Genomic DNA, 112,815 nt, shown 5'->3' with positions numbered 1-112,815 from the left:
AGGCGGCTCATCAGGCCGTAGAGCGAGGCGACCTCGTCCACGGAACGGGCCGTGTCGTCCTCGGCCAGGCCGCTGGCCACGCGCAGCATGAAGTGCTGGGGCGTCTCGATGACCTTGCGGGTGATCGGGTGGCGCAGCAGATAGCGGCTGTGCAGGGTGCGCAGGCCGAAGTAGCCGAAGCGGTCGTCGGCGCCGTCGGCCACGGCCGAGTCCACCAGCGCGTCCAGCCGTTCCGCGTGGATGCGGACGAACTCGGCGGTGCGGTCGGCGACCAGACCCTCCCGGTGACCGACCTTGATCGACCCGGTGAAGGAGGTCACGCCCTGGGAGGCGGCCTCGGCCCGGATCGCGAGGGTCAGCAGCCGGGCGGCCAGCTTGGAGTAGGCGGGGTCCTCGGCGATCAGGCCGGCGGCTGCCTCCGTGGCCAGCTCGCGCAGCTCCGCCTCGTCGGCCCGCGCGGACCGGCCGCGCAACGCGGCGGCGGCGACCCGCCCGGGGTCGGCGTCGGGCAGATCGGCCGTCAGCTCGGACAGGGTCCGCAGCAGCGCGGCACCGGGACCGTCGGTCTCCGGTGCGCTGACCGAAGCCGGGGCGGCTGGCGCGATGGTCACGTGGGGGTCTCCCTCGCTCGGCACGGGGCCTGGCGGAGGGCAGGGGGCAGCACGAGCGCGCGGGGGCTCTCGCGTCCACCGGCCCACTCCACGAGGCCCGGACGTCGGGCACACCGGCCGGGTGGCCGGGTGCACTGTCGGCAGGTCCTCGGACTGACGCTCGTACGCGGATACGCACAAGTACACCGTTGCGGGACAGTTCCGGATTCGCACCGGATTCCCCTGCGGCGACAGCGAGCATGAGCATACATCTTGTGTCGGGCTGTCGTGTCACCCCCAGATGTTGTGTCCCGGTGATGTCAGAGCGTCAACTCGTAAGTGAGCAGCGTGATGTCGTCCAGCTCCGGCACGGGATTCCAGTCCCGTTCCGGTGTGCGGACGAAGCCCAGTCGTTCGTAGATGCGGTGGGCGGTGTGCATGGTGCGCTGGGTGGACAGGACGACGGCCGTGCAGCCCTCCGTGGCCCTCGCGCGCTCGACACAGGCCCGGACGAGCGCCTCGCCGACGCCCCGGCCGCGGGCCGCGTGGTCCACCGCGAGCATGCGGATCTCCGCCTCGCCGGGACGGGCGATGTCTGCCATGGGGCCGCCGGATGGGACGAAGGTGACGCCGCCGAGCGGCCGGTCGTCCGCGACCGCGACGAGGACCTCGGCGGCGGCGGCGCGTTTCGCGACGTCCCTCAGCTCGCCCAGGTACTCGTCGCTCTCGCCGAAGTCCAGGAGGCCGTCTCCGAGGTAGGCACGGGCGGTGATCTCGCCGAGGACGGCGTACTCGGACGGGGCGGCGGCCCGGATGACGATGTCCATGGGTCGAGTGTGCGGGACGGGCACGGCAAGGCGCCGTGGGTTTTCCGCGGAGCGGCCCGCCGCGGCGGGCCGCTCGTCACCCGCCCGGACCGGCAACGGCGGCGGGCCGCCGACGCGTCTGCTGTCGGCGGCCCGCTGCGGATGTCGCGTGGGTCGGTGCGGATGTCGCGTGGATCAGTGGGCGCTGCCCGCGGTGGCCGGCGGAAGCTCCACCTGGACATCGGGGTCGCCGGAGTCCGCCGTGTAGTCCCCCGGCTTGGTCTCGTCGATGCCCTCGGGGGCCTTCACGGCCTTCAGGACGACCGTCAGGACCACGGTGACCAGTACGTTCAGCACGAACGCCGTCAGGCCGATGTAACCGATCTCGCCGATGCCGGGGATCTCCTTCGAGGAGCCGCCGAAGTGCTTCTGCGTAGGCGAGGCCACCCCGTACGCGGCGGCTGTGCCGTAGACCATGCCGACCGCCCAGCCGGCCAGCAGCGCCCAGCGGTGGAACCAGCGGGTGAACAGGCCCCCGACCAGGGACGGGAAGGTCTGCATGATCCAGATGCCGCCCAGCAGCTGGAAGTTGATGGCGACGGTCTTGTCCATGGTGAGGACGAAGACCAGGGCGCCGACCTTCACCAGCAGGGAGACCAGCTTGGAGACCTTGGTCTCCTCCGCGGGCGTCGCGTCCGGCTTGATGAAGTCCTTGTAGATGTTGCGGGTGAAGAGGTTGGCCGCCGCGATGGACATGATCGCCGCCGGGACCAGGGCGCCGATGCCGATCGCCGCGAACGCCACGCCCGTGAACCAGTCCGGGAACATGTCCTCGAACAACTGCGGGATGGCCAGCTGGCCGTTGGACACCTTCACCCCGGCCGCGATCGCCATGAAGCCCAGCAGCGCCAGCAGGCCCAGCATCAGGGAGTACAGCGGCAGGATCGTGGTGTTGCGGCGGATCACCTCACGGCTGCGGGACGACAGGGTCGCGGTGATCGAGTGCGGGTACATGAACAGCGCGAGCGCCGAGCCGAGCGCCAGCGTGGCGTACGTCCACTGGCCCGCCTCCGGTGGCGTGACCGCCCCGCGCGGCTTGCCGGTGGCCGGGTTGGCCTGGCCGAGCGCCTCGCCCGCCTTGGCGAAGACGTCGTCGAAGCCGCCCAGCTTGATCGGGATGTAGATGATCGCCACCGCGATGACGATGTAGATCAGCGTGTCCTTGACGAACGCGATCAGCGCGGGGGCGCGCAGGCCGGAGGAGTAGGTGTAGGCCGCCAGCACACCGAAGGCGATGAGCAGCGGCAGGTCCTTGACGAACCAGTTGGTGTCCTCGCCGCCGCCGACGCCCATCACGTCCAGCACCGCCTGGATGCCGACCAGCTGGAGCGCGATGTACGGCATCGTCGCCAGGATGCCGGTCACCGCCACCGCCAGCGACAGTCCCTTGGAACCGAACCGGCCGCGCACGAAGTCGGAGGTGGTGACGTACCCGTGGCGGTGCGAGACCGACCACAGGCGGGGCAGGAAGGTGAAGATCAGCGGGTACATCAGGATCGTGTACGGCACCGCGAAGAAGCCGGACGCGCCCGCCGCGTAGACCGCCGCCGGTACCGCGACGAAGGTGTACGCCGTGTACAGGTCACCGCCGAGCAGGAACCAGGTGATCCAGGTGCCGAAGGACCGCCCGCCCAGGCCCCATTCGTCCAGGGAGTGCTCGTTCTCGGCCCTGCGCCAGCGCGCGGCCAGGAAGCCCAGGACCGTGACGGCCAGGAAGAAGAAGATGAAGACGCCGAGCGCGACGCCGTTGACGCCGTCCTTCACCGCGCCGCACCCCCGCTCGCTGCCTTGCGGGCACGCTGGTCACGCTGCCAGAGTTTGTACGCCAGCATCGTGAGCGCGGCGGAGATCAGCACCCAGAGCATCTGGTACCAGTAGAAGAACGGGATCCCGATGAGCGTGGGGTCGACCTTGGCGTACGAGCCGACCCACAGCATCGCCACGAAGGGCGCTATGAGACACAAGGCGATGATCACCCTGACCGGTGTCACCACCGGCGGTCTCACTTCAGGCGTTTCGGACATGCCACGGCTCCGTCCCCTCGCTGATCACCTGTGCAATTGAGCAGGCAATCTAGGTGACTGTGTCATGACAGCGGAAGCCCTCGTCCGCATATCGGTACAGCGATTCGGTGAACCCGTCCAGCCGTTATCCGGCCGTTACTCCACCGGGCGCTTCAGCCGGGCGACGAACTTGTAGCGGTCCCCGCGGTACACCGAGCGCACCCACTCCACCGGCTTGCCCTCGCGGTCCAGCGAGTGGCGGGAGAGCAACAGCATCGGCAGACCCACGTCGGTGCCGAGCAGCCCGGCCTCGCGGGGCGTGGCCAGGGAGGTCTCGATGGTCTCCTCGGCCTCGGCGAGGTGGACGTCGTAGACCTCGGCGAGCGCGGTGTACAGCGAGGTGTACTTCACCAGGGAGCGCCGTAGGGCGGGGAAGCGCTTGGCCGACAGATGGGTGGTCTCGATCGCCATCGGCTCGCCGTTGGCCATGCGCAGTCGCTCGATGCGCAGCACCCGGCCGCCGGCGGTGATGTCGAGCAGCTCGGCCAGCCGGTCGTCGGCCGTGATGTACCCGATGTCCAGCAGCTGCGAGGTCGGCTCCAGGCCCTGGGCCCGCATGTCCTCGGTGTAGGAGGTGAGCTGGAGCGCCTGGGAGACCTTGGGCTTGGCCACGAAGGTGCCCTTGCCCTGGATGCGTTCGAGCCGGCCCTCCACGACCAGTTCCTGCAGGGCCTGGCGCACCGTGGTGCGGGACGTGTCGAACTCGGCGGCCAGCGTGCGCTCGGGCGGGACCGGCGTACCCGGCGCCTGCGTCTCCGTCATGTCGAGCAGGTGCTTCTTCAAGCGGTAGTACTTGGGCACGCGCGCGGTACGGGTGGTGCCTGCCTCGTTCTCCGCACTGCTGACGTCGGTGCTCATGCTCTGCCTTCCCGGCTCCGAATGCCGAAAGCGACCGACATCCCATCGGCCACGGCTCACATCGTGGCACGGGTTGCTCTGCCAGCACTCCACCCGCACGCTCCGTGATCCCCTCTGTATACCGCCGCACCCGCTGTTGGTCTAGTCCATCGGGCGGGTGAGCGGGGAGGACGCGGGGCCGGGGGCCGGCGGCCGGCGCGGGGACGCGACGTGAGCCCCGTCGGCCGGGTGCCCCCTCCCGGCCGATCGGGCGCCCCGTCCGCGCGGCGCCCCACTTGCACGGCGCCCCCTTTGCACGGCGGGCCGTCGGCGGCCTGCCGGTGTCCAAGCCTGCCGACGGTGCCGTCGGCGGGCTTCCCTAAAGGCCCTGCCACTCCGGCTTGTTGGCGTAGGTGTGGCGGAAGTAGTCGGCCAGCTTCAGCTTGGACGCGGCGGCCTCGTCGACCACCACCGTGGCGTGGCGGTGGAGCTGGAGCGCGGAGGCGGGGCAGACCGCGGCCACCGGGCCCTCGACCGTCGCGGCGACCGCGTCCGCCTTGCCCTCACCCGTCGCCAGCAGCACCAGGTGCCGGGCCTCGAGGATGGTCCCGATGCCCTGGGTGATGACGTGGTGCGGGACCTGCTCGATGTCACCGTCGAAGAAGCGGGCGTTGTCGATCCGGGTCTGCTCGGTCAGCGTCTTGATCCGGGTGCGCGAGGCGAGCGAGGAGCACGGCTCGTTGAACCCGATGTGTCCGTCGGTCCCGATGCCGAGCAGCTGGAGGTCCACCCCGCCGGCCTCGGCGAGCGCCCGGTCGTACGCCTCGCACGCCGCCTGGACGTCCCGCGCCGTGCCGTCCGGGCCCATGAACGCGTCCATCCCTATGCCCAGCGGCTCCAGCACCTCACGGCGCAGCACCGAGCGGTAGGACTCGGGGTGGTCCGAGGGCAGCCCCACATACTCGTCGAGCTGCGCGATCCGCGCCCGGGAGGCGTCCACGGCGCCGGAGCGCACCTTGGCGGTCAGCGCCTGGTAGATGGGCAGCGGGGTGGAGCCGGTGGCCACGCCGAGCAGGGCGTCGGGCTTGCGTCGCAGCAGCTGGGCCATGGCCTCGGCGATGAGCTCGCCGCCAGCCGCGGCGTCCGGAACGATGACAACTTCCACGCTGGGCCTGCCGTTCTGAAGTGGGCTCTGTGCGTCTATGTGGTTTAGACCAATCTAACAGAGCCCACGTTCGAGAGCGCGGGAAGAAGCGGGGAAGAGCCGGGAAATTCTCAGGTGAGGGAACCCCCCGTCGCGTCCAGCCAGTGACCGGTCACCCAGCGGCCGTCGTCCGAGGCGAGGAAGGCCACGACATCGGCGACGTCGGCCGGCGTCCCCACCCGTCCCAGCGCCGAGAACGCGGCGGCCTGGGCCTGGCCGTCCTCCGTGCCGTGCAGGAACTCCGCGGTGTTGTCGGTGTCGATGACGCCGGGTGCCACCGAGTTGACCGTGATCCCGCGGGGGCCCAGCAGCTTGGACAGGTCCCGGGTGAGGACGTCCAGTGCCCCCTTGGTCATGGAGTAGGCCACGAGGTTGGGCATCAGGGCGCTCCGCGCCAGGCCGGACGATATGTTCACCACGCGCCCGCCGTCGCGCAGCCGGTCCGCGCCGAGCCGGGCCAGGAAGAACGGCGCCTTCACGTTCACCGCGAACAGCCGGTCGTACTCCTTCTCCTCGATCTCCTCGAAGGGGCGCGAGGCTCCGATGCCCGCGTTGTTCACCAGGATGTCCACCCCGTCCGCATGACGGTCGAACTCCGCCCACACCCGCTCGGCGTCCCCGGGTGTGCCCAGCTCCACCCCGATCGCGAACGCGGAGCCGCCCGCCGACTCGATCGCCGCCACCGTCTCCTTGGCCGCCTCCTCATTGGTGCCGTAGTGCACCGCCACGCGGGCGCCGTCGCGCCCCAGCCGCTCGGCGATGCCCCGCCCGATGCCCCGGCTCGCACCCGTCACCAGTGCCGTCTTCCCTGTCAGCGCGCCCATGGCCGCCCTCCCGCATTTGTCTAACGGTCGCTACAAAAAAACCGTACACCACCCCGCCGACAATTTTCTAGGGGTCGCTATAAAATGGTCCGCATGGCCACCGGGCAGGACACACAGGCGAAGAGCGGCGGCGCGGGCCGGACGCGGGGCAGGCCGCGCTCCTTCGACCGCGCCACGGCACTGGAGAAGGCGCTGCTGGCCTTCTGGCAGCACGGGTACGAGGCCACCTCGGTCTCCGACCTCACCCGTGTCATGGGCATCGGCGCCCCCAGCCTGTACGCGGCCTTCGGTGACAAGCGGTCCCTCTTCGACGAGGTCGTCCGCGTCTACAGCGGCACCCACGGCGCCTTCGGCGCGCGCGCCCTGGAGGAGGAACCCACGGCCCGCGAGGGCATCGCCCGCATGCTCCGCGAGGCCGCCGCCGAGTACACCGACCGGTCCCATCCGCAGGGCTGCATGATCATCCACGCCGCCATCAACTGCACCAACCCCGAGGTCGAGGCGCTGCTGCGGGACCGGCGCAACGCCAACATCGCCGCCATCGAGTCCCGGATCCGGGCGGACATCGCGGCCGGGCTGCTGCCCGCCGGTACCGACGCCGCGGCCCTCGCCCGGCACACCGGCGCCGTGATCCAGGGCATGTCCCAGCAGGCCCGCGACGGCGCACGCCGGGAGGAACTGGAAGCGCTCGCGGAAATTGCCATGGCCATCTGGCCCCACGACTGACCCGGGCGGGCTAGGCTGCGTGGCATCGCGGGCCGGCGCCTGTCACGGCGCCGACGCCTCCGCACCATGGACACGCCGACGTGGTCTAGTCCAGAATCGAACAACAACAGCCTCCGTCTTCCCCGCACAGGAAGACGGACCGAGGATCCGGTGCTCTCTGCCCTGACTGCCCGGCTCCTCGACCTTCGGCCGACCGGGACCGCACACCCCACGGCCGTTGATGCTCCGGGCTGCGGTGCCGGGAGGGTTGAGGGTCCCTTCCAGGCGCCGCGGCCCGCGGGTGTTTTTCCGGCCACCGTCAGGCCCCGGGTACGCTCGCACACGTGCCCTCCATGAACGAACTCGTACGCCAGCACACCGCCCTGGACGACTCCGACCTCGAGTGGCTCCACCTGCTGGTCTCGGAGTGGCAGCTGCTCTCCGACCTCTCCTTCGCCGACCTGGTGCTCTGGGTGCCCACCCGGGACGGCACCCGGTACGTCTCGGTCGCCCAGATGCGGCCCAACACCGGCCCGACCTCGTACCAGGACGACATGGTCGGCCACCTGGTCCCGCGCGGCCGGCGGCCGATGCTGGACGTGGCGCTGGACGAGGGCCGGATCGTGCGCGAGGGCGACCCGGAGTGGCGTGAAGAGGTCCCCGTACGGGTCGAGTCCATCCCGGTACGGCGTGAGGGCCGCGTCCTCGGTGTGATCGCCCGGAACACCAATCTGCTCACCGTGCGCACCCCGAGCCGCCTGGAGCTGACCTACCTCCAGAGCGCCTCCGACCTCGCGCAGATGATCGCCGCCGGTTCCTTCCCGTTCCCCGGCCAGCAGGTCGACATGGACGCCTCCCCGCGCGTCGGCGACGGCCTGATCCGGCTGGACGCGGACGGCATCGTCCAGTACGCCTCCCCGAACGCCCTGTCCGCCTACCACCGGCTCGGCCTCGCCGCCGACCTGGTCGGTCACCACCTCGGGCAGACCACCGCCGAACTCGCCCCCACCCGGGGCCCGGTGGACGAGGCGCTGGCCAAGGTGGCCAGCGGCTGGGCGCCCCGCGAGTTCGAGATCGAGGCGCACGACGGTGTGATCCAGTTCCGGGCGATCCCGCTCAAGCCCAAGGGCACCCGCATCGGTTCGCTGGTGCTGCTCCGGGACGTGACCGAACTGCGTCGGCGCGAGCGGGAGTTGATCACCAAGGACGCCACCATCCGGGAGATCCACCACCGGGTGAAGAACAACCTCCAGACGGTCGCGGCCCTGCTCCGGCTCCAGGCCCGGCGCATCGAGTCCGAGCGCGGCCGGGAGGCACTGGAGGAGGCGGTCCGCCGGGTCGGCTCCATCGCGATCGTGCACGAGACCCTGTCGCAGAACCTGGACGAGCGGGTCGAGTTCGACGACATCGCGGACCGGGTGCTGGCCATGGTCGCCGAGATCTCGCCGGGCAAGGTCACCGGCCGGCGCACCGGACGGTTCGGCATACTCGACGCCGAAGTGGCCACCCCGCTGTCCATGGTCCTCACCGAGATCCTGCAGAACGCCCTGGAACACGGCTTCCGCGAGGGCGACACCGGCACGGTCGAGGTCTCCGCGGTGCGCGGCGGCACCACCAAGGAGGCCCGGCTGCTGGTCACCGTCCAGGACGACGGCGTCGGCCTGCCCGAGGGTTTCGACCCGCACCGCTCGGGCAACCTCGGCCTGCAGATCGTACGGACGCTGGTGGAGGGCGAGCTGGGCGGAAGCTTCGACATGGTGCCGGCGTCCGGGCGCGGGACCCGGGTGATCCTCGACATCCCGGTGCGGGCCCAGAAGTAGGCCCCCGAAGCGGGCGCCTTCCTCGCGGCGGATCCTTGAGGGGCTGGGGCGGCAACTCCCTTGTCCTTCAAGATGTTTATGGGAGAGGTGCCGCCAAGGCGCTGCCGGAGATGCGCTCGCGCACAGCAAAAAGCCCCGGACCGCCATTGGTCCGAGGCTGATGCTCGTTGCTGCTCTGCTTTATCGCTAAGCGCTCCGGGGGAACTGCGCGCTGCGGCTCGGGGGCGGGAGATGCGTACGTGCTGTGCGCGCCGCCAAGCTCAGGCTGTCAGCAGGGGTGGATATGTCAGGCGGAGGCCTGACGGGCCCGGTTGCGGGCGGCGCGGCGCTTCATGGCGCGGCGCTCGTCCTCGCTGAGACCACCCCAGACGCCGGAGTCCTGACCGGACTCGAGCGCCCACTGCAGACACTGCTCGATCACCGGGCAGCGACGGCAGACGGCCTTGGCTTCCTCGATCTGCAGCAGCGCAGGACCGGTGTTGCCGATGGGGAAGAAGAGCTCGGGGTCTTCCTCGCGGCAAACGGCGTTGTGACGCCAGTCCATGGCTGCTACCTCTCCTTGGTATTACGTGCAGGTTGCTTGTGAATGTGAACGCTTTCACGAATCCCTCAACAAGTGAAGGGCCGACTGCCGAGTTCACACCCGGCGTGGTCCTTGGTTTGAAGAGGGGTTCCGGTGATCAGTGGAGGCCGGTGTTGCGGGCCGTCCCGATCGCCACGTAGAGACTCGCAAACCTCGGCGGCGGATACAACCCCTTCCGGGAAGTTTTTTTTGATTCCTCGGTGTCGACTAGGTCACAGCCGTACTTCCATGGGGTGGATCCTGGCCTAAACGTTCGAGTGAAAGGACTTTTGCCCGTTCCGCTCACACAATCACACGCAGTGCACGGCGTACGCCTGTGAACGTCACGCTCGTACGCAGTCCGAGGTGGTCGCCGTCCATCTGGAGGGGCAGCGGCACCTTCGAATGCAAGGTGAACTGATCCAGATCGTGCAGGGAGACCGCGTGCTTTCCGTGCGGTCCGCGCTCGGGGGACGAAGTGAGCAACTGGGTGCCATACCGGGCAACCGCGGCCGTCGAGAGACGGCTGAGACCCAGCACGTCGATGCCGGTGTCGAACGACGCCTTGGGTGACGTGTACATGGGTCGGTTGCCGAGGTACGTCCACGGGGACGTGTTCGAGACTATGGCGACGACGAGATCCTCGACGGGGTCCGCGTCGGGCCGCTCCAGCGTGATCGTGCCGTTACGGCGGTTCGGCTCGCCCAGGAACTGCCGGACCACCTGCCGGACGTAGAGCGCGTGGGTGGACTTCTTCCCTCGCTCGCGCTGCTGCTCGACCCGGCCCACCACGCCCGCGTCGAAGCCGAGCCCGGCGTTGAAGGTGAACCAGCGGGCCGGCACCGCCTCGTCCTCGGTGCCCGGCGGCCCCGACGTCAGCCCCAGGCCGACGATCCGCTCGGTGCCGTCGCGCAGCGCGTCCAGCAGCGCGCCGGTGGCCTCGACGGGATCGTTGGGCAGGCCCAGCGCCCGGGCGAAGACGTTCGTGGAACCGCCGGGGACGACGGCCAGGCCGGGGAGGTGCTCCGGGTCCGGGCCGGCGTGCAGCAGGCCGTTGACGACCTCGTTGACCGTGCCGTCGCCGCCGAGCGCCACCACCAGGTCGATGTCGTCGCTCTCCGCCGCCTGCCGGCCGAGGTCGCGGGCGTGGCCGCGGTACTCGGTGGTGACCGCCTCCAGCTTCATCTCGCTCGCCAGCGCGTGGATGAGCACATCACGTCTGCGTGCGCTTGTGGTGGTAGCCGCCGGATTGACCACGAGAAGTGCACGCATGCATGGCAGCGTACCTACTGGGGGGTATCGGGCCCAGCCCGAGGTAGGGATCCGGTAAGAGGCGGGGCGTGAGCCTGAACACGCTCCGCCGGGCGCGTCCCCGGGTACCCGGCCGTCATCGGGGCGCGACGGCTACCCTTCAGGGGTGAGCAGTCAGCAGAACCCCGCCCCCGAGACCGCCGAGACAGCCGCGACCGAGGGACCCCGCCCGCGCCGGCTGACGTACGCGGCGGTGCTGGCCGCGCTGGAGGGCGCCGCGCTGGCGGCCGGCGGCCTGTGGGTGCTCGTCCGCGGGGTCACCGGTGAACCGGACGACCGGCAGCAGGCCGTGACCCTCGGCATCACGCTGATCGTGCTCGCGCTGCTGCCGCTGCTCGCCGCGCGCGGGCTGCTGCTGCGGCGCGGCTGGAGCCGGGGCCCCGCGGTGATCACCCAGCTCATGGCGCTCCCGGTGGCCTACAGCCTGCTCCAGGCCGACAGCATGGCCATCCCGGCCGGTATCGCCCTCGCCGCGATCGCCATCGCCGCCCTGGTCCTCCTCGTCAACGGGGAGACGACCCGGGCCCTCGGCATCAAGGGACCCGGCCGGGCCGAGTAGGGCCCGGCGGGCGGAACGTACGGCGCCGGGCAGGCGCGCGTCACTCCTCCACGAGGAGCTTCTCCCGCAGCTGGGCCAGGGTGCGGGCCAGCAGCCGGGAGACGTGCATCTGGGAGATGCCGACCTCCTGCGCGATCTGCGACTGGGTCATGTTCCCGAAGAAGCGCAGCAGCAGGATCCGCTTCTCGCGCGGCGGCAGGTCCTCCAGCAGCGGCTTGAGGGACTCGCGGTACTCCACCCCCTCCAGCGCCTCGTCCTCGGCGCCCAGGGTGTCGGCGACCGCCGGCGACTCGTCGTCCGTGTCGGGGACGTCCAGGGACAGCGTGGAGTACGCGTTCGCCGACTCCAGGCCCTCCAGGACCTCCTCCTCCGAGATGGCGAGCTTCTCGGCCAGCTCGTGGACCGTCGGCGACCGGCCGTGCAGCTGGGACAGCTCGGCCGTCGCGGTGGTCAGCGAGAGCCGCAGCTCCTGGAGCCGGCGCGGCACCCGGACCGCCCAGCCCTTGTCGCGGAAGTGCCGCTTGATCTCCCCCACGACGGTCGGCGTGGCGTACGTGGAGAACTCCACCCCGCGCTCGGGGTCGAACCGGTCGACGGACTTGATCAGCCCGATCGTGGCGACCTGGGTGAGGTCGTCCAGCGGTTCGCCGCGGTTGCGGAACCGGCGCGCCAGGTGCTCCACGAGCGGCAGGTGCATGCGGACGAGCTGGTTGCGCAGTTCCGCGTACTGCGGGCTGCCCTCGGGCAGCGAGCGCAGCTCGACGAACATCGCCCGCGCCCCGCTGCGGTCCTGGACGTCGTGCTGTACGGCCTGCGCGGTCTCCGTCTCCGGCGCGTCGTCCTCGGCGTATCGCTCGTGCTCGCTCATCGTCCCGCCCGTAGCCCTTCCCCGAGCCCTGGCCCCCGCGCGGACGGCGGATGCGGCGCCGTCGCCTGCCGTCGGCGGTGTGCCCTGTCCGGCACCGTCGCCGTCGGCCCGCGCGGAGCCGTCCTCCGGGTGCGGCCTGGCCTGCTCGGGGATGCCGTCGATGCCGTCCGCCATGCGCCGGGAACCGTCCCGGGGGTCCGCCCCGGAGGTCTCGGCGTCACCCGACCAGGAGGCACCCCCGTCCCCGGTCGGCAGCTCCCGTGTGCCGCGCTCTTCGTCCCGCACCGGCCCGTCCCCGTTCCTCAGGCCGGCCCAGGGCCGACACCACGCTGTTTGTAGAGGCTGATCGAGACCGTCTTGTCCTCGTCCACGGCGGACGAGACCTTGCCCGCGAGGGCCGACAGCACGGTCCAGGCGAAGGTGTCCCGCGAGGGGGCGTGGCCGTCCGTCGTCGGCGCGGACACCGTCACTTCCAGCGAGTCGTCGACAAGGCGGAAGACACAGCTGAGCACCGAGCCGGGCACGGCTTGCTGGAGCAGGATCGCGCAGGCCTCGTCCACGGCGATGCGCAGATCCTCGATTTCGTCCAGGGTGAAGTCCAAACGAGCCGCCAGACCGGCCGTGGCCGTCCGCAGCACCGACAGGTAGGCACCCGCAGCCGGCAGCCGGACTTCCACGAAGTCCTGGTTCGCCGCGGGCTCGCCTGCGATCTGGGACACCCTCACCTCCATGGTGGTACAAGCTTTACGGGGCCGAGGGTCGCCCCCCGGGGTAACGCGTACATGGTTCAAGCGGTGACGCTATCGCGCTCCGAACGTTCCTGTCCCCGGGACCCCAACCCCCTGGCGTCACTCACAGTAAAGCTCCGGATACGCTCCGTGTCTAGGGGGTGGGCGGGCCCAAATGGGAAGAGCGCGCGCCGGATTGACGTACCCAGACGTCAGACGCTCGAACCGTCGTGCGGAAGCCGCCACAAGCAGTGTCACACGAGAACGTGGTCGGACGAGAGGTCCCGCTCGCACGAACGCGGGTCAGACGAGCACATGGTCGACGAAGCACCACCGCCAGTCCTCGCCGGGCTCGAAGGTCCGCATCACCGGGTGCCCCGTCCGCGCGTAGTGCTCCGTCGCGTGCCGTCCCGGCGAGGAGTCGCAGCAGCCGACGTGACCGCAGGTGAGGCAGAGCCGGAGCTGCACCGGGTGCGTACCGTCCCGCAGGCACTCCGGGCAGGTCGCGGCGAGCGGCGCCGGTTCCGGGTGCGGCAGCGCTTCGGAGTGCGTGCACTGTTTCATGATTGCCAGATTACGACGGGTGTGCGGACGACCGCGCGGATCAAGAGGGTGGGCGAGGACCTTGGACGTGATGCCCCTGCTGTTGCTGGTGGCGGGCAGTGCGGCGGTGGCCGCGGCGGCCCGGCGCACTCCCGCGCCGGCCCCGCTGCTGCTGGTCGCCGTGGGCCTGGCGGTCTCCTACATCCCCGGTGTGCCGTCGTACACCCTCGACCCGCACGTGGTCCTGCCGCTGCTGCTGCCCCCGCTGCTGTACACCTCGGCGAGCGACAGCTCCTACCTGGACCTGCGGGCACAACTGCGGCCGGTGGCGCTGTTGTCGGTCGGGTACGTCCTCTTCGCGACCGTCGTCGTCGGCTGGGCCGCCTATGTGATCGTCCCCGGGCTGCCGCTGCCCGCCGCGCTGGTGCTGGGCGCGGTGGTGGCCCCGCCGGACGCGGTGGCCGCCACGGCGGTCGCGCGCCGGGTCGGCCTGCCCTCCCGGATCACCACCATCCTCCAGGGCGAGTCCCTGCTGAACGACGCCACCGCGATCACCGCCTACAAGGTGGCGCTCGGCGCCGCCGTCGGCGAGGGCGCCACCTGGGCCGGCGGCATCGGCGAGTTCGCGCTCGCCGCGGTCGGCGGGGTCGGGATCGGCCTGATCCTCATGGCACCCCTGCACTGGCTGCGCACCCACCTGAACGAGCCGCTGCTGCAGAACACGCTCTCGCTGCTGATCCCGTTCGTCGCCTACGGGGTCGCCGAGCAGGCGCACGCCTCCGGGGTGCTCGCCGTCGTGGTCGTCGCCCTCTACCTCGGCCACCGCGCGTGGGAGGTCGACTTCGCCACCCGCCTCCAGGAGGAAGCGGTGTGGAAGATGGTCGCCTTCGTACTGGAGTCCGCGGTGTTCGCCCTGATCGGCCTGCAACTGCCGATCGTCCTCCAGCGGCTCGGCGAGTACGAGGGCGTCTCCGCGGTCTGGTACGCGCTCGCCGTCTTCCTGGTCGTGGTGGTGGCCCGGTTCGTCTGGGTCTACCCGGCCACCTTCCTGCCCCGGCTGCTGTCGAAGCGCATCCGCGCGCGCGAGGAGAACCCCACCTGGCGGGGCGCGATGGTCACCTCGTGGGCCGGCATGCGCGGGGTCGTCTCCCTGGCCATCGCCTTCGCCATCCCGTCGACGATGGCCGACGGCCCGCGCAACCTGATCCTCTTCCTGACCTTCACCACCGTCATCGGCACGCTCGTCGTGCAGGGCGTGACACTGCCGCCGCTGATCCGGCTGCTGCGCTTCCCCGGCCGCGACCGGCAGGCCGAGACGCTCGCCGAGGCCAACGCCCAGGCGCAGGCCTCGCGGGCCGCCGAGGCCCGGCTGGACGACCTGCTCTCCGACGAGCGCAACGCCCTGCCGCCGCCGCTCGTCGACCGGCTGCACACCGTCCTGGAGCGCCGCCGCAACGCCGTCTGGGAGCGGCTCGGCCAGGTCAACCCGGTCACCGGCGAGTCCGTGGACGACACCTACCGCCGGCTGTCCCGGGAGATGATCAGCGCCGAACGCGAGGTCTTCGTCAGGCTCCGTGACCACCGCTACATCGACGACGAGATGCTGCGCGCCCTGCTCAGGCGTCTGGACCTGGAGGAGGCGGCGGCCTTCAGGGAGGCCGGTTAGCGCTCCGGGGCGGCCGTGGGGGGCTCCGGGAACGGCCGCCCGGTGACGACGGCCGCGATCGTGCTCCCGCGCGCGAAGGCGCCCTCTTCCGCGAGGGTGACAAGTCCGTAGAGCAACTTGGCGACATAGAGACGTTCCACCGGCAGTCCGTGCCGCTGCTCGAAGTCGCGTGCGAAGGCCTCCAGCTCGGGAGCCGTACGCGCGTACCCGCCGAAGTGGAAGCGGTCGTCCAGGGACCAGACGCCGGTACGGGTGCCGAAGGCACGTTCCTGCAGGGCCTGTATGTCAGCTTCCAGGAAGCCGCCCTTCAGGACCGGTATGCCGAGCGCCCGCCCGTCGGCCCCGAGTCCGGCGGCAAGTCCGGCGAGGGTGCCACCGGTGCCGCAGGCGACCGCGACGACCTCGGCGTGGCCGCGCAGCTCGGCGCCCAGCGCCCGGCAGCCGCGCACCGCCTCGGCGTTGCTGCCGCCCTCCGGGACGACGTACGCGCCCTCGGCGCCGGCCGCGCGCAGGATCCCGGCCAGGGTCTCCGGCTCGGTCTTGCGGCGGTACGTCGCCCTGTCCACGAAGTGCAGCCGCATGCCGTCGGCCGCGCACCGGGCCAGGGACGGATTGAGCGGGCGGCCGGCCAGCTCCTGGCCGCGTACCACGCCCGTGGTGGGCAGGCCCAGCAGCCGGCCCGCGGCGGCGGTGGCCCGCAGGTGGTTGGAGTAGGCCCCGCCGAAGGTGACCAGGGGCCGGCCGCCGGCCGCCGCGACGTTCGGCACCAGCTTGCGCCACTTGTTGCCGACGAGGTGGGGGTGGATGAGGTCGTCGCGCTTGAGCAGCAGCCGGAGCCCGTGGCGTTCGAACCGGGGGTCCCGCGCCTCCTGGAGGGGCGAGGGGAGGCGCGGGGCGAGCGGTCCGGTGCTGGTCACGGCTCCATTGTCGCCCGGGGCGGGGCGTCCGGGCGGGGCCGCCGGCCGGGCGGGGACCGTGACCGGCCCGGGGCGCGGGAACCCCGTGACCGGTGGCGGCGCGGCGTGCGGAACGGTGCTACTCCTCCAGCCGTTCCCGCACCCGCTCCCTCAGGGAACGCATCGGGACACCCCGCGGATCCACCTTCCCCGGCTGCCACTCCAGGTGGCCGATGACCGACCGCTCCGTCCAGCCGTGACGGCGGCACAGGGCCGCGGCGGCCCGGACCATCGCCTCCAGCTGCTCGTCGGGCCACGGGTCCTCCCCGTCGCCGAGGTTCTCGCACTCGAAGCCGTAGAAGTGCCGGTTGCCGTCGGTGTTCGCCTCGTTGTCCGGCGGCAGCCCCTTCTCGGCGATCACCGCCCGCAGCACCTCGTCGTCGCCGAGCCCCGCGTGGTTGGCGCGGCCGTAGCCGACCAGGTGGACCCTGCCGTCCTTGGTGATCACGCCGTGGCACAGCGGGCCCGGCAGGTCCGGGTGGCCGTCGCGGCACAGGTCCACCGTCCGCTCGCTGCCCCGGGTCACCGTGTGGTGGATCATCACGCCGTGGACGGGTCCCCAGGGGCCCTTGTGATTGCGGTTGTGGTCCTGCCAGTCGCCGACCTCGACGACCGTGACGCCCTCGGCCCGGAGCGCGTCCAGGAATTCGCTCGCCGACATGGGTGGGGCCATGCCCGACTCCTTCGTGCCGTGCCCGTCCGGCCACGGAACCGGCCGGATGTCCTGCCTGCTTCTACCGAAACCGGACGTCTCGGAACACATCGTTCGTACGGTGTACGAGCCGATCCGGACAGCGCGCGGTGCCGTGCCGGCCTGGACAAAGTTCCTCCCTCTGCCCACTAATCCGATGATCCATTCCCGCTCTTTCGGGTAATGGCGCGGGCACACCCCGTGCTGGGAGGCTCGGACGTGAGACCGGTGCCCGGTGCACTGCGGCACCGGGCATACATGGGAGGGCGTTTCTTTATGTCGGTAGGTGAAGAGGTCCGTACCGATCAGAACAGGCCGCAGCAGTCCCTCGGGACGGCGGCGGCGCGGAATTTGGCCACCACCACCAAGTCCGTTCCGCAGATGCAGGAGATCAGCTCCCGCTGGCTGCTGCGCACGCTTCCCTGGGTCGACGTCCAGGGCGGCACCTACCGGGTGAACCGACGGCTGACCTACGCCGTCGGTGACGGCCGTGTCACCTTTGTGAAGACCGGTGACCAGGTGGAGGTCATCCCGAACGAACTGGGCGAACTGCCGGCCCTGCGGTCGTACGCGGACGAGGAGGTGCTGGCGGAACTGGCCCGGCGCTGCCGCCAGCGCGAAGTCGCGGCCGGTGAGGTGATCGCCGACTTCGGCCACCGGACCGACGAGGTGTACCTGCTCGCCCACGGCCGGGTGGAGAAGATCGGCACGGGTCCCTACGGCGACGACGCCGTCCTCCAGGTCCTGGCCGACGGCGCCTACTTCGGCGACCAGGCGCTGCTCGACCCGGAGGCGATCTGGGAGTACACCGTCCGCGCGGCCACCGCGACCACGGTCCTTGTGCTCAGCCGTCAGGACTTCCAGCAGGTCGTCGAGCGCTCCGACTCGCTGCGCGACCACCTGGAGCGGCTGCGCTCGATCCCCCGGCAGCGGACCAACAAGTACGGCGAGAAGGAGGTCGAGCTGGCGGCCGGCCACTCCGGCGAGCCCGACATCCCGCACACCTTCGTGGACTACGAGCCGCGGCCCCGTGAGTACGAACTGAGCATCGCCCAGACCGTACTGCGCATCCACACGCGCGTGGCCGACCTTTACAACCAGCCGATGAACCAGACCGAGCAGCAGTTGCGGCTCACGGTCGAGGCGTTGAAGGAGCGCCAGGAGCACGAGCTGGTCAACAACCCGGAGTTCGGCCTGCTCAGCAACTGCGAGTACGACCAGCGGATCCAGCCGCACGACGGCGCGCCCAGCCCGGACGACATGGACGAGCTGCTCAGCCGCCGCCGGGGCACCAAGCTCTTCCTGGCCCATCCGCGCGCGATCGCCGCGTTCGGCCGCGAGCTGAACAAGCGGGGCCTGGTCCCGGAGACCATCGACATCGGCGGCAACCGCATCCCCACCTGGCGCGGGGTGCCGATCTACCCCTGCAACAAGATCCCGGTCAGCGAGGCCCGTACGACCTCCATCATCGCCATGCGTACCGGCGAGGCCGAGCAGGGCGTCATCGGTCTGCGGCAGTCCGGCCTCCCGGACGAGATCGAGCCGAGCCTGTCCGTGCGGTTCATGGGCATCAACGAGCAGGCCATCATCAAATACCTGGTGACGGCCTACTACTCGGCCGCCGTGCTGGTGCCGGACGCGCTCGGTGTCCTGGAGAACGTCGAGATCGGCCGGTGGGGGTGACGTTTCCGCACGTAGTGGCCGTGTTCCCGGCCACCGCGTGGGGTAGGCCCTCGGGGAACGCGTCCGGGCGGTCCGGTGGCACCGGCTCGCGCGGACCTGGCGAGGGGGAGGCATGGCCGAGTACATGACGGAGACCGACGAGCGTTCCCCCGCGGTGCCGCATTCCGGCACCGCGGGGGAGCCCCGGGAGACCACCGGGACCGCCACCGGTCCGCTCGACGGGCAGGAGGCCCTGGCGCAGCTGGAGCGCACCCGGACCCTGGTCTACCCGGAGCTGCGCGCGGCCGTGGAGTCGCTGCCCGGCGCCATGCGCCGGATCGGGCTCTACCACTTCGGCTGGCAGCACGCCGACGGCACACCGGCGGCGGGCAACCCGGGCAAGGCGATCCGGCCGGCGCTCGTGCTGGCGGCGGCCGCGGCGCTCGGCGGTCCGGCGGCCCGGGCGGCCGCGGTCCGGGCTGCGGCGGCGGTCGAACTGGTCCACAACTTCACGTTGCTGCACGACGACGTGATGGACCGGGACACCACCCGCCGGCACCGGCCGACCGCCTGGACCGTGTTCGGGGACACCGACGCGATCCTCGCCGGGGACGCCCTCCAGGCGCTGGCCCTGCGGCTGCTCGCCGAGGACCCGCACCCCGCCTCCGTCCCGGCCGCGGCCCGGCTCGCGGCCTGCGTGGTGGAGCTGTGCGAGGGGCAGCACACGGACACCGATCTGGAGCAGCGCGCTCCGGACGCGGTGACGCTGGACGAGGTGCTCGCCATGGCCGAGGCCAAGACCGGCGCGCTGCTGGGCTGCGCGTGCGCGCTCGGCGCGCTGTACGCGGGAGCCGGTGCGGAGGAGGTGGCCGCCCTGGACGGCTTCGGCCGCCAGGCCGGGCTCGCCTTCCAGCTGATCGACGACGTGATCGGTATATGGGGAGACCCGCGGCACACCGGCAAGCCGGTCGGCGCGGATCTTGCCGCCCGCAAGAAGTCCCTGCCGGTGGTGGCGGCCCTCACCTCCGGCACGCCGGGGGCGTCCGAGCTGGCCGCGCTGTACGGGAAGCCGTACCTCGCCGAGGAGGCGGAGGCCGGGGAGATCGCGCGTACGGCACTGGCGGTGGAGCGGGCCGGCGGCCGGGACTGGGCGCAGGCCGAGGCGGCCGACCGCATGGCCCGGGCCATGCAGGAACTGGCCCGCGCGGTCCCCGACCCGGAGGCGGCGGGCGGTCTGCTGGCGCTCGCCGAGTACGTCACCCGGCGCAGCAGCTGAGCGCCGCCGGCGGCCGGCGGCCGGGGAGAACCCGGAGGCTACGGGTCCGTGTGGCTCCTGACCCCGCACGGCCGACGGAGGCTCCGGTCAGGGGCCCCGCACACCCCCACAGCGTGCGGGGCCGCCGCTTTCCGCCCCCGGCCTGGGCGGCGGGATGCGATGAGGGCGCCTACGCTGAGGGCATGGGCGGCGAGGAACCCGTCTGTCCCGTCTGCGGACAGCCCGTGGAAACGGTCGTCAAGCGGCACAAGACGCTGGGCGCCTGGGTGCCGGTGTGGGGCCGCGGCCCGTGCCGCAACCCCGACTGCGCGGCGTACACCGGCTCCGGCGGCCCGGAGGGCGACCGGCCGGCCACCGCCGGCACCGGCCGTCCCGCCGCGCCGGACCGGTCCACCGAGCCCGTATCCGAACCCGACCCTGGTGCTTCCCGCTCCCGTGCCCCGGGGCGGTCCGCCGGTGTGCGGAACGACGGCGGCCGAGCGCCGGAGCGGCCGGGGACGCCATAACAGGATCGGCCGGCGGCCGGTGGACGCCGTAGCGTGGGCGGATGCCGAAACCGCCGTACATCCTGCACATCACCGAACGCTCCCTGTGGGAGGCGGCGCGCGAGCGCGGTGCCTACGAGCTGTCCACCCGGGGCCGCACCCTGGAGGATGAGGGCTTCATCCACTTCTCCAGCCGCGAGCAGCTGCCGCGGGTCGCCGCCTTCCTCTACGGCGGCTACGACGGCCCGGACGAGCTGGTCGTCCTGGTCGTGGACCCGGCCCGGGTCGGGGCGCCGGTGCGCTACGAGTCCGCCGAGCCGGGCGGGGAGGAGTTCCCGCACCTGTACGGGCCCCTGCCGGCCGAGGCCGTGGTGGACGTGGAGCCCTGGGGCTGAACCGGGCCGCACCCGCCGGCCGGTGGTCAGGTGGCCGGGCGTTCGATGAAACGGAGCTGGTTGCCCGCCGGGTCCCGGAAGGCGCAGTCCCGGACCCCGTACGGCTGGTCCATCGGCTCCTGGAGGACGTCGGCGCCGGACTCCCGCACCCGCTCGTACAGCGCGTCGCAGTCGGGCGTGGTGAAGATGACCCCGCGCAACAGGCCCTTGGCGAGGAGTTCGTTGAGGGCCTGCTTGTCAGCGGGCGAGGCGTCCGGGCTCGCGTCCGGCGGCTCCAGCACGATCTCCACGTCCGGCTGGAGCGGGGAGCCCACGGTCACCCAGCGCATCCCCTCGAAGCCCACGTCGTTGCGGATCTCCATGCCCAGCACATCGCGGTAGAAGGCGATGGCCTTGTCATGGTCGTCCACCGCGAGGAAACACTGCGCGAGTTTCACGTCCATGGGCTCACCCTAGATCCACTCGGCCCCCCGCGCCTCAGTACGGGCGGCGGCGCGGCCGGGTCAGCCTGCGGGCCACGCACGGCGGGATCGCGGCGCTCTCCTCGTGGTCGCGGGCGCGGTAGGCGCTCGGCGTCTCGCCGACCAGTTCGGTGAAGCGGGAACTGAAGGAACCGAGGGAGGTACAGCCGACGGCGAGGCACACCTCGGTCACGGTGAGGTCGCCCCGGCGCAGCAGGGCCTTGGCCCGCTCGATCCGGCGGGTCATGAGATAGCCGTACGGGGTCTCGCCGAACGCCTTGCGGAAGCTGCGCTGGAAGTGGCCCGGGGACATCAGGGCGTCGCGGGCCAGCTCGGTCATGTCGAGCGGTTCGGCGTACTCCCGGTCCATGCGGTCGCGCACGCGCCGCAGTCGTCGCAGATCCTCCAGGGCGGTCATCCGCCCAGCCTGCCACAGCCGCGCCGGTGTCCACCCCGGTGAGAAAACCGCACCCGGCCCGCGGGTGCGCCGTGGTGGGCGCGGGTCCGCGGGCCGGGTGCGGTCAGGAGGAGCTCAGGCGGTCAGGCCTGCTTGGTCTCCCAAAAGATCTTGGCGATCTGCTCGATGTAGTCCAGGGCCTTCTGGCCCGTCGCCGGGTCGGTGGACGCCTTGGCGGCCGAGAGGGCCTTCAGGGTGTCGTTGACCAGCTGGTGCAGCTCCGGGTACTTCTCGAAGTGCGGCGCCTTGAAGTAGTCGCTCCACAGGACGGAGACGTGGTGCTTCGCGAGCTCCGCGCGCTGCTCCTTGATGACGGTGGCGCGAGCCTGGAAGTGGGGGTCGTCATTGCCGGCCATCTTCTCCTGGACGGCCTTCACCGACTCCGCCTCGATGCGGGCCTGGGCCGGGTCGTACACGCCGCAGGGCAGGTCGCAGTGGGCGCTGACCTTGACCTTGGGGGCAAACAGGCGGGAAAGCATGGAGCATTCCTTCCTCGTGATCGTCTTCTCAGGTGCGACATTACTCCCTGAGGAACGCGATTTCTCGGCTGCCCCCTAGGGCTTAGGACAAAAGTCCAGGGTGAGACTGAGACTGGTGGAGGAACGGACCGGGGAGGTGCCGGGGATGCCGGAACTGTCGCAGGAGACCGAGCGGGGGAGGGGGGCGGCGCCCTTCGGGCTGGCGGAGGTGACCGGCCCGTCCATGGTGCCCACGCTGCACCACGGGGACCAGCTGCTGGTGCGGTACGGGGGTGTGGTGCGGCCCGGTGACGTGGTGGTCCTGCGCCATCCCTTCCAGCAGGACCTGCTGGTGGTCAAGCGGGCGGTGGAGCGGCGCGACGGCGGCTGGTGGGTGCTCGGGGACAACCCGTACGCGGGCGGGGACAGCACGGACTACGGGGTGGTGCCCGAGGAACTGATCCTGGGCAAGGCGCTGTTGCGGTTCCGGCCGGCCGGGGCCGGTCAGCGGTCGCCGCTCGCGCTGGCGCGCTGGGCGCTCTCGGCGGTCCGGCCGCTGTTGCCCGACCGGTCGGCCTCCAGGCGTTTGCGGGCCCGGTAGGCGGCCACGTTGGCGCGGGTGGCGCAGCGGTCCGAGCAGTAGCGGCGGGAGCGGTTGGTGGAGGTGTCCAGGTAGGCGTTGCGGCACGGGGGCGCCTGGCACAGGCCGAGGCGGTCGACGCCGTACTCGGTGAGGTGGAAGGCGAGGCCCATCGCCGCGATCGCCGCGTAGCCGGCGGTGGCGTTGGAGGGGTGGTCGGCCAGGTGCATGTGCCACAGCGGCCGGCCGTCGTCGTCCCGGTGGTCGTGCCCGGAGATCTGCGGGCTGACCGGGAACTCCAGCAGCAGTGAGTTCAGCAGGTCCACGGCCAGGGTCTCGTCGCCCTGGTCGGCGGCCTCGAAGACCGCGCGCAGCCGCGCCCGGACCGAGCGGAAGCGGGTCACGTCGGCTTCCGTGGCGCGGCGGGCGGCCGACGCGTTGACGCCGAAGAGGTCGCGGACGGCCTCGACCGTGGTCAGGGTGTCCTTGCCGCGGGCCGGCTCCTCGCTGTTGACGAGACGTACGGCGTAATCCGAGTAATAGGCCAGTTCCACTTGTAGTCCTTACGCGGGCGTCTTATGGTCGGATCTGCGGTCGGGTAAGAGCCGGTCGTGCTTCCAGGGTATTACGCGAGACGAGGAGAGTCGGATCTCATGACGACGAGTACCGGAACCGACTGGGCGGCCTGGCAGGAGAGCTGGGACCGGCAGCAGGAGTGGTACATGCCGGACCGCGAGGAACGTTTCCGGATCATGCTCGACATGGTCGAGGCGCTGGTGGGCACGGCACCCCGCGTGCTCGACCTCGCCTGCGGCACCGGCAGCATCACCGCCCGGCTGCTGAGCCGCTTCCCCGACGCCACCAGCACCGGCGTCGACCTGGACCCGGCGCTGCTCGCCATCGCGCACGGCACCTTCGACGGCGACGACCGCGTCCGGCTCGTCACCGCCGACCTCAAGGACCCCGACTGGCCGGCCCGGCTGCCGTACGACTCCTACGACGCGGTGCTCACCGCGACCGCCCTGCACTGGCTGCACGCCGAACCCCTCGCGGCCCTCTACGGCCGGATCGCGGGACTGGTCCGCGACGGCGGTGTCTTCATGAACGCGGACCACATGATCGACGAGACCACGCCCCGGATCAACGAGGCCGAGCGCGCCCAGCGGCACGCCCGCATGGAACAGGCCAAGCGGGACGGCGCCCTGGACTGGGCCGACTGGTGGCAGCTGGCGGCGAAGGACCCGGTCCTCGCCGAGCCGACCGCCCGCCGCTACGAGATCTACGGCGAGCACGCGGACGGGGACATGCCCTCGGCCCAGTGGCACGCGCGCGTGCTGCGCGAGAAGGGGTTCGCCGAGGCCAGGCCGGTGTGGTGCTCCCCGTCGGACACGCTGCTGCTCGCGCTGAGGTAGGCGGGCAGGCGTGAGGGGCGGTACGGGCCACCCGTACCGCCCCTCACGCGCGGGTCACAGGACCTTGGACAGGAACGACTGCGTCCGCTCGTGCCGCGGGTTGGTCAGGACGTCCCGGGGGTGGCCGGATTCGACCACCACGCCGCCGTCCATGAAGACCAGGCTGTCGCCCACCTCGCGGGCGAAGCCCATCTCGTGGGTGACGACGACCATGGTCATGCCGGACTCGGCGAGGTCCCGCATGACGTCCAGGACGTCACCGACCAGCTCCGGGTCCAGGGCCGAGGTCGGCTCGTCGAACAGCATCAGCTTCGGCTCCATCGCCAGCGCCCGGGCGATCGCCACCCGCTGCTGCTGGCCGCCGGAGAGCTGGGAGGGGTAGTGCCCGGCCCGGTCGGCCAGGCCCACGCGCTCCAGCAGCTGCATGGCCCGCTCCCGGGCCTCGCCGCGGCTCGCGCCCTTCACCTGGACCGGCGCCTCCATGACGTTCTCCACGGCCGTCATGTGCGGGAACAGGTTGAAGCGCTGGAAGACCATGCCGATGTCGCGCCGCTTCATGGCGACCTCGCGGTCCCGCAGCTCGTACAGCTTGTCGCCCTGCTGGCGGTAGCCGACCAGCTCGCCGTCGACGTACAGCCGCCCGGCGTTGATCTTCTCCAGGTGGTTGATGCAGCGCAGGAACGTCGACTTCCCGGAGCCGGAGGGGCCGATCAGGCAGAACACCTCGCCCGGCTTCACCTCCAGGTCGATGCCCTTGAGCACCTCGACCTGGCCGAAGGACTTGTGCACGCCCTCCGCCTTGACCATGGGGACGGCGTCCCGCGGCCGGGTGTCCTGCTTCTTGCTCAGCTTGTCGGTCATGCCGTGACCTTCCTGCTGGAGAAGGTCGTCAGATTCTTCTTCACCTTCTGCCACGGGGTCGGGGGGAGGGTGCGGCTGGAGCCGCGGGCGTAGTACCGCTCCAGGTAGTACTGGCCCACGCTCAGCACCGAGGTCATGATCAGGTACCAGGCCGCGGCGAGGAAGTACATCTCCACCGGGGCGCCGGAGTTCTGGCCGATGTCCTGGGCGTAGCGGAAGAGTTCCGAGAACTGGACGGCCGCCACGAGCGAGGTCGTCTTCAGCATGTTGATCACTTCGTTGCCCGTCGGCGGCACGATCACCCGCATCGCCTGCGGGATCACCACCCGGCGCAGGGTCTTGCCGTGGCTCATGCCGAGCGCGTGGGCCGCCTCGGTCTGGCCCTCGTCCACCGCGAGCAGGCCGGCCCGGCAGATCTCGGCCATGTACGCCGCCTCGTTCAGACCCAGGCCGAGCAGCGCCGTCAGCAGCGGCGTCATGAAGCTCGACCAGTAGTCCTTGTAGATCGGCATCAGGTTGATGTACTCGAAGACCAGGCCCAGGTTGAACCAGAGGAACAGCTGGACCAGGACCGGGGTGCCGCGGAAGAACCAGATGTAGAACCAGGCGATCGCCGAGGTCACCGGGTTCTTCGACAGCCGCATCACCGCGAGGACGATGCCGCCGACGATGCCGATCAGCATCGACAGGACCGTCAGCAGGAGGGTCTTGCCGACACCGGTCATGATGCGGTCGTCGAAGAAGTAATCAGGAACGGCGTGCCAGTTGATCTTGCCCTGGGCGAACGCGTAGACGATCGCGTAGAGGACGGCGATCGCGATGACGGCGGTGACGTACCGTCCGTAGTGCCGGACCGGGATGGCCTTGATGGCCTGGGCGCCGGCCGGGGGCGTGTCCTTGGGACCCGCCGTCTTGTCGATGTCAGTCACGGGGAGTGCCTCTCGGTGGCCGCTGCTTGCAGGTCGCGGGTCACTTGCCGCCGTTGATGACGGACTGCTTGACGGCGCCGTCCTGGGCGCCCCACTTCTCGAGGATCTTCTGGTACGCGCCGTTCTTGATGAGCGCGTCCATCGCCGCCTGGAGGGCGTCCCGCAGCTGCGTCTCGTCCTTGGAGACCGCGATGCCGTACGGGGCCGCCTCGACCTGGTCGCCGACCAGCTCGAAGTCCTTGCCGCCGCCGGAGGTCTTCACCGCGTACGCGGCGACCGGGAAGTCGGCGGACACGGCGTCCACGCCGCCCGAGCGCAGCCGGGTCTGGGCCTGCTGGTTGTCGTCGAACGCCTCGATGGAGAGCTTCTTGCCCTTCGGACACTTCTTCGCCTGCTGCTTGGCCAGGTCGTCCGACGTGGTGCCGCGCTGCACGGCCAGCTTCTTGCCGCACAGGTCGTCCCAGGTCTTTATGCCCTCGGTGTCTCCCTTGCGGGTGTATATGGAGACACCGGCGGTCAGGTAGTCGACGAAGTCGACGCCCTCACCGACGTGCTTGCCGGTGTCGGGGTCGACGCCCTCCTGACGGTTCTTGTTGTCCGTCATCGCCGACATCGCGATGTCGTACCGGTCCGAACGCAGACCGGTGAGCAGCGCGTCGAAGGTGCCGTTCTGGAACTCGAACGTCACCCCGAGCTGCTTGCCCAGGGCTTCCGCCAGGTCCGGGTCCAGGCCGACCACCTTGCCGGAGGAGTCCTTGTACTCCACGGGGGCGTACGCGATGTCCGAACCGACCCGGATCTTGCCCTTGCCCCGGATGTCCTGCGGGAGCTTGTCGGCGAGCGGGGCGCTGGCGGCGGACGCGCTGCCGGAGTCCTTGTTCTTGTCCTTCGTCTGGTCACCGCAGCCGGTGAGCAGCAGGGCGCCTGCGACCGCGATCGCACCGACCGCGGCAAGACGGGAGCGCGCGGCGGTGGTACGACGGGTGGAGCTTGCGGTCATCGTGGTTCCTCCGGCGGATGGGAAGAGTTGCCGATGGGTCGACGGAAACACACACCTTCGGGTGTCGCGACCTCGTGGGTTTACGGCATCTTGCCATTCGGACTACGCCATTCAGGGGAGTCGCTATGTCAAAATCGGATAACGGGTGACCCCCGAAACGGATCAGGTCGGTACAACCTCGGTCCATAGCCGCAGGACCATCTGCGGTAATCCACTCCTCCGGCCGGAGAATCTTCGGCGTGTCTCACCATGTGGTCGGCCGGAGCCCCTCTGCGGCCTGCGCGATTTCCAGCCATTTCGGTCCGTCGGCCGCGCGTCATCCCGGCGTCGCCCGCCCGTTCCGGGATGTGACCTTGGACCTATTGGACTCGTCGCGGGCACCGTCCGTCCGGTAAGAAGGTTCTTTACACCCCTCATCCGGGGCTCAGGGCGCGTGTGCGGCGCGCCCGTCGCGTATGGCCTCGTACGTATCAGCAATCGGGCCGTACGCGGTGCCCGCCCACCCCTCACCAGGAGTGGTCGACCCTCAAACCATGCATACCTAAGGGGTAAGACAAAGTGGCAGCGGAGATCGTCAATCCTCGCAGCGACAACACAACGGACCAGGACGGCGGGGCCGAGCCTCTCGATTCCTTCGATCCGGCGTTCGCGCTGCACCGCGGCGGCAAGATGGCCGTGCAGGCCACCGTGCCGGTCCGCGACAAGGACGACCTTTCCCTCGCGTACACGCCCGGCGTCGCGCGCGTGTGCACCGCGATCGCGGAACAGCCGGAGCTGGTCAACGACTACACGTGGAAATCCAGTGTGGTCGCCGTCGTCACCGACGGTACGGCCGTGCTCGGGCTCGGGGACATCGGTCCCCAGGCATCCCTCCCCGTGATGGAGGGCAAGGCCATCCTGTTCAAGCAGTTCGGCGGCGTGGACGCGGTCCCGATCGCCCTCGACTGCACCGACGTCGACGACATCGTGGAGACCGTCGTCCGGCTCGCTCCCTCCTTCGGCGGAGTGAACCTGGAGGACATCTCGGCCCCCCGGTGCTTCGAGATCGAGCGCCGGCTCCAGGAACGGCTGGACATCCCGGTCTTCCACGACGACCAGCACGGCACGGCCGTCGTGACGCTCGCGGCGCTGCGCAACGCGGCGCGGCTGAGCGGACGCGAGATCGGGCAGCTGCGGGCCGTCATCTCGGGCGCCGGCGCGGCCGGTGTCGCCATCGCCAAGATGCTGGTCGAGGCCGGCATCGGGGACGTGGCGGTGACGGACCGCAAGGGCGTGGTGTCGGCCGACCGGGACGACCTGACCCCGGTCAAGCGCGAGCTGGCCGGATTCACCAACAAGGCCGGCCTCACCGGTTCGCTGGAGAACGCCCTGGCGGGTGCGGACGTCTTCATCGGCGTCTCCGGCGGTACGGTCCCGGAGGAGGCCGTGGCCTCGATGGCGGAGGGCGCCTTCGTGTTCGCGATGGCCAACCCGAACCCCGAGGTGCACCCCGACGTCGCGCACAAGTACGCGGCGGTCGTCGCCACCGGGCGCTCGGACTTCCCCAACCAGATCAACAACGTGCTGGCCTTCCCCGGCATCTTCGCCGGCGCGCTCCAGGTGCGGGCCACGCGGATCACGGAGGGGATGAAGATCGCCGCCGCCGAGGCGCTGGCCGCGGTGGTCGGTGACGACCTCGCCGCCGACTACGTGATCCCCTCGCCGTTCGACGAGCGGGTCGCCCCCGCCGTCACCGCGGCCGTCGCGGCCGCCGCGCGCGCGGAGGGCGTCGCCCGCCGGTGACCCGGCACTGAACGGCCCCGCCCGCTCGGGCGGGGCCGTTTTTTTTGTCGGCGGGCGAGTGCCTGCCTCGGGGGCCGGGCGCGGGTGGCGGTGGTCCTGTGTCGTACGGGTGCCGTTGCGCAAGAGGGCATGTGTCACAGGCGGGCCTGGTTCCGCCGGGGTGCGCCGCGCCCCTATCGTCGGCTGCATGTTCGCTGTCTACGCTGCCCGAATCGACCGCGACCAGCCGCTCACCGGCCTCGAGTTGGGGGAGCGTCCGGCTCCCGAGGCCCGTCCCGGCTGGAGCACGATCACCGTGCGCGCCGCTTCCCTCAACCACCACGACCTCTGGTCCCTGCGGGGCGTCGGCCTCCCCGAGGACCGGCTGCCGATGATCCTCGGCTGTGACGCCGCCGGTGTCGACGAGGACGGCAACGAGGTCGTCCTGCACTCCGTCATCGGCCAGAGCGGCCACGGCGTCGGCCCGCACGAGCCGCGCTCCATCCTCACCGAGCGCTACCAGGGCACCTTCGCCGAACAGGTCGCCGTACCGACCTGGAACGTGCTGCCCAAGCCGAAGGAGCTGTCCTTCGCCGAGGCCGCCTGCCTGCCGACGGCCTGGCTGACGGCGTACCGGATGCTCTTCACCAACGCCGGGGTGCGCCCCGGGGACTCGGTCCTCGTGCAGGGCGCGGGCGGCGGTGTCGCCACGGCCGCGATCGTCCTCGGCAAGGCGGCCGGACTGCGGGTCTTCGCCACCAGCCGGGACGAGGCGAAGCGGAAGCGGGCCGTGGAGCTGGGTGCCGTGGAGGCGGTGGAGCCGGGGGCCCGGCTGCCGCAGCGGGTGGACGCGGTCATCGAGACCGTGGGCGCGGCGACCTGGTCCCACTCGGTGAAGTCGCTGCGGCCCGGTGGCACGCTGGTCATCTCCGGGGCGACCAGCGGGGACCGGCCCTCGCACGCCGAGCTGACCCGGATCTTCTTCCTGGAGCTGAAGGTCGTCGGGTCCACGATGGGCACCAAGGACGAGCTGGAGGACCTGCTCTCCTTCTGCGCCGCGACCGGGGTGCGGCCCGTGATCGACGAGGAGCTTCCGCTGGACCGGGCGCGTGAGGGCTTCGAACGGCTCGCGTCCGGGGAGCAGTTCGGCAAGATCGTGCTGACCAACTCCTAGATACTCGGGGGAGTTTGGAGCCGAGGGCGGGTCCGGGGTGCCGGGCCCGCCTTTTGCGTGGCCCGATTGTCAACCAGGGTTGACGAATGGGGGGTGTCAACCTATGTTGACGGCATGAGTGAGGCAACCAATCTCGCCCAGCGTGCCGGTGACCGTGATCCACGGGTCGGGCTGCGGGCGGTGGCCGCGTTGCGCCGGCTGCTGGAGCAGTTGGAGGCGGTACAGGTGCGCAGTGCGCGCGATCAGGGCTGGTCGTGGCAGGAGATCGCCGCGGAGCTGGGTGTCAGCAGGCAGGCCGTGCACAAGAAGTACGGGAGGCGTTGATGTTCGAGCGGTTGACCAAGGACGCGCGGGCGGTGATCGAGGGCGCGGTCGCGCACGCCCGCGGCGGTGGGGCGCGGACCGTCGAAGCCGAGCATGTGCTGCTCGCGGTGCTCGACAGTGAGGGCAGCCGGGCCTCGTTCGCGCTGTCCGCCCTGGGGCTCGGGGAGTCGCGGGACGCGGTGCGCGAGGCGGTGGGGGAGGCGCGGCGTCGGGCGGGGCTGACCCGGGCCGAGGCGGACGCGCTCGCGGGGCTGGGGATCGATGTGAGGGAGGTCGTGGCCCGGGTGGAGGAGGCGCACGGGGTCGGGGCGATGGCCGGGGAGTCGGGGAGTCCGGGGTGGTGGGGCGGGGGTCGGCCCAGGTTCGGCCGGGGGGCCAGGGATGTGCTGGAGCGGGCGTTGCGGGTGGCTGTCGGGCGGGGGGAGCGGTTTGTCGGGGGTGAGCATGTGTTGTTGGCGCTCACGGTTCTGCCGGGGGTGGCGGGGGAGGTGTTGGCCGACTTCGGGGTGACGTTCGAGGGGGTGACGAGGGTTTGCCCGCCCGCCCACCCGACTCGGTCGGCTGAAAAGTGACCCTCACGGGGCTCCGCCCCGGACCCCGAAGACCTGCCCACCCACCCACCCGACTCTGTTGGCTGGAGGGCGGGGCCCCTCGGCTCGGTCGGCTGGTGGGTAGGCCCCGGGCTGGGTTGGGTGGAGGGTGGGCGTCCTGGGTTCGGTCGGTGGGGTGGGTGTCCCCAGCCCGGTTGGCTGGGCGGGTATCCCCGGCTTGGTTGGGTGGAGGCGGGCGCCCTCGGTTCCATCGGTGGGGGATTCGGCTGGGTTGGGTGGTGGGTGGGTGTCCTCGGTTCGGTTGGTGGGGATCCGTGACTGGGTTGGTGGTGGGGTGGGTGTGCCCGGCCCGGTTGGCTGGGGGCAGGCATCCCCGGCTCGGGTGGCTGGAGGTCGGCCTCCTCGGCTCCCTCGGTGGGGACTCCCGGCTCGCGTTGGTTGCGGGCCCCGCTGTGTCGGCTGTTGGGGCCGGCTTGCCGGTTCGGTTGGCTGCGGGGCGGGGCTTTCCGGCCGGTTGGCCGCGGGGCGGGGGTGGAGTGGGGCGTGGGGGCTTGCCTCCGGGGCGGGTGTTCGGGTCAGGTGTTGTGGGGGTGGAGGATCGCCGCGATGTGGGCCGCCGCCTTGGTGAGGTGGTGGCGCGTTTCCCGGAGTTGGGCCGGTGTGATGCCGTTGTCGCGGGCCGCGTCGCGGATGTCGTCCCGGAAGCGGTCCAGTAGGCGGTCCAGGTCGCGGGCCGGGTCGCCGGTGGGCGTCTCGTGGGCCCAGGTCGGTTCGTACTCGGCGGGGAAGTCCTCCGTGGCCGGGGTGTAGTGCGGCTCCGGGGACGGAGTGCTGCGGGGCGTCTCCTCCGTGGTGCGGGGGGAGTCCCGGTCCGTCCCCCAGTCCTTGCCCGTGTCCCTGGTCCAGTCCCTGGCGAAGTCCTTGCCGAAGTCGCCGAATTCCTTCGCCAGTTCGGACAGGCCCTCGCGGAGGCCGGTGGGCCAGTCGCCGCGCGTGAAGTGGGCCTGGACGCGTTCCTGGACGCGCCGGGCGACGCGCTGCACCTCTTCCTGCGCCTGGACCCGTGCCCGTGCCTGCGCCTCCTGGGCCTGGCGGCGGGCCCGCTCGGCCTCCTCGCGTGCCCGGCGGCTCTCGTCCTTCGCCCGCCGGGCCTGCTCCTTCCACTCCTGCTTGACCCGGCGCATCTCCTCCTTGGCGGCCCGCCACGCCTCCTTGTCGCCCAGGTCGCCGTACTCGCCCTGGGCGAAGTCGCCCCCGGACGCCCGCGCGCGGCGGGCCTCGGACGCGGCGGCGCGCACCTCGCGGCGCAGGTCGCCGGCCGCGCCACGCACGTCGGCCCTTATCTCGGCGGCCAGTTCCGCGACCGACTCGCGGATCTCCAGCTCCAGGTCGGCCAGTTCACCGCTGCGGGCGGCCAGTTCGGCGCGGCCCGCGTCCGTGATGGCGTATACCTTGCGGCCGCCCTCGGTGGTGTGCCGGACCAGGCCCTCCGCCTCCAGCTTGGCCAGGCGCGGGTAGACCGTGCCCGCCGAGGGGGCGTAGAGGCCCTGGAAGCGCTCTTCCAGGAGCCTGATCACCTCGTAGCCGTGGCGCGGGGCCTCGTCGAGCAGCTTGAGCAGGTACAGGCGCAGGCGGCCGTGGGCGAAGACGGGAGGCATGTCAGAGCACCTTCTTGTCGGTCGTGCCGTCGGCCGGTGCGCCGGTGGCGGCGGCGTCCTGGCCGGAGACGGAATTGTCCCCCGGCGCGGCCGGCGGGTGATCGGCCGGGTGGGGTGCCGTGCGGGTGTCCGTGGCGGTCGGGGCCTCCGGGGGCGCGCCGGGTGTCCCGGGCGCGGTGGGGGATCCGGGGGTGCCGGGGGGCGCCGGGTCGGTGACCGTGACGGTGACGGTCGTGGTGTCGTGCTCCGGCGGTCGCGACGGGCCGGCTTGCCAGGACGCGTGCTCCTCCTCGTCCCGGGGCGGCCGGCGCAGCAGGGCTATCGAGCCCGAGACCGTCGTGGCCCGCAGTCTGCCGGTGCCCGCGCCGAGCCGGCCGGTGAGCTTGTGCGTGCCCCACTGGCCGTGCACCCGCAGTCCCTCGAAGGCGTTGGACACCACACCGCTCGTGGTGTTCGCCTCCACCTCGGCGTCCGCCGGGTGCGGCAGGCGGATGGCGATCTCGCCGGAGACGCTGGTCAGGCCGACGTCCGTGGGGCCGTCCGGGTCCAGGTCGACGATCATCGAGCCGCTGGCGGTCTCGGCGCGCACGGAGGGGCCGGAGCCCGCGACGACGGTGAGGTCTCCGGAGACCGAGTGGAACGTCAGGTCCCCGGTGACGGCCTGGGCCTCCAGGCTTCCCGAGACGGTTTCCGCGCGGACCGGGCCCGATACGCCGACCAGGGTGGTGTCGCCGTTCACCCCCCTGATCACCGCGGAGCCGCGGATGCCCGAGACGACCGCGCCGGCGCCCACCACGCCCACCTCCACGCGCGTGCCGGCCGGGACCGCGAGCGAGACCACCGCGCTGCGGCGCCAGGCCTTGCGGTCGAGCCACTTGAGGAAGCCCTTCCAGGGCAGGTCCTCATAGGCCACGGTCAGCGTGGAGCCGTTCCGGGTGACCGCCAAGGGCGGGCCCGTCAGCTCCGAGACCTCGAGCCGCGCCGAGTCCTCCTCCGTGCCGACGACGTTCACCGTGCCGTTGACGATGCGCACCTGGAGATCGCGCACGGGACTGTCGAAGGTCAGCTTCTGGGGCTCGGCGACGGACCACTCGGACATGGGACCTCCTCGGCCGGGGCGCGGTCGTGACACGCCATATCGCGTCCTCTCTCAAACACGATATATCGCGGCGAGGTGAAGTCAAGACACTCTTTCGAGGGGGGCACCGGCGTGCGGGAGCCGCCTGCGCGCGGCCGCCCCGGGCCAGGGCGCGTCCGCGGCGGCATACGCTGGTGGGGAGAGTTGCCGGCTGGATGTTTACGCAGGAGACGTAGCCCCTATGTACTTCACCGACCGCGGTATCGAGGAGCTGGAGAAGCGGCGTGGCGAGGAAGAGGTCACCTTCGAGTGGCTCGCCGAGCAGTTGCGCACGTTCGTGGACCTGAACCCGGACTTCGAGGTGCCCGTGGAGCGGCTGGCCACCTGGCTCGCCCGGCTCGACGACGAGGACGACGAGTAGGGCGGCCAAGAGCGAGGCGCAGGGCCGGGCACGAGCCGGCGAAACCCCTCTGAACAGGCGAAAGGGCCCGGTGCCGAGTGAGAACTCGGTACCGGGCCCTTTTCGGGAGGCCGACGCCTCTGATGCTCCGGCTTACGCCTCGAACACCTCACGCACCAGCTGCTCCTGCTCGGCCTGGTGCCGCTTCGCCGAACCCACCGCCGGGGACGAGGAGTGCGGACGCGAGATGCGCCGCAGCCGCTCGCCGGCCGGGATGTCCGCGCCGACCGCCAGGTCCAGGTGGTCGATCAGGTTGAGCGCGATGAACGGCCAGGCACCCTGGTTCGCCGGCTCCTCCTGGGCCCAGAGGTACTTCTCGGCGTTCGGGTACTTGTTGACCTCCGCCTGGAGCTCGTCACCCGGCAGCGGGTAGAGACGCTCGATGCGGATGATCGCCGTGTCGGTGACGCCCCGCTTCTGCCGCTCGGCCTCAAGGTCGTAGTAGACCTTGCCGGCGCAGAAGACGACCTTGCGGACCGCGGCCGGGTCGACCGTGCTGTCGCCGATGACCGGGCGGAACTGGCCGCTCGTGAACTCCTCCGCCTTCGACGCGGCGGCCTTCAGGCGCAGCATCGACTTCGGGGTGAAGACGACCAGCGGCTTGTGGTGCGGGTTGTGCACCTGCCACCGCAGGAGGTGGAAGTAGTTCGACGGCAGCGTGGGCATGGCCACGGTCATGTTGTTCTGCGCGCACAGCTGGAGGAACCGCTCGGGGCGCGCGGAGGAGTGGTCCGGGCCCTGGCCCTCGTAGCCGTGCGGGAGCAGCAGGACGACGCCGGAGGTCTGGCTCCACTTCTGCTCGGCCGACGAGATGAACTCGTCGACGACCGTCTGGGCGCCGTTGACGAAGTCGCCGAACTGGGCCTCCCACATCACCAGCGCGTCCGGGCGGGCCAGCGAGTAGCCGTACTCGAAGCCCATCGCCGCGTACTCGGACAGCAGCGAGTTGTAGACGTTCAGCCGCGCCTGGTCCTCGGCGAGGTACTGCAGCGGGGTGTACTCCTCGCCGGTCTCCCGGTCGATCAGCACCGCGTGACGCTGGCCGAAGGTGCCGCGCTGGGAGTCCTGGCCGGCCAGCCGGACCGGGGTGCCCTCCAGCAGCAGGGAGCCGATGGCGAGGGTCTCGCCCATGCCCCAGTCGATCGTGCCGTCCTCCACCATCGCGGCCCGGCGCTGGAGCTGCGGGAGCAGCCGCGGGTGGACGGTGATGGTGTCCGGGATGTTGACCTGGGACTCGGCGATCCGCTTGACGACCTCGGTGGAGACCGCGGTCGGGACCGCGACCGGGAAGCCGTCCTGGGGCGCCTGGGCGTCCCCGGTGGCCGGCTGCGAGGTGGCCTCGCGGACCTCGGTGAAGACCTTCTCCAGCTGGCCCTGGTAGTCCTGGAGGGCCTGCTCGGCCTCTTCCAGGGTGATGTCGCCGCGACCGATCAGGGACTCGGTGTACAGCTTGCGCACCGAGCGCTTCTTGTCGATCAGGTCGTACATCAGCGGCTGGGTGAAGGCCGGGTTGTCCGACTCGTTGTGACCGCGGCGGCGGTAGCAGATGAGGTCGATCACCACGTCCTTGTTGAACGCCTGGCGGAACTCGAAGGCCAGACGCGCGACGCGGACCACGGCCTCCGGGTCGTCGCCGTTCACGTGGAAGATCGGGGCCTCGATCATGCGGGCCACGTCCGTCGCGTACATGGAGGAACGCGAGGACTCGGGGGCCGCGGTGAAGCCGACCTGGTTGTTGATGACGATGTGGACCGTGCCGCCGGTGCGGTAGCCGCGCAGCTGCGACATGTTCAGGGTCTCGGCCACCACGCCCTGGCCCGCGAAGGCCGCGTCGCCGTGGATCGCCACCGGCAGCACCGTGAAGTCCGTGCCGCCCTTGTTGATGATGTCCTGCTTGGCGCGGGCGACGCCCTCCAGGACCGGGTCGACGGCCTCCAGGTGGGAGGGGTTGGCGACCAGCGAGACCTTGATCTGCTCGCCGTCCAGGCCGGTGAAGGTGCCCTCGGCGCCCAGGTGGTACTTCACGTCGCCGGAGCCGTGCATCGACTTCGGGTCGAGGTTGCCCTCGAACTCGCGGAAGATCTGCGCGTACGACTTGCCGACGATGTTGGCCAGCACGTTGAGGCGGCCGCGGTGGGCCATGCCGATGACGACCTCGTCCAGGCGGGACTCGGCCGCGGAGTCGATCACCGCGTCCAGCAGCGGGATGACGGACTCGCCGCCCTCCAGGGAGAAGCGCTTCTGGCCGACGTACTTCGTCTGCAGGAAGGTTTCGAACGCCTCGGCGGCGTTCAGCCGGCGCAGGATGCGCAGCTGCTCCTCGCGCTCCATCCTGGAGTGCGGGCGCTCCACCCGGTCCTGGATCCACTTGCGCTGCTTGGGGTCCTGGATGTGCATGAACTCGATGCCGGTGGTGCGGCAGTACGAGTCGCGCAGCACGCCGAGGATGTCGCGCAGCTTCATCATCGACTTGCCGGCGAAGCCGCCGACGGCGAACTCGCGCTCCAGGTCCCACAGCGTGAGGCCGTGCTCGACGATGTCCAGGTCGGGGTGCTTGCGCTGCTTGTACTCCAGCGGGTCGGTGTCGGCCATGACGTGGCCGCGGACCCGGTAGGAGTGGATCAGCTCGAAGACGCGGGCGGCCTTGGTGACGTCGTCGTCGTGGCTGGCGTCGATGTCCTTGAGCCAGCGGACCGGCTCGTAGGGGATGCGCAGCGCCTCGAAGATGTCGTCGTAGAAGCCGTTCTCGCCGAGCAGCAGGTTGGCGACCTGGCGAAGGAACTCGCCGGAGGCGGCACCCTGGATCACCCGGTGGTCGTAGGTCGACGTGAGCGTCATGACCTTGGAGACGCCGAGCTTGTTCAGGGTGTCCTGGCTGGTGCCCTGGAACTCCGCCGGGTAGTCCATGGAGCCGACGCCCATGATCACGGACTGGCCGGGCATCAGGCGCGGCACGGAGTGGACGGTGCCGAGGCCGCCGGGGTTGGTCAGGGAGACCGTGACGCCGGAGAAGTCGTCCATCGTCAGCTTGCCGTCGCGGGCGCGGCGGACGATGTCCTCGTAGGCCTGCCAGAACTCGAAGAAGTTCAGCGTCTCGGCCTTCTTGATGGCGGCCACGACGAGCTGGCGGTCACCGTTGGGCTTGACCAGGTCGATGGCCAGGCCGAGGTTGACGTGCGCCGGCTTGATCAGGGTCGGCTTGCCGTCCTTGACGCCGTAGGACCAGTTCATCGACGGCATGGCCTTGATGGCCTGCACCATCGCGTACCCGATGATGTGCGTGAAGGAGATCTTCCCGCCGCGGGCGCGCTTGAGGTGGTTGTTGATGACGATCCGGTTGTCGAACAGCAGCTTCACCGGGACGGCGCGGACCGAGGTGGCGGTCGGCATCTCCAGCGAGGCGTCCATGTTCTTCGCCACGGCGGCGGACGGGCCGCGCAGCGTGACCAGCTCGGGGCCCTCGGGGGCCTCCTTCGCGGGTTCGGTCTTGGCCGTCGGCTGAGCGGGCGCCTGTGCGGGTTGCGCCGGCTTGGCCGGGGCGGCCTTCGCCGCGGGAGCGGCGGCAGCCGCGGGGGCCGGGGCCTGAGCGGGGGCCGCGGCGGGCTTCGGGGCCGGGGCGGCGGCCTGGGGGGCCGGGGCCGCGGGTGCCTGCGGGGCCGTGGTGGTCTCCGCGGCCCCCGTGGCCGCGGCACCCGCCGGGGCCGGGGTGGCCGGAGCCCCCGGCTTGTAATCGGCGAAGAAGTCCCACCAGGCGCGGTCTACGGAGTTCGGGTCCTGGAGGTACTGCTGATAGATCTCGTCGACGAGCCATTCGTTCGCACCGAACGCGGCTGCGGGGTTCTTCCCGGCTTGGTCGTCGGTGGAGAGACTCGATGAGTTACTGGGGGACTGTGGCGACACGGCGGCAACCGCCCTCTTCCGCTTCACAAGGTGATGGACAGCGGGAATAAAGGCTACGCCTCCCTGGCCGGGAAGGTCAGGTCGAGCATGGTCATCGTCGCGTAAGTCACATCGGAAATCTTGTTTCGGGGCTTGATATGGCGGGAAACAAGCGTGGTTCCGCAGGTGAAAGGGTGCACCGGCGGGACCCGCCGCCGCCAACGTCAGGCGGGTGCCCGGGCCTGCGCCGATCACACGTGTCCTGCCGCGCGAACCCGCCGGGGACCGTCGTGGATCTTGTGCTTCCGGTCCGGACCCTACGTCAACTCGTCAGGGAAGTCAGTCCCGGAAGAGTGACGATGATCCGGCAGCCACGCTCGGATTCGGCCACCCCGATCCGGCCGCCGTGCAGATCCACCGCCCACCGGGCGATCGCCAGCCCGAGCCCGGTCCCGCCGTCGCTGCCCGGGCCGTGCGGCCGGGTGACCGCACCCCGGTTGAACCGCTCGAACACCCGGTGCCACTCGGACCGGGGGATGCCCGGACCCTCGTCCAGGACCTCCAGCACCAGCGACTCCGGCTGGGGGCCGCGCCGCGCCTTCACGGTCACCCGGCCGTGCGGCGGGCTGTGCTTGACCGCGTTGTCGATCAGGTTGGCGACGACCTGGTGGATGCGCTCGGGGTCGGCGTGCGCGGTCAGCTCCGGCGGCGAGACGTCCAGGTGCAGATGGACGTCGGTGCGGGTGTGGCTGCCCGAGCCGGAGGCGATGCCCGCGCGCACGGAGGCGACCATGTTGGCCTCCTTCAGCACGCCCGAGAGGTACGGCCACACCTCGAACCGGCGCGCCTTCAGCGGCACCACGCCGTTGTCCAGCCGGGACAGGTCCAGCAGGGTCTCCACCAGGCGGCCGAGCCGCTCGGTCTGCTTCAGGGCCGTCCGCATGGTCTCCGGATCGGCCTCGGTGACCCCGTCGACGATGTTCTCCAGCACCGCGCGCAGCCCGGCGATCGGGGTGCGCAGCTCGTGCGAGACGTTCGCCACCAGCTCCTTGCGCTGGTTGTTCTGGGCCTCCAGCTCGTCGGCCATGACGTTGATCGTCTGGGCCAGGTCGCCGAGTTCGTCGCGCCGGTTCTCCCGCACCCGGCGCGTGTAGTCGCCCTGCGAGATGGACCGGGCCACCGTGTTCATCTCGTCCAGCGGCATGGTCAGCGAGTGCGCCACGAACTGGGTGATGAGCAGGGTGGCGATCATCGAGAAGACCGTGATGAAGCGCAGCTCCGTCTGGGTGTGCACCGCGACGAGCGACAGGCCGGTGGTGATGAGCACCGCGATGACGACCAGCGCACCCAGCTTGGTCTTGATCGAGAACGGGCGTACGCCGCCCCAGGGTTCCTCGCCGAGGCTCCCGGGGCTCCTCCGTGCGGCCTGGCGCCCGCTGCCGCTCACGGGGCCGGTGTCTCCAGCGCGTAGCCCACGCCGTGCACGGTCCGGATCCGCTCGGCACCGATCTTGCGGCGCAGCGCCTTGATGTGGCTGTCGACCGTACGGGTGCCGGAGGCGTCCGCCCAGTCCCACACCTCGGCCAGCAGCTGCTCCCGGGAGAGCACCGCGCGTGGGGTGTTCGCCAGGCACACCAGCAGGTCGAACTCGGTCGGCGTCAGATGGACGTCCTCGGACTTCACCCGCACCCGGCGCTGGGCGTGGTCGATCTCCAGCTCGCCGAGGCGCAGGATGCCGGTGCGGGGCGTGGCGGCGGCCAGCGCGGCCCGCTCCACCCGGCGCAGCAGCACGTGCACCCGGGCCGCCAGCTCACGCATGGAGAACGGCTTGGTCATGTAGTCGTCGGCGCCCACACCGAGTCCGACCAGCATGTCCGTCTCGTCGTCCCGCGCGGTCAGCATCAGCACCGGCACCGGCCGCTGCGCCTGCACCCGCCGGCACACTTCCAGCCCGTCGAAGCCGGGCAGCATGATGTCGAGGATCAGCAGGTCGGGCTGCCAGGCCTCGGCCGTGTCGACGGCGGCCGGACCGTCGGCCGCCGTCTGCACCAGAAATCCCTCGGCACGGAGCCGGGCCGCGATGGCGTCGACGATCGTGGGGTCGTCCTCGACGACCAGCACCCGGCGCTGTGCGCCCGGGGTGGTCGTCGCCGCGCCGCTCTGGGAGGTGTGTGTCTGCTCCATCGCCCGCCCCTGTTGTGTTGCTTTCCGGAATCCGTGGGGTGATCCCATGTCTGCGTCCGACGCCTGAATGATCGGCTGAATGATCCGCGTCAGGGCAGCACATTACGGGGACTCACCGCGCTGTCGCTATCCAGGTCGGACGGCGAGGTGGACGGCGTCGGGAACGCCCCGGGCAACGGGCACCTCTTCGGTACGCACCTGCTGGAACCCGGCATTCCGCAAGGTTCCTTCAAATTCCGGAGAGGGTTCGGCGGACCACACCGCGAGTACTCCACCGGGCCTCAACACCCTTGCGCAGGCCGCCAGTCCGGCCGGTGAATAGAGGCTGTCGTTGTCCTCGGTGACGGTCCAGCCGGGCCCGTTGTCGATGTCGAGGCAGAGCGCGTCGAACGTGTCGGATGTCTCATTGACGTACGCGACGAGATCGGCTCGGACGATCGTGGTGCGGGGGTCGGCGAGGGCGCCGGCGGAGATCTCGGCGAGCGGGCCGTCCCGGTGCCAGTCGATGACGGCGGGCTCGCGCTCCACCACGGTGATCCGGCCCCACCTCGGATCGGCGGCGGCGTGCGCGAGCGAGAAGCCCACGCCCAGCCCGCCGATCAGCACCGCCGGGGCCGCGCGCCCGTCCAGCGCGGCACGGGCGGCGTCGACCAGCAGCCGCTCCGAGCGGCCGTCGGAGGTGTCCATCAGGAAGCAGCCGTTGGCGATGATCTGCAGGAGCGCACCGTGCCTGCGCAGCACCACCTCGCCGTACGGGCCTTCGCGTCGATCCAGGACCACGGGAGTGTCGTACACGGCAGTCATGTCCCCCATCCTGCTCGAACAGGGCCGGGCGGTCACGGGAATTGGACAGGACGCCCACGGACGAGTGGTCCGGGGCGGGGGAGCGGGCCGGGCGGAGCGCGGACCGCCGGGGTCTTCCTGGCCGGGCGCGACCCCTGGGTGCGCCGTTGGGAGCAGCTGATCGCTCAGAGCGAACAAATCCCCGGGAACAATCGGCGACGCCGGAACATTGAGTCGGCATAGCTCAAGTTGACTGCCTAAGGGGAGATCATGGCTGCTGAGTCACCGGCGTTCACGCTGACCCTGCCCGTGCTGCCGCTCGACGACGAGGTGGTACTGCCCGGCATGGTGGTTCCGCTGGACCTGAGCGACGCCGAGGTGCGGGCCGCGGTGGAGGCCGCGCAGGCCGCCGCCCGCTCCGAACCCGGCAAGCCCAAGGTGCTGCTGGTGCCGCGGGTCGACGGCACGTACGCCAAGACCGGCGTCCTCGGCACGGTGGAGCAGGTGGGCCGGCTGGCCGACGGTGACCCCGGGGCCCTGGTCCGCGGCCGGAGCCGGGTCCGCATCGGCGCCGGCACCACCGGACCGGGCGCCGCGCTCTGGGTCGAGGGCGCCGAAGTCGAGGAGAGCGTGCCGGACCCGCTGCCGGGCCAGGTCGCCGAACTGGTCAAGGAGTACAAGGCGCTCGCCACCAGCTGGCTGCGCAAGCGCGGCGCCTGGCAGGTCGTGGACCGCGTCCAGGCCATCGACGACGTCTCCGCGCTGGCCGACAACTCGGGCTACTCGCCCTTCCTGTCCACCGAGCAGAAGGTCGAACTGCTGGAGACCGCCGACCCGGTGGCCCGCCTCCGCCTCGCCACCCAGCAGCTGCGCGACCACCTCGCCGAGCAGGAGGTGGCCGAGACCATCGCCAAGGACGTCCAGGAAGGCGTCGACAAGCAGCAGCGCGAGTTCCTGCTGCGCCGTCAGCTGGAGGCCGTCCGCAAGGAACTGCGCGAGCTGAACGGCGAGAAGGAGGGTGAGGAGTCCGACGACTACCGCGCCCGCGTGGAGGCCGCCGACCTGCCGGAGAAGGTCCGCGAGGCCGCCCTGAAGGAGGTCGACAAGCTGGAGCGCGCCTCCGACCAGTCGCCCGAGGGCTCCTGGATCCGCACCTGGTTGGACACCGTCCTGGAGATGCCGTGGAACGAGCGGACCGATGACAGCGCTTCCGCGTACGACATCCGGGCCGCCCGGGACGTGCTCGACGCCGAGCACGCGGGCCTGGAGGACGTCAAGGAACGCATCACCGAGTACCTGGCCGTGCGCAAGCGGCGCGCCGACCGGGGCCTGGGCGTCGTCGGCGGGCGGCGCGGCGGCGCGGTGCTGGCCCTCGTCGGCCCGCCCGGCGTCGGCAAGACCAGCCTCGGCGAGTCCGTCGCGCACGCCATGGGCCGCAAGTTCGTGCGGGTCGCCCTCGGCGGCGTCCGCGACGAGGCCGAGATCCGCGGCCACCGCCGTACGTACGTCGGCGCGCTGCCCGGCCGGATCGTGCGCGCGATCAAGGAGGCCGGGTCGATGAACCCGGTGGTCCTGCTGGACGAGATCGACAAGGTGGGTTCCGACTTCCGGGGCGACCCGGCCGCCGCCCTGCTCGAAGTCCTCGACCCGGCGCAGAACCACACCTTCCGCGACCACTACCTGGAGGTCGAGCTTGACCTCTCCGACGTGGTCTTCCTCGCCACCGCCAACGTCCTGGAGGCCATCCCGGAGGCCCTCGCCGACCGCATGGAGATCGTCCGCCTGGACGGCTACACCGAGGACGAGAAGGTCGTCATCGCCCGTGACCACCTGCTCCCGCGCCAGCTGGAGCGGGCCGGCCTGGACCGGGACGAGGTCACCCTGGAGGAGGGCGCCCTGCGCAAGCTGGCCGGCGAGTACACGCGCGAGGCGGGCGTGCGCACCCTGGAGCGCTCGATCGCGCGCCTGCTCCGCAAGGTCGCCGCCCAGCACGAACTGGGCGAGCGGGAGCTGCCGTTCACCGTCACCGACGGCGATCTGCGCGACCTGATCGGCCGGCCGCACCACGTGCCCGAGTCCGCCCAGGACCCGGCCGAGCGCCGTACGGCGGTGCCCGGCGTGGCGACCGGTCTCGCGGTCACCGGCGCCGGCGGCGACGTGCTCTACGTGGAGGCGTCCCTGGCCGATCCGGAGACGGGCGCGGCGGGCCTGACCCTGACCGGCCAGCTGGGTGACGTGATGAAGGAGTCGGCGCAGATCGCGCTGAGCTTCCTGCGCAGCCACGGCGCCGAACTGGAGCTGCCGGTGGCCGACCTGAAGGACCGGGGCGTGCACATCCACTTCCCGGCGGGCGCGGTGCCCAAGGACGGGCCCAGCGCGGGCATCACGATGACCACTGCCCTCGCCTCGCTGCTGTCCGGTCGGCTGGTCCGCACGGACGTGGCGATGACCGGCGAGGTCTCGCTGACCGGCCGGGTCCTGCCCATCGGCGGCGTGAAGCAGAAGCTGCTCGCCGCCCACCGCGCCGGGGTGACCACCGTGATCATCCCCAAGCGCAACGAGCCCGACCTGGACGACGTGCCGGCCGAGGTGCTGGACAAGCTCGACGTCCACACCGTCACCGATGTCCGCCAGGTCCTGGAGCTGGCGCTCGCGCCGGCCGCGAACGGCGCGGAGCCGGCGGTTCCCGTGGCGGCGTGACGGACGCCATGGGAAAGGCGAGGCCCGGGTCCCGTGAGGGAGGCCCGGGCCTCTGCCGCATCCCGGGCCGTCACACCCCGGGCCCCGCGTCCGCTCCCCGGAGCGGGCTCAGAGCACGGCCAGGGCCTGCTCCACCGGGACCTGCCCGGCCGGGTTCTGCTCCGCCCACACCGTCTTGCCGGTCCGCTCGTGCCGGGTCCCCCAGCGCTCGGCGAGCTGCGCGACCAGCAGCAGGCCCCGCCCGCCCTCGTCGAAGATCCGGGCCCGCCGCATGTGCGGGGTGCTGCCGCTGGCGTCGTACACCTCGCAGATCAGGCCGGTGCCCGGGCGCAGCAGCCGGAGCCGGACGGGCGGGCGGCCGTAGCGGATGGCGTTGGTGACCAGTTCGCTGACGATCAGCTCGGTGGTGAACGCCGCTTCCTCCAGGCCCCACGCGGACAGCTGCTCCTCCACGTACCGGCGGGCCAGGGAGACCACGGTCGGCTCGTGGTCCAGCTCCCAGCAGGCCACCCGGTCCTCGTGCAGGACCCGGGTACGGGCCAGCAGCAGGGACAGCTGGTCGTCCGGGCGGTGGCCGGCCAGCTCGGTGAGGACGCGGTCGCACACCGAGTCCAGCGACGGCGCCGGACGGTCCGGCGCGCCGTACATCCCGTCCAGGGCCCGGCCGACGGCCCGGCCGTGGGGTTCGGCCGGTCCGTTCGCGTACAGCGCCAGCAGGCTGCCCTCGGGCAGTTCCGTCTCGACCGCCTCGAAGGGCGGCCCGCCCAGTCCCAGCGGCGGCCCGGCGGGCACGTCGAGGACGCGGACGGCGCCGTCGGGGGTGACCACGGCGGGCGGCGGGTGCCCGGCCCGGGCCGCCGCGCACCGGCGCGAGACGGGGTCGTAGACGGCGTACAGGCAGGTGGTGCCGATGCCGCCGGCGGTCTCGGTGGCCGGGTCCGCGCTGCTCTCGTCGGCGGCCAGCCGCAGCACCAGGTCGTCCAGGTGGGCGAGCAGCTCGTCGGCGGGCAGGTCCACGTCGGCCAGGGTGCGCACCGCCGTGCGCAGCCGGCCCACGGTGGCCGAGGCGCGGATGCCGCGGCCCGCCGCGTCGCCCGCGACGAGCGCCACCCGCGCCCCCGACAGCGGGATCACGTCGAACCAGTCGCCGCCCGGACCGGTCCCGCTCGCGGCCGGCAGACAGCGAGTGGTGATCTCCAGGGCGGCCTGGTCGGGCAGCGGGTGCGGCAGCAGCCCGTGCCGCAGCGGCGCGGTGTCGGGCGCCGGGGCCCCGGCGCGGGCCTGTTCGATGCAGGCGGCGGCCTTGGCGGTGAACTCCTCGGCGAGCCGTACGTCCTCCGGCCCGAACCGCTCCCGCCGCCGGGTCCGGCCGAACAGGGCCACGCCGAGCGTGCCGCCCGCGCCGACCAGCGGCACCGCCAGCAGGGACCGGATGTCGGAGGCGCGCAGCCACCCGGCGCACGGGTCCAGCGCCGCCCACTCGGCGATGCCCGGTTCCGCCGTGTCGTACAGCAGCGGGCGGGCCGTCGCCAGGCAGCGGGCGGGCGGCGAGCCGGCCGGGCAGACCACCGTCTCGCCCACGCAGGTGCCACGGGTCCCCTCGCCGTCCGGGACCGCGCGCAGGGCGGCCCGGCGCAGCACGACCTGCCCCGGCTGCGGTCCGCCGGCCCCGCCGCCGGAGCGCGGGCGGTCCAGCAGGTCGACCGCCATGACGTCCGCCAGCCGGGGGACCGTGACCTTGCCGAGTTCCTGGGCGGCGAGGACCTGGTCCGCCGCCGTCGCGGCGCCCGGGCCGGTGCCGTCCGCCGGGGGCGGCGCGCCGGCGGCGTCCGGGGCGGGCCGCGACACGGACAGGCAGACGGCCCGTACCCGGCCGTCGGCGTCCTTCAGCGGGGTGAGGACGGCGGTCCGGCCGAAGTCCGGGCCGAGCCGGCCGTGCGCCTCCTGCGGCCGGCCGGACTCCAGCGCCGCCCGCATGGACCGCTCGGCCTCCTCGCTCGCGGCGCCGGGCACGATGTGGGTCAGGCGCAGCCCGCGCATGGCGGCCTCGGGCAGGGCCAGGGCGTGCTCCAGCCGGCGGTTGGCCCGCAGCAGGCGCAGGTCCGGGTCGAAGACGGCCAGCGGAAAGGGCGACTGGAGAAAGGTCCACTCCTCCAGGGGATCGCCCCGGGGCGGCTGCGGCCGGGACGTCACCGCGCTCACCACGAGCCAGTCGGTGCGCCCGGCGGGGGAGGTGCGGCGGTGGGCGAGGACGTCCAGCTCCAGGCGCCGGCCGTCCTGGTGGCGCAGCGGGACGGTGCCGTGCCAGCGGCCGCGGCCGGCCAGGGTCCGGCGGGCGCCGGTGGCGTCGGTGGCGAGCAGCGCGGCGGCGGGCCGGCCGACCACCGCCGGGGCGTCGTAGCCGAGCAGCCGCCGCGCGCCGTCGCTCCAGCCGGTCAGGATGCCCCGCTCATCGATGGTGGCCGTGGCCGTGTACGTCGCTGGTCGCTCCATCGCCGCTCATCTCGCCCTTGCTCGGCAGGCTCTCCTGACCAGCATGATCCCGGGCGGCGCGGAGCACCAACGCAGGCGCGGGCCGGGGAGGGACGCCGGGAGGAACGCGGGGCGCGGGCCGGGGAGAACGGCCCGCGCCCGGGGCGCCCGCGGGCCGGGGCCGTGCCCGCTCACGGCACGGCACGGCCTGGCGGCCCGGCCGTCGCCTCAGCCGTTGGCCAGGGCCTGTACCCGGTCCAGGGCGCCGTTGAACTTGTCGTGGTCCCCGACCGTCGGGCCGGAGGAGGTGTACTGCCACATCGTGTAGAACGACCACCCGGCCGGCAGGGTCCCCGGGTCCGCGGCGTAGCGGGCGATCCACAGCGGGTTGTTCACCGCGAAGCCGCCGTAGTCGCCGGTGCACTGGGTCCACCAGGTGGTGGCGGTGTAGATCACGGGGTACCGCCCGGTGCGCGCCTTGTAGGTGTTGATGAAGTCGGCGATCCAGCTGACCATCTGGCTCGCGGTCTTGCCGTAGCAGGCGGCGCCGTAGGGGTTCCACTCGATGTCGAGGGCGCCGGGCAGGGTCTTGCCGTCCCGTGACCAGCCGCCGCCGTGGTCGACGAAGTAGTTGGCCTGGGTGGCTCCGCTGGTGGTGTCCGGGGTGGCGAAGTGGTAGGCGCCGCGGATCATGCCCACGTTGTACGAGCCGTTGTACTGCTGGGCGAAGTACGGGTTGGTGTAGTACGTGCCTTCCGTCGCCTTCGTGTACGCCCAGCGCACGCCGCTGTTCCACAGCGTGGACCAGGCGACGTTGCCCTGGTACCCCGAGACGTCGACACCCTCGGTCTGGGTGACGTCGCCGGTGCTGGGGGTGCCGCTGCGCCCGTCGTGGGCGAGGACGCCGATGCCCATGTAGGCGGAGCCGCGGGCGGGCGTGTCCGCGGCCCGGGCGGAGGTGAGGGGGAGCGTGAGGGAGAGCGCCGCGAGCAGGGCCGTGACCAGGACGGCGAGGGGGCGCGGGCGGAGCGGGCGGGTACGACGGGTGGGACCGGGTCTGAGCACGGTCATGGCGTGCCTCCGGGATGGGGAGTGGGGGAGCGATGTGGGGATCGTGGGGGGTGACCGCCGGCCCTCTGGGCGTGGGCATGCCATTAAGGGCGTGGTAAAGAAGCTACGCACGTAGATGACGGCGTGGAAGGGGGTCCGGACGACGCCGTTGGTCTATGCCTGCGAAATACTGACGGAGCTGCGGCAATGACGACGTGTGACAGAAACTTTCAGGACTGCGAAACCGATCAGGGGTGCTGACGTGCACGAGGACAGAAACAGCGGTGGACCGGGCGCCGCCTGCCAGGTGACGCCCAGTGGTGCAGACCAGGAATTCCTGTCGCTGGAACGCGAGTTGACCGTGCTGCTGCGGCGCGCCCGGGCCAACCAGGCCGAGATGGCCCGGGAGGTCCACCCCGACCTGGAGTCCTCCGCCTACGGCCTGCTCATCCGGCTGGACGAACAGGGCGGCCGGCGGGCCACCGAACTCGCCGCCTACATCGGCGTCGGCAAGGCCACCATGTCCCGGCAGCTGCGCGCCCTCGAGGAACTGGGCCTGATCGCCCGCGAACCCGACCCGGCCGACGGCCGCGCCTGGCTGGTCACCCTCACCGAGGAGGGCAGGCGCCGCGTCGGCACCGTCCGCGAGGCCCGCCGCGCCCGCTACGTCCGCGAGCTGGCCCACTGGGACCGCCGCGAGGTCGCCGAGCTGGCCCGGCTGCTGCACGAGCTGAACGACGTCATGGCGAAATAGCGCTCACAGCCGCGCGTGCGCCGCGGCTCACCACCGCGCGTACCCCGCGGCTCACAACCGCGCGTACACCACCGTCGCGTCGTCGTGCGTCTTGCCCCGCCCGAGGAAGGCCCGCCGCTCCCGGTCCGCCGACTCCAGCTCCCGCACCCGCTCGACCAGCGACCGGGCGCCCTCCTTGGCGACCACGTCGAACAGGGCCGTCCAGTCCCCCTCGCGGAACGTCTCCGTCCACCGGGCCGCGCCGTCCGTCAGCGCGGCCAGCTCCCGCACCTCGCGCCGGGGCAGCGCACCGGTGACCGCGCGGGCCGCCACGGCCGGGTCGGCGGCGGCCGTGAAGAACCCGCCCTCCTTGTTGCGCAGGCGGGCGTCGACCAGGGCGTCCGAGACCAGCGCGGAGCGGGGGAGCCGGGCGAGCCGGTCGTCCAGCACCGGGGTCACCGTCCCGTCGGGCCCCCGCAGCAGCAGCGCCGCGTCCGACAGCACCAGGTACTCGACCTCGGCGGCGGACCAGCGGGCCAGGGCGACGGTTGCCTGGGGCGTCCGTGGGTGAGAAAGGTCACAGGTGTCCGCGTGTGCCTCGGCGGTGCGCCGGATCGCCCGCGCGAGAATCTCCGGCAGCGTCAGATCTCGGCCGGAAACGGTCAGTTCGGTCAGCGCGCCGCCCAGCCGCGCGGTGAACCAGGGCACGGAGTGCAGACAGCCCGTCCCGCCCCTCGGCGGCGTCACCCCGTCCAGGGCGATCACGCAACCTCCCTGTCCGCAGGCGGGTAGTCCGACACCGGCGAAGTCCTCGTTGGGGCGGGTCGCGTCGCCGGGTTCCGAGACGAGATCAGTACGCACCCGGTCAGTCTGCACGACCCCTTCACACGGTGCGCCCCGGACCGGCAAGCCCCCGGCAATTCCCGCGACCTCGCAGGTCAGGCGCCTGGTTTGGGCTGGAATGAGGCGCTCCGGGAAGACGTGGTGGCGAATATTGCCAAAGCCTGCCGCGCGCGTCCAACCGGCCCGCCGCGTCCGAGCCGGGCACACGCCGGAGGAACTTGCCCGCCAACTCCCCTCCGATGTTCACTCCTTCGGGTGGCGGGTCAGGTGATGCGCGACCACTGCCCACCGGCGCTGGGAGGGTCGGGAACCGTACGAACCGGGTGTACGCACCACTTGGCCCCGAAGTGACGGGGCACCACCCGGGCCCCTGGGTAGACGAGTTCGAGAATGCGAGCACCGGTGCAGAAGAAGCGGCCTCGGCGCACAGGCAGTCAGCCGGCCCCCGCGGGGACCGTCCCGCAGACCTCCGTGGGCACCGGCCGCCCCACTCATGTGCGCACCCGGCTGATCGTCGCCGTCGCGGTGGTGGCCGCCGCCGTGGCCGGGGCCGGCGTGCCCGCGCTGCTCACCGCCTCCCAGGACGTCGGCGACTCCCAGGAACTGGTGACGCTCGCCGCCCGCACCCAGGACGCGCTGACCCTCGCCCACTCCCTGGCCGACGAACGCGACGAGGTCACCCCTTACGTCGCGGCCGGCCGCCCCCGCTCCAAGGCACCCTCCGAGGACCGCAGCGCCCGGGTGGACCGGCAGGCCGCGGAGCTGCGCGCGGACCCCGACACCCCGGCCCGCGTGCGCACCGCCCTCGACGGCATCGACAAGCTCCGCCGGGCCGCCCTCACCGGCAAGACCGACGCCCTGCGGACCCACCAGGCGTACTCGGCGGCCATCACCGAACTGCACCGGCTCGCCGAGCAACTGGCCGAGCAGCTGCCCCCGCGGGCCGGCTCCGGCGCCCACGCCCTCGCCGAACTGGACTCCGCCGTCCAGCAGTCCGCCGCCGCCCGCGGCCTGCTGCTGGCCGCGCTGAACGTCCCGTCCTCCACCCGGACGGTCATCGACCCCGTCACCGGTCTGCCCACCACCTCCGCCGGCGGCGACGACACCGACCGCCGGCAGCGCGACGCGCTCACCACCGCCGCCCAGCAGGCCCGGCTGCGCGCCGACGCGGCCCTCGCCGACTTCCGCGCCACCGCCCCCGAGGCGGCCGTCGACTCCTACGACTCCACGGTCACCGGCCCCGAGGTCAACTCGGCCGAGAAGTTCCTCACCGCGCTCACCGACCAGCCGACGCTGGCCGACAGCGAGCTGACCACGTCCGCCAAGAAGCTGGACGCGGCCCTGTCCGCCCGCGTGGACCTGATGCGCGGCGCCGAGTCCGCGCTCTACGACCACCGCACCAAGGACCTGGAGAAACTCCGGGACGACGACGTCACCGCCCTGGAGATCCGCGTCGCCGTCCTCGGCGTCCTGCTGCTGGTCGCGGTCGGCGTCGCCACCGCCATGGCGCGCAGCCTGACCCGCCCGCTGTCGGTGCTGCGCCGAGGCTCGGCCCGCCTGGCCGGGGCCGAGGACCCGGCGGCCCAGGAGCCGATCGCCTTCACCGGCCGCAACGACGAGTTCGCCCAGGTCGTCCGCTCGGTCAACGCCCTGCACGCGCACGCCGTCGCCCTGCACGAGCGGGTGGGCACCCTGGAGACCGACCGCAAGCATCTGGTGGGCCAGCGCCAGAAGATGGCCGACGCCCGCGAGGAACTGCGCGCCGAACTCGCCGACTCCGCCGCCCAGCTGGAGCGGCTGCGCACCAGCATCGGCTCCACGTTCGTCAACCTGGCGCTGCGCACCCTGGGCCTGGTCGAACGGCAGCTGGCGGTCATCGAGGGCCTGGAGGACCGCGAGCAGGACCCCGACCGGCTCGCGACCCTCTTCAAGCTGGACCACTTCGCCACGGTCATGCGCCGGCACAGCGAGAACCTGCTGGTCCTCGCCGGCACCGAGCACGTCCAGCAGCACCCCGGCCCGGTGCCGCTGGTCGACGTGGTCCGGGCGGCGGTCAGCGAGATCGAGCGCTACGAACGCGTCCGCATCGCCTCCCTGCCGCCGCACGCGCACGTGGCCGGGTTCGCCGCCGACGACCTCTCCCACCTGCTGGCCGAGCTGATGGAGAACGCCACGTCGTTCTCCCCGCCGGAGCTGCCGGTGGAGGTCTCCGGCTGGCTCCTGGAGTCGGGCGAGGTCATGCTCTCCGTCCAGGACGAGGGCATCGGCGTGGCCGAGGAGCGCCTGACCCGCCTCAACGCCCGCCTCGCCGACTTCGACCCGCAGTCCCTCTACGACCAGAACGACGCCGACGGCCTCGGCCTCGGCCTCTACGTGGTCGCGCGCCTCGCCCACCGCCACGGTGTCCGGGTCCAGCTGCGCGACCAGAAGCAGGGCGGCACCGCGGCGGTCGTGGTCCTGCCGGCGCAGATCCTCGCCGAGGCCCCGCCGGCCGCCCTGCCGCCGAAGACCGAGTCCGGCAGCACCACGGGTACGTACACCCTGCCGGGCGCCGACGCGGAGGCCAACTCCAACGTCCTGCGGGCCCGCACCAAGGACCCGCTGGTGGCCCTGGCCGAACAGGCCGTACGGGACACCCACGAGCAGGCCACCCCGCCCACCGACCCCACGGAGACCCGCCCCAAGCCGACGGAGACCCCCGCCGAGACGACGATGGAACTCCTCCTGCCGACACCGCAGGAGGAACCGGCGGAGGAACCGGGGGCGCCGGAGCAGCCCACGGCACACTCCGAGCACCCGCGGACCCGGCCCACGGCCCCGGCGGCCGCCGACGGCGAGCACGCCCCGCAGGGGCCACCCGCACGCGACGACGAAACCCGCACGGGTGCTGCGGGTGGGAACCCGGACGCCGACGGCGAAGCCGAGGCGAACGCACCGGCCGAGGCGCCAGAGGCGGACGCGCCGGAGCAGCTCACCAGCAAGGGTCTCCCCAAGCGCACACCCAAGATCACCGCCCCCGCCGCCCCGCCCCGCCAACGCAACACCCGCATCGACGCCGAAGCCCTGCGCCGCAGGCTCGGCGGCTTCCGCAGCGGCGCCGAGGCCGGCTACCGCGACGTAGAGACGGAGATCGCCGAGAAGACGGCCGGCCACCGACGGCCGGCCGGCTACGCACACGCCGAAGAAGCCACGGGGGGCACAGCCGAGGAGGCAAGCAGTTGACCGCGCCCACTACCTACGGACTGAGCAGTGAAGCCCGCAACCTGCACTGGCTGCTGACCAACCTGGTCGAGGAAGTACCCGGCATCCAGTCCGTCGCCGTGGTCTCCTCGGACGGACTGCTGCTGCTGTCGTCCGACCCGGCCCACACGGAGCAGTCCCGTGCGGCCCGCCCGGCGAAGGGCCCGCGCGGCTCCTCCGCCGATCTCGCCACCATCGTCTCCGGCATCGGCAGCCTCACCGTGGGCGCCGCCCGGCTGCTGGAGTACGGCGGGGTCAAGCACACCATGATCGCGATGGACGAGGGCAGCCTGTTCGTGATGTCGATCAGCGACGGCTCGCTGCTCGGCGTGCACGGCTCCGCCGAGTGCGACATGAGCGTGGTGGCGTACCACATGGCGCTGTTCGTGGGCCGCGCCGGGCACGTCCTGACGCCCGAACTCCGCAGCGAGCTGCGCAAATCCATGGAGGCCGAGTCGACGGGGAGCACCCGGTGAGCGGCCCCGCGAACAAGCCCGGCAAGCAGCGCCTCCCGGTACGCGGCGGCGACCGCAAACCCGCCCGCGTCCGCCCCTACTCGCTCACCGGCGGCCGTACCCGCTTCGGTCACGTCCTCCTCGTGGAGACGTTCGTGGCCGCGCTGGAGGCCCCCGAGGAGCGCAAGGAACTGACGAACGGCTCGCAGGCAGGCCGGGGCATGCCGGAGATGCTGGCCATCGTCGAGTTGTGCCGCCGTATGCGCACGGTGGCCGAGATCGCCGCGCTGCTGAAGATGCCGCTCGGTGTGGTCCGCGTCCTCCTGAGCGACCTCGCGGACCAGGGAAAGATCCGTGTGTACGGCACCGGAACCGGTCACGGCACCGGCCGGCCGGACCGCGCGCTGCTGGAAAGGGTGCTGAGTGGACTCCGCCGTCTCTGACGCCACCGCCGCCTTCGGGGGCGCTCCCCTTCTCGCCTCCCACGGCGAGCCGGACGAGGACCTGAAGTCCTGGCAGACCGACCGGACGCGGGCCCCCATCGCGACGAAGATCGTGGTGGCGGGCGGCTTCGGCGTCGGCAAGACCACCCTGGTCACCTCCGTCTCGGAGATCACGCCCCTGCAGACCGAGGCGCTGATGACCGAGGCCAGCGAGGACACCGACGACCTGTCCGCCACCCCGGGCAAGCTCACCACCACCGTGGCCATGGACTTCGGCCGCATCACGCTCGACGACGACCTGGTGCTCTACCTGTTCGGCACGCCGGGTCAGCAGCGGTTCTGGTTCATGTGGGACGACCTGGTGCGCGGCGCGATCGGCGCCGTCGTCATGGCCGACACCCGGCGTCTGAAGGACTGCTTCCCCGCGCTGGACTACTTCGAGAGCTGCGGACTGCCCTACGTCGTCGCCGTCAACCACTTCGACGGCAGCGAACGGTTCGAGCCGGAGGACGTGCGGGAGGCGCTGACCATACCCGCGCACATCCCTGTCATGATCATGGACGCGCGACGGCGGTTCTCGGTCATCGAGACCCTGCTGGCCCTCGTCGGCCACGCGCTGGACGAAACCCCCGAGTAGTCCTGATAGGAGTCCCCACCCGCATGCGGAAGATACTCGTCGTCGGAGCCGGCCAGTCCGGCCTCCAGCTCGCCCTCGGCCTGCAGTCGCACGGCTACGAGGTCACCCTGATGTCGAACCGGACCGCGGACGAGATCCGCTCCGGCCGGGTCATGTCGACGCAGTGCATGTTCCACACGGCACTCCAGCACGAGCGCGACCTGCAGTTGAACTTCTGGGAGTCCCAGGCCCCGAAGATCCAGGGACTCGGCGTCTCGGTCGCCGCGCCCGGCTCGCACGACCCGGGCCCCACCCAGCGGGCCGTCGACTGGGTGGGCAAGCTGGACGGGTACGCGCAGTCGGTCGACCAGCGCGTGAAGATGGCCGGCTGGATGGAGACCTTCGCGCAGCGCGGCGGCCAGCTGGTCATCCACGGCGCGGCCGTCGGCGACCTGGACTACTTCTCCCGCACCTACGACCTCGTGCTGGTCGCGGCCGGCAAGGGCGAGCTGGTGTCGATGTTCGCCCGCGACCCCGAGCGCTCCCCGTACGCCGAGCCGCAGCGGGCGCTGGCGGTGGCCTACGTGCACGGGCTCGGCCCGCGCCCGGAGCACCCGGAGTTCGACGCGGTCCGCTGCAACCTGGTCCCCGGGGTCGGCGAGCTGTTCGTCATGCCGACGCTGACCGTCTCCGGCCGCGCCGACATCCTGTTCTGGGAGGGCATACCCGGCGGCCCGCTCGACGTCTTCCGAGGCGTCAAGGACCCGGCGGAGCACCTCTCCCTGACCCTGGAACTCATGGAGAGGTTCACGCCCTGGGAGTACGCCCGGGCCACCAAGGTGGAACTGACCGACGCGGGCGGCACGCTGGCCGGGCGCTACGCCCCGACCGTGCGCAACCCCGTCGGCCGGCTGCCCTCGGGCGGTCTGGTCCTGGGCGTGGCCGACGTGGTCGTGGCGAACGACCCGATCACCGGGCAGGGTTCCAACTCGGCGTCCAAGTGCGCGGCGGCGTATCTGGCCTCGATCCTCGAGCGCGGCGACCAGCCCTTCGACGAGGAGTGGATGCGGGCCACCTTCGACCGCTACTGGGCCACCGCGCAGCACGTCACCAAGTGGACCAACGCCATGCTGGCGCCGCCGCCGGAGCACGTGCTGAACCTCATCGGCGCGGCCGGGTCGCTCCAGCCCGTGGCGGACCGTTTCGCCAATGGTTTCAACGACCCGGCCGACTTCGAGGACTTCTTCTTCGACCCCGACAAGGCGGCCGCCTACCTGGGATCGTTCACCGGAGCCTGATGGTTTTGTCCCCTTTTGACACCTGATGGCGGCGGGGGGACGCTGGTTCAGGTGTGCAGGGGGGACAAGCCATGGAGGAGTTTCCATGAACGGTCGACGTGTACGCCTCGCGGTTCTGGCGCCCCTGGCCGTGTCGTCGCTCGCGTTGGGGGCGGTGACCTTCTCCGCCCCCACAGCGACGGCGGCATCGCCCACCTGTAGCGTCACAGGCACCGACAATCCCAACAACCTGCTGGTCAGCGGCAGGGACTTCAGGCCGGGCAAGTCCGTGGCCGTGGAATCCGCCAACGGGTCCGAGGGCAGCGTGAGGGCGGACGCCACCGGTCGCTTCACCCTGACGGTGACCGACGCGAGCGGCACCGTCAGCGCCCAGCAGATCGGCGGCCCCGTGGTCGGGTGCGGCACGGCCGCGGAGGGGGAGCAGAAGAACGCCAAGGAGCAGTTCAACGAGGGCTTCCGGCAGGGATTCGCGGCCGTGCGGGAGAACTGCGACAGCAGGGAGCCGCAGCGGGGGTTCGCGCGCGTGGACGAGAACTTCGAGCGGGGGTTCAACGCCGGCGTGGACGCGGCGACCAGGCGGTTCTGCTAGGTCCGGCCGGGTCGTCCGGGAGCGGGACGTACGGCGCCCAGGATCGGGTGGGCGGCGATCGGTGAGACCGTGACCCGCCCGCCCGGTCGCGGCGCCTGGACGACCTTTCCGTCCCCCACGTACATCGCCACGTGCGTCGCCTCGGGGAAGTACACCACCAGGTCCCCGGGGCGCAGCCGGCGCAGCGGCACCTTGCCGAGCCGGTCCCACTGCTCCTGGCTGGTGCGCGGGACCGGGACGCCCGCCTGGGCCCAGGCCCGCGAGGTCAGCCCCGAGCAGTCGTAGGCGTCCGGGCCCGCCGCGCCCCACACGTAGGGCTTGCCGACCTGGTCCAGGGCGTAGCGGACCGCGCGCTCGGCGGGCGCGGCGGGGCCGGCGGCGGGCGGCGTCGCCGGGCGGCCGGCGGGCAGGGCGCCCGCGGTGGTGAGTTCGCGCTGGGCCTTCGCGACACCCTGTTCCTCCAGCCGGGCCACGGCCGCGAGCTGGTCGGGGGTGAGGGTGGCCAGCATGCGCTCCACGCCGGCCAGCTTCGTCCGCACGTCGTCGCGCTGCCGCTTCTGCCGGGCGGCCAGGCCGAGCTGGGTGTCCAGGGCCTTGCGGGCCGCGCGCGCCAGGGCGTCCTGGCGGCGCTCCGCGGCGGCCAGCCGGGTCACCGCGCGGGCCCGCTCGCGCGCCAGCTCGCCGATGACATGGCCCTCGTCCAGCGCGGCCTGCGGATCGGGGGCGAGCAGGAGGCGGACGTAGGGGCCGAGGCCGCCGCCGCTCTGGTACTGCTGCCGGGCCAGCCGGCCGGCGTCCAGCCGCTGGGCCCGCAGGGCGAGCCGGGCGCGGGCGAGTTCGCCGTCCAGCCGGGCCACCTCGGCGCGCTGCCGCGTCAGCTTCTCCGTGGTGGCGTTGTAGGTCTCGGTGGCCCGCTCGGTCTGCCGGTACAGCCGCTGAAGGTCCGTCAGCAGCTGGGCGACAGACGGCTGTTGTTGCTGTGCGGACACGGACGGCCGCGGATCCGGCACGGCCGCGGCGGGTACGGGCGCGAGGACGGCCTGGGCCGCGACCGCGGCCGTACCGGCCAGACGCCGGAGCACTGCTGACACGTCATCACCTCCGGGGCGAGGAGGGCGGGCTCTCCGCCGTCCGTCGCACGGTGATAATCAGACGTGTCGGCACACAATATGCGGGAAGGCTGCGCGGTTCGGCCCACCGCTTTCACTCGTTCGTGTCACCCGGCTTGCCGGATCGCGGGGCATCGGGCGGGGGAGTGGCCGGGGCGGCCGGCTTCGACCAGGGCCACCTGAGCCGTCCGCCGGTGGTGTCGTCCGGGTCGTACCGGTACTTCCAGCCCTGGACCAGCCCGAGCCGCCGGCTGTGTCCGCGTGGCTCGCGCCGGTAGACCAGCACCGTGGGCGGGCCGCCGTCCGGGTCCGGGACGGGGATGCGGTACGTCTTCGGGGGGTGCCCGGTGGGGCCGAGCAGGACGGGCAGCACCCTGCCGTCCATGGGGCCGCCCTCGAAGGGGGTGTCCTGGCTCTTCACGCGCTCGGTACCGGGGCGTCCGCGGCGAGCGTGGCGACGAGCGCCGCCGTCTGCGGGTCGCGGCCCGCGGTGACCTTGAGGACGGCCACGAACTGCTCCACCAGCCAGTCGCGCAGTTCCGCGGGCGGTGGCTGCTTGTCGTTGTCCAGCCAGATCAGGGAGGCCGCCTCCACGGCCGCGATCCACATCCGCACGGTCATGCGCAGCGGCGCGCCCGGCTCGCTGACCTCCATGTGCTGGTAGATGTGCTCGGCGGCGGACCGGCGCACCCCGTCCACGATGGAGGTGGTGCGCTTGGTCTCCACCACGCTGCCGCCCTGGAGCAGCGCGGCGAAACCGGTGTCGTGCTGGTCGACGAATTCCAGGTAGCGGTCCAGGACGCGGGACAGGCGGGACAGCGGGGACGTCTCGTCGGGCTCGTCGAAGCACTGGTTCAGCTGCTCGGCGGCCGACCCGAGCGCGGCCTCGTAGAGCTGCTGCTTGCCGCCCGGGAAGTAGCGGTACACCAGGGGACGCGAGACTCCGGCCGCCTCCGCCACGTCATCGAGGGACACGTCCTCGGGCGCGTGGTGCGCGAAGAGGGAGAGCGCGGCGGCGAGGAGCTGGGTCCGTCGCTCCTCGACGCTCAGGCGGCGGTATGCGGGGGTGGCCGACTGGGTCATGCCGGTCAGCCTAACCGCCGACGTGGGGCCGCCATGCGGCGCTCGCGGGCGGCCGGGGCGCACACGCGCCGCGTCCGCGCCCCCCGGGAGGGCCCGCGGGGCTACGCCAGGAGACCCGACGCCCTCCACAGCCGCCGCCCCACGCCCCGCAGGACACCGATGTCGTCCAGGAAATCGGTCAGGCGCTTCGCACCCGTCTGCATGACTTCCCGCCGGTGCCCGCTGGCCTTCACCTGGGCCATCGCCTCCCGCTTGTCCAGCCCCACGTTCGTGTACACCTCCGGGTTGACGAAGGCGACCGAGAACACCCGGGCGAACTCGCCGGAGGTGACCCGGGTGAACTCCTGGGACCACTTCGGGGCGGTCACCATCTGGCGCCGCAACTCCTCACGGGCGTAGCGGACGTGCCGGGCCTCCTCCACCACGTGGATCCGCGTGACGCCCCGGATCAGCGGCTGCACCCGCTCGTCCGGGAAGGTCAGCCGCTGCATCCAGTCCAGGACCTCCTCGCCGAGCAGCGTGGCGGTGAACGAACCGGGCGTCGTGGAGATGGTCTTGAACAGGCGGCCGAGGTTCTGGTGGGCCCGGCTCACCGGGTACCAGGGCGTACCGCCGTGCGTGATCAGGCGCGCGAACATCTTGGAGTGCCGGCACTCGTCCTCGATCTCGGTGAGGGCGTAGCGCACGTGCGCGCTCGTCGCCGCCTTGTCGTAGACGTGCCGGACCAGCAGCTGCATCAGGATGAGCTCGAACCAGATGCCGAGCGAGGCCAGCGCCGCGGCCTCGTGCCGGGAGAGCAGGATGCGCTGCTCCTCGCTCATCCGCCGCCACATCGGGGTGTCGTAGAGCGAGACCAGCTCCGGCGGCCAGAACCACTTGCCCTCCTCGAAGGGCGCGTCCCAGTCCAGCTCCTTGTCCGGGTCGAAGGAGTGTTTGGCGGAAGAGGCGAGCAGTCGTTCGGCCACTTGTTCCCGGTCCTTGAGCAGGCCCAGCGCGTCGCGCAGCCCCTCCAGCGCGTCCGCTTCCGTCAGGGTCGTCATGGCTCCCTCACCTCGTTACCCGGGGGTAGTCGTTTCTGCTCTTATAAGACTCCTTGTCAGTAAGGCCGTCAATCCCTTGCGCAGGACTTGTTGACCCGGCGACCGCGCGTGAGCCTGGGGAGTATGGGGACCTACGACCTGTACGCCAACGACCCCGGGGACTCCCACTGGCGGGTGCCCGCCACCGGCGCGGCCCGGTTCACCTGGGAGTACGACGACGGCCGCGACCGTCTGCTCGCCCTGTACCAGAAGGGCAAGGACAAGCAGTGGGACGGGCGCACCCGCATCGACTGGGACCTGGAGGTGGACCCGTACGACGCCCTCGGCACGCCCGAGGAGGCCATGTCCCTGTACGGCACCCGCCATTGGGACAGGCTCTCCGACCGGGACAAGGGCGAACTGCGCCGGCACTACGCCTCCTGGCAGTTCAGCCAGTTCCTGCACGGCGAGCAGGGCGCGATGATCTGCGCGGCGCGGATCGTGGAGTCGGCGCCCGACCTGGACGCCAAGTTCTACTCCGCGACCCAGACCATGGACGAGGCCCGGCACGCCGAGATATACGGCCGGTTCCTGCACGAGAAGATGGGCCTGCTGTACCCGGTCGACGACGACCTCCAGGCGCTGCTCGGCGACACCCTGCGCGACAGCCGCTGGGACATGCCCTACCTCGGCATGCAGGTACTGATCGAGGGCCTGGCGCTGGCCGCGTTCGGCATGATCCGGGACACCACCGACAAGCCGCTGCCGAAACAGATCCTGACCTACGTCATGCAGGACGAGGCCCGGCACGTGGCCTTCGGCCGGATGGCGCTGCGCGACTACTACCGGCAGCTCACCGACGCCGAACTGCGCGAGCGCGAGGAGTTCGTCATCGAAGGCTGCCACCTGATGCGCGACCGGCTGCGCGGGGTGGAGGTGCTGGAGAACTTCGGCATCCCGAGGGCCGAGGCGGAGCAGATCAGCGAACAGTCCGAGTTCCTCCGGCTGTTCCGCAAGCTGCTGTTCAGCCGCATCGTCCCGTGCGTCAGGGACATCGGCCTGTGGGGCGAACGCCTCCAGCGGGCCTACGCCGACATGGGCGTCTTCGAACTCGGCGACTCCAGCCTGGACCAGCTCATGGCCCAGGACGAGGAACTGGCCGACCGCTTGGACGCCGAACGCTTCGCCATGGAGGAGCGGGAGCGGGTGGCGGAGGTGGAGGCGACGATCGAGTCGGGCGCGACGGAGGACTGACGGGCCGCGCGACCGGCGGTGGCGGGGGTGTCGGTGCGGTGCAGTAGCGTGCTGGCGTGTCCATGCCTCCGCCGCAGCAGTCGCCGTACCCGGGTCCCTACGGGCAGCAGCCCCCGCAGGCCGCCCCCGGCCCGTACGGCTCGCCGTACCCCCAGCAGGCGCCCTACCCGCAGCAGCAGCCGTACCCGCCGCAGCCGTACCCGGGCGGGCAGCCCTACCCGCCGCAGCAGCCCTACCCCGGCTGGGGCGTGCCGCCCATGGCGCCGCCGCCCAGGAAGCGCCGGGTCGGGCTGGTGCTCGGCATCGTGGGCGGAGTCGTCACGGTCGTCGTCGCCGGTCTCGTGGTGCTCGGCATGCTGGCCGGCAGCGGCTTCCCGGCGGCGGAGCACAAGCTGGTCCTGCCGCACAGCCTGCTCGACGGCGAGTACACCCTCGCCGAGGACCTCTCCGGCACCGAGGGCAAGAAGGTCGAGGACGAGGCCGACGGCGCCTGGGACGTCAGGGACGTCCACGCCACCGTCGGCCGCTACAGCCCGCCCGGCGACGCCTCCCGCTCCATGCTGCTGGTCTCCGGCATGTACGGCAGGTTCAAGAACACCCCCGCGATCCGCCGGGGCCTGCTCAAGGGTGCCGCCGAGGCCGACGGCGTGACCATGGAGCGGCCCGCGACGGACGTCACCCCGGCCGGCGCCGCCACCCCCGTCAGCTGCCAGGTGCTCACCCAGGAGAGCGGCTCCACCACCCTGACCTACGGCGTCTGCGCCTGGGCGGACGGCAACACGGCGGCCGCCGTCGGCAAGGTCGACCTGTCCGTGCACGACCCCGGCGACGTGGACCTGGAGGAGGCCGCGCGCACCGCCCTGCGGGTCCGCTCCGAGCTGCTGCGGCCCGCCGGCTGACCGGCGCTCAGCGGCCGAGCACCGCCCGCATCACCTCCTTGGCGATCGGGGCCGCGGTGCCGCCGCCGCTGATCTCGCCCCGGTCCGCCGCCGCGTCCTCCACCACCACCGCGACCGCCACCTGCGGCTCGGGCGCGTCCTCGGACTTCGCCCAGGAGACGAACCACGCGTACGGCACCCCCGTGTTGCCGACCCCGTGCTGGGCCGTCCCGGTCTTGCCGCCGACCAGCACCCCGGGGATGGCCGCGTTGGTGCCGGTGCCCTCCTCGACCACCCCGGCCATCAGCTCCGCCAGCCGCGCCGCGGTGGCGGGCCGCATCACCTGCCGGCCGGGCCGGGCTCCGCTCCCGGACAGGGGCGCGCCGCCGTGCCGGGTGGTCCGCTCCACCAGGTACGGCGGACGCAGCACCCCGCCGTCCGCGACCGCCGCCGCGACCATCGCCATCTGCAGGGGCGTGGCCCGCGTGTTGTACTGCCCGATCGACGACAGCGCCAGCTGCGCCCGGTCCACGTGCGGGTCGAAGGTGCTGGGCGCCACGGAGAAGGGGACGCGCACCTCGGTGTCGTTGAACCCGAACGCCTGCGCCGTCGCCACCATGTCCCGCACCCCCACGTCCACGCCCAGCTTCGCGAACACCGTGTTGCACGACCACTCGAAGGCGTCCCGCACCGAGGCGTCCGCGCAGCCGTCGCCCTCGTTGGTCAGCCGGGTGGTGGTGCCGGGCAGCCGGTAGGGGTCCGGGGAGTCGGTCCGCTCGTCCAGGTCCGTCACCACGCCCGCGTCCAGCGCCGCCGCCGCGGTGACCACCTTGAACGTCGACCCCGGCGGATACGTCTGCCGCACCGCCCGGTTGAGCATCGGCTTCTCCGGATCGTGGTTGAGCCGGGCCCACGCGGACACCACCGCCTCGCTGTTGCCCGACAGCTCCGACGGGTCGTACGACGGGCTGGTCACCAGCGCCAGGATCCGCCCCGTGGCCGGTTCCACCGCGGCCACCGCGCCCTTGCGCCCGGCCAGCCCCCGGTACGCGGCCTCCTGCGCCCGCCGGTTCAGGGTCGTCACCACGTCACCGCCGCGACCGCGCGCCCGGCTCACATCGCTCCACAGCGGCAGCGGGCGCAGCAGTGGATCGGTGCCGGACAGCACCCCGTCCTCGGTGTGCTCCAGGAACGTGGTGCCGTACTTCTGGGAGGCGAAGCCGGTGACCGGGGCGTACAACGGGCCGTCCGGGTAGGAGCGTTCGTAGCGCAGCTGCTCGCCGGTGTCCACCGAGCCGGTGACCGGGCGGCCGTCGACCAGGATGTTCCCGCGCGGCTGCTGGTAACGGGCGATCGTGGCCCGCCGGTTGGCCGGGTTGCCGTCGTACTCCCGGGACTGGACCACCTGCACCCGGGCCGCGTTGGCCAGCAGCGCGGCCAGCAGCAGGGCGCAGAAGGCGCGGGCGTACCGGATGTAGCGGGCCATCGGCCGCCCGCCGTCGGGCAGCGGGCCGTACTCGCTCACGGCGCCTCCCGGCCGTCGTACTGGCTGCGGGCGGAGTCGCTCACCCGGACCAGCAGCGCCACGATCGCCCAGTTGGTGACCACCGAGGAGCCGCCCTGGGCGAGGAACGGCATCGCCATGCCGGTCAGCGGGATCAGCCCGGTCACCCCGCCCGCGATCACGAACACCTGGAGCGCCACGATCGAGGCCATCCCGACCGCGAGGAGCCGGCCGAACGGCTCGCGCAGCGCCAGCCCGGCCCGGTAGCCGCGCTCCACCAGCAGCGCGTACAGCAGCACGATCGCCGCCAGCCCGGCGAGGCCCAGCTCCTCCCCGGCCGTCGCCAGGATGAAGTCCGACTTGGTGGCGAAGCCGATCAGGATGGAGTGCCCGAGCCCCAGCCCGGTGCCCAGGATCCCGCCCGCCGCGAAGGCGAACAGCGACTGGGCGAGCTGGTTGGGGCCCTGACCGGCCTCGATGGTGGCGAACGGGTGCAGCCAGTCCTCGATCCGCCCCCCCACATGCGGCTCCAGCCGGCCCACGGCGACGGCGCCGAGCACGGCGAGCAGCAGCCCGACCGCGATCCAGCCGGTCCGCCCGGTGGCCACGTACAGCAGCACCACGAACAGCCCGAAGAACAGCAGCGAGGTCCCGAGGTCCCGCTCCAGCACCAGGACGCCGACGCTCACCAGCCAGATCGTCAGGATCGGTCCCAGCACCCGCCCGGTCGGGAACTGCAGCCGCCACAGCCGGCGCCCGGTGTACGCCAGCGCGCTGCGGTTGGCGGCCAGATAGGCGGCGAAGAACACCGCGAGCAGCACCTTCGCGAACTCGCCGGGCTGGATGGAGAACCCGGCGATCCGGATCCAGATCCGGGCCCCGTTGACCGCCGGGAACAGGATCGGCAACGCCAGCAGCACGAGGGCGGCCACCACGCACACGTACGCGTACCGCTGGAGCACCCGGTGGTCGCGCAGCACCAGCACGACCCCGATGAACAGCCCCACGCCCAGCGTGGACCACACCAGCTGGGTCGGGGCCGCCCGGTCGCCCGGTGTCTCCAGGTCCAGCCGGTAGATCAGGACCAGGCCCAGCCCGTTGAGCAGCACCCCGATGGGCAGCGGCAGCGGATCGGCGTACGGCGCCCGGATCCGCACCGCGATGTGCGCGAACAGGGCGAGCACCGCGAGCCCGGCGCCGTACCCGACGGCGCCCGGCGGCACGGTCCCGGACCGGGCCAGCCCCACCGCGCAGTAGCCGTACACGGACAGCAGGACGGCCAGCACGAGCAGGGACAGCTCGACGCCCCGGCGCCGGGGAAGGCGCACGGCGCGCACGGGAGCGGTGGCCGCGGCCAGGGTGCTTCCGGCCTTCGTCATGCCCGGAACTTACCGAAATGGCACAGTCTGGCCAGGCAGGCGCCCCGGGCGCGAAGCGCCTCAAGGGGCGCGGGGAACGGCGCGCTCAGCCACACACCACGGAAAGCCCGACAACCACCCGCGGCCCCGAGCCCTACTCGCCCCCAGGCAGCCTCAACACGGCAACCGCGCCCCCGTCGACCGCGTTGCCGAAGCCCAGCGCAGCGCCCAGCACCTCCGCCTGCCCCACCGCGATGGTCAGCCCCAGCCCGTGCCCGGTCGCCCCGCCCTCCGTGCGGAACCGCTGCGGTCCGTGCGCCACCAGGTACTCCGGATACCCGGGCCCGTGATCCCGTACGGTCACCACCGGCCCGTCCACGGTCAGCACCACCGGAGGCGCCCCGTGCCGGTGGGCGTTGGCCACCAGGTTCCCCAGCACCCGCTCCAGCCGCCGCCGGTCGGTCTCCACCCGTACGTCCCGCAGGACACGCACCTCGGTGTCGGTGCCCGAGGCCCGCACCACCCGTTCGGCCAGCGCGCCCAGCGCCTCCGTGCCCAGCTCCAGCCGCTCCCGTCCGGTGTCCAGCCGGGAGATCTCCAGCAGGTCCTCCGTCAGGGTGCGCAGCGCCGCCACCCGGTCCCGTACCAGCTCCGTCGGCCGGCCCGGCGGCAGCAGTTCGGCCGCCGCGTGCAGCCCGGTCAGCGGGGTGCGCAGCTCGTGCGCCACATCCGCCGTGAACCGCTGCTCGCTCAGCAGCTTGCCCTGCAAGGAGGCGGCCATCGAGTCCAGCGCGGCGGCCACCGCGGCCACCTCGTCCTGCGGCCGGGCCGGATCCTTCGTACGGGGATCGTTCACCCGGGCGTCCAGGTCGCCGGCGCTGATCCGGCGGGCCACCCGTGCCGTGCCGTGCAGCCGCCGGGTCACCCGGGTCACCGCGAACACCCCGACCAGCACGGTCGCCCCGATCGCCAGGGCCGACGACCACACGATCGACTCGTCCAGGCCGGCGATGGTGCGCGACTGCTGCGAGTAGTCGACCGCCACGCCCAGCGCCCGGTGACCGGCCACCGGACCGGCCGCCCACATGGCGGGCCGCCCCCGGTACGTCGCCACCATCGTGCCGCGCTGCCCGGACACCGCCAGCCCGCGCAGCGACGGGGGCAGCTCCGCGGGGTCCACCCGGGCGCCCGGCAGCAGCCGGTCCCCGGCCTCGTACGCCTCGGTGGCGTCGGCGAGCCGGGACAGCGCCAGGTCACGGGCCTGGCCCACGGTCTGGTCGGTCACCGACACGTGCACCAGCACGCCGAGCAACGCGGCCAGCGCGCAGCACATCACCGTGATGAACGCGGCGGCCCGGACCGCGAGCGCGCCGGACCAGTGCGGCAGCGTGAGCCTCATCGCGCGCCCGCGGAGGCCGAGGGGGAGGGCGTGCGCCGGCCGTGCGGGCCGTCGCCGACGTGCAGGTACTCGTCGCGGGAGAACACCATCGCGCGCTGGTCCGGGTCCCACACCCAGGTGGTGCGGTACTCGTAGCCGGAGGTGTCGGCCGGGGAGCGTTCGATCAGCGCCCGCCCGGCCAGCTCCACCCCGAGGAGCGCGTCGTTGTCGGCCAGCACCCGCACCAGCCGCCGCCCCTCGACGGTGTAGACCCGCACCGCCGTCTGGTTGGTCGGGTACAGCCGGAAGCCCAGCGTCAGATCCGCCCGGCCGTCCCCGGTCAGGTCCCGGTGGTACGGCTTGAGCAGCGGGCAGCGCTCCCGGTCGCCGCCCGGCCGGCACTGCCTCATCCGGTCCACGGTCGCGTGGTACGCCCCCTTGGGGCCGTAGTCGGCGGGGTGCGCCGTCAGCTCCGCCTCGACGACCTCCACCGGATCGACCTTCCGGATGTCGCCGCCGGGGACCGTGACGCCCTTGACGGTCTCCCGGGTCGCCACGTCGTACGGGTAGGCCGGGCTGGACGCGGGCTGGAGGTCGGGCCACAGCCGGGTGGGGCTGACGGCGGTCGTGGTCGGCCCGGCACCGCGCAGGGCGCCGGTGTCCCCGCAGGCCGTCGCCGTCGCCGACAGCAGGGCGACGGCGGCCAGGGCGAGGGCGGTACGGGCGGGTCGACGGGCCGGCATCCCTACATTCTGACCGAAGTCTGCTTTGTACTGCTTCGTGAGCTGTGGGTGACGACCCGGCGGGCGGACGCGGCGGACTACTCGGCCAGCTCCTCCAGCAGCCGTACGGTCGCCAGACCCGTCCGCAGGTACTCCACGAACAGGTCGTTGTGCAGCGCCCACGCCGAGCGCCGGGCCCGGATCAGCTGGATCGCCTGGTCGGCCGTGTCGCCCCGCTGGACCAGCGCGTGCGCGACGACCAGCCCCGAGCGGTTGTACCCGTGGAAGCAGCGCACGAGCACCCGGCGCCCGGCGTCCAGCGCGTCGTTCGCCGCCCGGGCCAGCCGGATCACCCCGGCCAGCTGCGTGCCGTCCAGCGGCCCGTCCGGTATCGGCCACACGTGGTGCTCCACGCCCGCGTCGGGACCGTACCCGGGCAGCCGCAGCAGCGACTGCACCACGTCGAACTCGTCTCGTACGACGGCGAGCTCCAGTCGCCCGGACCGGTCCCGGAATTCGTGGCCGCCCATCCACAGGCCGGGCACGATCTCGTTCCACGGGCTCTTCGGAGCCGGTACGTCGGGCTGCTTTCCGCGGGTCCGCAACGGTGCCTCCCCAACTCCCCGCACAGGGCCGCCCACCACGGTAACCGGTCTTGCCCCGGGAGCACCCCGCCTGTTCCCATGGTCGAGGGGTGATGGCATGAGCGGACTGCGCGTGGTGCCGGCCTTCCGGCACGGTCGTGAACGGCTCTACGTCTGCCGCGCGGACGGAGCCGGCGTGGCCTGGTACGACCGTGAGGCGGGCCGGGTCGACCTCCTCGCCGAGGACGAGCGGGACGCCGTCCTCGAGGCGCTGCACCCCTTCCTCACCGGCCCGGTGACCGTGGGCCCGCCCCCGGTCCCCACCCCCGCCGAACTCGCCCGGCTGACCCTGCACCCCGACGACGACCTGGCCCCCAACCGCCCCGGGGAGGCCCTGCTCGTCGCCCTGGACCGCCACCCCGGCCCCGCGCACCGGCTGCGCCCCGACCCGCGGCGGCGCGCCCTGACCGCCGAGCAGGCCGTGGGGCAGGCCCTGGACGGGCTGGAGGGCGCCGGCTGGCACACCCTGCACTCCGTCCCGCTGCCCGGCGGCGACCGCATCCACCACCTGGTGATCGGCCCCGGCGGGCTGTTCGCCGTCCACGCCCTGTACGCCCGCCGGGCCCGGGTCCGGGTCGCGGATCCGATGGTCGCCCTGGGCCGCCGCGACGCCGAGCCGCTGCTGCGCCCGCTGCGCTCCGCCGCCGACCGCGCCTCCTACGCGCTGACCGCCGAGGTCCGCCCGGTGCTGGCCCTGGTGGGCCCGGCCGAGGTGACCGTGACGGCCGAGCCGCGCGGGGTGCGGATCCTGCGCGACCCGGACCTGGCGGACCTGGCCCGGCTGGGCGGGGTGCTCAAGCCGGCCGACGTGGAGGCACTGCACGGGATGGCACGGGACCGGAACGTCTGGCTGAGGGTCTGAGGCGGGGGCGGTCATCCGGGGCGAGCGTGGGCGTGGGAGGCGTCGGTTTCGGCTCCGGGGTCCGCGTGGGGCATGGCAGCGGGGTGGCGGGGTTGGGGTTTTGCGCGGCTGGCGGTAGTGGGGTGGCGGGTTCGGGGGTCTGTGTGGCTGGCGGTAGTGGGGTGGCCGGTTCGGGGTCCGCGCGGCTCGCGGCAGTGGGGCGGTCGACTCCGGGTCCTGCGCGGGGCGGGGCAGCGGGCCGGCCGGCTTCGGGTCCCGCGTGGGTCACGGCAGCGCGGCGGCCGACTCCGGATCCAGCAGGGGCGCCATCAGGTCGCCGTGGTCCGCCAGGCGCGGCGCGATGTCGCCGGCCCGGAACTCCAGCTGCGCGGGGCTGCGGCAGTCGGCGACCTCCTGCCAGGTCACCGGCGCGGACACCAGCGGGGCCGGGCGGGCGCGCACGGTGTAGGGGGTGGCCGTGGTCTTGCGGGCCGCGTTCTGGCTCCAGTCGACGAACACCTTCCCCGGTCTGAGGCTCTTCGTCATCCGGTGCACCACCAGCCGGGGCAGCGCCCGCTCGGCCTCCACCGCCAGCGCCTTCGCGTACTCGGAGGTCCGCTCGGACGAGCTGCCGCGCACCGCCGCCAGCAGGTGCAGCCCCTTCGACCCGGCGGTCTTCGGGTACGCCTCGATCCCGTCCGCCGCGAGCCGCTCGCGCAGCCACAGGGCGACCTCGCAGCAGTGCACGATGTGCGCGGGCGGCCCCGGGTCGAGGTCGAAGACCAGCCGGTCCGCCTCCTCGGGGCGCTGCACCAGCCACTGGTGGGTGTGGAACTCGGCGACCAGGTTGGCCGCCCAGACCAGGCTCGGCAGATCCTGGACGAGCACCATCCGGGCCGGGCTGTCCGGGGAGGAGCGGGGCACCTCGGCGGTGGTGACCCACTCGGGCGTACCCGGCGGCACGTTCTTGGTGAAGAACCGCTGGCCCCCGGGACCGTCCGGGTAGCGCAGGAAGGACACCGCCCGGTCGCGCAGATGGGGCAGCAGGGCGGTGGCGGTGGTCGCGTAGTAGTGCAGCAGCTCCGCTTTGGTGAAGCCGGTCTCCGGATAGAGCACCTTCTCCAGGTTGCTGAGCGCGATCCGGCGCCCCTCCACCTCTGTGATAGGCGTCATAGGATGACAATCCCAGACAAACCGGAAAAAACGGCAATGGAAGGGTGCGGCACGTGCGATCGATATGGAACGGCGCGATCTCCTTCGGCCTGGTCAGCATCCCGATCAAGCTGGTGAACGCCACGGAGAGCCATGCGATCTCCTTCCGCCAGGTCCACACCGAGGACAACGGCCGCATCCGATACCGCAAGGTGTGCGAACTGGAGGACCGCGAGGTCAGCCAGGCCGAGATCGGCAAGGCGTACGAGGACGCCGACGGCACGATGATCCCGATCAGCGACGAGGACCTCTCCCACCTGCCCATCCCCACCGCCCGCACCATCGAGATCGTGGCCTTCGTGCCGGCCGACCGGATCGACCCGCTCCAGATGGGCGCCGCGTACTACCTCGCGGCCGGCGGGGCCCAGGCCGCCAAGCCGTACACGCTGCTGCGCGAGGCCCTCAAGCGCAGCAACAAGGTCGCCATCGCCAAGTACGCGCTGCGCGGGCGGGAGCGGCTCGGCATGCTGCGGGTGGTCGGCGACGCCATCGCCATGCACGGGCTGCTGTGGCCGGACGAGGTCCGGGCGCCGGAGGGCGTCGCGCCGGACGAGCACGTCACCATCCGCGACAAGGAACTGGACCTCGCGGACGCCCTGATGGACACCCTCGGCGAGGTCGACCTGGAGGACCTGCACGACGAGTACCGGGAGGCGCTGGAGGAGGTCATCGCCGCGAAGGCCTCCGGCGAGGCACCGCCCGAGTCCCCGGCCCCCGCCGCCGGCGGCAAGGTGCTGGACCTGATGGCCGCCCTGGAGAACAGCGTCCGGGCGGCCCGCGAGTCCCGGGGCGCGGAGGAGGAGGCGGAGGTCAGACAGCTGCGCCGGGGCGCGTCGGCGCCGAAGGAGACGGGCGCCAAGAAGTCCACGTCGACGAAGAAGACCCCGGCCGCGAAGAAGGCCGCCCCCGCCCGCAAGTCGACGTCCAAGGCGGGGGAGGGGGCGGCGAAGAAGACGACGGCGAAGAGTACGGCGACGGCGAAGAGCACGGCCGGGAAGAAGACGGCGACGAAGAAGACGGCGTCCCGGAAACGGACGGCGTGAAGGGCGCCGGGCGCACCTGCTCAGGGGCATGGGCGGTACTTGCCCAGGGGCGTCGGCCGCACCTGCTCAGGGGCGCGGGGAACCGCGCGACCGACCACGGCGCGCCTGCCGACGCGGACGGGCCCGCACTCCCACGGCGCCCGCATCGGCACGACGCCCCCCCCACGGCGATCACACCCCGTACCCCGTCCGGTAGCCCCTCGCCCGCCCCCGTCAGGCGGCGGAGGACGCCCGCTCCCGTCAGGCGGCGGAGGACGCCCGCTCCCGTCAGGCGGCGGAAGACACCCGCTCCCGCCCGAGCAGCACCACCCCGCCCCCCGCCACGGCGAGCCCCGCCAGCGTCGTGCCGAAGACCGTCGCACCCGTCGTGAGGCCGACCGCGTCGCTCAGGTATCCCGCGCTCACCGGAAGGAGCCCGGCGGGCAGGTAACCCCCGACGTTCAGCGCCGCGTTGGCCTCGGCGAGCCGCGTCCCCGGCACGGCCGAGTTCAGCAGCGACAGCCCCCCGAGCTGTCCCATCCCCTGCCCGGCCCCCGCCAGCAGCGCCGCCCCGGCCAGCGCCGCGACCGACCCGGTGTGCACGGCCAGGAGGAGCGCGGCCATGCCGAGGGCGGTGGCACCGGCGCCGCAGGCCAGCACCGTGCGCCGCCCGAGCCCCCGTACCGCGAACTGCACGCCCGTGGCGGACAGGAACATCGCGAACGCCAGCCCCCCGGAGACGATGCGGCTCCCCGTGCCGAGCAGCCCCGCGAGCAGCGACGGCCCGAGCGACAGCACGAAGGACGTGGCGGTGATGCCGGGTGCGAACACGGCGATCCCCAGGGCGAGTTGCCATCCGGCACCGCGAGGCACCCCGGGCACCCGTACCCACCCCCCGACGCCACGAGCGCCACCGCGGCCCCCGTGGGCGGCGCCCACCGGCATCCGGACCACGACCACCACGGCCGACGCCAGCAGCACCGCCTCCACCGCGAACACGGTGACCGTGGGCCCGGGCAGCGTCTCGGACAGCACCCCGGCCAGCAGCGGCCCCAGCCCCGCCCCGAACACCATCGCGCAGGAGGCGAGCAGCGCGGCGAGCCGCCGCCGGGCGGGTCCCGCCACGTCCGTCACCGCGGCCATTCCCGCCGAGACCACGGCGCCGACCGCGATACCGGTGCACAGCCGGGCCGCGATCAGCGCGCCCACGCCGCCCGCGGTCGCGAAGACCAGGCAGGCGACGAGGGCGAGGCCCAGCGCGGGCAGCAGTACCGGCTTGCGCCCGATCCGGTCGGAGACGACGCCGGAGACGAGCAGGGACCCGAGCAGTCCCGCGATGTAACAGGCGAAGACCACGGTCAGCGTGCCCTTGCTGAACCCCATCTCGCGCTGCCAGAGCACGTACAGCGGGGTGGCCGCGTTGGACAGCACGAACACCGCCGTCACGGGCCAGGCGGCGAGCCAGACCCACCGTACGGGCACCTCACCCCCGCCCATCGCATGCCGGGCACGCTCACCGGCGGTCGCCGTCGTCATGGCGCAGTCCTCCCCTGAATCCCGGTACGAGTCGAGTCGTACTTGTACGAGTGGAGTCGAACTTAGCATGCAGTACGATCGGAGTCGTACAGGAAGTCCGCGAGAGGGGAGCCGCAGTTGACCGGGCAGAGGACCGAAGCGAACCGGCCGGCCGTGGGCGTCGAGGAGCGGCCGGAGCCCCCCGGCCTCCCCGACCCGCTGCCCGAACCGGCCGCCGCCGACATCAGGCTGGAAACCGTGCTGGGCGCGCTCAGCGACCCGCTCAGGCTGCGAATCGTCCGCAAACTCCTCCTGGAGTCCGAGGAGTTCGACCACACCTGCGGCTGGTTCGGCCTGGACCGCCCCAAGTCCTCGCTGACCCACCACTTCCGGGCCCTGCGCGAGGCGGGCGTCACCCGGCAGCGCCAGTACGGCCTCGAGCGCCGCAGCCAGGTCCGGGTGGCCGACCTGAACGCCCGCTTCCCCGGCCTGCTGGACCTGGTGGCCGCCTGGACCCCGCCGGACGGCGACTGAGACGTCCCGGGATGCGGACCGCGACCCGGTCCCCGACCATGGAAGTCGTCGCCGGGGGAGGGACAGTCAGGGCCGGACCGACCTCCTGGGAGCGTGAGATGACCGGTGACAGACCCTCCGCGGCGGCCTGGCGCAACCTGGTCATGGCCACCGTCGGCTTCACCCTCACCTTCTGGGCCTGGAACCTGATCGCCCCGCTCGCCGCCGACTTCGACGAACGGCTGCACATGGGCGCCTCGGCCCAGTCCCTCCTGGTCGCGGTCCCGGTCCTCGTCGGCTCACTCGGCCGGGTCCCGGTCGGCGCGCTCACCGACCGCTACGGCGCCCGCCTGATGTTCCCGCTGACCAGCGCCCTGACGATCATCCCGGTACTGCTCCTGATCCCGGCCCGGTCGTCGTACGCCGCCCTGCTCCTGGTGGGCTTCGTCCTCGGCCTCGGCGGCACGACGTTCGCGATCGGCGTGCCGCTGGTCAACTCCTGGTTCCCGCCCGCCCACCGGGGCGCGGCCCTCGGCGTCTTCGGCATGGGCATGGGCGGGGTGGCGCTGTCCGGCTTCCTCACCCCGCGCATGTACCACCGGGGCGAGAACCTGCCGTTCCTGGTCATGGCGGTCGCCCTGGCGGTGTACGCCGTCCTGGCCGCCTTCCTGATCAACGACCGCCCCGGCCGCCGAATCCCCTCCACCCCCCTGACCACGCGCCTCACCCAGGCCGCCCGCCTCCGCGTCACCTGGGAATTGTCGGCGCTCTACGCGATCGGCTTCGGCGGCATCGTCGCGTTCGGCGTCTACCTCCCCACCTACCTGCGCACCTGGTACGGCCTCAGCCCCACCGACGCCGGCACCCGGGCGGCCGGCTTCGCCCTGGTCACGGTGGTCTTCCGCCCCCTCGGCGGCTGGCTGGCGGACCGCGTCCACCCGGCGACCGTCACGGCCTGGGCGCTGGGCCTGGTGGCGGTCCTGGCGATCATCCAGTCCTTCGACCCGGTCCTGGTCCCCACCGCCACGGTCTGCCTGCTGCTGATGGCGGCGGGCCTCGGCACGGCCAGCGGCTCGGTCTTCGCCCTGGTCTCCCGGGTCACCCCCCAGCCCCAGGTGGGCAGCGTCACCGGCATCGTCGGCGCGACAGGCGGCCTGGGCGGCTTCGTCCCACCCCTGGTCATGGGCGCCGTCTACAGCGCCAAGTCCTCGTACTCCATCGGCTACATGCTCCTGTCCGACCTGGCCCTGGCAGGCTGCGTCTACGCCTACGGCCGCATGCGCACAGCGGGCACGACCCCGGAGCCGGCCCCGTCCCGGCCGGCCGGGCAGCCCGCCCCGATCCACGACCGGGGCCACCCCTGAATCCGACCGGAAACGCACCCCCGGGGGCCCGGCGCGCGTCAGAGCTTGATGACAGCGGCGTGCGTACCGCAGAGGGTGGTGAGGTCTTCCGGGGCGGAGGTGAGCACAGTGACGGGCCCCGGGTCGGTGCGGGCGGTCGCGCCGAGCGTGGCGTCGATGGCGTGCTTGTGGCCGTGCAGGCCGGCATCGGCGAGCAGGGCGGCGGCGTGCCGTGGCGATTTCCTCGGTGACCGCTCCACGACGAGGCGGGAGAGCGTCCGTTCCAGGGCCGGGCGGTCGAACACGCGGGTGGACTGCTTCCACCAGGGTGCCGCCGACGTGATCACAGGCAGATCATCGGCGTACGCCAAGGCGAGCCAGCCGGTGACCGCGCGGTCGCGCAGCACGGCCTTGGCCAGTCCCTCGCTGTCGAGTACCAGCGTGCCGCCCGGAGCCGCAGGGGAGCGTGTCACGCCGCGTTCGCCATCGCCGGGGTCGAGCCGACCGCCGTTCACCTTGGCCGGATTGGTGGTGGCCGGCGCTGGGCTGCTTTGGTACTACGGATCAAGATCCGGGCAGTACGGCCGTAGCGGGGGAAATGGGCTGGCAGGAAGAAGTCGTCTCGGCGCTGGACGCCTGGGTGGCCCATGAGGGCGTACCGGCGCGGGAGCCACGGTGGCGCCTGCTGGGGCGGGCGGTGCGGGGCCGAAAGCCCGGCGAGTACGTCGTCGACGTCCGCGGTTCCGACATCGGGACGGATCAGCTTCAGGGCGACAGCCTGAGACTGGCCGGACCCGACGAGAGCGGTGTCGACGTCGGTCACTCCGTCCTCGACGTCTTCAAGGACGGTACCGCCTTGCGGGTGCGCGTTCCCGAGTTCGCGGACCCCGTCGACCCTCATCTGTGGATGAAACCGCAGCCCACCGGCTTCCTCGTCAAGGCGCTACGGGAGGGCATGGCCGCGCTGACCGATGCGCCGCTGGCTCACCTCATGGCTCGCGCCGAGGCCGGCACGGGGCGGCTCGCGCCGACCGGGCCGCCGCAGGGCGTCCTCCTGCCGGCGCAGGAGCGTGCTTACCGCGCGTGCACGGGTGAGGGCCTGTGGCTGGTCTGGGGGCCGCCGGGCACCGGCAAGACCACGGTCCTCAAGCGGGCCATAGGTGACCTGATCGCGCGAGGCAAGCGGGTGCTGCTGGTCTCGGCCACCAACATCGCCGTGGACAACGCCCTGTGGGGCGTGGTGAAGGAGCGGCGGCACGCAGACGGGGCTGTCGTCCGAGTGGGGCCGCCCCACCTACGAGAGGTCGCGGAGGACGAGTCCGTCTGTCTGACCCTGATGGTGCGCGAGCGGCTGGCCGAAGTTGATGCACGGCGCCGGGCGGTCGCCGCACAACTGGTCGAGGGCGGGGAGCGGGCCCGGCGGTTGGAGGAACTGGAGCGCAGCCTGACGGACTTCGATCCAGTGGCCTACGCGGCAGACCGCACGATTCTCGACGACCCCGCCCGAGCGCCCAAGGCTCTGAAGAGCGCGTGCGACGAGGCGTACCGCGACTCGCAGGCAGCAGGAGAGACGGTCACGCGGCTGGAAGAGGCATACCGGTCAGCGGTCGAAGCAGTGAAGGCGACGGAACAGGCCCAAGCCGACTGGAAGTCCCATGACGAGCACCAGGCGCACCTCGCCCGACTGCGGTCGGTGGTCACCGACCTGGAGGCGAAGGCCCTTCTGGCTGACAGCGATCGTGCGGCGGCTCAGGAACGTTTGGACGGACTTGACCAGCTGAAGGGCTTCGCGAAGCGCCGGGCCAGACGGGACAGGGAAACGGCGCGTCTCGACCTGGAGACGGCACTGGCCGAAGCCCGGGCCGCGGAGAAGAAGGCGGCTGACGCCCGGTCCCTCCTCGCGCGCCACGAGGCCGCCGTCACCGGACGACTGGCGGAGATCCGTGCGCTGATCTCTTTCAGCAAGCAGGAGATCACGCTTCGGCAGACGACGTTGCGCACGGTCGAGAACGACCTGGACAAGGCCCGGCGGACCCACAGGGCCATCGCCGCCCGCCTGGCCCACCTCGCCAGGGAACTCGGCCTCTCGCAAGCGGCAGAGGCCCGCGTCGCGGAGGCCGAAAGCCTCGGCCATCCCAGTCGCCACGCTCTGGCGACCGCCCTCAAGCCCCAAGTCGTCGCGGACCGGGAGAGCCGTCCGGCCCTGGAACGCCGTCACCGCGAACTCCAGGAGGAGTACGACAAACTCGCCCGTGACGCCCAGGGCGAGATCATCCGGGGAGCGAAGCTCGTGGCCACCACGCTCGCCCGCTTCCGCACCACCAGAGCGGTGTTCGAGGGTGAGTACGACGTAGTCCTGGTCGACGAGGCCGGAGCCGCGACCCTGCCCGAAGTCCTTCTGGCGGTGGGCAAGGCGAAGAGCACGGCCGTCCTGCTCGGAGACTTCATGCAACTCGGCCCAGTCCTGCCGAAGCTCGACGCCAGGAAACGGCCGGATGTCGCCCGCTGGATCCTGCGTGAGGTCTACGAACACTTCGGCATCGAGTCACCGGCCGCTGCCGTCAATCACCCCGGCTGTGTCGTGCTGGACGTCCAGCACCGCTTCGGCCACGACGTCATGAGTCTCGCGAACGCCCTCGCGTACGACGGCGTGCTGAAAGCCGGCCCCGGTGTCGAACAACGTGCCGCGCGGCGCACACCCGACGACGCCGAAATTGTGATCATCGACACCGACGGACTCCAGAACCTCGCCCAGGCCCACCGCACGGGCCGCCGCAAGGGCTGGTGGCCGGCCGGCGCCCTGCTGGCGCGGGCGCTGATCGACCTCCACCGTGAGGACGGCGAGGCTGCCGGAGTCGTCACGCCCTACCCGGTACAGGCGGAAGCCACCCTGGAGGCACTCCGCGACCACGAGTCGTCAGACAGCCAGATTGCCGAAGTCGGGACCGCACATCGCTTCCAGGGCCGCGAGTTCCCAGTGGTCGTCTTCGACACCGTGGAGGACGACTACGGCGACGGGCTCTGGATGTCCCAGGCAACTCGGGCCTCCGAGGCGACGACCTGGGCCCGCAACGGCGTTCGCCTCTTCAATGTCGCCGTCACCCGCGTACAGACCAGGCTGTACGTCCTCGGAAGCCGCAACCGGATCCTCGCCGCGGGCGAGCACACGGCCATGGGCAAGCTTGCCGCACTGATCCACGACCGGCGCGCCAAATGGGTCCCGGCGACCCAGCTCGTCGCCCCGGGCGGCCGGCCCGACATCCCTCTCGGTCCGTTCAGCACCCGCCTCGCGGACGTACTCTCGCGTCACGTGGAAGTCACCGACATCCACGACGAGATCTCTTTTTACGAGACGTTCGCCGACCGCCTGGCCGAGGCCCGCACCTCCCTGTGGATCTGGTCCCCCTGGACCGCGAAACGCCTGCTCAGCCTCCTCCCGGTGCTGGAGGACGCGGTACGCCGTGGAGTGCGCGTGACGGTCTTCGTCCGCGACCCCTACGACACCGGCCAGAAGAAGCAGACCCACCTGGTCAAACGGCTGCGGGCCGTGGTCCCCACCGTCGTCTGCGTCAACGTCATGCACCAGAAGATCGTCGTCATCGACGAACACACGGTTCTGCTGGGCAGCCTCAACACCCTCTCGCAGAGCCGCTCCCGCGAGGTGATGCTGACTGTCAAAGGCGGCCACTTCGCCCGCAAGATCCTCACCCATGAACGCGCGGAGGACTTCGCGAAGCCGCCGCGATGCGGTGCGTGCAAGGAAGACGAGGTGGACCTGCGGCGTCGAGGCGACGGCTCCTGGTACTGGAGGTGCTTCAACCGGGCGTGCCCGGCACGACAGGGCTCCCGGGCGTGGGAAGCACCGGTGCGCTTCGGGCCGGAGCGCCGTCGCTGAGTGGCGGCCTTGGCCGGGCGGGGGGGGGCAAGTACGTGACCGTCCGTCGCCCGTCGCAGATGCACATACGCGAAGACCCCGCCATCAGCGAACTCGCTGGCGACGGGGTCTTCAGGCACTTCCTGCGAAGTGCCCCCGGCAGGATTCGAACCTGCGCACACGGCTCCGGAGGCCGTTGCTCTATCCCCTGAGCTACGGGGGCGTGTCGGGCGCTGAGCTTCTCGCTCGCGGCGACGGGTAGAACATTAGCAGGTCTGGAGGGGTGATCAGGAACCCGGTTTCCCGCGCGGGGGCGGGCGGGTCCCCTGGAGGGGGTGGAAGTGGGGAAAACCCGGACGCGGTGGCCGGTCCGCACCTACTCTCGACTTGTGCCAGGCGCCTCGGGCCGGGTGCTTGTTGTGGACGACAACAAGGTCATCCGGCAGCTGATCAGGGTCAACCTCGAACTGGAAGGGCTAGAGGTCGTGACCGCGGCCGATGGTGCCGAGTGTCTGGATGTGGTGCATGAGGTGCGGCCCGATGTCGTGACGCTCGACGTCGTCATGCCCCGGCTGGACGGGATCCGCACCGCCGCCCGGCTCCGCGCCGATCCCCGTACGCACCACCTGCCCGTCGCCATCATCAGCGCCTGCACGCAGTACGAGGTCCAGGCCGGCCTCGACCTCGGCGTGGACGCCTTCCTCGCCAAGCCCTTCGAACCCTCCGAGCTGGTCCGGATCGTGATGGACCTCATCGAGCGCAAGACCAGTCGTGCGGCGGCCGGGGGAGAGGGGCCCGGCGTGGACGCGCACCGGGGGGACGGGCCTCCGGGGGCGGAGCCGGGTGGCGCCCATGGGCCCGGTGGCGCTGGTGGTGCCGTCGGTGCCGGTGGCGACCCAGGGGCGGCCGACCGGGAGGTGGCCGGCGAAGCCGCGGACGCGATCGACGGAATCCCCGGACACGACGGCCTCCCCGGGCACGGCGGGCTCCCCGGACACGACGGCCTGCCCAGCCATGACGGCATCCGTCCCTAGCCGGCCGGGGAAGTCGCGCGGGGCGGCACCGCGCAGCCGCGGAGACGAGTGCCCCTCCGCGAGCCATGGGAGAGATGGCCGCAGACCGGCGGAAACATGGCCGGGGGCCGTCGCGGGCATGACCGCCGGCCGTCGGAACGTGACCGCGGACCGTCGAAGGCATAACCGGCTCGCCTTCCCACCCCCCTCCTCCCCTACGCTTGTCCCGTGACCCCCGCCGACCTGTCCCGCACCGTGTTGGACGCGGTGTGCCGTGCCGTCGGTGCGGGGGAGCTGAGCGTGGCCGTGCCCGAGCGGGTCGTGGTGACCGAGCCGGGGCCCGGTGGGTGCGGGGACTTCGCCACCGCCGTCGCGCTACGGCTCGCGCACGCCGCCGGGCAGCCTCCGCGGCACGTCGCCGGGATCCTGCGGGAACGTCTCGTCGGGGCCGACGGGATCGAGGACGTCGTCGTCACCGGGCCGGGGTTCCTCAACTTCCGGCTCGCGGAGCAGGTCGATCCCGTGGCCGCGCTGGTCGCGGAGATCCGGGAGAAGGGCGCCCGGTACGGACACGGTGACGCCCTCGCCGGGCAGGTCGTCACGCTCCGGGTGCCGTACGAGGTGCGGGCCGAGACCGTCGCCGACGCCGTCGTACGGATCGTGGGGACCCAGGGCGGGCGGGCCACCGTGGAGCACGGCGAGCCCGTGAATCTGCGGCCCGTGCCCGCCCCGGAGGACCCCGCGCCGCTCGGGCCCGACGCCGCCCGGTGGGCCCTGCTCCACCCCGCCCCGCACGACCGGCCCCGGATCACCGCCGACCACCTGGTGCAGCGTGAGGCCAATCCGCTGTTCCGGGTGCGTTACGCCCACGCCCGTGTCCGCTCCCTCGGCCGCAACGCCGCCCGTCTGGGCTTCGCCGCCGAGCCCGGCCCCCCGCGCACCGGGGCCGGTGCCCTGCTGCTCACCCCCCTCGCCGACCACCCCCGCATCCTCACCGCGGCCGCCACCCACCGTGCCCCGGACCGGCTCGCCCGGCATCTCGTCACCGTCGCCGATGCCGTGCTGCCCCTGTTGCCTTCCGTGCTTCCCGTCGGCGAGGAGAAACCCTCGGCCGCCCACCGTGCCCGGCTGGCCCTCGCCGAAGCAGCCGGGACGGTGCTGGCCGGCGGCCTGTCCCTGCTCGGCATCGACGCACCCGAACATCTCTGAGGCGCGTGTGCAGATGCGTCCCGGAGAGAGACAGAGAGCCTGAGAATCACGTCATGAGCCGTTCCGCCCATCCCGCCGGGCCCCGCCACGCCGACGTCCTGCCCGAGGGCCACCACCCCGCGCCGCCCGCCGACCTCAACGCCCTGGACCGGAAGGTGTGGTCGCGGACCGTCACGCGCGGCGACGACGGCGTGGCCGAGGTCGCGGGGATCCCCGTCACCCGGCTCGCCGAGGAGTTCGGCACGCCCGCCTACATCCTGGACGAGGACGACTTCCGTACCCGCGCGCGTGCCTGGCGTACCGCGTTCGGCCCGGACGCCGACGTGTTCTACGCCGGCAAGGCCTTCCTCTCCCGGGCCGTCGTGCGGTGGCTGGACGAGGAGGGGCTGAACCTGGACGTGTGCTCCGGCGGCGAACTGGCCACCGCGCTGTCCGCCGGGATGCCCGCCGAGCGCATCGCCTTCCACGGCAACAACAAGTCCGTCGAGGAGATCCGCCGGGCCGTGGAGGCCGGTGTCGGGCGGATCGTGCTCGACTCCTTCCAGGAGATCGTCCGGGTCGCCCACACCGCCCAGTCCCTCGGCAAGCGGCAGAAGGTGCAGATCCGGATCACCGTGGGCGTCGAGGCGCACACCCACGAGTTCATCGCCACCGCCCACGAGGACCAGAAGTTCGGCATCCCGCTGGCCGGCGGGCAGGCGGCGGAGGCCGTGCGGCGGGCGCTCCAGCTCGACGGGCTGGAGCTGATCGGGATCCACTCGCACATCGGGTCGCAGATCTTCGACATGTCCGGCTTCGAGGTCGCCGCCCACCGGGTCGTCGGCCTGCTGAGGGACATCCGTGACGAGCACGGCGTGGAACTGCCCGAGATCGACCTCGGGGGCGGGCTCGGCATCGCCTACACCAGCGCCGACGACCCCCGTGAGCCGCACGAGATCGCCAAGGCGCTCACCGAGATCGTCACCCGCGAGTGCGAGGCGGCCCGGCTGCGCACGCCCCGTATCTCCGTCGAGCCGGGGCGGGCCATCGTGGGCCCCACCGCCTTCACCCTGTACGAGGTCGGCACGGTCAAGCCGCTGGACGGGCTGCGGACCTACGTCTCCGTCGACGGCGGCATGTCGGACAACATCCGCACCGCGCTGTACGACGCGGAGTACAGCGTCGCGCTCGTCTCCCGCGCCTCCGACGCCGAGCCGATGCTCGCCCGGGTCGTCGGCAAGCACTGCGAGAGCGGGGACATCGTGGTCAAGGACGCGTTCCTGCCGGCCGACCTGGCACCGGGCGACCTCGTCGCCGTGCCGGCCACCGGCGCGTACTGCCGGTCCATGGCCAGCAACTACAACCACGTCCTGCGGCCGCCCGTCGTCGCCGTACGGGACGGCGAGGCCCGGGTGATCGTCCGGCGCGAGACGGAGGAGGACCTCCTGCGTCTCGACGTCGGGTGACACCCGCCCCGAGAACGACGGGGGCCGGAAGAACGGAAGATCTGCGGTCTTCCGCCCCCGTACAAATGAAATAGATGTCTCACGATCCGGACGAAGGGTAGAAACTCCCGTCCGGTGAGTGAGACTGGTTCAATCTCAGACGGTATGAGGAAACGAGGTCGGATGATGCGTACGCGTCCGCTGAAGGTGGCGCTGCTGGGCTGTGGAGTGGTCGGCTCAGAGGTGGCGCGCATCATGACGACGCACGCCGACGACCTCGCCGCCCGGATCGGGGCCCCCGTCGAGCTCGCCGGTGTGGCCGTACGGCGTACCGGCAAGGCCCGCGAGGGCATCGACCCCGCGCTCGTCACCACCGACGCCACCGCCCTGGTCAAACGCGGGGACATCGACGTCGTCGTCGAGGTCATCGGCGGGATCGAGCCGGCCCGGACGCTCATCACCACCGCCTTCGAGCACGGCGCCTCCGTCGTCTCCGCCAACAAGGCCCTGCTCGCCCAGGACGGGGCCGCCCTGCACGCGGCGGCGGAGGCGAACGGCAAGGACCTCTACTACGAGGCCGCCGTCGCCGGTGCTATCCCGCTGATCCGGCCGCTGCGCGAGTCGCTCGCCGGCGACAAGGTCAACCGGGTGCTCGGCATCGTCAACGGCACGACCAACTTCATCCTCGACAAGATGGACTCGACCGGCGCCGGCTACCAGGAGGCCCTGGACGAGGCCACCGCCCTGGGGTACGCCGAAGCCGACCCGACCGCCGACGTCGAGGGCTTCGACGCCGCCGCCAAGGCCGCCATCCTCGCCGGCATCGCCTTCCACACGCGCGTCCGCCTGGACGACGTCTACCGCGAGGGCATGACCGAGGTCACCGCCGCCGACTTCCGCTCCGCCACGGAGATGGGCTGCACCATCAAGCTGCTCGCCATCTGCGAGCGCTCCAAGGACGGCACGTCGGTCACCGCCCGGGTGCATCCCGCCATGATCCCGCTCAGCCACCCGCTGGCCTCCGTGCGCGGCGCGTACAACGCCGTGTTCGTGGAGAGCGACGCCGCCGGGCAGCTGATGTTCTACGGCCCCGGCGCCGGCGGCTCGCCCACCGCCTCCGCCGTCCTCGGCGACCTCGTCGCCGTCTGCCGCAACCGGCTCAGCGGCGCCACCGGCCCCGGCGAGTCGGCCTACGCCGACCTGACCGTCTCCCCGATGGGCGACGTCGTCACCCGGTACCACATCAGCCTCGACGTGGCCGACAAGCCGGGCGTGCTCGCCCAGGTGGCGACCGTGTTCGCCGAGCACGGCGTCTCGATCGACACGGTTCGTCAGCAGGGCAAGGACGGCGAGGCGTCCCTCGTCGTCGTCACCCACCGCGCGTCAGACGCCGCCCTGAGCGGGACAGTCGAGGCGCTGCGCAAGCTCGACACCGTGCGCGGTGTCGCCAGCATCATGCGGGTTGAAGGAGAGTAACCAGCAATGACCCACCAGTGGCGCGGAATCATCGAGGAGTACCGGGACCGGCTGCCCGTCTCCGACACCACGCCGGTCGTGACGCTCCGTGAGGGCGGCACGCCCCTCGTGCCCGCGCAGGTGCTCTCCGAGCGCACGGGCTGCGAGGTCCACCTCAAGGTGGAGGGGGCCAACCCCACCGGGTCCTTCAAGGACCGCGGCATGACCATGGCGATCAGCAAGGCCAAGGAGGAGGGGGCGAAGGCCGTCATCTGCGCCTCCACCGGCAACACCTCCGCCTCCGCCGCCGCGTACGCGGTGCGGGCCGGCATGGTCTCGGCCGTCCTGGTGCCGCAGGGCAAGATCGCCCTCGGCAAGATGGGCCAGGCCCTCGTGCACGGCGCGAAGATCCTCCAGGTCGACGGCAACTTCGACGACTGCCTCACCCTTGCCCGCTCGCTCAGCGAGAACTACCCCGTGGCGCTGGTGAATTCGGTCAACCCGGTGCGGATCGAGGGCCAGAAGACGGCCGCCTTCGAGATCGTGGACATGCTCGGCGACGCGCCCGACATCCACGTCCTCCCGGTCGGCAACGCGGGCAACATCACGGCCTACTGGAAGGGCTACAAGGAGTACGCCGCCGACGGCGTCTCCACCCGCACCCCCCGGATGTGGGGCTTCCAGGCCTCCGGCAGCGCCCCGATCGTGCGCGGCGAGGTCGTCAAGGACCCGTCGACCATCGCCACCGCCATCCGCATCGGCAACCCCGCCTCCTGGAACCACGCGCTGGCCGCCCGGGACGAGTCCGGCGGCGCCATCGACGAGGTGACGGACCGTGAGATCCTGCGCGCCTACCGCCTGTTGGCCGCGCAGGAGGGCGTCTTCGTGGAGCCCGCCTCCGCCGCCTCGGTGGCCGGCTTGCTCAAGGCCGCCGAACAGGGCAAGGTCGACCCCGGCCAGCGCATCGTGTGCACGGTCACCGGAAACGGCCTGAAGGACCCGGACTGGGCCGTCGCCGGCGCGCCGCAGCCGGTCACCGTCCCGGTCGACGCCGCCACCGCGGCCGAGCGCCTCGGCCTCGCCTGAGCGCCCCCGAACCGGGAAATCCCTGACAAGGTGCACAGGGGGCTTACGACACGCATCGTGCGCCTCCTGTGCGCCCTATGTCGCCACAGAACCTTCCTTCGATAGGCTGTACCGAACCCGCCTACCGCATATGCCCTCGCGCAGGGCAGGCGCCGCGCCGTCTCCGCGGCCCGACGGGTCCTCGTACGTCAGTCATCGGCAGTCCACCGGGTGACCATCGAATCCATCGAGCGTCATTCGACCGTAAACGCAGCTCAAGGAGAGTCTTCGAGCGATGGCCGGTCCAGCGTTCCGCGCCGCCGCCGTCCGGGTGCGCGTTCCCGCCACCAGCGCCAACCTCGGCCCGGGCTTCGACGCCCTCGGCCTCGCGCTGGGGCTCTACGACGACGTGGTCGTCAGGGTCGCCGACTCCGGGCTGCACATCGACATCGCGGGTGAGGGCAGCGAGACCCTGCCGCGGGACGAGAGCCACCTGCTCGTCCGCTCCCTGCGGACCGCCTTCGACCTGCTGGGCGGACAGCCCCGCGGTCTGGAGATCGTCTGCGCCAACCGCATTCCGCACGGCCGGGGCCTCGGTTCCTCCTCCGCCGCCATCTGCGCCGGCATCGTGGCCGCCCGCGCCGTGACCATAGGCGGCGAGGCCCGCCTGGACGACGCCGCGCTGCTGGAACTGGCCACCGAGATCGAGGGCCACCCGGACAACGTGGCCGCGTGTCTGCTCGGCGGCTTCACGCTGTCCTGGATGGAGGCCGGCAACGCCCGCGCCATCAGGATGGAGCCGCACGATTCCATCGTTCCGGTGGTTTTCGTGCCCGGAAAGCCGGTACTGACCGAGACCGCCCGCGGCCTGCTCCCGCGCACCGTGCCGCACGTGGACGCCGCCGCCAACGCGGGCCGCGCCGCCCTGCTGGTCGAGGCCCTCACCAGGCGCCCCGAGCTGCTGCTGCCCGCCACCGAGGACCGCCTCCACCAGGAGTACCGGGCCCCGGCCATGCCCGAGAGCGCCGCGCTCGTGGAGCGGCTGCGCGCCGACGGCATCCCGGCCGTCATCTCGGGCGCCGGGCCCACCGTCATGGCCCTCGCCGACGCCGACAGCGCCGACAAGGTCTCCCACCTCGCGGGTGAGGGCTGGGCCGCCAACCGGCTGGACCTGGACGTCCAGGGAGCGAGCGTGCTGCCGCTTGCCACCTGACACACGGTTGCCGGATTTGGAGAGGGGGAATGTTTGTTGGATCCGGTAGTGTTAATCTCAAGTCTGCACCCGACCCCACCATGGCGAGGTGCCTCGTGTCCCCGTCCGGGACAGACATTCTTCCGGGAGCCTCCCGGGCCACTCCGTGTTCCGTGCGCCGTACCTGGGCAGTACGACGTATGCGGACACTGAGCGGGCCGCCGGTAGGGGTACCCCCTCTGGGGGAGCTTCGGAATCGGTGCTACCACGCCACGTGACACTGGATGCCACGGCCCGCGGAAGCGCCATCACCGCACATTTTCTTCCGCCGCTTTGGCGGACCACCGCCCCGGCACGGTTCACAGAAGACAGGACCGTAGCCGGACAGCACAACCGGTCGCCGAGCCAGACAGGCCGACGTCCGCTCCAGGGAAGGACCCTTCGTGAGCGACACCACCGATCTGATGGGCGCACGTGTCGAGGAGACCGCTGCCGCGCCCGCCACGGACGCCTCCGCGCCTGCCACCGGTGCCGGCTCCCGGCGGCGCCGCGGTACCGGCCTCGAGGGCATGGTGCTGGCCGAGCTGCAGCAGGTCGCCTCGGGCCTCGGGATCAGGGGCACCGCGCGGATGCGCAAGAGCCAGCTGATCGAGGTCATCAAGGAGGCGCAGGCCGCCGGGGGAGCCCCCGCGGCCAAGGCCGACACCGCCACCGAGACCAAGCCGAAGCGCCGGGCCACCTCCCGCGCGCGCACCGGCGAGGAGGCCGCCGAGAAGAAGGCGGCCAAGGCCGCCGAGGCCCCTGCCGAGAAGGCCGCGGCCCAGCAGCAGATCGAGATCCCGGGCCAGCCGGCCGGGGACACCGCCCGCGCGGCCGAGCGCGGGGCGGAGGACAGCGCGCCGACCGAGCGCCGGCGCCGCCGCGCCACGGCCGAGGCGGGCAGCCCGGCCCTGAACGGCGCCGAGAGTGCCGCCGCCGAGGCCCGGACCGAGTCCAAGGCCGAGACGCCCGCGTCCCAGTCCCAGCAGGGCGAGGCCAAGGGCGACGCCGGTGACGGCGAGGGCCGTGGCCGCCGGGACCGCCGCGAGCGCGGCCGGGACCGGGACCGGGACCGCCGCAACAAGGGCGACGAGCAGCAGGGCGGCCAGCAGCGTCAGCAGCAGGGCCAGCAGCAGGGCGGCCGGCAGGACAGCCGGCAGGACGACGACGACTTCGAGGGCGGCCGCCGTGGCCGTCGCGGCCGCTACCGCGACCGCCGTGGCCGTCGTGGCCGTGACGAGATCGCCGAGCCGCAGCTCGCCGAGGACGACGTCCTGATCCCGGTCGCGGGCATCCTGGACATCCTCGACAACTACGCCTTCATCCGGACCTCCGGCTACCTGCCGGGCCCGAACGACGTCTACGTCTCCCTCGCCCAGGTCCGCAAGAACGGCCTGCGCAAGGGCGACCACGTCACGGGCGCGGTGCGCCAGCCGAAGGAGGGCGAGCGCCGCGAGAAGTTCAACGCGCTGGTCCGCCTGGACTCCGTCAACGGCATGGCGCCCGAACACGGTCGCGGCCGCCCGGAGTTCAACAAGCTGACCCCGCTCTACCCGCAGGACCGGCTCCGCCTGGAGACCGACCCGGGCGTGCTGACCACCCGGATCATCGACCTGGTCTCGCCGATCGGCAAGGGCCAGCGCGGTCTGATCGTGGCCCCGCCGAAGACCGGCAAGACCATGATCATGCAGGCGATCGCCAACGCGATCACGCACAACAACCCCGAGTGCCACCTGATGGTCGTCCTCGTCGACGAGCGTCCGGAAGAGGTCACCGACATGCAGCGGTCGGTCAAGGGCGAGGTCATCTCCTCGACCTTCGACCGTCCGGCCGAGGACCACACCACGGTCGCCGAGCTGGCCATCGAGCGCGCCAAGCGACTGGTCGAGCTGGGTCACGACGTGGTCGTCCTGCTGGACTCGATCACCCGTCTGGGCCGCGCCTACAACCTGGCGGCGCCGGCCTCCGGCCGCATCCTGTCCGGTGGTGTCGACTCGACCGCGCTCTACCCGCCGAAGCGGTTCTTCGGCGCGGCGCGCAACATCGAGGACGGCGGCTCGCTGACCATCCTCGCCACCGCCCTGGTGGACACCGGGTCCCGCATGGACGAGGTGATCTTCGAGGAGTTCAAGGGCACCGGCAACATGGAGCTGAAGCTCGACCGGAAGCTCGCGGACAAGCGGATCTTCCCGGCGGTGGACGTGGACGCGTCCGGCACCCGTAAGGAGGAGATCCTGCTCGGTGCCGAGGAGCTGGCCGTCGTCTGGAAGCTCCGCCGGGTGCTGCACGCGCTGGACCAGCAGCAGGCGATCGAGCTGCTTCTCGACAAGATGAAGCAGACCAAGTCGAACATCGAGTTCCTGATGCAGATCCAGAAGACGACGCCGACGCCGGGCAACGGCGACTGAGCGTCAGGGGATCGCTGAAAAGGGCCGCCTCCCGTTCGGGGAGGCGGCCCTTTCCGCTCCCCCCGCTGCACCGGCGGCGAGATCTTCGCCACAGAGTCCGCGGCGGCCACCGGCCTCCCGGCGCACCACCGGCGGCCCCGTATCCGCAGGTGAGCGCCGTCCGCTCCGCCCGCCCGACTACGCACCGTGTCCGATTCCGCACCCGTCGGGCACTCTGTGTTGTGCAACCCTGTCCCGAGTTTCTCCGTCTGACCGGGCGGAGCGACGATGGAGCGGTGACGACCCCGCCCGACCCTGACCGCAGGGGGTACCCGACCGCCGAGACCTAGGAGCGATGTGGCCGCCGAGAGCACGCCCGCCATAACCGAGCCGGGCCCGACCGGTCCCCGCCGCCGGGGCAAGGGGCGCCGCCGCAAGGCCCCCAGCACGGCCCGCAAGGCGCTGCGCGCGACGGCCTGGACAGCGGCGGGTGTGGTCGTGCTGGGCGGCGCGGGCGCCGGGTTCGTCTACTTCAAGCTCAACGGCAACCTGCGCAGCGTCGACCTGAACCAGGCCCTCGGCACCGACCGGCCCGAGAAGGTCGACAACGGCTCCGAGAACATCCTGGTCCTCGGTTCGGACACCCGGGCCGGCACGAACAAGAAGCTCGGCGGCGGCACGGACGACGGCAGCGCCCGCTCCGACACCGCGATGATCGTCCATGTGTACGAGGGTCACAAACAGGCCAGCGTGGTCTCGATCCCCCGGGACACCCTGGTCGACCGCCCCGAGTGCACCGACACCAAGGGCACCGCCCACCCGGCCGCCACCGCCGTGATGTTCAACGAGGCGTACTCCACCGGCGGCGCGGCCTGCGCGGTCAAGACCGTCGAGTCGATCACCGGCATCCGCATGGACCACTACCTCGAGGTCGACTTCCAGGGCTTCCAGCAGCTCATCGACGACCTCGGCGGCGTGCGGATCACCACCGCCAAGCCCATCCACGACAAGCAGAGCCACCTCGACCTCGAGGCCGGTCCGCACACCCTGGACGGCGAGCAGGCCCTCGGCCTGGTCCGCACCCGGCACGGCGTGGGCGACGGCTCGGACCTGGGCCGCATCCAGCTCCAGCAGGCGTTCATCAAGGCCCTCATCGACCAGGTCAAGCACGTGGGCGTCCTCACCAACCCCAAGAAGCTCTACGACCTCGCCGACACCGCCACCAAGGCCGTCACCACCGACTCCGACCTCGGCTCGGTCAACTCCCTGATCGACTTCGCGGGCAGCCTGAAGGGCATCAGCTCCTCCCACATGAAGATGGTCACGATGCCGGTCCAGTACGACCCCGCCAACCCCAACCGGGTCCTGCTGGACACCGCCAAGGCCCAGCTGGTCTGGAACGCCCTGCGGAACGACCAGGAGATCCCGAAGGCCGCCACGGAGGGTACGGCGACGGGCGAGGCCAAGGGCGTGGTCAGCGCCCCGTAGGACGCCCCCGCGCACCCCCTGGAATAGAACGACCACACCCCCGGTTTGGGTGGATGGCACCAGTCCTGGCAGACTGGTACGTCGGCCCCGGTTCACGCCTCCGCATCCCGCGGCAGCGACCCGGCGCCCTCCCGAAACCTAGGAGACACCTTGAAGCGCGACATCCACCCCGCGTACGTCGAGACGCAGGTCAGCTGCACCTGCGGCGCGTCGTTCACCACCCGCAGCACCATCGAGTCCGGCACCATCCGGGCCGAGGTCTGCTCCGAGTGCCACCCGTTCTACACGGGCAAGCAGAAGATCCTCGACACCGGTGGCCGTGTGGCCCGCTTCGAGGCCCGCTTCGGCAAGGCCGCTGGCTCCAAGAAGTAGCGAGCCCCAATTCGCCGGTCCACGGCCACACCCGCTCACCGGCGGGTGTGCCCGGGACCGGCGTTTTTGGTCGCCGCCCTTCCCCTCACCGCAGTACAGGAGCCCAAGATGTTCGAGGCCGTCGAGGAACTCGTCGCCGAGCACGCCGATCTGGAGAAGAAGCTCGCCGACCCGTCGGTCCACTCCGACCAGGCGAACGCGCGCAAGCTGAACAAGCGCTACGCCGAGCTGACCCCGATCGTCGCCACGTACCGCTCCTGGAAGCAGACCGGCGACGACATCGAGACCGCCCGGGAGCTGGCCGCCGACGACCCCGACTTCGCCGCCGAGGTCAAGGACCTGGAGAAGCAGCGCGAGGAGCTCACCGAGAAGCTGCGCCTGCTGCTCGTCCCGCGCGACCCCAGCGACGACAAGGACGTCATCCTCGAGATCAAGGCGGGCGCGGGCGGCGACGAGTCGGCGCTCTTCGCCGGCGACCTGCTGCGGATGTACCTGCGCTACGCCGAGCGCGTCGGCTGGAAGACCGAGATCATCGACGCCACCGAGTCCGAGCTGGGCGGCTACAAGGACGTCCAGGTCGCGGTGAAGGCCCGCGGGCAGATCGAGCCCGGCCAGGGCGTCTGGGCCCGGCTGAAGTACGAGGGCGGAGTGCACCGCGTCCAGCGCGTCCCGGCGACCGAGTCCCAGGGCCGCATCCACACCTCGGCGGCCGGCGTGCTCGTCACCCCGGAGGCCGAGGAGGTGGACGTGGAGATCAACCCCAACGACCTCCGCATCGACGTCTACCGGTCCTCCGGCCCCGGCGGCCAGTCCGTGAACACCACCGACTCCGCCGTGCGCATCACGCACCTGCCGACCGGCGTCGTCGCCTCCTGCCAGAACGAGAAGAGCCAGCTGCAGAACAAGGAGCAGGCCCTGCGCATCCTGCGCTCCAGGCTGCTCGCCATGGCCCAGGAGGAGGCGGAGCGGGAGGCCGCCGACGCCCGCCGCAGCCAGGTCCGCACCGTCGACCGCTCCGAGAAGATCCGCACCTACAACTTCCCGGAGAACCGCATCTCGGACCACCGCGTCGGCTTCAAGGCGTACAACCTGGACCAGGTCCTGGACGGCGACCTCGACGCGGTCATCCAGGCCTGCGTCGACGCCGACTCGGCGGCGAAGCTCGCCGCCGCGTAAACCCGTACGCACGAGTACGACACGGAGGAGACGCGTGAACCTGCTGCTCGCCGAGGTGGCCCAGGCCACCCAGCGGCTGGCCGACGCCGGTGTGCCCTCGCCGCGCAACGATGCGGAGGAGCTGGCCGCGTTCGTGCACGGCGTGAAGCGCGGTCAGCTGCACTCCGTGAAGGACGCCGACTTCGACGCCCGGTACTGGGAGGTCATCGCCCGGCGCGAGCAGCGCGAGCCGCTCCAGCACATCACCGGGCGGGCCTACTTCCGCTACCTGGAGCTCCAGGTCGGGCCGGGCGTGTTCGTGCCCCGGCCGGAGACCGAGTCCGTGGTCGGCTGGGCCATAGACGCCGTACGCGCCATGGACGTCGTCGAGCCGTGCATCGTCGACCTGTGCACCGGCTCCGGCGCCATCGCGCTCGCCCTCGCCCAGGAGGTGCCGCGCTCGCGGGTGCACGCCGTGGAGCTGTCCGAGGACGCCCTGGTGTGGACCCGGAAGAACATGGCCGGCTCCCGCGTCGACCTGCGCCAGGGCGACGCGCTGACCGCCTTCCCGGACCTCGACGGGCAGGTGGACCTCGTCATCTCCAACCCGCCGTACATCCCGCTCACCGAATGGGAGTACGTCGCCCCGGAGGCCCGCGACTACGACCCGGAGCTGGCGCTGTTCTCCGGTGAGGACGGACTCGACCTCATCCGGGGCCTGGAACGCACCGCGCACCGTCTGCTGCGCCCCGGCGGCGTCGTCGTGATCGAGCACGCCGACACCCAGGGCGGCCAGGTGCCGTGGATCTTCACCGAGGAGCGGGGCTGGGCCGACGCGGCCGACCACCCCGACCTCAACAACCGGCCGCGCTTCGCCACCGCCCGCAAGGCGCTGCCGTGACCACTGAGACGACTTCCATCCCGCAGTACGTGTACGAGGAGGCCCGCTAGCCATGGCACGGCGATACGACACCAACGACGCGACCGACCGCGTGACGGGTCTGCGCGAGGCCGCGTCCGCCGTCCGCCGCGGCGAGCTGGTGGTGCTGCCGACCGACACGGTCTACGGCATCGGCGCCGACGCGTTCTCCTCGCAGGCGGTCGCCGACCTGCTCGACGCCAAGGGCCGGGGGCGCGGCATGCCCACCCCCGTCCTCATCGGCTCCCCGAACACCCTGCACGGCCTGGTCACGGACTTCTCCGAGCTGGCCTGGGAACTGGTCGACGCGTTCTGGCCGGGCGCGCTGACGCTCGTCGCCAAGCACCAGCCCTCCCTCCAGTGGGACCTCGGCGACACCCGGGGCACGGTCGCCGTGCGCATGCCGCTGCACCCGGTCGCCATCGAACTGCTCACCGACGTCGGGCCGATGGCCGTCTCCTCGGCGAACCTCACCGGCCACCCGGCGCCGGAGGACTGCGACGCCGCCCAGGACATGCTCGGCGACTCCGTCTCCGTCTACCTCGACGGCGGCCCCACCCCCGACAACGCGCCGTCGTCCATCGTGGACGTCACCCGCCGGGTGCCGGTGCTGCTGCGCGAGGGCGCGCTCTCCGCGGAGGAGCTGCGCAAGGTCGTACCCGACCTCGAGGTGGCGAATTGACGGCCCCTGGGACGGGGCGCGGCATAGGCGGCGGGAGCTGGAGCGCGGAGGAGACGACGACGTTCGGGTTCCCCCGCGACACCTTCCGCATCCTCCACGTCAGCACCGGCAATGTGTGCCGCTCGCCCATCACCGAACGGCTGACCCGCCACTTCGTCGCGGAGCGGCTCGGCGTGCTCGGCGGCGGGCTGATCGTGGAGAGCGCGGGCACCTGGGGCCACGAGGGCGCGCCCATGGAGTCCCACGCGGAGACCGTGCTGGCCGAGTTCGGCGCGGACGCCTCCGGCTTCGTCGGCCGGGAACTGCTGGACGAGCACGTGATCAGGGCCGACCTGGTGCTGACCGCCACCCGTGACCACCGCGCCCAGGTCATCTCCATGGGCCATTCGGCGGGCCTGCGCACCTTCACCCTGAAGGAGTTCACCCGCCTGGTCCGGGCGATAGATCCGGCCACCCTGCCGCCGCTGGAGGACGGCGTGGTCATGCGGGCCCGGGCGCTGGTGCGGGCCGCGGCGGCGCTGCGCGGCTGGCTGCTCGCCCCGAACGCCGAGGCGGACGAGGTGTACGACCCCTACGGCGCGCCCCTGACGTTCTTCCGCTCCATCGGCGACGAGATACGGGACGCCCTGGACCCGGTGGTGACGGCGCTGACGGGGGTTCCGGCGCGGACGTAGGGCGCGGGAGCGCCCCCTGCGGGGCGACACCGGGCGACCCCCGCGGGTCCGGCCTACATTGGACGTACGTCACCGCCGACCGCCCGGGAGCCCGCCATGTCGGTCACCCACACCCTCGAGACCGACGTCCTGCGCCGGCAGGACCCGGCGTTGGCCGAACTCCTGCTCGGCGAACTGGCACGGCAGTCGACCACCCTCCAGCTGATCGCCGCCGAGAACTTCTGCTCCCCGGCCGTCCTCGCCGCCCTCGGGTCCGCGTTCGCCAACAAGTACGCCGAGGGTTACCCCGGCGCCCGCCACCACGGCGGCTGCGAGATCGTCGACGTCGCCGAGCGCGCCGCCATGGACCGCGCCAAGGCCCTGTTCGGCGCCGAGCACGCCAACGTCCAGCCGCACTCCGGCTCCTCGGCCGTACTGGCCGCCTACGCGGCCCTGCTGTGCCCCGGCGACACCGTCCTCGCCCTCGGCCTGCCCTACGGCGGCCACCTCACCCATGGCTCGCCGGCCAACTTCTCCGGCCGCTGGTTCGACTTCGTCGGCTACGGCGTCGACGCCGAGACCGGGCTGATCGACCACGACCAGGTGCGCCACCTGGCGCGCAACCACCGGCCCAAGGCCATCGTGTGCGGCTCCATCGCCTACCCCCGCCACCCGGACTACGCCTTCTTCCGGGAGGTCGCCGACGAGGTCGGGGCCTATCTGATCGCGGACGCCGGCCATCCCATCGGGCTGGTCGCCGGGGGAGCGGCGCCCAACCCGGTGCCGTACGCGGACATCGTCTGCGCGACCACCCACAAGGTGCTGCGCGGCCCGCGCGGCGGGATGATCCTGTGCGGGGCCGAGCTGGCCCGGCGGGTGGACCGGGCCGTGTTCCCGTTCACCCAGGGCGGCGCCCAGATGCACACCATCGCCGCGAAGGCGGTCGCGTTCGGCGAGGCGGCGACACCGGAGTTCGCCGGGTACGCCCATCGGGTGGTCGCCAACGCGCGGGTGCTGGCCGGTCACCTGGCCGCGGAGGGGCTGGCCGTCACCACCGGCGGCACGGACACCCACCTGATCACCGCGGACCCGGCCCCGCTCGGCGTGGACGGCCGTAGCGCGCGGGGCCGGCTGCTCGCGGCCGGGCTGGTGCTGGACTGCTGTGTGCTGCCGCACGGCGACGGCCGCGGCCTGCGCCTGGGCACGGCGGCGGTGACCACCCAGGGCATGGGGGAGCCGGAGATGGTGCGGATCGCGGCGCTGCTGGCGGCCGTGCTGCGCGGGGAGACGGAGCCGGCCCGGGCCCGGGAGGAGGTGCGCGCGCTCACCGGCCGGTTCCCGCCGTATCCCGCCTGAACGGGGGTAGACGGGGTCCCGTACCTCCCGGTGTGGACGGGTCCGGGCCGTGGCGTACGGCACGGTGTGCAACCCTCGTCGCTACCCGGCCGTCCTCATCCATATGCATCCGTCGCTAGGGTGTGAGGCTGTGATGGCCAGCGAGACCTGTGGGGAAGCCCGTGCGTGAATACCTGCTGACGCTCTGCATCACGGCCGCGGTGACGTATCTGCTGACGGGGCCGGTACGGAAGTTCGCGATCGTGGCCGGGGCGATGCCGGAGATCCGGGCCCGGGACGTGCACCGGGAACCCACTCCGCGTCTCGGCGGCATCGCGATGTTCTTCGGACTGTGCGCGGGCCTGCTGGTCGCGGACCACCTGACGAACCTCAACGAGGTCTTCGCCAAGTCCAACGAGCCGCGGGCGCTGCTCTCCGGGGCCGCGCTGATCTGGCTGATCGGCGTCCTGGACGACAAGTTCGAGATCGACGCGCTGATCAAGCTGGGCGGCCAGATGATCGCCGCAGGCGTGATGGTCATGCAGGGTCTGACGATCCTGTGGCTGCCCATCCCGGGCGTCGGCAACGTCGCGCTGACCCAGTGGCAGGGCACGCTGCTGACGGTGGCTTTGGTGGTCATCACGATCAACGCGGTGAACTTCGTGGACGGCCTGGACGGGCTCGCGGCCGGCATGGTGTGCATCGCGGCGGGCGCGTTCTTCCTGTACGCCTACCGGATCTGGTACTCGTACGGCATCGAGGCCGCCGCCCCCGGCACGCTGTTCGCCGCCATCCTGATGGGCATGTGCCTGGGCTTCCTGCCGCACAACATGCACCCGGCGCGGATCTTCATGGGCGACTCGGGTTCGATGCTGATCGGCCTGGTGCTGTCGGCGGGCGCGATCTCGATCACCGGGCAGGTGGACCCGGACGCCCTGGCGCTGTTCACCGGTTCGGAGAAGGCGGCGGTGCACCAGACGGTGCCGGTCTACATCCCGCTGCTGCTCCCGCTGACCATCATCGCCGTACCGGCCGCCGACCTGGTGCTCGCCATCGTCCGGCGCACCTGGCGCGGCCAGTCCCCGTTCGCCGCCGACCGCGGCCATCTGCACCACCGCCTGCTGGAGATCGGCCACTCGCACAGCCGGGCCGTGCTGATCATGTACTTCTGGTCGGCGCTGATCGGCTTCGGGGCGCTGGCGTACTCGGTCAACTCGGCGTCGATGTGGATCGTCCTGGGTGTGGTCTTCCTCAGCGCGGTCGGTCTGGTCCTGCTGCTGCTCCCGCGCTTCACGCCGCGCGTGCCGCTGTGGGCCCAGCGGTTCGTCCCGCCGCGCTACCGCAGGCGCTCCGTCCCCGCGGCCGCCGCGGACTCCGACGCCCCGGAGGTCACGGAGAGCGAGGAGCGGTCCCCGGTCACGGCCGGGGTCTCCGGCGTCAACGGGGCGACCGCGATCGGCGCCCGATCGCGTTTCCTCGACCGTCGCTGATACGCCCAAGGTAAGAATCTGACTAGAGCATTGCCAACTCGTGGGGGAGCAAAGCGCCCTAATACCAGACAAGTGGGCGGCGTTTTTGCACAGACGGGCAGCTTCACTCTCATGTGTGACAGCAAGCACACCCAACAGGTAAAGACCTCATCAAATAGTTTGTGATACGGTTCACGAGAACCCCGGATAGGACCGAAGGACCTGAGTGCGACGGTCCGTAGGTGTGAGATCTCGATCACTCGGTCCGGGACTACGCTCGTCCATGACGACACCCTGCCCCCTGTGAAAGCGGAGTTGCCGCCATGCCGTCCAATGACGCCCGGATCCTGGCCCAGGCCGCAGTGCCCACGGCTGCCGTCGGTGTGATCGCCGCCGTCGTCAGCGCCGTGGTCGCCGGCGGCAAGGGGGCGATCGGGGCCGTCGTGGGGACGCTGGTGGTGATCGTCTTCATGGGGCTCGGCCTCTACGTGCTCCAGCGCACCGCCAAATCCTTTCCCCAGCTGTTCCAGATGATGGGCCTGATGCTCTACGCGGCCCAACTGCTGCTGCTGGTCATCTTCGTCGCCTTGTTCAAGAACACGACGCTGTTCAACCCCCGGGCCTTCGCCATCACGCTCGTGGTCGCCACCCTCGCGTGGATCGCCGCGCAGACGCGTGCCCACATGAAGGCCAAGATCCTCTACGTCGATCCCGATGCCTCGTCGAAGGGCGACAAGCCCGAGAAGACAGGGCATTCGTCGTGAGAGGTAGGGCCGGGATAAAGGCGCACGAGAGATGCTGCTATCGTCCGGTGCCAACTGCGGCATCGCGGGCGCGGGCATCTGAGCTGACGCCTGCTCGAACGCGAGGCGAGATGCCCCACAGCCGCCCCCACATCCGTAACACCAGTCCCGTGCCGACCCGCGGCCGTGCGCCGCGCCGACACAACGAGGTTGCCGTACCTATGCGCCACGATGAAGGAGCCCGCGGTGAGTGCTGACCCGACGCAGACGCTCGCTTTCGACACGAGCTGCCACCTGTTCGACGGGTGCGGCTTCCCGGCTCCGGGCCTGCACTCGTTCCTGTTCAAGCCGCTCTGGGGCGACGCGGACAGCAACTTGTACTTCAACAAGACGATGCTGCTGGCGCTCCTCGGTTCCATCATCATCGTGGGCTTCTTCTGGGCCGCCTTCGCCAAGCCGAAGGTCGTCCCGGGCAAGCTCCAGATGGTGGCCGAGTCCGGTTACGACTTCATCCGCCGCGGCGTCGTCTACGAGACCATCGGCAAGAAGGAAGGCGAGAAGTACGTCCCGCTGGTCGTCTCGCTGTTCTTCTTCGTCTGGATGATGAACCTCTGGTCGGTCATCCCGGTGGCGCAGTTCCCGGTGACCTCGATCATCTCGTACCCCGCCATCCTGGCCGGAATCGTCTACATCCTCTGGGTCGGGCTGACCTTCAAGCGGCACGGCTTCGTGGGCGCCTTCAAGAACTTCACCGGCTACGACAAGTCCCTCGGCGCGGTCCTCCCGCTGTCGATGACGATCGAGCTGTTCTCGAACCTCCTCGTGCGGCCCTTCACCCACGCCGTCCGACTCTTCGCGAACATGTTCGCCGGTCACACGCTGCTGCTGCTCTTCACGATCGCCAGCTGGTACATGCTGAACGGCATCGGCATCGCCTACTCCGCCGTCTCGTTCGTGATGGTCATCGTGATGACCGCCTTCGAGCTCTTCATCCAGGCTGTCCAGGCGTACGTCTTCGTACTGCTGACCTGCAGCTTCATCCAGGGCGCGCTCGCCGAGCACCACTGAGCGACCCGACCACCCACCCAGACATCCGGTGGCCAACCCCCACCGGTCATTGAAAGAGAAGGAAGAACCGGCATGTCCGCTCTCCAGACCCTTGCCGCCGGCGTCGAGATCAAGGGCAACCTCGGCTCCATCGGTTACGGCCTCGCCGCCATCGGCCCGGGCGTCGGCGTCGGCATCATCTTCGGTAACGGCACCCAGGCCCTCGCCCGCCAGCCCGAGGCGGCCGGTCTGATCCGCGCCAACCAGATCCTGGGCTTCGCCTTCTGTGAGGCGCTCGCCCTGATCGGTCTGGTCATGCCGTTCGTCTACCCGAGCGCCTGATCCGACCGTCGCCCTTTAGACGAAAGGCACTGATATGAGCCCCCTGGTTCAGCTTGCGGCTGAGGAGGCCGAGAACCCCCTCATCCCGCCGATCCCAGAGCTCGTCATCGGCCTGATCGCCTTCGTCATCGTCTTCGGCTTCCTCGCCAAGAAGCTCCTCCCGAACATCAACAAGGTTCTGGAAGAGCGCCGCGAGGCCATCGAGGGCGGTATCGAAAAGGCCGAGGCCGCGCAGACCGAGGCCCAGAGCGTCCTTGAGCAGTACAAGGCCCAGCTCGCCGAGGCCCGGCACGAGGCCGCGCGCCTGCGTCAGGAGGCGCAGGAGCAGGGTGCCGCGCTCATCGCCGAGATGCGGGCCGAAGGCCAGCGCCAGCGCGAGGAGATCGTCGCCGCCGGTCACGCGCAGATCGAGGCCGACCGCAAGGCCGCCGCGTCCGCGCTGCGCCAGGACGTCGGCCGGCTCGCCACCGAACTGGCCGGCAAGCTCGTCGGCGAGTCCCTTGAGGACCACGCCCGTCAGAGCCGTGTGATCGACCGCTTCCTCGACGAGCTCGAGGAGAAGGCCGAGGCCACGCGATGAACGGAGCGAGCCGCGAGGCACTGGCAGCCGCACGGGAGCGTCTGGACGCGCTGACGGACTCCACGTCCGTGGACGCCGCGCAGCTCGCCGACGAGCTGGCGGCCGTCACCGCGCTGCTCGACCGCGAGGCCGGCCTGCGCCGGGTCCTCACCGACCCGGCGCAGCCCGGAGAGGCGAAGGCCCAGCTGGTCCAGCGTCTGATCGGCGGCCAGGTCAGCGGCCCGACCGCCGACCTGCTGTCCGGGCTGGCCCGGTCCCGCTGGTCGCAGCCGCGCGACCTGGTGGACGCGCTGGAGGAACTGGCGGACATCGCCGACCTCACGGCCGCGGAGAAGACGGGCACGCTCGACGACGTCGAGGACGAGCTGTTCCGGTTCGGCCGGATCGTCTCCTCCAGCACCGAACTGCGCGCCGCGCTCACCGACCGCGCCGCCGGCACCTCGGCCAAGACCGAGCTGCTGCACCGGCTGCTGGGCGGACGGGCCAAGCCGGCCACCGAGCGACTGGTGACGCGCCTGGCCACCGCGCCGCGTGGACGTAGCCTGGAAGCGGGACTGGAGTCCCTGTCCAAGCTCGCCGCCGAACGCCGGAACCGCGTGGTCGCCGTCGTCACCTCGGCGGTGCCGCTGAGCGACGGGCAGAAGCAGCGCCTCGGCGCCGCCCTGACCAAGCTCTACGGCCGTCGGATGCACCTCAACCTGGACGTCGACCCCGAGGTCATCGGCGGCATCCGGGTGCAGGTCGGTGACGAGGTCATCAACGGCTCCCTCGCGGACCGGCTCGACGAGGCCGCCCGCCGCATGGCGAGCTAGCAGCAACTCGATAGACCGGTCTTTCGGCAGAGTCCGAGAGACGCAGTACGTACTTACGGCCCTGGTTGGGCCGTGCAGAGGATTCACCTCCTGTTGGGGGGAGTCCCCATCCCCCCAAAGTGAAACTTCGGGCCCAACAAGGAGAGCAGGGAACCCAGATGGCGGAGCTCACGATCCGGCCGGAGGAGATCCGGGACGCGCTGGAGAACTTCGTCCAGTCGTACAAGCCGGACGCGGCCTCGCGCGAGGAGGTCGGTACGGTCACCCTTGCCGGCGACGGCATCGCGAAGGTCGAGGGCCTGCCCTCGGCCATGGCCAACGAACTGCTGAAGTTCGAGGACGGCACCCTCGGCCTGGCGCTGAACCTGGAAGAGCGCGAGATCGGCGCCATCGTCCTCGGTGAGTTCAGCGGCATCGAGGAGGGTCAGCCGGTCACCCGTACCGGTGAGGTCCTCTCCGTCGCGGTCGGCGAGGGCTACCTCGGCCGTGTCGTCGACCCGCTCGGCAACCCGATCGACGGCCTCGGCGAGATCGAGACCGACGGCCGCCGCGCCCTCGAGCTGCAGGCCCCCACGGTCATGCAGCGCAAGTCGGTGCACGAGCCGATGGAGACGGGCTACAAGGCCGTCGACGCGATGACCCCGATCGGCCGTGGTCAGCGTCAGCTGATCATCGGTGACCGCCAGACCGGCAAGACCGCCCTGGCCGTCGACACGATCATCAACCAGCGCGACAACTGGCGCTCGGGCGACCCCAAGAAGCAGGTCCGCTGCATCTACGTCGCCATCGGCCAGAAGGGCTCCACCATCGCGTCGGTCCGCCGCGCGCTGGAGGAGAACGGCGCGCTGGAGTACACGACCATCGTCGCCGCCCCGGCGTCCGACCCGGCCGGCTTCAAGTACCTGGCGCCGTACACCGGTTCGGCCATCGGCCAGCACTGGATGTACCAGGGCAAGCACGTCCTGATCATCTTCGACGACCTGTCGAAGCAGGCCGACGCCTACCGCGCCGTGTCGCTGCTGCTGCGCCGCCCGCCGGGCCGTGAGGCCTACCCGGGTGACGTCTTCTACCTGCACTCCCGTCTGCTGGAGCGCTGCGCGAAGCTCTCCGACGACATGGGTGCGGGTTCGATGACCGGTCTGCCGATCGTCGAGACCAAGGCCAACGACGTCTCGGCGTTCATCCCGACCAACGTCATCTCCATCACCGACGGCCAGTGCTTCCTGGAGTCGGACCTGTTCAACGCCGGTCAGCGCCCCGCGCTGAACGTCGGTATCTCCGTCTCCCGAGTCGGTGGTTCCGCCCAGCACAAGGCGATGAAGCAGGTCTCCGGCCGCCTCCGCGTCGACCTCGCCCAGTTCCGTGAGCTGGAGGCCTTCGCCGCCTTCGGTTCCGACCTGGACGCCGCCTCCAAGGCCCAGCTGGAGCGCGGTCAGCGCATGGTCGAGCTGCTGAAGCAGGACCAGTACCAGCCGATGTCCACCGAGGACCAGGTCGTCTCCGTCTGGGCCGGCACCACCGGCAAGATGGACGACGTTCCGGTCGCCGACATCCGCCGCTTCGAGAAGGAGCTGCTGGAGTACCTGCACCGCAGCGAGCAGGGCCTCATGACCTCCATCCGCGAGGGCGGCAAGATGTCCGACGACACCCTCACGGCCGTCGCCGACGCGATCGCGGACTTCAAGAAGCAGTTCGAGACCTCGGACGGCAAGCTGCTCGGCGAGGACGCCCCGTCCGCCGCCAAGTGACGTAAGGAAGGGACCTGACTCATGGGAGCCCAGCTCCGGGTCTATAAGCGTCGCATCCGATCCGTCACCGCGACCAAGAAGATCACGAAGGCGATGGAGATGATCGCCGCCTCGCGCGTCGTCAAGGCGCAGCGCAAGGTGGCGGCCTCCACTCCTTACGCGACCGAGCTGACGCGCGCGGTCACGGCGGTCGGTACGGGTTCGAACACCAAGCACCCGCTCACCACCGAGGCGGACAACCCGACCCGCGCCGCGGTCCTGCTCCTCACGAGCGACCGCGGTCTGGCCGGCGCCTTCAACTCCAACGCCATCAAGGCGGCGGAGCAGCTGACCGAGCGCCTGGAGCGCGAGGGCAGGCAGGTCGACACGTACATCGTCGGCCGGCGCGGTGTCGCGCACTACAACTTCCGTGAGCGCAAGATCGCGGAGTCGTGGAGCGGCTTCACCGACGAGCCGACGTACGCGGATGCCAAGAAGGTGGCGGCGCCGCTGATCGAGGCCATCCAGAAGGACACGGCCGAGGGTGGTGTGGACGAGCTCCACATCGTCTTCACCGAGTTCGTCTCGATGATGACGCAGACGGCGCTCGACGCCCGGCTGCTGCCGCTGCGCCTCGACGAGGTCGCCGAGGAGGTCAAGCCGCAGGGCGAGATCCTCCCGCTGTACGACTTCGAGCCCTCGGCGGAGGACGTCCTCGACGCCCTGCTGCCGCGCTATGTGGAGAGCCGCGTGTACAACGCGCTGCTCCAGTCGGCCGCTTCGAAGCACGCCGCCACGCGGCGCGCGATGAAGTCGGCCACCGACAACGCGGGCGAGCTGATCAACACGCTCTCCCGTCTTGCCAACGCGGCCCGCCAGGCCGAAATCACCCAGGAAATCAGCGAGATCGTCGGTGGCGCGAGCGCCCTGGCCGACGCGACCGCGGGGAGTGACCGATAAATGACCACCACTGTTGAGACCGCGACGGCTACGGGCCGCGTCGCCCGGGTCATCGGCCCGGTCGTCGACGTGGAGTTCCCCGTCGACGCGATGCCGGAGATCTACAACGCCCTCCACGTCGAGGTCGCCGACCCGGCGAACGAGGGTCAGAAGAAGACCCTGACCCTGGAGGTCGCCCAGCACCTGGGTGACGGCCTGGTCCGCACCATCTCCATGCAGCCGACCGACGGTCTGGTCCGCCAGGCCCCGGTCGTCGACACCGGCGACGGCATCACCGTCCCGGTCGGCGACTTCACCAAGGGCAAGGTGTTCAACACCCTCGGTGAGGTGCTGAACGTCGACGAGCGGTACGAGGGCGAGCGCTGGTCCATCCACCGCAAGGCCCCGAACTTCGACGAGCTCGAGTCGAAGACCGAGATGTTCGAGACCGGTGTCAAGGTCATCGACCTGCTGACCCCGTACGTCAAGGGCGGCAAGATCGGTCTGTTCGGCGGCGCCGGCGTCGGCAAGACGGTGCTCATCCAGGAGATGATCTACCGTGTCGCCAACAACCACGACGGTGTCTCCGTGTTCGCCGGTGTCGGCGAGCGCACCCGTGAGGGCAACGACCTGATCGAGGAGATGTCCGACTCGGGCGTCATCGACAAGACCGCGCTGGTCTTCGGTCAGATGGACGAGCCCCCGGGCACCCGTCTGCGCGTCGCGCTGGCCGGCCTCACCATGGCCGAGTACTTCCGTGACGTCCAGAAGCAGGACGTGCTGTTCTTCATCGACAACATCTTCCGCTTCACGCAGGCCGGTTCCGAGGTCTCCACGCTGCTCGGCCGCATGCCGTCCGCGGTGGGTTACCAGCCGAACCTGGCCGACGAGATGGGCCTCCTCCAGGAGCGCATCACCTCGACCCGCGGTCACTCGATCACCTCGATGCAGGCGATCTACGTCCCCGCCGACGACCTGACCGACCCGGCCCCGGCGACCACCTTCGCCCACCTCGACGCGACGACGGTTCTGTCCCGTCCGATCTCCGAGAAGGGCATCTACCCGGCCGTGGACCCGCTGGACTCCACGTCCCGGATCCTGGACCCGCGCTACATCTCGCAGGACCACTACAACGCGGCCATGCGCGTGAAGACGATCCTGCAGAAGTACAAGGACCTCCAGGACATCATCGCGATCCTCGGTATCGACGAGCTGGGCGAGGAGGACAAGCTGGTCGTCCACCGCGCCCGTCGGGTGGAGCGCTTCCTGTCCCAGAACACCCACGTCGCCAAGCAGTTCACCGGCGTGGACGGCTCGGACGTGCCGCTGGACGAGTCGATCGCCGCGTTCAACGCGATCTGCGACGGCGAGTACGACCACTTCCCCGAGCAGGCCTTCTTCATGTGCGGTGGTCTCGACGACCTCAAGAAGAACGCCAAGGAGCTGGGCGTCTCCTGAGCCCCGTGCTCGACCGAGGGGGCGGGCGCGTCCCGCCCCCTCACCCACGCCCACTAGAATTGACCCCAACACCCGGCGCCCCTGCCGGGTGGTGACCCGAGGAGCCACTCTTGGCTGCTGAGCTGCACGTCGAGCTGGTCGCCGCCGACCGCCAGGTCTGGTCCGGCGAGGCCACCCTGGTCGTCGCGCGCACCACGTCCGGCGACATCGGCGTCATGCCCGGTCACCAGCCGCTGCTCGGTGTGCTGGAGTCGGGCCCGGTGACCATCCGTACGAGTGAAGGTGGAACGGTCGTCGCCGCGGTGCACGGCGGTTTCATCTCGTTCGCGGACAACAAGCTGTCCCTGCTGGCCGAGATCGCCGAGCTGTCGGACGAGATCGACGTCCAGCGCACGGAGCGGGAGCTGGAGCGGGCGAAGGCGGAGGGCGACGCCGCCGCCGAGCGCCGCGCGGACGTCCGACTGCGTGCTGCGGCGGCGCGCTGAACCAGCCGCGCGGTACGTTGACGTCACTCAGCCGCGGCCGGCCCGGAGCAATCCGGTGCCGGTCGCGGCTGAGGCAGATGTGGGTGTTTTTTCCGTTTCATTACTCAAATACAGAAGCAGTTCCACCAACTAGGAGACGAGGAGGTCGGTGCCGATGGTCCTCGCTCTGACTGTGTGCGGAATCGTGGTCGCGCTCGTGGTGGTGGGGCTGTTCCTGTTCGGGCTGCGGCGCCGGCTCATCCAGCGCTCCGGCGGGACCTTCGACTGCTCGCTGCGCTGGGACATCCCGGAGAAACCGGATACGGGCGGCAAGGGCTGGTCCTACGGCGTCGCCCGCTACAACGGCGACCGCATCGAGTGGTACCGGGTCTTCTCCTACGCCGTCCGCCCCCGCCGGGTTCTGGAGCGGGCGCAGATCGAGGTGGCCGGGCGCCGGCTGCCCGAGGGCGAGGAGGAACTGGCGCTGCTGTCCGACGCGGTGGTGCTGGCCTGTACGCATCGGGGCACCCGCCTCGAACTCGCCATGAGCGAAGACGCGCTGACCGGATTTCTCGCGTGGCTGGAAGCAGCCCCGCCCGGTCAGCGCGTCAACGTCGCTTAAGAGCTTTTCTTACGGGTCTTACAGGTTGTCGCTGATGGCGCTCACCAGTTCACCGTTGGCGGTGTCACCGGTGAAGTCCCAGAAGAACGCGCCGCCGAGACCCTGGGTGTTGGCCCAGGCCATCTTCGTCTTGATGGTGGCGGGAGTGTCGTAGGACCACCAGTTGGTGCCGCAGTGCGCGTACGCGGTGCCCGCGACGGTGCCGGTGACCGGGCAGGACGTCTTGAGGACCTTGTAGTCCTCGATGCCCTGCTCGTAGGTGCCGGCCGCCGGGCCGGTGGCCGTGCCGCCCGGGGCGTCCTGGGTGACGCCGGTCCAGCCGCGGCCGTAGAAGCCGATGCCGACGAGCAGCTTCTTGGCGGGCACGCCGATCGCCTTGAACTTGGCCATCGCGTCGGCGGTGGTGAAGCCCTCCTTCGGGATGCCGTTGTAGGAGGTCAGCGGGGAGTGCGGGGCGGTCGGGCCCTTGGCGTCCCAGGCACCGAAGAAGTCGTACGTCATCACGTTGTACCAGTCGAGGTACTGGGCGGCGCCCGCGTAGTCCGCGGCGTCGATCTTGCCGCCGGCCGAGCCGTCGGCGGTGGTCGCGGCGGTGATCAGGTAGTTCTGGCCGAACTTGGCGCGCAGCGCGGCCATCAGGTTCTTGTAGGCCGCCGGACCGCTGGTGTCACAGGTCAGACCGCAGGCGTTCGGGTACTCCCAGTCGATGTCGATGCCGTCGAAGACATCGGCCCAGCGCGGGTCCTCGACCAGGTCGTAGCAGGACTGCGCGAAGGCCGCCGGGTTCTTGGCCGCGTCACCGAAGCCGCCGGACCAGGTCCAGCCGCCGAAGGACCACAGCACCTTGATGTGCGGGTACTTGGCCTTCAGCTGGCGCAGCTGGTTGAAGTTGCCGCGCAGCGGCTGGTCCCAGGTGTCGGCGACGCCGCTGACCGAGTTCTCGGCGGTGAACGCCTTGTCGTAGTCGGCGTAGGAGTCGCCGATCGCGCACTTGCCGCCGGTGACGTTGCCGAAGGCGTAGTTGATGTGCGTGATCTTGGCCGCCGAGCCGGACGTCACCAGGTTCTTGACGTTGTAGTTGCGGCCGTAGATGCCCCACTCGGTGAAGTAGCCCATCTTCACCTTGTCGCCGGTGGGCGGCTGGGTGCTGCCGCCGGTGGTGTGGACCTTGACCGCGCCGCTGACCGGGCCGGTCTGGTCGGCGGTGTCGCGGGCCTGCACGCTGTAGGAGTAGTCGGTGCCGGCGGTCAGGCCGGTGTCCGTGTACGAGGTGGTGGTGACGGTGGAGACCTTCTTGCCGTCGCGCAGCACGTCGTAGTTCTTGATGCCCTTGTCGTCGGTGGCCGCGCTCCAGGAGAGCTTCACCGAGGTGTCGGTGACGGAGGAGGCGGTCGGGGTGCCGGGGGCGGACGGGGCGGCGTCGCCCGGCTGCGTGGAGCCGTCGCAGCTGTCGCCGTTCAGCTTGCAGTTGGACGGGGAGCCGGGGCCCGAGCCGTTGAAGCCGAAGGAGACGGAGGCGCCGGGGGCGATGGTGCCGTTCCAGCCGACGTTCTTGGCGGTCCAGTGGTCACCGGAGTTGGTGACGGTGGCGTCCCAGGCCGAGGCGACCTTGGTGCCCGAGGGGAAGTCCCACTCGATGGTCCAGGAGCTGATGCTGCTGGTGCCGGTGTTCTTGACGGTCCACTGGCCGCCGAAGCCGGAGCCCCAGTCGCTGGTCTTGGTGAAGGTGGCGGTCGCGTTGCCGGCCGCCTGGGCGGGGCTGGCGAGGCCGACCGCGCCGGCCAGGGGGAGCAGCAGGGACGCGATCCCTGCCGCGGCTCTGTGTCTGAAGCGCATGGAGCGCCTCCCTCGTCGTAGAGGTGTCAGGGGCATGACTGAGCCTTCATGCCCCACGGTGCTGCGAGAGTAGAAAGGTCTGGACCACAGGTCAATAGGTCTGGACCACTCTCGGAGCCATTCCGGCAGGCGCCCCGCTACAGTCCCAACTCCCTGGCCAGCACCGCGGCTTGCACCCGGCTGCGCAGCCCCAGCTTCGCCAGCAACCGGCTGACGTGCGTCTTCACCGTGCCCTCCGCCATGTCCAGCCGGCCGGCGATCTCCGCGTTCGACAGCCCCTCGCCGACACAGCCGAGCACCTCCCGCTCCCGCCGGGTCAGGTCCTCCAGCACCGCCGGGTCGGCCGCCGTACCCCGGCCCGGGACCGCGCCCGCGGCGAACTCGGCGATCAGCCGCCGGGTCACGGCCGGTGCCACCACCCCCTCGCCGCGCGCCACCGTCCGCACCGCCTCCAGCAGCTCCCGCGCCTCCGCGTGCTTCAGCAGGAACCCCGCCGCCCCGGCCCGCAGCGCCCCGAACACATACTCGTCCAGGTCGAACGTGGTCAGCACCAGGACGTCGGCGAGCTCCTCGGCCACGATCCGCCGGGTCGCGGACACCCCGTCCAGCACCGGCATCTGCACATCCATCAGCACCACGTCCGGCCGCAGCCGGCGGGCCAGTTCGACCGCCTGCTCCCCGTCCGCCGCCTCCCCGGCCACCTCGATGTCGGGCGCGCTGCCCAGGATCAGCACCAGCCCGGCGCGGACGGCGGACTGGTCCTCGGCGACCAGGACACGGATCATGCGGAGTCTCCTTCGGTGAGCGGAAGCGCGGCCCGTACGGCCCACAGGCCGCCTTGGGGCCCGGCCTCGAACGTGCCGCCGAGCAGCGCCGCCCGCTCCCGCATCCCGGTCAGACCGGCACCGGAGCCCGGCGCGCGGGGGGCGTCGCCCGGCTGGTACGGGCTGGTCACCCGGATGTCCAGCAGGCCGCCGTGCTGCCGCAGCACCACGCGTACGCGCCCCTCGGCCGCGTGCTTCAGGGCGTTGGTCAGCGACTCCTGCACGATCCGGTAGGCGGCCAGCTCCACGGGCGCCGGCACCTCGCCGTGCCCGGCGTCGAGCGTGACGTCCAGGCCGTTGGCCCGGGCGGTGCCGACCAGCGCGCCGAGGCCCGCCAGGGTGGGGGAGGCGGCGGGCCCCCGGTCCCCGGAGCGGTCCCGCAGGATGCCGATCAGCCGGCGCATCTCGGCCAGCCCCGCCACGCTGTTCTCCCGGATGACGGCCAGCGCCTCCCGGGAGGTCTTCGTGTCGTCCAGGGAGAGGGCCGCCGTGGAGTGGATGGCGATGGCCGACAGGTGGTTGGCGACCATGTCGTGCAACTCGCGCGCCACCCGGGCCCGTTCCGCGGTGACCGCCTGGGCCCGGTCCATCTCGGCCAGCAGCGCGGTCTGTTCGGCGCGCAGCCGGGCGGCCTCGGCGGCGTCCCGGTGACCGCGCACCAGCGCGCCGGTCGTGGCCGGGGCGAGCGCCACCACCCCGATGCCCAGCCCGATCAGCAGCCCCTGCGGATCGTGCCAGAGCCCCGCGGGGACCACTCCGCCGAGGACCGTGAGCATCCCGGCGATCCACGGGATGCGGCGGGCCGAGGCCGGGGTGCCGTACAGCACGGCCGCGTACATCAGGTCGGTGTACAGCACGACCGTGACCACGCTGCCCAGGGTCACCGTGTCCAGCACCAGCATCAGGGTGCCGAACAGCAGGCCGGTGCGCGGCCGGACGCGGCGCAGCGGTTCGCACGCGGCGGTCAGCGTCAGCGGGACCAGGGGCGCCCAGGCCGCGTGCCACAGCACCAGGTTGTCCGAGTGGTCCCGGGGGTGGATGCCGAGCGCCCACAGCAGCAGCCCGCCGAGCAGCCCGCCCACGGCGATCCACCAGTCGTCCTGGTGCGGGCGGGGGAACGTGCGGGCCATGCCCCCATCCAACACGGCCGCGGGACGCCCCGCCTGCTCCCCGGGAAGGGTGCGGGACTGCGACTTTCGCTTACGGCGCTCTCCTCAGCGCCGACGACGAAACCGCCCTTGCCCGGCCGGGACCATGGGGGAGGGAAACGAGGGGAGCGAACCGTGATCGTCGGCCTGGTCATCGCCTGCGAGGTGGCGTTCTGGGTGCTGCTGGCGGCCGGACTGGCCTTCCGGTACGCGCTGCGGATGCCGCGCACCGGACTGGCGCTGCTGCTGTGCGAGCCGCTGCTGGAGGTCGTGCTCTTCGTCGCCACGGCGATCGACCTGAAAAACGGCGCGCAGCCCGACTGGCGGCACGGACTCGCCGCGGTCTACATCGGCTTCACCGTCGGCCTCGGCCACTCCACCATCAAGTGGGTGGACGCCCGGGTGGCCCACCGCTTCGCCGGCGGCCCGCCCCCGGTGAGGCCGCCCAAGTACGGCGCCGCCCGCGCCGTCCACGAGTGGAAGGTCGCCGGCCGCTGGATCCTGGCGGCGGTCGTCGCGCTCGCCCTGCTCCAGGGGGCGGTCTGGTACGTCGGCGACGCCGACGGCACCGACTCGCTACGGATGTGGCAGGAGCGCATGCTGTGGCTGATCGGCATCAACGTGTTGGTCGCGGGCTGCTACACCCTGTTCCCGAAGCGGGCGCCGGCCGAGTAGAGGTGCTCGTGTACACCAAGGTGCGTACACTGGCGCCCATGGACGACTCCGTATCGGTGCGTGAGGCCCGGGCCCACCTCGCCAGGCTGCTGGACCAGGCCGAACAGGGAGAGCCCACGGTGATCACCCGCGGCGGGGCTCCGGTGGCCGCGATCGTGCCCATAGAGGAGTACGAGGCGCTGGAAGAGGCCGCCGATGAGCTGCTCGCCCGCAAGGCCCTGCGGACCCTGCAAGAGGAAGACGACGCGCAGCGGGCCTCGTTGGCGGACGTGCTGGCGGACATTTTCGGGCCGCCCTCGTCCTCGACGGGAGCCGCGTGAAGTACGCCTTCGAATTCACCGCTGCGGCACGACGACAGTTGCGAGCCGTCGACCAGACGACCGCGCTGCGCATCCTGCACGCGCTCAGCCGCCTGGGTGACGACCCGTACCGCGATGACGCCGATGTCAGGAAGCTGTCCGGTCACGACGGTCTGTACCGACTGCGCGTCGGCGTCTACCGGATCGCCTATCTGATCGATGACGGCAAGCTCGTCATCCTCGTCGTCGAGGTGGGCCACCGCAGGGAAATCTACCGGCGTCTTTGAGGATCACCGGCTGAGGCGGTCGTCAGCGCTCCCCGCCCGGTACCCACAGCACGTCCCCGGTTTCCTGGTTGGCGGTGCGGGCCAGGATGAACAGGAGGTCGGAGAGGCGGTTGAGGTAGGTCGCGGTGAGGGGGTTCATCGTCTCGCCGTGCGCCTCGAGGGCCGTCCAGGTGGAGCGCTCGGCCCGGCGGACGACCGTGCACGCCTGGTGCAGCAGGGCCGCGCCCGGGGTGCCGCCCGGCAGGATGAAGGAGCGCAGCTTCTCCAGCCGCTCGTTGAACCGGTCGCAGTCCGCCTCCAGCCGGTCGATGTAGAACTGCTCCACCCGCAGCGGCGGGAACCGCGGGTTCTCCACGACCGGCGTCGACAGGTCCGCGCCCACGTCGAACAGGTCGTTCTGGACGCGGGTGAGGACCGTGACGATCTCCTCCGCCAGCCCGCCCAGCGCGATGGCCGTGCCGATCACCGCGTTGGCCTCGTTGGCGTCGGCGTAGGCGGCGATCCTGAGGTCGGTCTTGGGCACCCGGCTCATGTCGCCGAGGCTGGTGGTGCCCTGGTCGCCGGTCCTGGTGTAGATACGCGTCAGATTGACCATGCGGCCAGCGTAGTTACGACCCGGCCGTCCGGAACACCCGTGTGCCCGCCGTCACGGCCAGCGCGGTGAAGCCCACGGCGACCAGGACGCCGTAGAGCATGTGCGCGCTCGTGTAGTCGCCGACGTAGGCGTCCCGGACCGCGTCCACCAGATAGCGGAACGGGACGAAGTGCGACAGCACGTCCAGCCAGGCGGGCGCCAGGGTCATCGGGAGCATCAGGCCGGACAGCAGCATCGACGGCATCGACACCGCGTTGATCAGCGGGCCGAACTCCTGCGGACTGCGCACCTTCATGCCGAGCGCGTACGACACCGAGGCCAGCGAGACGGTGAGCAGGGCCACGAAGGCGAAGCCGATCAGGACGCCGGCCAGCGGCGCGCGCAGGCCCATCACCAGTGCGGCCAGCACCAGCAGCACCGCCTGGAAGACGAACACGGTGGCGTCCCGCAGCACCCGGCCGAGCAGCAGGGCGAGCCGGCTGACCGGGGTCACCCGCATCCGCTCCACCACCCCCTGCCCCTTCTCGAGGATGACCGTGAACCCGGCGAACAGGGCGCCGAACAGGCCGAGCTGGAGCAGCAGGCCGGGGACCAGTACCTGCCAGGAGCTGCCCTGCCCGCCCAGCGGCAGATCCGTGAGCAGCGGACCGTAGAAGAGCAGGTACAGCAGGGGCGTGAGCACGCCGAAGAGCAGGGCGAAGCGGGAGCGCAGGGACTGGCGCAGATAGCGGCCGTAGACGAGGGCCGTGTCGTGGAGCAGCATCGTTTCCGGATCTCCTGTGCGGCTATACGGCGACGGGGGCGGTGTCGGCCGGGGAGGGGCCGCGGCCGGTGACCGCGAGGAAGGTGTCCTGGAGGGTGGCGTCGAGCGAGCCGCCGTAGCGGAGCTTGAGCGCGCCGGGGGTGCCCTCGGCGGCGACCGTGCCCCGGTCGACGATCACCAGGCGGTCGGCGAGGGCGTCGGCCTCGTCCAGGTAGTGGGTGGTCAGGAAGACGGTCGTGCCGTGCTCGTCGCGCAGCCGGCGGACCAGTTCCCACAGGTCGGCGCGGCTGCCGGGGTCGAGGCCGGTCGTCGGCTCGTCCAGGAAGAGCACCGTCGGGCGGTGGGTGAGCGCCATCGCGATGTCCAGGCGGCGCCGCTGGCCGCCGGAGAGTGCGCCGGTCTTGCGGTCCAGGAACCCGGTGAGGTCCAGCTCGGCGGCCAGTTCGGCGGCGCGGGCGACGGCCCGTGCCCTCGGCAGGCGGTACAGCCGGCCCTGGGTGACCAGTTCCTCCCGCACGGTGATCTGCGGGTCGACCCCGCCGGACTGGGCGACGTAGCCGATGACCCGGCGCACCCCGGCGGGATCGGCGACGAGGTCGTGGCCGGCCACGGTGGCCGCGCCGCCGGTCGGCTCCAGCAGGGTGGTGAGCATCCGCAGGGTGGTCGTCTTGCCGGCGCCGTTGGGGCCGAGGAAGCCGAGGATCTCGCCCTCGTGGACGGTGAGGTCGATGCCGCGGACGGCCTCGACGGGTCCGGATCTCGTCGGGAAGGTGCGGGCCAGGCCCGCCGTGCTGATGACTGCTGCCATGCCCTCAGAAAAACAGAGTCCCTGAAATTTTGCAACGACCCCAATTTTTCAGTGAGGCCAGTGAAGCTAGGATGAGGGCATGGCTGAGGGGCTCAGGGAGCGGAAGAAGAGGCAGACCCGGCAGTACATCTCCGATGTCGCCACGGGGCTGTTCCTGGAGCGCGGCTTCGAGGCGGTGACCGTCGCGGAGATCGCCGAGGCGGCGAACGTCTCCGTCAACACCGTCTACAACTACTTCCCCGCCAAGGAGGACCTCTTCTTCGACCGCTCGGCCGGCGTCGCCGACCGGCTCGCCCGCTGGGTCCGCGGCCGGGACGTGGGGGAGTCCGCCGCCCGTGCCGTCCTGCGCGAGCTGCGCTCGGAGGTCGAGGCCGTCTCGCCCCGGGTCGGCCTGATGGCCGGCTACGACCGCTTCATGCGAGTCATCCACGAGGCGCCGGCGCTGCGTTCGCGGCTGTGGAGCCTCCAGCAGGAGACCCACGACATCCTCGAGGCGACCCTGCGCGAGGAGACCGGCGCCGCCGCCGACGACCCGCTCCCGGATCTGATGGCCGGTCAGATCTGCTGGGTCCACCAGGCCGTCTTCGTCGCCATCGGCCGCGAGATGGTCGCCGGCCGCAAACCGGCCGAAGTATCACGAGAGGTACTCGTCCTGATGGACGACATCGAGGACCTGTTGAGCGAAAAGGTCCTCAACTACGCCGTCCGAGGCGCCGCCTGACCCCTGCCGGTGTGATGTCCGTCAATTGAGACGTGACGCGCGTTACTTACCGGTCACACGACGCCCCCGGAGCGCTATGGTCCGCCGGAGAGGCAGACGTTCAGCGCGTTCTAAGGGGAGTCGGAGTGGCACGGAAGCTTGCCGTCATCGGGGCCGGGCTCATGGGATCCGGTATCGCTCAGGTCGCCGCGCAGGCGGGCTGGGAGGTCGTGCTGCGAGACGTCACCGACGAGGCGCTGGGGCGCGGCACCGACGGCATCAGGGCCTCGTACGACAAGTTCGTGAGCAAGGGCAAGCTGGCCGCCGAGGACGCCGAGGCCGCCCTCGCGCGCATCACCCCCACCACCGACCTGGACGCCGCCGCCGACGCGGACGTCGTGGTGGAGGCCGTCTTCGAGAAGCTGGAGGTCAAGCACGAGATCTTCCGCGCGCTCGACAAGCTCGTGCGCGAGGACACCGTGCTCGCCTCCAACACCTCCGCCATCCCGATCACCAAGATCGCGGCGGCCACCGAGCACCCCGAACGGGTCGTCGGCGTCCACTTCTTCTCGCCGGTGCCGATGATGCGGCTCGTCGAGCTCGTCCGCGGCTACAAGACCAGCGACGAGACCCTCGCCACCGCCCGGGAGTTCGCCGAGTCCGTCGGCAAGACCTGCATCGTCGTCAACCGGGACGTGGCCGGCTTCGTCACCACCCGGCTGATCTCCGCCCTCGTGGTGGAGGCGACCAAGCTCTACGAGTCCGGCGTCGCCACCGCCGAGGACATCGACCTCGCCTGCAAGCTGGGCTTCGGCCACGCCATGGGCCCGCTCGCCACCGCCGACCTCACCGGCGTGGACATCCTGCTGCACGCCACGAGCAACATCTACACCGAGTCCCAGGACGAGAAGTTCGCCCCGCCGGAGCTGATGCGCCGGATGGTGGACGCCGGTGACATCGGCCGCAAGAGCGGGCAGGGCTTTTACAGGTACTGAGCCCCACGCCGCCACACAGTCCCCGGGAGGATCACTCCCGGGGGTGAAATCGGTATCGGTTCGCTTACAAGCAGCAACCGCACCGCCACCCGCACAGTCAGACGGGGCACAGCATCCGTCACCGAGGACGCCAACCGCACTCAACGGGGAGCGCATATGCACATCAGGGGCGACCACGCCGAGCTGGTCGTCGGGGGCCGCCTCGACGTCCGCAGCGCGGCGGACGCCCGTACGGCCCTGCACTCGGCCGTCGACACCGGAGTCGGCGACCTGGTGCTCGACCTGTCCGAACTGGATTCCTGGGACGCCACCGGACTCGGCGTGATCATGGGCGCCCACCGGCGGGCCGGCCGCTGCGGGCGCCGGCTGGTGCTGCGGGGCGTGCCCCCGCAGATGCAGCGCCTGCTGGTGGCCACCCGGCTGCACCGCATCCTCGCCATCGAGGGCGGCATCGGCGTGGAGTCGCTGCCCCGGGTCTGAGGCATCCGCGGGGGCGCGACGCGTACCAGGCGGGGCCCGGCCGGACCGGGCGCGACCGCCGAACCGTACGACGGGGGCAATCCTCCCGAGACCGTGACGTCTCGGACCGCGGGGCCCCCCGCCCTGTCGCCGGGACCCGGTGACGGTTTAGGGTGCGGTCGCCCGCCGTCTCGCGACCCTCGACCGAGCGGGCCCGGACCAGAAGCGACAGCGCGGTGTGCGACGAGGCCGGGAGGGCCACAACACGGGCACACGACGCTTTTGGGGAGCTTGAACCCATGGACCCGATCAACCCGGGACCCGAGGACCACGGCCAGGCGCACCACCGCCGCCCGTCCCGGGATCCCCTCGCCTCCGACCTCGCCCCGGCCACGCCCGCGCCCGCCCGCATGGAGCGGCTGGTCTGCGGCGACCTCCAGCTGACCGTCAACCCGGTCGACGGCAGCGAGATCGAGCCGTGCCCGCCGGCCGAGCGCCCCGGCAGG

107 protein-coding genes, 1 tRNA gene, 2 pseudogenes and 1 riboswitch (2 of these 111 running past the window's edge) are annotated in these 112,815 nt (G+C 71.6%); of the genes and pseudogenes, 61 read left to right on the top strand and 49 right to left on the bottom strand.

All coding sequences use genetic code 11. From position 1 onward, the window contains the following. The 7 genes from IE251_RS31750 to IE251_RS31720 all read right to left on the bottom strand — a co-directional run. Positions 1-611, bottom strand: part of the annotated coding region (locus IE251_RS31750) for a ribonucleotide reductase barrel domain-containing protein (RefSeq protein WP_308436585.1) (this coding region is incomplete at its 3' end). 441 nt of the annotated region lie to the left of the window's left edge; 611 of its 1,052 annotated nt are in view. A gap of 122 nt (positions 612-733) precedes the next feature. Next, a riboswitch (cobalamin riboswitch) is annotated at positions 734-858 on the bottom strand. 52 nt (positions 859-910) lie between these two features. Next, positions 911-1,417: a GNAT family N-acetyltransferase gene (locus IE251_RS31745; protein WP_189756401.1), complete on the bottom strand. Its 507-nt coding sequence runs from the start codon at positions 1,415-1,417 to the stop codon at positions 911-913. A gap of 174 nt (positions 1,418-1,591) precedes the next feature. Beyond that, positions 1,592-3,220, bottom strand: coding sequence for a monocarboxylate uptake permease MctP (gene mctP / locus IE251_RS31740; RefSeq protein WP_189756400.1), 1,629 nt, complete (start codon positions 3,218-3,220; stop codon positions 1,592-1,594). Then, positions 3,217-3,480, bottom strand: coding sequence for a DUF3311 domain-containing protein (locus tag IE251_RS31735; protein WP_189756399.1), 264 nt, complete (start codon positions 3,478-3,480; stop codon positions 3,217-3,219). The genes mctP and IE251_RS31735 overlap by 4 nt, the downstream gene beginning before the upstream one ends. A 135-nt stretch (positions 3,481-3,615) precedes the next feature. Continuing rightward, entirely contained in the window at positions 3,616-4,377 is a 762-nt protein-coding gene (locus IE251_RS31730) for a GntR family transcriptional regulator (RefSeq protein ID WP_030794638.1), read from the bottom strand. A 358-nt stretch (positions 4,378-4,735) separates the two neighbouring features. Next, the gene (gene nagB, locus IE251_RS31725; protein ID WP_189756398.1) at positions 4,736-5,521 is read right to left on the bottom strand and encodes a glucosamine-6-phosphate deaminase; all 786 of its coding nucleotides are present in this window, start codon (positions 5,519-5,521) and stop codon (positions 4,736-4,738) included. Between the two features lie 110 nt (positions 5,522-5,631). Further along, positions 5,632-6,384: an SDR family oxidoreductase gene (locus IE251_RS31720; RefSeq protein WP_189756397.1), complete on the bottom strand. Its 753-nt coding sequence runs from the start codon at positions 6,382-6,384 to the stop codon at positions 5,632-5,634. 93 nt (positions 6,385-6,477) lie between these two features. On the opposite strand from IE251_RS31720, the gene IE251_RS31715 reads away from it, so the two are divergent. Both IE251_RS31715 and IE251_RS31710 read left to right on the top strand, forming a co-directional pair. Further along, entirely contained in the window at positions 6,478-7,110 is a 633-nt protein-coding gene (locus tag IE251_RS31715) for a TetR/AcrR family transcriptional regulator (protein ID WP_189756396.1), read from the top strand. Between the two features lie 323 nt (positions 7,111-7,433). Further along, positions 7,434-8,909, top strand: coding sequence for a sensor histidine kinase (locus tag IE251_RS31710; RefSeq protein WP_189756395.1), 1,476 nt, complete (start codon positions 7,434-7,436; stop codon positions 8,907-8,909). A 286-nt stretch (positions 8,910-9,195) separates the two neighbouring features. On the opposite strand, the gene IE251_RS31705 is transcribed toward IE251_RS31710, so the two are convergent. Together IE251_RS31705 and IE251_RS31700 are read right to left on the bottom strand one after the other, a co-directional pair. Then, complete coding sequence (locus tag IE251_RS31705; RefSeq protein ID WP_003992873.1) at positions 9,196-9,453, bottom strand: WhiB family transcriptional regulator; 258 nt, start codon at positions 9,451-9,453, stop codon at positions 9,196-9,198. 321 nt (positions 9,454-9,774) lie between these two features. After that, positions 9,775-10,743: a diacylglycerol/lipid kinase family protein gene (locus IE251_RS31700; protein WP_189756394.1), complete on the bottom strand. Its 969-nt coding sequence runs from the start codon at positions 10,741-10,743 to the stop codon at positions 9,775-9,777. 145 nt (positions 10,744-10,888) lie between these two features. On the opposite strand from IE251_RS31700, the gene IE251_RS31695 reads away from it, so the two are divergent. Beyond that, on the top strand, positions 10,889-11,341 hold the full coding sequence (locus IE251_RS31695) for a hypothetical protein (protein ID WP_189756393.1): 453 nt from the start codon (positions 10,889-10,891) through the stop codon (positions 11,339-11,341). Positions 11,342-11,381: 40 nt separating this feature from the next. On the opposite strand, the gene IE251_RS31690 is transcribed toward IE251_RS31695, so the two are convergent. The 3 genes from IE251_RS31690 to IE251_RS31680 all read right to left on the bottom strand — a co-directional run bounded on the left by IE251_RS31690 (position 11,382) and on the right by IE251_RS31680 (position 13,501). Further along, complete coding sequence (locus IE251_RS31690; protein WP_229897018.1) at positions 11,382-12,494, bottom strand: RNA polymerase sigma factor SigF; 1,113 nt, start codon at positions 12,492-12,494, stop codon at positions 11,382-11,384. A gap of 17 nt (positions 12,495-12,511) precedes the next feature. Then, positions 12,512-12,928, bottom strand: coding sequence for an ATP-binding protein (locus tag IE251_RS31685; protein WP_030609825.1), 417 nt, complete (start codon positions 12,926-12,928; stop codon positions 12,512-12,514). A 312-nt stretch (positions 12,929-13,240) separates the two neighbouring features. Beyond that, complete coding sequence (locus IE251_RS31680; RefSeq protein ID WP_030794657.1) at positions 13,241-13,501, bottom strand: UBP-type zinc finger domain-containing protein; 261 nt, start codon at positions 13,499-13,501, stop codon at positions 13,241-13,243. Positions 13,502-13,562: 61 nt separating this feature from the next. Here IE251_RS31680 and IE251_RS31675 point away from each other — a divergent pair, with 61 nt between their 5' ends. Further along, a complete protein-coding gene (locus tag IE251_RS31675; protein WP_189756392.1) occupies positions 13,563-15,146 on the top strand; it encodes a Na+/H+ antiporter in 1,584 nt (527 codons plus the stop codon). On the opposite strand, the gene IE251_RS31670 is transcribed toward IE251_RS31675, so the two are convergent. Both IE251_RS31670 and IE251_RS31665 read right to left on the bottom strand, forming a co-directional pair. Further along, positions 15,143-16,063: a 1-aminocyclopropane-1-carboxylate deaminase/D-cysteine desulfhydrase gene (locus tag IE251_RS31670; protein ID WP_189756391.1), complete on the bottom strand. Its 921-nt coding sequence runs from the start codon at positions 16,061-16,063 to the stop codon at positions 15,143-15,145. The two genes, IE251_RS31675 and IE251_RS31670, sit on opposite strands and share 4 nt — an antisense overlap. Before the next feature lie 118 nt (positions 16,064-16,181). Continuing rightward, positions 16,182-16,775 (bottom strand): N-acetylmuramoyl-L-alanine amidase, encoded by a 594-nt coding sequence (locus tag IE251_RS31665; RefSeq protein WP_189756390.1) that lies wholly within the window; start codon positions 16,773-16,775, stop codon positions 16,182-16,184. A 294-nt stretch (positions 16,776-17,069) separates the two neighbouring features. Between IE251_RS31665 and IE251_RS31660 the strand changes: the two genes are divergently transcribed. From IE251_RS31660 to IE251_RS31650, 3 genes are all read left to right on the top strand, one after another. Further along, on the top strand, positions 17,070-18,476 hold the full coding sequence (locus tag IE251_RS31660; RefSeq protein ID WP_189756389.1) for a family 2B encapsulin nanocompartment shell protein: 1,407 nt from the start codon (positions 17,070-17,072) through the stop codon (positions 18,474-18,476). Positions 18,477-18,588: 112 nt separating this feature from the next. After that, the gene (locus IE251_RS31655; protein WP_189756388.1) at positions 18,589-19,731 is read left to right on the top strand and encodes a family 2 encapsulin nanocompartment cargo protein polyprenyl transferase; all 1,143 of its coding nucleotides are present in this window, start codon (positions 18,589-18,591) and stop codon (positions 19,729-19,731) included. A 547-nt stretch (positions 19,732-20,278) separates the two neighbouring features. Then, the gene (locus tag IE251_RS31650; RefSeq protein WP_189756387.1) at positions 20,279-20,611 is read left to right on the top strand and encodes a DUF952 domain-containing protein; all 333 of its coding nucleotides are present in this window, start codon (positions 20,279-20,281) and stop codon (positions 20,609-20,611) included. Positions 20,612-20,637: 26 nt separating this feature from the next. Here IE251_RS31650 and IE251_RS31645 read toward each other — a convergent pair whose 3' ends face one another. The 3 genes from IE251_RS31645 to sodN all read right to left on the bottom strand — a co-directional run bounded on the left by IE251_RS31645 (position 20,638) and on the right by sodN (position 22,008). Next, a complete protein-coding gene (locus IE251_RS31645; RefSeq protein ID WP_189756386.1) occupies positions 20,638-21,054 on the bottom strand; it encodes a VOC family protein in 417 nt (138 codons plus the stop codon). A 34-nt stretch (positions 21,055-21,088) separates the two neighbouring features. Beyond that, a complete protein-coding gene (locus tag IE251_RS31640) occupies positions 21,089-21,490 on the bottom strand; it encodes a helix-turn-helix transcriptional regulator (RefSeq protein WP_189756385.1) in 402 nt (133 codons plus the stop codon). A gap of 122 nt (positions 21,491-21,612) precedes the next feature. Beyond that, positions 21,613-22,008, bottom strand: coding sequence for a superoxide dismutase, Ni (sodN, locus tag IE251_RS31635; protein ID WP_030794683.1), 396 nt, complete (start codon positions 22,006-22,008; stop codon positions 21,613-21,615). A 145-nt stretch (positions 22,009-22,153) separates the two neighbouring features. Here sodN and sodX point away from each other — a divergent pair, with 145 nt between their 5' ends. Further along, the gene (gene sodX / locus IE251_RS31630; RefSeq protein WP_189756409.1) at positions 22,154-22,588 is read left to right on the top strand and encodes a nickel-type superoxide dismutase maturation protease; all 435 of its coding nucleotides are present in this window, start codon (positions 22,154-22,156) and stop codon (positions 22,586-22,588) included. Here the strand turns inward: sodX and IE251_RS31625 are convergent. After that, a complete protein-coding gene (locus IE251_RS31625) occupies positions 22,492-23,121 on the bottom strand; it encodes a CGNR zinc finger domain-containing protein (RefSeq protein ID WP_189756384.1) in 630 nt (209 codons plus the stop codon). The genes sodX and IE251_RS31625 overlap by 97 nt on opposite strands. Before the next feature lie 99 nt (positions 23,122-23,220). Between IE251_RS31625 and IE251_RS31620 the strand changes: the two genes are divergently transcribed. Next, entirely contained in the window at positions 23,221-23,979 is a 759-nt protein-coding gene (locus IE251_RS31620) for a class I SAM-dependent methyltransferase (RefSeq protein ID WP_189756383.1), read from the top strand. 54 nt (positions 23,980-24,033) lie between these two features. On the opposite strand, the gene IE251_RS31615 is transcribed toward IE251_RS31620, so the two are convergent. The 3 genes from IE251_RS31615 to IE251_RS31605 are packed head-to-tail and all read right to left on the bottom strand — an operon-like array spanning position 24,034 to position 26,769. Continuing rightward, a complete protein-coding gene (locus IE251_RS31615) occupies positions 24,034-24,786 on the bottom strand; it encodes an amino acid ABC transporter ATP-binding protein (RefSeq protein ID WP_189756408.1) in 753 nt (250 codons plus the stop codon). A 50-nt stretch (positions 24,787-24,836) separates the two neighbouring features. Continuing rightward, a complete protein-coding gene (locus tag IE251_RS31610) occupies positions 24,837-25,769 on the bottom strand; it encodes an amino acid ABC transporter permease (protein WP_189756382.1) in 933 nt (310 codons plus the stop codon). A gap of 40 nt (positions 25,770-25,809) precedes the next feature. Further along, a complete protein-coding gene (locus IE251_RS31605) occupies positions 25,810-26,769 on the bottom strand; it encodes an ABC transporter substrate-binding protein (protein WP_189756381.1) in 960 nt (319 codons plus the stop codon). A 558-nt stretch (positions 26,770-27,327) separates the two neighbouring features. Here IE251_RS31605 and IE251_RS31600 point away from each other — a divergent pair. The 4 genes from IE251_RS31600 to IE251_RS31585 all read left to right on the top strand — a co-directional run bounded on the left by IE251_RS31600 (position 27,328) and on the right by IE251_RS31585 (position 30,600). Further along, positions 27,328-28,551 carry an NAD(P)-dependent malic enzyme gene (locus IE251_RS31600; protein ID WP_189756380.1) on the top strand — a complete coding sequence of 408 codons (1,224 nt, stop codon included), beginning with the start codon at positions 27,328-27,330 and terminating at the stop codon, positions 28,549-28,551. A 187-nt stretch (positions 28,552-28,738) separates the two neighbouring features. Continuing rightward, complete coding sequence (locus tag IE251_RS31595) at positions 28,739-29,704, top strand: zinc-binding dehydrogenase (RefSeq protein ID WP_189756379.1); 966 nt, start codon at positions 28,739-28,741, stop codon at positions 29,702-29,704. 114 nt (positions 29,705-29,818) lie between these two features. After that, positions 29,819-30,028 (top strand): helix-turn-helix domain-containing protein, encoded by a 210-nt coding sequence (locus tag IE251_RS31590; RefSeq protein ID WP_030794710.1) that lies wholly within the window; start codon positions 29,819-29,821, stop codon positions 30,026-30,028. Beyond that, positions 30,028-30,600 carry a Clp protease N-terminal domain-containing protein gene (locus IE251_RS31585; protein WP_189756378.1) on the top strand — a complete coding sequence of 191 codons (573 nt, stop codon included), beginning with the start codon at positions 30,028-30,030 and terminating at the stop codon, positions 30,598-30,600. The genes IE251_RS31590 and IE251_RS31585 overlap by 1 nt, the downstream gene beginning before the upstream one ends. Before the next feature lie 554 nt (positions 30,601-31,154). On the opposite strand, the gene IE251_RS31580 is transcribed toward IE251_RS31585, so the two are convergent. Further along, on the bottom strand, positions 31,155-32,237 hold the full coding sequence (locus IE251_RS31580; protein WP_189756377.1) for a PadR family transcriptional regulator: 1,083 nt from the start codon (positions 32,235-32,237) through the stop codon (positions 31,155-31,157). A 1-nt stretch (position 32,238) separates the two neighbouring features. Next, positions 32,239-33,336 carry a DUF4097 family beta strand repeat-containing protein gene (locus tag IE251_RS31575; RefSeq protein ID WP_189756376.1) on the bottom strand — a complete coding sequence of 366 codons (1,098 nt, stop codon included), beginning with the start codon at positions 33,334-33,336 and terminating at the stop codon, positions 32,239-32,241. A gap of 220 nt (positions 33,337-33,556) precedes the next feature. Here IE251_RS31575 and IE251_RS31570 point away from each other — a divergent pair, with 220 nt between their 5' ends. Continuing rightward, the gene (locus tag IE251_RS31570) at positions 33,557-33,736 is read left to right on the top strand and encodes a DUF6104 family protein (RefSeq protein ID WP_003992906.1); all 180 of its coding nucleotides are present in this window, start codon (positions 33,557-33,559) and stop codon (positions 33,734-33,736) included. Positions 33,737-33,868: 132 nt separating this feature from the next. Here the strand turns inward: IE251_RS31570 and IE251_RS31565 are convergent, their stop codons facing one another. From IE251_RS31565 to IE251_RS31550, 4 genes are all read right to left on the bottom strand, one after another. Beyond that, positions 33,869-37,675, bottom strand: a complete 3,807-nt coding sequence (locus tag IE251_RS31565; RefSeq protein ID WP_189756375.1) for a multifunctional oxoglutarate decarboxylase/oxoglutarate dehydrogenase thiamine pyrophosphate-binding subunit/dihydrolipoyllysine-residue succinyltransferase subunit — start codon at positions 37,673-37,675, stop codon at positions 33,869-33,871. Between the two features lie 301 nt (positions 37,676-37,976). Then, complete coding sequence (locus IE251_RS31560; RefSeq protein WP_189756374.1) at positions 37,977-39,101, bottom strand: HAMP domain-containing sensor histidine kinase; 1,125 nt, start codon at positions 39,099-39,101, stop codon at positions 37,977-37,979. Continuing rightward, entirely contained in the window at positions 39,098-39,838 is a 741-nt protein-coding gene (locus IE251_RS31555) for a response regulator transcription factor (RefSeq protein WP_030789897.1), read from the bottom strand. Before IE251_RS31555 ends, IE251_RS31560 begins: the two co-directional genes overlap by 4 nt. A gap of 126 nt (positions 39,839-39,964) precedes the next feature. Next, positions 39,965-40,642: a spermine/spermidine synthase domain-containing protein gene (locus tag IE251_RS31550; RefSeq protein ID WP_189756373.1), complete on the bottom strand. Its 678-nt coding sequence runs from the start codon at positions 40,640-40,642 to the stop codon at positions 39,965-39,967. A gap of 249 nt (positions 40,643-40,891) precedes the next feature. Between IE251_RS31550 and lon the strand changes: the two genes are divergently transcribed. After that, complete coding sequence (gene lon, locus IE251_RS31545; protein WP_189756372.1) at positions 40,892-43,321, top strand: endopeptidase La; 2,430 nt, start codon at positions 40,892-40,894, stop codon at positions 43,319-43,321. Between the two features lie 108 nt (positions 43,322-43,429). Here lon and IE251_RS31540 read toward each other — a convergent pair whose 3' ends face one another. Continuing rightward, positions 43,430-45,814 (bottom strand): ATP-binding SpoIIE family protein phosphatase, encoded by a 2,385-nt coding sequence (locus IE251_RS31540; protein WP_189756371.1) that lies wholly within the window; start codon positions 45,812-45,814, stop codon positions 43,430-43,432. 207 nt (positions 45,815-46,021) lie between these two features. Then, positions 46,022-46,864: a lysozyme gene (locus IE251_RS31535; RefSeq protein WP_189756370.1), complete on the bottom strand. Its 843-nt coding sequence runs from the start codon at positions 46,862-46,864 to the stop codon at positions 46,022-46,024. 241 nt (positions 46,865-47,105) lie between these two features. On the opposite strand from IE251_RS31535, the gene IE251_RS31530 reads away from it, so the two are divergent. Further along, positions 47,106-47,597, top strand: coding sequence for a MarR family winged helix-turn-helix transcriptional regulator (locus tag IE251_RS31530; RefSeq protein ID WP_189756369.1), 492 nt, complete (start codon positions 47,106-47,108; stop codon positions 47,595-47,597). Positions 47,598-47,648: 51 nt separating this feature from the next. Here the strand turns inward: IE251_RS31530 and IE251_RS31525 are convergent, their stop codons facing one another. Continuing rightward, positions 47,649-48,437 (bottom strand): protein phosphatase 2C domain-containing protein, encoded by a 789-nt coding sequence (locus tag IE251_RS31525; RefSeq protein ID WP_189756368.1) that lies wholly within the window; start codon positions 48,435-48,437, stop codon positions 47,649-47,651. A gap of 372 nt (positions 48,438-48,809) precedes the next feature. On the opposite strand from IE251_RS31525, the gene IE251_RS31520 reads away from it, so the two are divergent. The 6 genes from IE251_RS31520 (at position 48,810) to IE251_RS31495 (ending at position 55,060) form a co-directional block, all read left to right on the top strand. Next, positions 48,810-51,641: a sensor histidine kinase gene (locus tag IE251_RS31520; protein ID WP_189756367.1), complete on the top strand. Its 2,832-nt coding sequence runs from the start codon at positions 48,810-48,812 to the stop codon at positions 51,639-51,641. Then, positions 51,638-52,135, top strand: a complete 498-nt coding sequence (locus IE251_RS31515; RefSeq protein ID WP_189756366.1) for a roadblock/LC7 domain-containing protein — start codon at positions 51,638-51,640, stop codon at positions 52,133-52,135. The genes IE251_RS31520 and IE251_RS31515 overlap by 4 nt, the downstream gene beginning before the upstream one ends. Then, positions 52,132-52,557: a DUF742 domain-containing protein gene (locus tag IE251_RS31510; protein WP_030789923.1), complete on the top strand. Its 426-nt coding sequence runs from the start codon at positions 52,132-52,134 to the stop codon at positions 52,555-52,557. Before IE251_RS31515 ends, IE251_RS31510 begins: the two co-directional genes overlap by 4 nt. Continuing rightward, a complete protein-coding gene (locus IE251_RS31505; protein ID WP_030789926.1) occupies positions 52,538-53,194 on the top strand; it encodes a GTP-binding protein in 657 nt (218 codons plus the stop codon). Before IE251_RS31510 ends, IE251_RS31505 begins: the two co-directional genes overlap by 20 nt. Positions 53,195-53,217: 23 nt before the next feature. Beyond that, positions 53,218-54,471, top strand: coding sequence for a styrene monooxygenase/indole monooxygenase family protein (locus tag IE251_RS31500; RefSeq protein WP_189756365.1), 1,254 nt, complete (start codon positions 53,218-53,220; stop codon positions 54,469-54,471). Positions 54,472-54,556: 85 nt separating this feature from the next. Beyond that, the gene (locus tag IE251_RS31495; RefSeq protein WP_189756364.1) at positions 54,557-55,060 is read left to right on the top strand and encodes a hypothetical protein; all 504 of its coding nucleotides are present in this window, start codon (positions 54,557-54,559) and stop codon (positions 55,058-55,060) included. Here IE251_RS31495 and IE251_RS31490 read toward each other — a convergent pair. From IE251_RS31490 to IE251_RS31475, 4 genes are all read right to left on the bottom strand, one after another. After that, positions 55,057-56,151: a C40 family peptidase gene (locus tag IE251_RS31490; protein ID WP_189756363.1), complete on the bottom strand. Its 1,095-nt coding sequence runs from the start codon at positions 56,149-56,151 to the stop codon at positions 55,057-55,059. The genes IE251_RS31495 and IE251_RS31490 overlap by 4 nt on opposite strands. Before the next feature lie 112 nt (positions 56,152-56,263). Next, complete coding sequence (locus IE251_RS31485) at positions 56,264-56,590, bottom strand: DUF8847 domain-containing protein (protein ID WP_189756362.1); 327 nt, start codon at positions 56,588-56,590, stop codon at positions 56,264-56,266. Next, a complete protein-coding gene (locus tag IE251_RS31480) occupies positions 56,587-57,252 on the bottom strand; it encodes a TetR/AcrR family transcriptional regulator (RefSeq protein ID WP_189756361.1) in 666 nt (221 codons plus the stop codon). The genes IE251_RS31485 and IE251_RS31480 overlap by 4 nt, the downstream gene beginning before the upstream one ends. Positions 57,253-57,353: 101 nt before the next feature. Continuing rightward, positions 57,354-58,292 (bottom strand): AurF N-oxygenase family protein, encoded by a 939-nt coding sequence (locus IE251_RS31475; protein WP_030789944.1) that lies wholly within the window; start codon positions 58,290-58,292, stop codon positions 57,354-57,356. 123 nt (positions 58,293-58,415) lie between these two features. On the opposite strand from IE251_RS31475, the gene IE251_RS31470 reads away from it, so the two are divergent. Next, positions 58,416-59,525: a ferritin-like domain-containing protein gene (locus IE251_RS31470; protein ID WP_189756360.1), complete on the top strand. Its 1,110-nt coding sequence runs from the start codon at positions 58,416-58,418 to the stop codon at positions 59,523-59,525. 62 nt (positions 59,526-59,587) lie between these two features. Next, on the top strand, positions 59,588-60,424 hold the full coding sequence (locus IE251_RS31465) for a hypothetical protein (RefSeq protein ID WP_189756407.1): 837 nt from the start codon (positions 59,588-59,590) through the stop codon (positions 60,422-60,424). A gap of 7 nt (positions 60,425-60,431) precedes the next feature. Here the strand turns inward: IE251_RS31465 and IE251_RS31460 are convergent, their stop codons facing one another. The 5 genes from IE251_RS31460 to IE251_RS31440 form a co-directional block, all read right to left on the bottom strand. Then, positions 60,432-61,889, bottom strand: coding sequence for a penicillin-binding transpeptidase domain-containing protein (locus IE251_RS31460; protein WP_189756406.1), 1,458 nt, complete (start codon positions 61,887-61,889; stop codon positions 60,432-60,434). Between the two features lie 35 nt (positions 61,890-61,924). After that, on the bottom strand, positions 61,925-63,286 hold the full coding sequence (locus tag IE251_RS31455) for an FtsW/RodA/SpoVE family cell cycle protein (RefSeq protein ID WP_189756359.1): 1,362 nt from the start codon (positions 63,284-63,286) through the stop codon (positions 61,925-61,927). A 133-nt stretch (positions 63,287-63,419) separates the two neighbouring features. Then, a complete protein-coding gene (locus IE251_RS31450) occupies positions 63,420-64,664 on the bottom strand; it encodes an ATP-binding protein (protein ID WP_189756358.1) in 1,245 nt (414 codons plus the stop codon). Then, complete coding sequence (locus tag IE251_RS31445; RefSeq protein WP_189756357.1) at positions 64,661-65,386, bottom strand: hypothetical protein; 726 nt, start codon at positions 65,384-65,386, stop codon at positions 64,661-64,663. The genes IE251_RS31450 and IE251_RS31445 overlap by 4 nt, the downstream gene beginning before the upstream one ends. Positions 65,387-65,463: 77 nt before the next feature. After that, positions 65,464-65,970, bottom strand: coding sequence for a protein-tyrosine phosphatase family protein (locus IE251_RS31440; protein ID WP_189756356.1), 507 nt, complete (start codon positions 65,968-65,970; stop codon positions 65,464-65,466). A 97-nt stretch (positions 65,971-66,067) separates the two neighbouring features. Between IE251_RS31440 and IE251_RS31435 the strand changes: the two genes are divergently transcribed. After that, positions 66,068-66,871 carry a nuclease-related domain-containing protein gene (locus IE251_RS31435; protein ID WP_189756355.1) on the top strand — a complete coding sequence of 268 codons (804 nt, stop codon included), beginning with the start codon at positions 66,068-66,070 and terminating at the stop codon, positions 66,869-66,871. Positions 66,872-67,135: 264 nt separating this feature from the next. Here IE251_RS31435 and ligD read toward each other — a convergent pair whose 3' ends face one another. Next, positions 67,136-68,023, bottom strand: a complete 888-nt coding sequence (ligD, locus tag IE251_RS31430) for a non-homologous end-joining DNA ligase (protein WP_189756354.1) — start codon at positions 68,021-68,023, stop codon at positions 67,136-67,138. Between the two features lie 53 nt (positions 68,024-68,076). Here ligD and ku point away from each other — a divergent pair, with 53 nt between their 5' ends. Next, positions 68,077-69,105 (top strand): non-homologous end joining protein Ku, encoded by a 1,029-nt coding sequence (ku, locus tag IE251_RS31425; protein WP_189756353.1) that lies wholly within the window; start codon positions 68,077-68,079, stop codon positions 69,103-69,105. Between the two features lie 267 nt (positions 69,106-69,372). Here ku and IE251_RS31420 read toward each other — a convergent pair whose 3' ends face one another. After that, positions 69,373-70,620, bottom strand: coding sequence for an MFS transporter (locus tag IE251_RS31420; RefSeq protein ID WP_373302074.1), 1,248 nt, complete (start codon positions 70,618-70,620; stop codon positions 69,373-69,375). A 117-nt stretch (positions 70,621-70,737) separates the two neighbouring features. On the opposite strand from IE251_RS31420, the gene IE251_RS31415 reads away from it, so the two are divergent. Then, the gene (locus tag IE251_RS31415) at positions 70,738-71,133 is read left to right on the top strand and encodes an ArsR/SmtB family transcription factor (protein WP_189756352.1); all 396 of its coding nucleotides are present in this window, start codon (positions 70,738-70,740) and stop codon (positions 71,131-71,133) included. A 98-nt stretch (positions 71,134-71,231) separates the two neighbouring features. Further along, a complete protein-coding gene (locus tag IE251_RS31410) occupies positions 71,232-72,476 on the top strand; it encodes an MFS transporter (protein ID WP_189756351.1) in 1,245 nt (414 codons plus the stop codon). A gap of 38 nt (positions 72,477-72,514) precedes the next feature. Here the strand turns inward: IE251_RS31410 and IE251_RS31405 are convergent. Continuing rightward, a pseudogene (locus IE251_RS31405) lies at positions 72,515-72,928 on the bottom strand (DNA-binding protein). A gap of 125 nt (positions 72,929-73,053) precedes the next feature. On the opposite strand from IE251_RS31405, the gene IE251_RS31400 reads away from it, so the two are divergent. Next, entirely contained in the window at positions 73,054-76,350 is a 3,297-nt protein-coding gene (locus tag IE251_RS31400) for an AAA domain-containing protein (RefSeq protein ID WP_189756349.1), read from the top strand. Between the two features lie 130 nt (positions 76,351-76,480). Here IE251_RS31400 and IE251_RS31395 read toward each other — a convergent pair. Continuing rightward, positions 76,481-76,552 (bottom strand) — tRNA-Arg (locus tag IE251_RS31395). 112 nt (positions 76,553-76,664) lie between these two features. Here IE251_RS31395 and IE251_RS41325 point away from each other — a divergent pair. The 25 genes and pseudogenes from IE251_RS41325 to IE251_RS31270 form a co-directional block, all read left to right on the top strand. Next, positions 76,665-77,213: pseudogene (locus IE251_RS41325) on the top strand (response regulator); the annotation flags it as partial. Positions 77,214-77,570: 357 nt separating this feature from the next. Next, positions 77,571-78,551 (top strand): ArgS-related anticodon-binding protein NrtL, encoded by a 981-nt coding sequence (gene nrtL / locus IE251_RS31385; protein WP_189756347.1) that lies wholly within the window; start codon positions 77,571-77,573, stop codon positions 78,549-78,551. Between the two features lie 53 nt (positions 78,552-78,604). Continuing rightward, positions 78,605-79,996, top strand: a complete 1,392-nt coding sequence (lysA, locus tag IE251_RS31380; RefSeq protein ID WP_189756346.1) for a diaminopimelate decarboxylase — start codon at positions 78,605-78,607, stop codon at positions 79,994-79,996. Positions 79,997-80,161: 165 nt separating this feature from the next. Then, on the top strand, positions 80,162-81,451 hold the full coding sequence (locus tag IE251_RS31375) for a homoserine dehydrogenase (protein ID WP_189756404.1): 1,290 nt from the start codon (positions 80,162-80,164) through the stop codon (positions 81,449-81,451). Positions 81,452-81,457: 6 nt separating this feature from the next. Then, positions 81,458-82,516, top strand: a complete 1,059-nt coding sequence (thrC, locus tag IE251_RS31370; protein ID WP_189756345.1) for a threonine synthase — start codon at positions 81,458-81,460, stop codon at positions 82,514-82,516. Positions 82,517-82,790: 274 nt separating this feature from the next. After that, positions 82,791-83,708, top strand: coding sequence for a homoserine kinase (gene thrB / locus IE251_RS31365; protein ID WP_189756344.1), 918 nt, complete (start codon positions 82,791-82,793; stop codon positions 83,706-83,708). Between the two features lie 422 nt (positions 83,709-84,130). After that, the gene (rho, locus tag IE251_RS31360) at positions 84,131-86,134 is read left to right on the top strand and encodes a transcription termination factor Rho (RefSeq protein ID WP_189756343.1); all 2,004 of its coding nucleotides are present in this window, start codon (positions 84,131-84,133) and stop codon (positions 86,132-86,134) included. Positions 86,135-86,470: 336 nt separating this feature from the next. Beyond that, positions 86,471-87,601: an LCP family protein gene (locus tag IE251_RS31355; RefSeq protein ID WP_189756342.1), complete on the top strand. Its 1,131-nt coding sequence runs from the start codon at positions 86,471-86,473 to the stop codon at positions 87,599-87,601. 150 nt (positions 87,602-87,751) lie between these two features. Further along, a complete protein-coding gene (rpmE, locus tag IE251_RS31350) occupies positions 87,752-87,973 on the top strand; it encodes a 50S ribosomal protein L31 (protein ID WP_030740744.1) in 222 nt (73 codons plus the stop codon). 108 nt (positions 87,974-88,081) lie between these two features. Continuing rightward, positions 88,082-89,149 carry a peptide chain release factor 1 gene (prfA, locus tag IE251_RS31345; RefSeq protein WP_030790013.1) on the top strand — a complete coding sequence of 356 codons (1,068 nt, stop codon included), beginning with the start codon at positions 88,082-88,084 and terminating at the stop codon, positions 89,147-89,149. Positions 89,150-89,183: 34 nt separating this feature from the next. Then, a complete protein-coding gene (prmC, locus tag IE251_RS31340; RefSeq protein WP_030790016.1) occupies positions 89,184-90,029 on the top strand; it encodes a peptide chain release factor N(5)-glutamine methyltransferase in 846 nt (281 codons plus the stop codon). A gap of 52 nt (positions 90,030-90,081) precedes the next feature. After that, positions 90,082-90,729, top strand: coding sequence for an L-threonylcarbamoyladenylate synthase (locus IE251_RS31335; RefSeq protein ID WP_030790024.1), 648 nt, complete (start codon positions 90,082-90,084; stop codon positions 90,727-90,729). After that, the gene (locus IE251_RS31330; protein ID WP_030790027.1) at positions 90,726-91,403 is read left to right on the top strand and encodes an arsenate reductase/protein-tyrosine-phosphatase family protein; all 678 of its coding nucleotides are present in this window, start codon (positions 90,726-90,728) and stop codon (positions 91,401-91,403) included. Before IE251_RS31335 ends, IE251_RS31330 begins: the two co-directional genes overlap by 4 nt. 96 nt (positions 91,404-91,499) lie before the next feature. Then, the gene (glyA, locus tag IE251_RS31325) at positions 91,500-92,738 is read left to right on the top strand and encodes a serine hydroxymethyltransferase (protein ID WP_189756341.1); all 1,239 of its coding nucleotides are present in this window, start codon (positions 91,500-91,502) and stop codon (positions 92,736-92,738) included. A gap of 161 nt (positions 92,739-92,899) precedes the next feature. Beyond that, entirely contained in the window at positions 92,900-94,207 is a 1,308-nt protein-coding gene (locus IE251_RS31320) for an MraY family glycosyltransferase (protein WP_189756340.1), read from the top strand. 302 nt (positions 94,208-94,509) lie between these two features. Then, positions 94,510-94,950 (top strand): Cg1360 family ATP-synthase-associated protein, encoded by a 441-nt coding sequence (locus IE251_RS31315; protein WP_030610083.1) that lies wholly within the window; start codon positions 94,510-94,512, stop codon positions 94,948-94,950. Between the two features lie 210 nt (positions 94,951-95,160). Next, positions 95,161-95,997 carry a F0F1 ATP synthase subunit A gene (gene atpB / locus IE251_RS31310; RefSeq protein ID WP_030790036.1) on the top strand — a complete coding sequence of 279 codons (837 nt, stop codon included), beginning with the start codon at positions 95,161-95,163 and terminating at the stop codon, positions 95,995-95,997. A 72-nt stretch (positions 95,998-96,069) separates the two neighbouring features. After that, the gene (locus tag IE251_RS31305; protein WP_010357477.1) at positions 96,070-96,318 is read left to right on the top strand and encodes an ATP synthase subunit C-like protein; all 249 of its coding nucleotides are present in this window, start codon (positions 96,070-96,072) and stop codon (positions 96,316-96,318) included. 34 nt (positions 96,319-96,352) lie between these two features. Beyond that, complete coding sequence (locus IE251_RS31300) at positions 96,353-96,898, top strand: F0F1 ATP synthase subunit B (RefSeq protein ID WP_030610091.1); 546 nt, start codon at positions 96,353-96,355, stop codon at positions 96,896-96,898. After that, positions 96,895-97,710, top strand: a complete 816-nt coding sequence (locus IE251_RS31295; RefSeq protein WP_189756339.1) for a F0F1 ATP synthase subunit delta — start codon at positions 96,895-96,897, stop codon at positions 97,708-97,710. The genes IE251_RS31300 and IE251_RS31295 overlap by 4 nt, the downstream gene beginning before the upstream one ends. Before the next feature lie 158 nt (positions 97,711-97,868). Continuing rightward, positions 97,869-99,458, top strand: a complete 1,590-nt coding sequence (gene atpA, locus IE251_RS31290) for a F0F1 ATP synthase subunit alpha (RefSeq protein ID WP_189756338.1) — start codon at positions 97,869-97,871, stop codon at positions 99,456-99,458. A 21-nt stretch (positions 99,459-99,479) separates the two neighbouring features. Continuing rightward, positions 99,480-100,397 (top strand): F0F1 ATP synthase subunit gamma, encoded by a 918-nt coding sequence (locus IE251_RS31285; protein ID WP_189756337.1) that lies wholly within the window; start codon positions 99,480-99,482, stop codon positions 100,395-100,397. Continuing rightward, positions 100,398-101,834 carry a F0F1 ATP synthase subunit beta gene (gene atpD, locus IE251_RS31280; RefSeq protein WP_030790047.1) on the top strand — a complete coding sequence of 479 codons (1,437 nt, stop codon included), beginning with the start codon at positions 100,398-100,400 and terminating at the stop codon, positions 101,832-101,834. Between the two features lie 110 nt (positions 101,835-101,944). Continuing rightward, positions 101,945-102,319 carry a F0F1 ATP synthase subunit epsilon gene (locus IE251_RS31275; protein ID WP_023546729.1) on the top strand — a complete coding sequence of 125 codons (375 nt, stop codon included), beginning with the start codon at positions 101,945-101,947 and terminating at the stop codon, positions 102,317-102,319. Between the two features lie 154 nt (positions 102,320-102,473). After that, positions 102,474-102,920: a DUF2550 domain-containing protein gene (locus IE251_RS31270; protein ID WP_030610107.1), complete on the top strand. Its 447-nt coding sequence runs from the start codon at positions 102,474-102,476 to the stop codon at positions 102,918-102,920. A gap of 18 nt (positions 102,921-102,938) precedes the next feature. Here the strand turns inward: IE251_RS31270 and IE251_RS31265 are convergent, their stop codons facing one another. The 3 genes from IE251_RS31265 to IE251_RS31255 all read right to left on the bottom strand — a co-directional run bounded on the left by IE251_RS31265 (position 102,939) and on the right by IE251_RS31255 (position 106,710). Next, the gene (locus IE251_RS31265; protein ID WP_189756336.1) at positions 102,939-104,756 is read right to left on the bottom strand and encodes a glycoside hydrolase family 18 chitinase; all 1,818 of its coding nucleotides are present in this window, start codon (positions 104,754-104,756) and stop codon (positions 102,939-102,941) included. Positions 104,757-104,893: 137 nt separating this feature from the next. Next, the gene (locus IE251_RS31260; RefSeq protein WP_189756335.1) at positions 104,894-105,541 is read right to left on the bottom strand and encodes a response regulator; all 648 of its coding nucleotides are present in this window, start codon (positions 105,539-105,541) and stop codon (positions 104,894-104,896) included. Continuing rightward, positions 105,538-106,710, bottom strand: coding sequence for a sensor histidine kinase (locus tag IE251_RS31255; RefSeq protein ID WP_189756334.1), 1,173 nt, complete (start codon positions 106,708-106,710; stop codon positions 105,538-105,540). Before IE251_RS31255 ends, IE251_RS31260 begins: the two co-directional genes overlap by 4 nt. Before the next feature lie 153 nt (positions 106,711-106,863). Between IE251_RS31255 and IE251_RS31250 the strand changes: the two genes are divergently transcribed. From IE251_RS31250 to IE251_RS31240, 3 genes are read left to right on the top strand one after another with little or no spacing between them, the layout of a single operon-like run. Beyond that, the gene (locus IE251_RS31250; protein WP_189756333.1) at positions 106,864-107,403 is read left to right on the top strand and encodes a hypothetical protein; all 540 of its coding nucleotides are present in this window, start codon (positions 106,864-106,866) and stop codon (positions 107,401-107,403) included. 38 nt (positions 107,404-107,441) lie between these two features. Then, positions 107,442-107,723 carry a type II toxin-antitoxin system Phd/YefM family antitoxin gene (locus IE251_RS31245; protein ID WP_189756332.1) on the top strand — a complete coding sequence of 94 codons (282 nt, stop codon included), beginning with the start codon at positions 107,442-107,444 and terminating at the stop codon, positions 107,721-107,723. Then, positions 107,720-107,989: a type II toxin-antitoxin system RelE family toxin gene (locus tag IE251_RS31240; protein WP_189756331.1), complete on the top strand. Its 270-nt coding sequence runs from the start codon at positions 107,720-107,722 to the stop codon at positions 107,987-107,989. The genes IE251_RS31245 and IE251_RS31240 overlap by 4 nt, the downstream gene beginning before the upstream one ends. A 22-nt stretch (positions 107,990-108,011) precedes the next feature. On the opposite strand, the gene IE251_RS31235 is transcribed toward IE251_RS31240, so the two are convergent. Genes IE251_RS31235 through IE251_RS31225 form a run of 3 tightly spaced genes read right to left on the bottom strand, consistent with a single transcriptional unit; the run spans position 108,012 to position 110,155 of the window. Continuing rightward, positions 108,012-108,584 carry a cob(I)yrinic acid a,c-diamide adenosyltransferase gene (locus IE251_RS31235; RefSeq protein WP_189756330.1) on the bottom strand — a complete coding sequence of 191 codons (573 nt, stop codon included), beginning with the start codon at positions 108,582-108,584 and terminating at the stop codon, positions 108,012-108,014. A 13-nt stretch (positions 108,585-108,597) separates the two neighbouring features. Then, on the bottom strand, positions 108,598-109,347 hold the full coding sequence (locus IE251_RS31230; protein ID WP_189756329.1) for an ABC transporter permease: 750 nt from the start codon (positions 109,345-109,347) through the stop codon (positions 108,598-108,600). A gap of 22 nt (positions 109,348-109,369) precedes the next feature. Next, positions 109,370-110,155, bottom strand: coding sequence for an ATP-binding cassette domain-containing protein (locus tag IE251_RS31225; protein ID WP_189756328.1), 786 nt, complete (start codon positions 110,153-110,155; stop codon positions 109,370-109,372). Positions 110,156-110,234: 79 nt separating this feature from the next. Here IE251_RS31225 and IE251_RS31220 point away from each other — a divergent pair, with 79 nt between their 5' ends. From IE251_RS31220 to IE251_RS31205, 4 genes are all read left to right on the top strand, one after another. Further along, a complete protein-coding gene (locus tag IE251_RS31220; protein ID WP_189756327.1) occupies positions 110,235-110,876 on the top strand; it encodes a TetR/AcrR family transcriptional regulator in 642 nt (213 codons plus the stop codon). Between the two features lie 125 nt (positions 110,877-111,001). After that, complete coding sequence (locus IE251_RS31215; protein WP_189756326.1) at positions 111,002-111,850, top strand: 3-hydroxyacyl-CoA dehydrogenase family protein; 849 nt, start codon at positions 111,002-111,004, stop codon at positions 111,848-111,850. A 156-nt stretch (positions 111,851-112,006) separates the two neighbouring features. Then, positions 112,007-112,330, top strand: a complete 324-nt coding sequence (locus IE251_RS31210) for an STAS domain-containing protein (protein WP_014675024.1) — start codon at positions 112,007-112,009, stop codon at positions 112,328-112,330. A gap of 278 nt (positions 112,331-112,608) precedes the next feature. Further along, positions 112,609-112,815, top strand: the beginning of a protein-coding gene (locus IE251_RS31205; RefSeq protein ID WP_189756325.1) for an ATP-binding protein. Its footprint extends 2,448 nt past the window's final position; the window shows 207 of its 2,655 coding nt (coding positions 1-207); it begins with the start codon at positions 112,609-112,611; its stop codon lies beyond the right edge, outside the window.

The sequence above is a fragment of the Streptomyces eurythermus genome (genome assembly GCF_014649115.1).
In the GTDB taxonomy this organism is placed as follows: Bacteria; Actinomycetota; Actinomycetes; order Streptomycetales; family Streptomycetaceae; genus Streptomyces; species Streptomyces eurythermus.
The sequence above is the reverse complement of the archived record's forward strand: the minus strand, read 5'-3'. Positions and strand labels throughout refer to the sequence as shown.

What these genes read in the sequence shown, in the direction of transcription:
- IE251_RS31745 (WP_189756401.1), bottom strand. Translation starts at nt 1,417, where the DNA reads ATGGACATCGTCATCCGGGCCGCCGCCCCGTCCGAGTACGCCGTCCTC.
- IE251_RS31735 (WP_189756399.1), bottom strand. Translation starts at nt 3,480, where the DNA reads ATGTCCGAAACGCCTGAAGTGAGACCGCCGGTGGTGACACCGGTCAGG.
- IE251_RS31730 (WP_030794638.1), bottom strand. Translation starts at nt 4,377, where the DNA reads ATGAGCACCGACGTCAGCAGTGCGGAGAACGAGGCAGGCACCACCCGT.
- IE251_RS31720 (WP_189756397.1), bottom strand. Translation starts at nt 6,384, where the DNA reads ATGGGCGCGCTGACAGGGAAGACGGCACTGGTGACGGGTGCGAGCCGG.
- IE251_RS31715 (WP_189756396.1), top strand. Translation starts at nt 6,478, where the DNA reads ATGGCCACCGGGCAGGACACACAGGCGAAGAGCGGCGGCGCGGGCCGG.
- IE251_RS31705 (WP_003992873.1), bottom strand. Translation starts at nt 9,453, where the DNA reads ATGGACTGGCGTCACAACGCCGTTTGCCGCGAGGAAGACCCCGAGCTC.
- IE251_RS31700 (WP_189756394.1), bottom strand. Translation starts at nt 10,743, where the DNA reads ATGCGTGCACTTCTCGTGGTCAATCCGGCGGCTACCACCACAAGCGCA.
- IE251_RS31680 (WP_030794657.1), bottom strand. Translation starts at nt 13,501, where the DNA reads ATGAAACAGTGCACGCACTCCGAAGCGCTGCCGCACCCGGAACCGGCG.
- IE251_RS31665 (WP_189756390.1), bottom strand. Translation starts at nt 16,775, where the DNA reads ATGGCCCCACCCATGTCGGCGAGCGAATTCCTGGACGCGCTCCGGGCC.
- IE251_RS31660 (WP_189756389.1), top strand. Translation starts at nt 17,070, where the DNA reads ATGTCGGTAGGTGAAGAGGTCCGTACCGATCAGAACAGGCCGCAGCAG.
- IE251_RS31655 (WP_189756388.1), top strand. Translation starts at nt 18,589, where the DNA reads ATGGCCGAGTACATGACGGAGACCGACGAGCGTTCCCCCGCGGTGCCG.
- IE251_RS31650 (WP_189756387.1), top strand. Translation starts at nt 20,279, where the DNA reads ATGCCGAAACCGCCGTACATCCTGCACATCACCGAACGCTCCCTGTGG.
- IE251_RS31645 (WP_189756386.1), bottom strand. Translation starts at nt 21,054, where the DNA reads ATGGACGTGAAACTCGCGCAGTGTTTCCTCGCGGTGGACGACCATGAC.
- IE251_RS31640 (WP_189756385.1), bottom strand. Translation starts at nt 21,490, where the DNA reads ATGACCGCCCTGGAGGATCTGCGACGACTGCGGCGCGTGCGCGACCGC.
- sodN (WP_030794683.1), bottom strand. Translation starts at nt 22,008, where the DNA reads ATGCTTTCCCGCCTGTTTGCCCCCAAGGTCAAGGTCAGCGCCCACTGC.
- sodX (WP_189756409.1), top strand. Translation starts at nt 22,154, where the DNA reads ATGCCGGAACTGTCGCAGGAGACCGAGCGGGGGAGGGGGGCGGCGCCC.
- IE251_RS31620 (WP_189756383.1), top strand. Translation starts at nt 23,221, where the DNA reads ATGACGACGAGTACCGGAACCGACTGGGCGGCCTGGCAGGAGAGCTGG.
- IE251_RS31615 (WP_189756408.1), bottom strand. Translation starts at nt 24,786, where the DNA reads ATGGTCAAGGCGGAGGGCGTGCACAAGTCCTTCGGCCAGGTCGAGGTG.
- IE251_RS31605 (WP_189756381.1), bottom strand. Translation starts at nt 26,769, where the DNA reads ATGACCGCAAGCTCCACCCGTCGTACCACCGCCGCGCGCTCCCGTCTT.
- IE251_RS31595 (WP_189756379.1), top strand. Translation starts at nt 28,739, where the DNA reads ATGTTCGCTGTCTACGCTGCCCGAATCGACCGCGACCAGCCGCTCACC.
- IE251_RS31590 (WP_030794710.1), top strand. Translation starts at nt 29,819, where the DNA reads ATGAGTGAGGCAACCAATCTCGCCCAGCGTGCCGGTGACCGTGATCCA.
- IE251_RS31585 (WP_189756378.1), top strand. Translation starts at nt 30,028, where the DNA reads ATGTTCGAGCGGTTGACCAAGGACGCGCGGGCGGTGATCGAGGGCGCG.
- IE251_RS31580 (WP_189756377.1), bottom strand. Translation starts at nt 32,237, where the DNA reads ATGCCTCCCGTCTTCGCCCACGGCCGCCTGCGCCTGTACCTGCTCAAG.
- IE251_RS31575 (WP_189756376.1), bottom strand. Translation starts at nt 33,336, where the DNA reads ATGTCCGAGTGGTCCGTCGCCGAGCCCCAGAAGCTGACCTTCGACAGT.
- IE251_RS31570 (WP_003992906.1), top strand. Translation starts at nt 33,557, where the DNA reads ATGTACTTCACCGACCGCGGTATCGAGGAGCTGGAGAAGCGGCGTGGC.
- IE251_RS31555 (WP_030789897.1), bottom strand. Translation starts at nt 39,838, where the DNA reads ATGGAGCAGACACACACCTCCCAGAGCGGCGCGGCGACGACCACCCCG.
- IE251_RS31550 (WP_189756373.1), bottom strand. Translation starts at nt 40,642, where the DNA reads ATGACTGCCGTGTACGACACTCCCGTGGTCCTGGATCGACGCGAAGGC.
- lon (WP_189756372.1), top strand. Translation starts at nt 40,892, where the DNA reads ATGGCTGCTGAGTCACCGGCGTTCACGCTGACCCTGCCCGTGCTGCCG.
- IE251_RS31540 (WP_189756371.1), bottom strand. Translation starts at nt 45,814, where the DNA reads ATGGAGCGACCAGCGACGTACACGGCCACGGCCACCATCGATGAGCGG.
- IE251_RS31535 (WP_189756370.1), bottom strand. Translation starts at nt 46,864, where the DNA reads ATGACCGTGCTCAGACCCGGTCCCACCCGTCGTACCCGCCCGCTCCGC.
- IE251_RS31520 (WP_189756367.1), top strand. Translation starts at nt 48,810, where the DNA reads ATGCGAGCACCGGTGCAGAAGAAGCGGCCTCGGCGCACAGGCAGTCAG.
- IE251_RS31500 (WP_189756365.1), top strand. Translation starts at nt 53,218, where the DNA reads ATGCGGAAGATACTCGTCGTCGGAGCCGGCCAGTCCGGCCTCCAGCTC.
- IE251_RS31495 (WP_189756364.1), top strand. Translation starts at nt 54,557, where the DNA reads ATGAACGGTCGACGTGTACGCCTCGCGGTTCTGGCGCCCCTGGCCGTG.
- IE251_RS31480 (WP_189756361.1), bottom strand. Translation starts at nt 57,252, where the DNA reads ATGACCCAGTCGGCCACCCCCGCATACCGCCGCCTGAGCGTCGAGGAG.
- IE251_RS31475 (WP_030789944.1), bottom strand. Translation starts at nt 58,292, where the DNA reads ATGACGACCCTGACGGAAGCGGACGCGCTGGAGGGGCTGCGCGACGCG.
- IE251_RS31470 (WP_189756360.1), top strand. Translation starts at nt 58,416, where the DNA reads ATGGGGACCTACGACCTGTACGCCAACGACCCCGGGGACTCCCACTGG.
- IE251_RS31465 (WP_189756407.1), top strand. Translation starts at nt 59,588, where the DNA reads ATGCCTCCGCCGCAGCAGTCGCCGTACCCGGGTCCCTACGGGCAGCAG.
- IE251_RS31460 (WP_189756406.1), bottom strand. Translation starts at nt 61,889, where the DNA reads ATGGCCCGCTACATCCGGTACGCCCGCGCCTTCTGCGCCCTGCTGCTG.
- IE251_RS31455 (WP_189756359.1), bottom strand. Translation starts at nt 63,286, where the DNA reads ATGACGAAGGCCGGAAGCACCCTGGCCGCGGCCACCGCTCCCGTGCGC.
- IE251_RS31450 (WP_189756358.1), bottom strand. Translation starts at nt 64,664, where the DNA reads ATGAGGCTCACGCTGCCGCACTGGTCCGGCGCGCTCGCGGTCCGGGCC.
- IE251_RS31445 (WP_189756357.1), bottom strand. Translation starts at nt 65,386, where the DNA reads ATGCCGGCCCGTCGACCCGCCCGTACCGCCCTCGCCCTGGCCGCCGTC.
- IE251_RS31435 (WP_189756355.1), top strand. Translation starts at nt 66,068, where the DNA reads ATGAGCGGACTGCGCGTGGTGCCGGCCTTCCGGCACGGTCGTGAACGG.
- ligD (WP_189756354.1), bottom strand. Translation starts at nt 68,023, where the DNA reads ATGACGCCTATCACAGAGGTGGAGGGGCGCCGGATCGCGCTCAGCAAC.
- IE251_RS31420 (WP_373302074.1), bottom strand. Translation starts at nt 70,620, where the DNA reads ATGACGACGGCGACCGCCGGTGAGCGTGCCCGGCATGCGATGGGCGGG.
- IE251_RS31410 (WP_189756351.1), top strand. Translation starts at nt 71,232, where the DNA reads ATGACCGGTGACAGACCCTCCGCGGCGGCCTGGCGCAACCTGGTCATG.
- IE251_RS31400 (WP_189756349.1), top strand. Translation starts at nt 73,054, where the DNA reads ATGGGCTGGCAGGAAGAAGTCGTCTCGGCGCTGGACGCCTGGGTGGCC.
- lysA (WP_189756346.1), top strand. Translation starts at nt 78,605, where the DNA reads ATGAGCCGTTCCGCCCATCCCGCCGGGCCCCGCCACGCCGACGTCCTG.
- IE251_RS31375 (WP_189756404.1), top strand. Translation starts at nt 80,162, where the DNA reads ATGCGTACGCGTCCGCTGAAGGTGGCGCTGCTGGGCTGTGGAGTGGTC.
- thrC (WP_189756345.1), top strand. Translation starts at nt 81,458, where the DNA reads ATGACCCACCAGTGGCGCGGAATCATCGAGGAGTACCGGGACCGGCTG.
- thrB (WP_189756344.1), top strand. Translation starts at nt 82,791, where the DNA reads ATGGCCGGTCCAGCGTTCCGCGCCGCCGCCGTCCGGGTGCGCGTTCCC.
- prfA (WP_030790013.1), top strand. Translation starts at nt 88,082, where the DNA reads ATGTTCGAGGCCGTCGAGGAACTCGTCGCCGAGCACGCCGATCTGGAG.
- IE251_RS31335 (WP_030790024.1), top strand. Translation starts at nt 90,082, where the DNA reads ATGGCACGGCGATACGACACCAACGACGCGACCGACCGCGTGACGGGT.
- glyA (WP_189756341.1), top strand. Translation starts at nt 91,500, where the DNA reads ATGTCGGTCACCCACACCCTCGAGACCGACGTCCTGCGCCGGCAGGAC.
- IE251_RS31315 (WP_030610083.1), top strand. Translation starts at nt 94,510, where the DNA reads ATGCCGTCCAATGACGCCCGGATCCTGGCCCAGGCCGCAGTGCCCACG.
- atpB (WP_030790036.1), top strand. Translation starts at nt 95,161, where the DNA reads ATGAAGGAGCCCGCGGTGAGTGCTGACCCGACGCAGACGCTCGCTTTC.
- IE251_RS31305 (WP_010357477.1), top strand. Translation starts at nt 96,070, where the DNA reads ATGTCCGCTCTCCAGACCCTTGCCGCCGGCGTCGAGATCAAGGGCAAC.
- IE251_RS31300 (WP_030610091.1), top strand. Translation starts at nt 96,353, where the DNA reads ATGAGCCCCCTGGTTCAGCTTGCGGCTGAGGAGGCCGAGAACCCCCTC.
- IE251_RS31295 (WP_189756339.1), top strand. Translation starts at nt 96,895, where the DNA reads ATGAACGGAGCGAGCCGCGAGGCACTGGCAGCCGCACGGGAGCGTCTG.
- atpA (WP_189756338.1), top strand. Translation starts at nt 97,869, where the DNA reads ATGGCGGAGCTCACGATCCGGCCGGAGGAGATCCGGGACGCGCTGGAG.
- IE251_RS31285 (WP_189756337.1), top strand. Translation starts at nt 99,480, where the DNA reads ATGGGAGCCCAGCTCCGGGTCTATAAGCGTCGCATCCGATCCGTCACC.
- atpD (WP_030790047.1), top strand. Translation starts at nt 100,398, where the DNA reads ATGACCACCACTGTTGAGACCGCGACGGCTACGGGCCGCGTCGCCCGG.
- IE251_RS31270 (WP_030610107.1), top strand. Translation starts at nt 102,474, where the DNA reads ATGGTCCTCGCTCTGACTGTGTGCGGAATCGTGGTCGCGCTCGTGGTG.
- IE251_RS31265 (WP_189756336.1), bottom strand. Translation starts at nt 104,756, where the DNA reads ATGCGCTTCAGACACAGAGCCGCGGCAGGGATCGCGTCCCTGCTGCTC.
- IE251_RS31260 (WP_189756335.1), bottom strand. Translation starts at nt 105,541, where the DNA reads ATGATCCGTGTCCTGGTCGCCGAGGACCAGTCCGCCGTCCGCGCCGGG.
- IE251_RS31255 (WP_189756334.1), bottom strand. Translation starts at nt 106,710, where the DNA reads ATGGCCCGCACGTTCCCCCGCCCGCACCAGGACGACTGGTGGATCGCC.
- IE251_RS31245 (WP_189756332.1), top strand. Translation starts at nt 107,442, where the DNA reads ATGGACGACTCCGTATCGGTGCGTGAGGCCCGGGCCCACCTCGCCAGG.
- IE251_RS31235 (WP_189756330.1), bottom strand. Translation starts at nt 108,584, where the DNA reads ATGGTCAATCTGACGCGTATCTACACCAGGACCGGCGACCAGGGCACC.
- IE251_RS31230 (WP_189756329.1), bottom strand. Translation starts at nt 109,347, where the DNA reads ATGCTGCTCCACGACACGGCCCTCGTCTACGGCCGCTATCTGCGCCAG.
- IE251_RS31225 (WP_189756328.1), bottom strand. Translation starts at nt 110,155, where the DNA reads ATGGCAGCAGTCATCAGCACGGCGGGCCTGGCCCGCACCTTCCCGACG.
- IE251_RS31220 (WP_189756327.1), top strand. Translation starts at nt 110,235, where the DNA reads ATGGCTGAGGGGCTCAGGGAGCGGAAGAAGAGGCAGACCCGGCAGTAC.
- IE251_RS31210 (WP_014675024.1), top strand. Translation starts at nt 112,007, where the DNA reads ATGCACATCAGGGGCGACCACGCCGAGCTGGTCGTCGGGGGCCGCCTC.